Annotated in this window: 106 protein-coding genes (1 of these 106 only partly in view); 60 read left to right on the top strand and 46 right to left on the bottom strand. The window is 71.3% G+C overall.

What is annotated here, in order from left to right; genetic code table 11:
• The 7 genes from glmU to ACZ6NZ_RS00760 form a co-directional block, all read left to right on the top strand.
• Positions 1–872: the 3' portion of a bifunctional UDP-N-acetylglucosamine diphosphorylase/glucosamine-1-phosphate N-acetyltransferase GlmU gene (gene glmU / locus ACZ6NZ_RS00790; protein WP_465854620.1), read on the top strand. It extends 661 nt beyond the left edge of the window; 872 of the gene's 1,533 nt are visible here — the last part of the coding sequence; its start codon lies off the left edge, out of view; it ends in the stop codon at positions 870–872.
• Between the two features lie 58 nt (positions 873–930).
• The gene (locus ACZ6NZ_RS00785) at positions 931–1,911 is read left to right on the top strand and encodes a ribose-phosphate diphosphokinase (RefSeq protein ID WP_366605249.1); all 981 of its coding nucleotides are present in this window, start codon (positions 931–933) and stop codon (positions 1,909–1,911) included.
• Between the two features lie 331 nt (positions 1,912–2,242).
• Positions 2,243–2,938, top strand: a complete 696-nt coding sequence (locus ACZ6NZ_RS00780; RefSeq protein WP_366605248.1) for a 50S ribosomal protein L25/general stress protein Ctc — start codon at positions 2,243–2,245, stop codon at positions 2,936–2,938.
• A 94-nt stretch (positions 2,939–3,032) separates the two neighbouring features.
• On the top strand, positions 3,033–3,623 hold the full coding sequence (gene pth, locus ACZ6NZ_RS00775) for an aminoacyl-tRNA hydrolase (RefSeq protein ID WP_465854618.1): 591 nt from the start codon (positions 3,033–3,035) through the stop codon (positions 3,621–3,623).
• Positions 3,624–3,755: 132 nt separating this feature from the next.
• The gene (locus tag ACZ6NZ_RS00770; RefSeq protein WP_366605244.1) at positions 3,756–4,586 is read left to right on the top strand and encodes a 3'(2'),5'-bisphosphate nucleotidase CysQ; all 831 of its coding nucleotides are present in this window, start codon (positions 3,756–3,758) and stop codon (positions 4,584–4,586) included.
• Positions 4,587–4,661: 75 nt separating this feature from the next.
• Positions 4,662–5,573, top strand: a complete 912-nt coding sequence (cysD, locus tag ACZ6NZ_RS00765; protein ID WP_124862940.1) for a sulfate adenylyltransferase subunit CysD — start codon at positions 4,662–4,664, stop codon at positions 5,571–5,573.
• Between the two features lie 74 nt (positions 5,574–5,647).
• Entirely contained in the window at positions 5,648–6,901 is a 1,254-nt protein-coding gene (locus ACZ6NZ_RS00760) for a sulfate adenylyltransferase subunit 1 (protein ID WP_465855888.1), read from the top strand.
• Between the two features lie 121 nt (positions 6,902–7,022).
• Here the strand turns inward: ACZ6NZ_RS00760 and galK are convergent, their stop codons facing one another.
• Both galK and galE read right to left on the bottom strand, forming a co-directional pair.
• Positions 7,023–8,192 carry a galactokinase gene (gene galK, locus ACZ6NZ_RS00755; protein ID WP_465854615.1) on the bottom strand — a complete coding sequence of 390 codons (1,170 nt, stop codon included), beginning with the start codon at positions 8,190–8,192 and terminating at the stop codon, positions 7,023–7,025.
• On the bottom strand, positions 8,189–9,172 hold the full coding sequence (galE, locus tag ACZ6NZ_RS00750) for a UDP-glucose 4-epimerase GalE (RefSeq protein ID WP_210784772.1): 984 nt from the start codon (positions 9,170–9,172) through the stop codon (positions 8,189–8,191). The genes galK and galE overlap by 4 nt, the downstream gene beginning before the upstream one ends.
• 195 nt (positions 9,173–9,367) lie before the next feature.
• Between galE and ACZ6NZ_RS00745 the strand changes: the two genes are divergently transcribed.
• The 6 genes from ACZ6NZ_RS00745 to ACZ6NZ_RS00720 all read left to right on the top strand — a co-directional run bounded on the left by ACZ6NZ_RS00745 (position 9,368) and on the right by ACZ6NZ_RS00720 (position 14,129).
• Positions 9,368–10,537: a hemolysin family protein gene (locus tag ACZ6NZ_RS00745; protein ID WP_465854613.1), complete on the top strand. Its 1,170-nt coding sequence runs from the start codon at positions 9,368–9,370 to the stop codon at positions 10,535–10,537.
• A 33-nt stretch (positions 10,538–10,570) separates the two neighbouring features.
• Positions 10,571–11,596 carry a tryptophan--tRNA ligase gene (gene trpS / locus ACZ6NZ_RS00740; RefSeq protein WP_465854611.1) on the top strand — a complete coding sequence of 342 codons (1,026 nt, stop codon included), beginning with the start codon at positions 10,571–10,573 and terminating at the stop codon, positions 11,594–11,596.
• 13 nt (positions 11,597–11,609) lie between these two features.
• The gene (locus tag ACZ6NZ_RS00735; protein WP_387351020.1) at positions 11,610–12,191 is read left to right on the top strand and encodes a 2'-5' RNA ligase family protein; all 582 of its coding nucleotides are present in this window, start codon (positions 11,610–11,612) and stop codon (positions 12,189–12,191) included.
• A 106-nt stretch (positions 12,192–12,297) separates the two neighbouring features.
• Entirely contained in the window at positions 12,298–13,224 is a 927-nt protein-coding gene (locus ACZ6NZ_RS00730; protein ID WP_366605236.1) for a YihY/virulence factor BrkB family protein, read from the top strand.
• Entirely contained in the window at positions 13,224–13,610 is a 387-nt protein-coding gene (locus ACZ6NZ_RS00725) for a GntR family transcriptional regulator (protein WP_366605234.1), read from the top strand. The genes ACZ6NZ_RS00730 and ACZ6NZ_RS00725 overlap by 1 nt, the downstream gene beginning before the upstream one ends.
• 81 nt (positions 13,611–13,691) lie before the next feature.
• Positions 13,692–14,129, top strand: a complete 438-nt coding sequence (locus tag ACZ6NZ_RS00720) for a hypothetical protein (protein WP_366605232.1) — start codon at positions 13,692–13,694, stop codon at positions 14,127–14,129.
• 154 nt (positions 14,130–14,283) lie between these two features.
• Here ACZ6NZ_RS00720 and ACZ6NZ_RS00715 read toward each other — a convergent pair whose 3' ends face one another.
• Positions 14,284–15,918, bottom strand: coding sequence for a glycoside hydrolase family 13 protein (locus ACZ6NZ_RS00715; protein WP_465854607.1), 1,635 nt, complete (start codon positions 15,916–15,918; stop codon positions 14,284–14,286).
• Positions 15,919–15,950: 32 nt separating this feature from the next.
• A complete protein-coding gene (locus ACZ6NZ_RS00710) occupies positions 15,951–16,997 on the bottom strand; it encodes a LacI family DNA-binding transcriptional regulator (protein ID WP_366605230.1) in 1,047 nt (348 codons plus the stop codon).
• A 189-nt stretch (positions 16,998–17,186) separates the two neighbouring features.
• Here ACZ6NZ_RS00710 and ACZ6NZ_RS00705 point away from each other — a divergent pair, with 189 nt between their 5' ends.
• From ACZ6NZ_RS00705 to ACZ6NZ_RS00670, 8 genes are all read left to right on the top strand, one after another.
• On the top strand, positions 17,187–17,534 hold the full coding sequence (locus ACZ6NZ_RS00705) for a hypothetical protein (RefSeq protein WP_366605228.1): 348 nt from the start codon (positions 17,187–17,189) through the stop codon (positions 17,532–17,534).
• A gap of 278 nt (positions 17,535–17,812) precedes the next feature.
• The gene (locus tag ACZ6NZ_RS00700; protein ID WP_465855886.1) at positions 17,813–18,880 is read left to right on the top strand and encodes a BMP family lipoprotein; all 1,068 of its coding nucleotides are present in this window, start codon (positions 17,813–17,815) and stop codon (positions 18,878–18,880) included.
• A 190-nt stretch (positions 18,881–19,070) separates the two neighbouring features.
• Entirely contained in the window at positions 19,071–20,678 is a 1,608-nt protein-coding gene (locus ACZ6NZ_RS00695) for an ABC transporter ATP-binding protein (RefSeq protein ID WP_465855884.1), read from the top strand.
• A gap of 49 nt (positions 20,679–20,727) precedes the next feature.
• A complete protein-coding gene (locus tag ACZ6NZ_RS00690; protein WP_465854605.1) occupies positions 20,728–22,098 on the top strand; it encodes an ABC transporter permease in 1,371 nt (456 codons plus the stop codon).
• A 3-nt stretch (positions 22,099–22,101) separates the two neighbouring features.
• A complete protein-coding gene (locus tag ACZ6NZ_RS00685) occupies positions 22,102–23,382 on the top strand; it encodes an ABC transporter permease (RefSeq protein WP_366605225.1) in 1,281 nt (426 codons plus the stop codon).
• A 174-nt stretch (positions 23,383–23,556) separates the two neighbouring features.
• The gene (locus ACZ6NZ_RS00680) at positions 23,557–24,261 is read left to right on the top strand and encodes a cytidine deaminase (RefSeq protein WP_465854602.1); all 705 of its coding nucleotides are present in this window, start codon (positions 23,557–23,559) and stop codon (positions 24,259–24,261) included.
• Positions 24,262–24,409: 148 nt separating this feature from the next.
• Entirely contained in the window at positions 24,410–25,690 is a 1,281-nt protein-coding gene (locus ACZ6NZ_RS00675) for a thymidine phosphorylase (protein ID WP_465855882.1), read from the top strand.
• A gap of 111 nt (positions 25,691–25,801) precedes the next feature.
• Positions 25,802–26,482: a DUF4272 domain-containing protein gene (locus tag ACZ6NZ_RS00670; RefSeq protein WP_366605221.1), complete on the top strand. Its 681-nt coding sequence runs from the start codon at positions 25,802–25,804 to the stop codon at positions 26,480–26,482.
• Between the two features lie 2 nt (positions 26,483–26,484).
• On the opposite strand, the gene ACZ6NZ_RS00665 is transcribed toward ACZ6NZ_RS00670, so the two are convergent.
• Entirely contained in the window at positions 26,485–27,384 is a 900-nt protein-coding gene (locus ACZ6NZ_RS00665; RefSeq protein WP_465854600.1) for a putative RNA methyltransferase, read from the bottom strand.
• Position 27,385: 1 nt separating this feature from the next.
• Positions 27,386–27,874, bottom strand: a complete 489-nt coding sequence (locus tag ACZ6NZ_RS00660; RefSeq protein WP_465854598.1) for a MarR family winged helix-turn-helix transcriptional regulator — start codon at positions 27,872–27,874, stop codon at positions 27,386–27,388.
• A 57-nt stretch (positions 27,875–27,931) separates the two neighbouring features.
• On the opposite strand from ACZ6NZ_RS00660, the gene ACZ6NZ_RS00655 reads away from it, so the two are divergent.
• Complete coding sequence (locus ACZ6NZ_RS00655; RefSeq protein ID WP_465854596.1) at positions 27,932–28,390, top strand: PPOX class F420-dependent oxidoreductase; 459 nt, start codon at positions 27,932–27,934, stop codon at positions 28,388–28,390.
• A 51-nt stretch (positions 28,391–28,441) separates the two neighbouring features.
• On the top strand, positions 28,442–29,515 hold the full coding sequence (locus ACZ6NZ_RS00650) for an adenosine deaminase (protein WP_366605213.1): 1,074 nt from the start codon (positions 28,442–28,444) through the stop codon (positions 29,513–29,515).
• A gap of 2 nt (positions 29,516–29,517) precedes the next feature.
• On the opposite strand, the gene ACZ6NZ_RS00645 is transcribed toward ACZ6NZ_RS00650, so the two are convergent.
• Entirely contained in the window at positions 29,518–29,811 is a 294-nt protein-coding gene (locus tag ACZ6NZ_RS00645; RefSeq protein WP_238690831.1) for a hypothetical protein, read from the bottom strand.
• Positions 29,812–30,313: 502 nt separating this feature from the next.
• On the opposite strand from ACZ6NZ_RS00645, the gene ACZ6NZ_RS00640 reads away from it, so the two are divergent.
• From ACZ6NZ_RS00640 to ACZ6NZ_RS00625, 4 genes are all read left to right on the top strand, one after another.
• Positions 30,314–34,006, top strand: coding sequence for a sensor histidine kinase (locus tag ACZ6NZ_RS00640; protein WP_465854593.1), 3,693 nt, complete (start codon positions 30,314–30,316; stop codon positions 34,004–34,006).
• A complete protein-coding gene (locus ACZ6NZ_RS00635) occupies positions 34,003–34,407 on the top strand; it encodes a roadblock/LC7 domain-containing protein (protein ID WP_030329023.1) in 405 nt (134 codons plus the stop codon). Before ACZ6NZ_RS00640 ends, ACZ6NZ_RS00635 begins: the two co-directional genes overlap by 4 nt.
• A gap of 98 nt (positions 34,408–34,505) precedes the next feature.
• A complete protein-coding gene (locus ACZ6NZ_RS00630) occupies positions 34,506–34,883 on the top strand; it encodes a DUF742 domain-containing protein (protein ID WP_030329021.1) in 378 nt (125 codons plus the stop codon).
• A gap of 1 nt (position 34,884) precedes the next feature.
• Entirely contained in the window at positions 34,885–35,478 is a 594-nt protein-coding gene (locus tag ACZ6NZ_RS00625; RefSeq protein ID WP_139581860.1) for a GTP-binding protein, read from the top strand.
• Between the two features lie 279 nt (positions 35,479–35,757).
• Here the strand turns inward: ACZ6NZ_RS00625 and ACZ6NZ_RS00620 are convergent, their stop codons facing one another.
• Together ACZ6NZ_RS00620 and ACZ6NZ_RS00615 are read right to left on the bottom strand one after the other, a co-directional pair.
• Positions 35,758–38,199 (bottom strand): transposase, encoded by a 2,442-nt coding sequence (locus ACZ6NZ_RS00620; RefSeq protein ID WP_465855880.1) that lies wholly within the window; start codon positions 38,197–38,199, stop codon positions 35,758–35,760.
• Positions 38,200–38,238: 39 nt separating this feature from the next.
• The gene (locus ACZ6NZ_RS00615) at positions 38,239–39,195 is read right to left on the bottom strand and encodes a DNA primase (protein ID WP_465854590.1); all 957 of its coding nucleotides are present in this window, start codon (positions 39,193–39,195) and stop codon (positions 38,239–38,241) included.
• A gap of 160 nt (positions 39,196–39,355) precedes the next feature.
• Between ACZ6NZ_RS00615 and ACZ6NZ_RS00610 the strand changes: the two genes are divergently transcribed.
• Positions 39,356–39,694, top strand: a complete 339-nt coding sequence (locus ACZ6NZ_RS00610; RefSeq protein ID WP_366612698.1) for a PadR family transcriptional regulator — start codon at positions 39,356–39,358, stop codon at positions 39,692–39,694.
• 52 nt (positions 39,695–39,746) lie between these two features.
• Here ACZ6NZ_RS00610 and ACZ6NZ_RS00605 read toward each other — a convergent pair whose 3' ends face one another.
• The 10 genes from ACZ6NZ_RS00605 to deoC all read right to left on the bottom strand — a co-directional run bounded on the left by ACZ6NZ_RS00605 (position 39,747) and on the right by deoC (position 52,268).
• A complete protein-coding gene (locus tag ACZ6NZ_RS00605; protein ID WP_465854588.1) occupies positions 39,747–40,421 on the bottom strand; it encodes a permease prefix domain 1-containing protein in 675 nt (224 codons plus the stop codon).
• A 68-nt stretch (positions 40,422–40,489) separates the two neighbouring features.
• Entirely contained in the window at positions 40,490–42,319 is a 1,830-nt protein-coding gene (gene cydC / locus ACZ6NZ_RS00600; protein ID WP_465854586.1) for a thiol reductant ABC exporter subunit CydC, read from the bottom strand.
• Positions 42,316–43,992, bottom strand: a complete 1,677-nt coding sequence (cydD, locus tag ACZ6NZ_RS00595; RefSeq protein WP_465854584.1) for a thiol reductant ABC exporter subunit CydD — start codon at positions 43,990–43,992, stop codon at positions 42,316–42,318. Before cydD ends, cydC begins: the two co-directional genes overlap by 4 nt.
• Positions 43,989–44,996, bottom strand: a complete 1,008-nt coding sequence (locus ACZ6NZ_RS00590) for a cytochrome d ubiquinol oxidase subunit II (protein ID WP_465854582.1) — start codon at positions 44,994–44,996, stop codon at positions 43,989–43,991. The genes cydD and ACZ6NZ_RS00590 overlap by 4 nt, the downstream gene beginning before the upstream one ends.
• A gap of 11 nt (positions 44,997–45,007) precedes the next feature.
• Entirely contained in the window at positions 45,008–46,261 is a 1,254-nt protein-coding gene (locus tag ACZ6NZ_RS00585) for a cytochrome ubiquinol oxidase subunit I (RefSeq protein WP_465854580.1), read from the bottom strand.
• 789 nt (positions 46,262–47,050) lie between these two features.
• Positions 47,051–47,956, bottom strand: a complete 906-nt coding sequence (locus ACZ6NZ_RS00580; protein WP_465854578.1) for a M56 family metallopeptidase — start codon at positions 47,954–47,956, stop codon at positions 47,051–47,053.
• Between the two features lie 10 nt (positions 47,957–47,966).
• The gene (locus ACZ6NZ_RS00575; RefSeq protein ID WP_465854576.1) at positions 47,967–48,440 is read right to left on the bottom strand and encodes a BlaI/MecI/CopY family transcriptional regulator; all 474 of its coding nucleotides are present in this window, start codon (positions 48,438–48,440) and stop codon (positions 47,967–47,969) included.
• A gap of 614 nt (positions 48,441–49,054) precedes the next feature.
• Positions 49,055–49,879: an aldehyde dehydrogenase family protein gene (locus ACZ6NZ_RS00570; RefSeq protein WP_465854574.1), complete on the bottom strand. Its 825-nt coding sequence runs from the start codon at positions 49,877–49,879 to the stop codon at positions 49,055–49,057.
• Complete coding sequence (locus ACZ6NZ_RS00565; protein ID WP_465854572.1) at positions 49,872–51,302, bottom strand: aldehyde dehydrogenase family protein; 1,431 nt, start codon at positions 51,300–51,302, stop codon at positions 49,872–49,874. The genes ACZ6NZ_RS00570 and ACZ6NZ_RS00565 overlap by 8 nt, the downstream gene beginning before the upstream one ends.
• 6 nt (positions 51,303–51,308) lie before the next feature.
• The gene (gene deoC, locus ACZ6NZ_RS00560) at positions 51,309–52,268 is read right to left on the bottom strand and encodes a deoxyribose-phosphate aldolase (protein WP_465854570.1); all 960 of its coding nucleotides are present in this window, start codon (positions 52,266–52,268) and stop codon (positions 51,309–51,311) included.
• Between the two features lie 133 nt (positions 52,269–52,401).
• Between deoC and upp the strand changes: the two genes are divergently transcribed.
• Together upp and ACZ6NZ_RS00550 are read left to right on the top strand one after the other, a co-directional pair.
• Complete coding sequence (upp, locus tag ACZ6NZ_RS00555) at positions 52,402–53,034, top strand: uracil phosphoribosyltransferase (protein ID WP_355009488.1); 633 nt, start codon at positions 52,402–52,404, stop codon at positions 53,032–53,034.
• 73 nt (positions 53,035–53,107) lie between these two features.
• Entirely contained in the window at positions 53,108–53,785 is a 678-nt protein-coding gene (locus ACZ6NZ_RS00550; protein WP_366612688.1) for a GOLPH3/VPS74 family protein, read from the top strand.
• A gap of 290 nt (positions 53,786–54,075) precedes the next feature.
• Here the strand turns inward: ACZ6NZ_RS00550 and ACZ6NZ_RS00545 are convergent, their stop codons facing one another.
• Complete coding sequence (locus tag ACZ6NZ_RS00545; RefSeq protein WP_465854567.1) at positions 54,076–55,740, bottom strand: phospho-sugar mutase; 1,665 nt, start codon at positions 55,738–55,740, stop codon at positions 54,076–54,078.
• Positions 55,741–55,788: 48 nt separating this feature from the next.
• On the bottom strand, positions 55,789–57,858 hold the full coding sequence (locus ACZ6NZ_RS00540; protein ID WP_465854565.1) for a serine/threonine-protein kinase: 2,070 nt from the start codon (positions 57,856–57,858) through the stop codon (positions 55,789–55,791).
• 206 nt (positions 57,859–58,064) lie between these two features.
• Here ACZ6NZ_RS00540 and ACZ6NZ_RS00535 point away from each other — a divergent pair, with 206 nt between their 5' ends.
• Together ACZ6NZ_RS00535 and ACZ6NZ_RS00530 are read left to right on the top strand one after the other, a co-directional pair.
• Positions 58,065–59,648, top strand: coding sequence for an acyl-CoA mutase large subunit family protein (locus tag ACZ6NZ_RS00535; RefSeq protein WP_366612685.1), 1,584 nt, complete (start codon positions 58,065–58,067; stop codon positions 59,646–59,648).
• A gap of 474 nt (positions 59,649–60,122) precedes the next feature.
• On the top strand, positions 60,123–61,382 hold the full coding sequence (locus ACZ6NZ_RS00530; protein ID WP_366612684.1) for an amidohydrolase: 1,260 nt from the start codon (positions 60,123–60,125) through the stop codon (positions 61,380–61,382).
• Here ACZ6NZ_RS00530 and ACZ6NZ_RS00525 read toward each other — a convergent pair.
• Entirely contained in the window at positions 61,339–62,301 is a 963-nt protein-coding gene (locus ACZ6NZ_RS00525) for a DUF4349 domain-containing protein (protein ID WP_366612683.1), read from the bottom strand. The genes ACZ6NZ_RS00530 and ACZ6NZ_RS00525 overlap by 44 nt on opposite strands.
• Positions 62,302–62,394: 93 nt before the next feature.
• On the opposite strand from ACZ6NZ_RS00525, the gene ACZ6NZ_RS00520 reads away from it, so the two are divergent.
• The 4 genes from ACZ6NZ_RS00520 (at position 62,395) to ACZ6NZ_RS00505 (ending at position 65,869) form a co-directional block, all read left to right on the top strand.
• Complete coding sequence (locus ACZ6NZ_RS00520; protein WP_366612682.1) at positions 62,395–63,027, top strand: MBL fold metallo-hydrolase; 633 nt, start codon at positions 62,395–62,397, stop codon at positions 63,025–63,027.
• 4 nt (positions 63,028–63,031) lie between these two features.
• The gene (locus ACZ6NZ_RS00515) at positions 63,032–64,015 is read left to right on the top strand and encodes a hypothetical protein (RefSeq protein ID WP_465854563.1); all 984 of its coding nucleotides are present in this window, start codon (positions 63,032–63,034) and stop codon (positions 64,013–64,015) included.
• A 98-nt stretch (positions 64,016–64,113) separates the two neighbouring features.
• Entirely contained in the window at positions 64,114–64,848 is a 735-nt protein-coding gene (locus tag ACZ6NZ_RS00510) for an SCO6745 family protein (protein ID WP_465854561.1), read from the top strand.
• Between the two features lie 61 nt (positions 64,849–64,909).
• Positions 64,910–65,869 (top strand): GNAT family N-acetyltransferase, encoded by a 960-nt coding sequence (locus ACZ6NZ_RS00505; RefSeq protein ID WP_465854559.1) that lies wholly within the window; start codon positions 64,910–64,912, stop codon positions 65,867–65,869.
• A 75-nt stretch (positions 65,870–65,944) separates the two neighbouring features.
• Here ACZ6NZ_RS00505 and ACZ6NZ_RS00500 read toward each other — a convergent pair whose 3' ends face one another.
• The gene (locus ACZ6NZ_RS00500; RefSeq protein WP_112588201.1) at positions 65,945–66,400 is read right to left on the bottom strand and encodes a gamma-glutamylcyclotransferase family protein; all 456 of its coding nucleotides are present in this window, start codon (positions 66,398–66,400) and stop codon (positions 65,945–65,947) included.
• Positions 66,401–66,506: 106 nt separating this feature from the next.
• On the opposite strand from ACZ6NZ_RS00500, the gene ACZ6NZ_RS00495 reads away from it, so the two are divergent.
• Positions 66,507–67,910 (top strand): NAD(P)H-quinone dehydrogenase, encoded by a 1,404-nt coding sequence (locus ACZ6NZ_RS00495; protein WP_366612678.1) that lies wholly within the window; start codon positions 66,507–66,509, stop codon positions 67,908–67,910.
• On the opposite strand, the gene ACZ6NZ_RS00490 is transcribed toward ACZ6NZ_RS00495, so the two are convergent.
• Complete coding sequence (locus ACZ6NZ_RS00490) at positions 67,888–68,520, bottom strand: DUF998 domain-containing protein (RefSeq protein WP_465854556.1); 633 nt, start codon at positions 68,518–68,520, stop codon at positions 67,888–67,890. The genes ACZ6NZ_RS00495 and ACZ6NZ_RS00490 overlap by 23 nt on opposite strands.
• Before the next feature lie 189 nt (positions 68,521–68,709).
• Positions 68,710–69,339: a DedA family protein gene (locus ACZ6NZ_RS00485; RefSeq protein ID WP_366612676.1), complete on the bottom strand. Its 630-nt coding sequence runs from the start codon at positions 69,337–69,339 to the stop codon at positions 68,710–68,712.
• A 508-nt stretch (positions 69,340–69,847) separates the two neighbouring features.
• On the opposite strand from ACZ6NZ_RS00485, the gene thrS reads away from it, so the two are divergent.
• Entirely contained in the window at positions 69,848–71,065 is a 1,218-nt protein-coding gene (thrS, locus tag ACZ6NZ_RS00480; protein WP_465854554.1) for a threonine--tRNA ligase, read from the top strand.
• A 39-nt stretch (positions 71,066–71,104) separates the two neighbouring features.
• Here thrS and ACZ6NZ_RS00475 read toward each other — a convergent pair whose 3' ends face one another.
• The 5 genes from ACZ6NZ_RS00475 to ACZ6NZ_RS00455 all read right to left on the bottom strand — a co-directional run bounded on the left by ACZ6NZ_RS00475 (position 71,105) and on the right by ACZ6NZ_RS00455 (position 77,861).
• Positions 71,105–73,186: an ABC transporter ATP-binding protein gene (locus tag ACZ6NZ_RS00475; RefSeq protein ID WP_465854552.1), complete on the bottom strand. Its 2,082-nt coding sequence runs from the start codon at positions 73,184–73,186 to the stop codon at positions 71,105–71,107.
• Positions 73,183–74,916 (bottom strand): ABC transporter ATP-binding protein, encoded by a 1,734-nt coding sequence (locus ACZ6NZ_RS00470; protein WP_465854550.1) that lies wholly within the window; start codon positions 74,914–74,916, stop codon positions 73,183–73,185. Before ACZ6NZ_RS00470 ends, ACZ6NZ_RS00475 begins: the two co-directional genes overlap by 4 nt.
• Positions 74,910–75,392, bottom strand: coding sequence for a MarR family winged helix-turn-helix transcriptional regulator (locus ACZ6NZ_RS00465; protein WP_465854548.1), 483 nt, complete (start codon positions 75,390–75,392; stop codon positions 74,910–74,912). Before ACZ6NZ_RS00465 ends, ACZ6NZ_RS00470 begins: the two co-directional genes overlap by 7 nt.
• Positions 75,393–75,589: 197 nt before the next feature.
• Positions 75,590–77,029 (bottom strand): GuaB1 family IMP dehydrogenase-related protein, encoded by a 1,440-nt coding sequence (locus tag ACZ6NZ_RS00460; RefSeq protein WP_366612672.1) that lies wholly within the window; start codon positions 77,027–77,029, stop codon positions 75,590–75,592.
• Between the two features lie 235 nt (positions 77,030–77,264).
• The gene (locus ACZ6NZ_RS00455; RefSeq protein WP_465854545.1) at positions 77,265–77,861 is read right to left on the bottom strand and encodes a LysE/ArgO family amino acid transporter; all 597 of its coding nucleotides are present in this window, start codon (positions 77,859–77,861) and stop codon (positions 77,265–77,267) included.
• 70 nt (positions 77,862–77,931) lie between these two features.
• Between ACZ6NZ_RS00455 and ACZ6NZ_RS00450 the strand changes: the two genes are divergently transcribed.
• Positions 77,932–78,825, top strand: coding sequence for a LysR family transcriptional regulator ArgP (locus ACZ6NZ_RS00450; protein WP_465854543.1), 894 nt, complete (start codon positions 77,932–77,934; stop codon positions 78,823–78,825).
• Positions 78,826–78,841: 16 nt separating this feature from the next.
• Here ACZ6NZ_RS00450 and ACZ6NZ_RS00445 read toward each other — a convergent pair whose 3' ends face one another.
• The gene (locus tag ACZ6NZ_RS00445) at positions 78,842–80,593 is read right to left on the bottom strand and encodes an acetyl/propionyl/methylcrotonyl-CoA carboxylase subunit alpha (protein ID WP_465854542.1); all 1,752 of its coding nucleotides are present in this window, start codon (positions 80,591–80,593) and stop codon (positions 78,842–78,844) included.
• A gap of 150 nt (positions 80,594–80,743) precedes the next feature.
• On the opposite strand from ACZ6NZ_RS00445, the gene ACZ6NZ_RS00440 reads away from it, so the two are divergent.
• From ACZ6NZ_RS00440 to ACZ6NZ_RS00430, 3 genes are all read left to right on the top strand, one after another.
• Entirely contained in the window at positions 80,744–81,355 is a 612-nt protein-coding gene (locus ACZ6NZ_RS00440) for a PadR family transcriptional regulator (RefSeq protein WP_465855878.1), read from the top strand.
• A gap of 121 nt (positions 81,356–81,476) precedes the next feature.
• Positions 81,477–82,436 carry an ATP-binding cassette domain-containing protein gene (locus ACZ6NZ_RS00435; RefSeq protein WP_366612668.1) on the top strand — a complete coding sequence of 320 codons (960 nt, stop codon included), beginning with the start codon at positions 81,477–81,479 and terminating at the stop codon, positions 82,434–82,436.
• Positions 82,437–82,454: 18 nt separating this feature from the next.
• On the top strand, positions 82,455–83,210 hold the full coding sequence (locus ACZ6NZ_RS00430; RefSeq protein WP_465854540.1) for an ABC transporter permease: 756 nt from the start codon (positions 82,455–82,457) through the stop codon (positions 83,208–83,210).
• An 81-nt stretch (positions 83,211–83,291) separates the two neighbouring features.
• On the opposite strand, the gene ACZ6NZ_RS00425 is transcribed toward ACZ6NZ_RS00430, so the two are convergent.
• From ACZ6NZ_RS00425 to ACZ6NZ_RS00400, 6 genes are all read right to left on the bottom strand, one after another.
• A complete protein-coding gene (locus tag ACZ6NZ_RS00425; RefSeq protein ID WP_366612666.1) occupies positions 83,292–83,945 on the bottom strand; it encodes an O-methyltransferase in 654 nt (217 codons plus the stop codon).
• Positions 83,942–84,610 carry a Maf family protein gene (locus ACZ6NZ_RS00420; RefSeq protein WP_465854538.1) on the bottom strand — a complete coding sequence of 223 codons (669 nt, stop codon included), beginning with the start codon at positions 84,608–84,610 and terminating at the stop codon, positions 83,942–83,944. Before ACZ6NZ_RS00420 ends, ACZ6NZ_RS00425 begins: the two co-directional genes overlap by 4 nt.
• 159 nt (positions 84,611–84,769) lie before the next feature.
• Positions 84,770–85,903 (bottom strand): S8 family serine peptidase, encoded by a 1,134-nt coding sequence (locus ACZ6NZ_RS00415; protein ID WP_465854536.1) that lies wholly within the window; start codon positions 85,901–85,903, stop codon positions 84,770–84,772.
• A gap of 32 nt (positions 85,904–85,935) precedes the next feature.
• Entirely contained in the window at positions 85,936–87,270 is a 1,335-nt protein-coding gene (locus ACZ6NZ_RS00410) for a hypothetical protein (RefSeq protein WP_465854534.1), read from the bottom strand.
• A gap of 47 nt (positions 87,271–87,317) precedes the next feature.
• On the bottom strand, positions 87,318–87,776 hold the full coding sequence (locus tag ACZ6NZ_RS00405; RefSeq protein WP_465854532.1) for a hypothetical protein: 459 nt from the start codon (positions 87,774–87,776) through the stop codon (positions 87,318–87,320).
• 90 nt (positions 87,777–87,866) lie between these two features.
• Positions 87,867–88,061, bottom strand: coding sequence for an acyl-CoA carboxylase subunit epsilon (locus ACZ6NZ_RS00400; RefSeq protein WP_355009460.1), 195 nt, complete (start codon positions 88,059–88,061; stop codon positions 87,867–87,869).
• Between the two features lie 90 nt (positions 88,062–88,151).
• Between ACZ6NZ_RS00400 and ACZ6NZ_RS00395 the strand changes: the two genes are divergently transcribed.
• The gene (locus ACZ6NZ_RS00395) at positions 88,152–90,191 is read left to right on the top strand and encodes a serine/threonine-protein kinase (RefSeq protein ID WP_465854530.1); all 2,040 of its coding nucleotides are present in this window, start codon (positions 88,152–88,154) and stop codon (positions 90,189–90,191) included.
• 66 nt (positions 90,192–90,257) lie between these two features.
• Positions 90,258–90,485 carry a hypothetical protein gene (locus tag ACZ6NZ_RS00390; protein WP_465854528.1) on the top strand — a complete coding sequence of 76 codons (228 nt, stop codon included), beginning with the start codon at positions 90,258–90,260 and terminating at the stop codon, positions 90,483–90,485.
• A gap of 83 nt (positions 90,486–90,568) precedes the next feature.
• Here ACZ6NZ_RS00390 and ACZ6NZ_RS00385 read toward each other — a convergent pair whose 3' ends face one another.
• Together ACZ6NZ_RS00385 and ACZ6NZ_RS00380 are read right to left on the bottom strand one after the other, a co-directional pair.
• On the bottom strand, positions 90,569–91,321 hold the full coding sequence (locus ACZ6NZ_RS00385) for a GH25 family lysozyme (RefSeq protein ID WP_465854526.1): 753 nt from the start codon (positions 91,319–91,321) through the stop codon (positions 90,569–90,571).
• 126 nt (positions 91,322–91,447) lie between these two features.
• Complete coding sequence (locus ACZ6NZ_RS00380) at positions 91,448–91,999, bottom strand: Uma2 family endonuclease (protein ID WP_465854524.1); 552 nt, start codon at positions 91,997–91,999, stop codon at positions 91,448–91,450.
• Between the two features lie 101 nt (positions 92,000–92,100).
• Between ACZ6NZ_RS00380 and ACZ6NZ_RS00375 the strand changes: the two genes are divergently transcribed.
• The 4 genes from ACZ6NZ_RS00375 to ACZ6NZ_RS00360 all read left to right on the top strand — a co-directional run bounded on the left by ACZ6NZ_RS00375 (position 92,101) and on the right by ACZ6NZ_RS00360 (position 95,261).
• The gene (locus ACZ6NZ_RS00375; RefSeq protein WP_465854522.1) at positions 92,101–92,835 is read left to right on the top strand and encodes a M50 family metallopeptidase; all 735 of its coding nucleotides are present in this window, start codon (positions 92,101–92,103) and stop codon (positions 92,833–92,835) included.
• A 36-nt stretch (positions 92,836–92,871) separates the two neighbouring features.
• Positions 92,872–93,855, top strand: a complete 984-nt coding sequence (locus ACZ6NZ_RS00370) for a ketopantoate reductase family protein (RefSeq protein ID WP_465854520.1) — start codon at positions 92,872–92,874, stop codon at positions 93,853–93,855.
• 61 nt (positions 93,856–93,916) lie between these two features.
• A complete protein-coding gene (locus ACZ6NZ_RS00365) occupies positions 93,917–94,417 on the top strand; it encodes a SigE family RNA polymerase sigma factor (RefSeq protein ID WP_366612656.1) in 501 nt (166 codons plus the stop codon).
• Entirely contained in the window at positions 94,410–95,261 is an 852-nt protein-coding gene (locus ACZ6NZ_RS00360; RefSeq protein ID WP_465854518.1) for a hypothetical protein, read from the top strand. The genes ACZ6NZ_RS00365 and ACZ6NZ_RS00360 overlap by 8 nt, the downstream gene beginning before the upstream one ends.
• An 85-nt stretch (positions 95,262–95,346) precedes the next feature.
• On the opposite strand, the gene ACZ6NZ_RS00355 is transcribed toward ACZ6NZ_RS00360, so the two are convergent.
• The gene (locus ACZ6NZ_RS00355) at positions 95,347–96,930 is read right to left on the bottom strand and encodes an acyl-CoA carboxylase subunit beta (protein ID WP_465854516.1); all 1,584 of its coding nucleotides are present in this window, start codon (positions 96,928–96,930) and stop codon (positions 95,347–95,349) included.
• Between the two features lie 84 nt (positions 96,931–97,014).
• Here ACZ6NZ_RS00355 and ACZ6NZ_RS00350 point away from each other — a divergent pair, with 84 nt between their 5' ends.
• Entirely contained in the window at positions 97,015–97,890 is an 876-nt protein-coding gene (locus tag ACZ6NZ_RS00350) for a biotin--[acetyl-CoA-carboxylase] ligase (RefSeq protein ID WP_465854514.1), read from the top strand.
• 107 nt (positions 97,891–97,997) lie between these two features.
• The gene (locus ACZ6NZ_RS00345) at positions 97,998–98,570 is read left to right on the top strand and encodes a PH domain-containing protein (protein WP_366612652.1); all 573 of its coding nucleotides are present in this window, start codon (positions 97,998–98,000) and stop codon (positions 98,568–98,570) included.
• Between the two features lie 49 nt (positions 98,571–98,619).
• On the opposite strand, the gene ACZ6NZ_RS00340 is transcribed toward ACZ6NZ_RS00345, so the two are convergent.
• The 3 genes from ACZ6NZ_RS00340 to ACZ6NZ_RS00330 all read right to left on the bottom strand — a co-directional run bounded on the left by ACZ6NZ_RS00340 (position 98,620) and on the right by ACZ6NZ_RS00330 (position 100,574).
• The gene (locus ACZ6NZ_RS00340; protein ID WP_465854511.1) at positions 98,620–99,270 is read right to left on the bottom strand and encodes a MaoC/PaaZ C-terminal domain-containing protein; all 651 of its coding nucleotides are present in this window, start codon (positions 99,268–99,270) and stop codon (positions 98,620–98,622) included.
• Positions 99,267–99,974 (bottom strand): GtrA family protein, encoded by a 708-nt coding sequence (locus tag ACZ6NZ_RS00335; protein WP_366612650.1) that lies wholly within the window; start codon positions 99,972–99,974, stop codon positions 99,267–99,269. Before ACZ6NZ_RS00335 ends, ACZ6NZ_RS00340 begins: the two co-directional genes overlap by 4 nt.
• 63 nt (positions 99,975–100,037) lie before the next feature.
• The gene (locus ACZ6NZ_RS00330) at positions 100,038–100,574 is read right to left on the bottom strand and encodes a GtrA family protein (RefSeq protein ID WP_465855876.1); all 537 of its coding nucleotides are present in this window, start codon (positions 100,572–100,574) and stop codon (positions 100,038–100,040) included.
• A 439-nt stretch (positions 100,575–101,013) separates the two neighbouring features.
• Here ACZ6NZ_RS00330 and ACZ6NZ_RS00325 point away from each other — a divergent pair, with 439 nt between their 5' ends.
• From ACZ6NZ_RS00325 to ACZ6NZ_RS00310, 4 genes are all read left to right on the top strand, one after another.
• Complete coding sequence (locus ACZ6NZ_RS00325) at positions 101,014–102,858, top strand: phosphoenolpyruvate carboxykinase (GTP) (RefSeq protein WP_366612648.1); 1,845 nt, start codon at positions 101,014–101,016, stop codon at positions 102,856–102,858.
• Positions 102,859–102,895: 37 nt separating this feature from the next.
• Positions 102,896–103,765, top strand: a complete 870-nt coding sequence (locus ACZ6NZ_RS00320; RefSeq protein ID WP_465854509.1) for a hypothetical protein — start codon at positions 102,896–102,898, stop codon at positions 103,763–103,765.
• 280 nt (positions 103,766–104,045) lie between these two features.
• Positions 104,046–105,263: a geranylgeranyl reductase family protein gene (locus ACZ6NZ_RS00315; protein WP_465854507.1), complete on the top strand. Its 1,218-nt coding sequence runs from the start codon at positions 104,046–104,048 to the stop codon at positions 105,261–105,263.
• A 31-nt stretch (positions 105,264–105,294) separates the two neighbouring features.
• Complete coding sequence (locus ACZ6NZ_RS00310) at positions 105,295–106,065, top strand: isoprenyl transferase (protein WP_366612645.1); 771 nt, start codon at positions 105,295–105,297, stop codon at positions 106,063–106,065.
• Positions 106,066–106,106: 41 nt separating this feature from the next.
• Here the strand turns inward: ACZ6NZ_RS00310 and otsB are convergent, their stop codons facing one another.
• The 3 genes from otsB to ACZ6NZ_RS00295 form a co-directional block, all read right to left on the bottom strand.
• Complete coding sequence (gene otsB / locus ACZ6NZ_RS00305; RefSeq protein ID WP_366612644.1) at positions 106,107–106,931, bottom strand: trehalose-phosphatase; 825 nt, start codon at positions 106,929–106,931, stop codon at positions 106,107–106,109.
• Between the two features lie 67 nt (positions 106,932–106,998).
• Entirely contained in the window at positions 106,999–107,352 is a 354-nt protein-coding gene (locus ACZ6NZ_RS00300; RefSeq protein ID WP_210784414.1) for a hypothetical protein, read from the bottom strand.
• Between the two features lie 162 nt (positions 107,353–107,514).
• A complete protein-coding gene (locus ACZ6NZ_RS00295) occupies positions 107,515–107,958 on the bottom strand; it encodes an XRE family transcriptional regulator (RefSeq protein WP_091394342.1) in 444 nt (147 codons plus the stop codon).
• Between the two features lie 264 nt (positions 107,959–108,222).
• Here ACZ6NZ_RS00295 and ACZ6NZ_RS00290 point away from each other — a divergent pair, with 264 nt between their 5' ends.
• The 6 genes from ACZ6NZ_RS00290 to ACZ6NZ_RS00265 all read left to right on the top strand — a co-directional run bounded on the left by ACZ6NZ_RS00290 (position 108,223) and on the right by ACZ6NZ_RS00265 (position 113,553).
• A complete protein-coding gene (locus tag ACZ6NZ_RS00290) occupies positions 108,223–108,567 on the top strand; it encodes a hypothetical protein (protein WP_110562608.1) in 345 nt (114 codons plus the stop codon).
• 31 nt (positions 108,568–108,598) lie between these two features.
• Positions 108,599–108,934 carry a hypothetical protein gene (locus tag ACZ6NZ_RS00285; protein ID WP_357198029.1) on the top strand — a complete coding sequence of 112 codons (336 nt, stop codon included), beginning with the start codon at positions 108,599–108,601 and terminating at the stop codon, positions 108,932–108,934.
• Between the two features lie 413 nt (positions 108,935–109,347).
• Positions 109,348–110,763, top strand: a complete 1,416-nt coding sequence (locus tag ACZ6NZ_RS00280; RefSeq protein WP_357202766.1) for a PhoH family protein — start codon at positions 109,348–109,350, stop codon at positions 110,761–110,763.
• 277 nt (positions 110,764–111,040) lie between these two features.
• The gene (locus ACZ6NZ_RS00275) at positions 111,041–111,718 is read left to right on the top strand and encodes an aggregation-promoting factor C-terminal-like domain-containing protein (RefSeq protein ID WP_366612642.1); all 678 of its coding nucleotides are present in this window, start codon (positions 111,041–111,043) and stop codon (positions 111,716–111,718) included.
• Positions 111,719–111,824: 106 nt separating this feature from the next.
• On the top strand, positions 111,825–112,478 hold the full coding sequence (locus ACZ6NZ_RS00270; protein ID WP_465854502.1) for a rhomboid family intramembrane serine protease: 654 nt from the start codon (positions 111,825–111,827) through the stop codon (positions 112,476–112,478).
• 106 nt (positions 112,479–112,584) lie between these two features.
• Positions 112,585–113,553, top strand: a complete 969-nt coding sequence (locus tag ACZ6NZ_RS00265) for an NAD(P)/FAD-dependent oxidoreductase (RefSeq protein ID WP_366612700.1) — start codon at positions 112,585–112,587, stop codon at positions 113,551–113,553.
• The last annotated feature ends 30 nt before the right edge of the window (positions 113,554–113,583 follow it).

Genomic DNA, 113,583 nt, shown 5'->3' with positions numbered 1-113,583 from the left:
TGCACGTCGCCGTGGACCACGTCGAGACGTTGGGCTGCAACGACCGGGTGGAACTGGCCACGCTGCGTCGGCTGCTGCGCGACCGGATCAACGAGGCGTGGATGCGCACCGGGGTGAGCCTGCTCGACCCCGCCACCACCTGGATCGACGTGACGGTCGCGCTGGACCGGGACGCGGTCGTCGACCAGAACACCCAGTTGCGCGGCGGGACGGTCATCGGCGCGGGCGCGCTGATCGGGCCGGACGTCACCCTGATCGACACGATCGTCGGCCCCGCCGCGTCGGTGATCCGCAGCCACGCCGTCGGCGCCGAGGTGGGCGCGGGCGCGACCGTCGGGCCGTACGCGTACCTGCGGCCGGCCGCCCAGTTGGCCGAGAAGGCGAAGATCGGCACGTTCGTCGAGGTGAAGAACTCGCAGATCGGCGCCGGCGCGAAGGTGCCGCACCTGACGTACGTCGGCGACGCGACGATCGGCGAGCAGACCAACATCGGCGCCGCGTCCGTCTTCGTGAACTACGACGGCGTCAACAAGCACCGCACGGTGATCGGCAGCCACGCGCGGACCGGTGCGGACAACATGTTCGTGGCACCGGTCGAGGTGGGCGACGGGGCGTACACGGCGGCTGGTTCGGTGATCGTCGACGACGTGCCGGCCGGGGCGATGGGTGTCGCCCGGGCGCGCCAGCGCAACATCGAGGGCTGGGTCGTCAAGCGGCGCGCCGGCACTGCCGCGGCGGAGGCGGCGCAGCGGGCCCGCGACGCGAAGGGTGTGGCCGGTACGCCTGGTGCCGCAAGCCACAGTGAGGCAATCCACGGGGCGACCGAGACGGTGGGCGGCGCATCCGGCACGGGAGATACTGCAACCGAATAGTCCCCGACCCACCACCACCGGGTCGGGTACCGCCGACATAACGGGAGCAGACGGGCCCATGGGCAGCATCGTCGCCGAAAACCGCAAAAGCCTGATGCTCTTTTCCGGACGTGGCTTTCCGGAGTTGGCCAAGGAGATCGGCGAGGTGCTCGGCGTCGCGCCGACGCCGGCCGACGCGTACGAGTTCGCCAACGGCGAGATCTTCGTACGGTTCAAGGACTCGGTACGTGGTTCGGACGCCTTCGTGGTGCAGTCCGTCACGCACGGGGTGAACACCTGGGTCATGGAGACCCTGATCATGGTGGACGCGCTGAAGCGGGGGTCGGCCAAGCGGATCACCGTGGTGCTGCCGTTCTACCCGTACGCCCGCCAGGACAAGAAGCACCGCGGTCGGGAGCCGATCTCGGCCCGCCTGGTGGCGGACCTGCTGAAGACCGCCGGCGCGAACCGCATCCTCACCGTCGACCTGCACACCGCGCAGATCCAGGGCTTCTTCGACGGCCCGGTGGACCACCTCTTCGCGATGGACATCCTCGCCGAGTACGTGGAGCACAAGTACGCCGGCCGGCCGATGACAGTGGTGGCACCGGATTCAGGCCGGGTGCGGGTGGCCGAGCGGTGGACCGACCGGTTGGGCGGGTGCCCGCTGGCGTTCATCCACAAGACCCGTGACCCGATGAAGCCGAACCAGGTCGTGGCGAACCGGGTCGTCGGCGAGGTGGAGGGCCGGGTCTGCCTGATCGTCGACGACATGATCGATACCGGTGGCACCATCGCCAAGGCCGCGGACATCCTCAAGGAGTCGGGCGCGGCGGAGATCGTTGTCGCGTCCACCCACGCGCTGCTGTCCGACCCGGCCACCGAGCGGCTGAAGAACGGCTCGATCAGCGAGATCGTGGTGACGAACACCCTGCCGCTCCCGCCGGAGAAGCAACTGGACAAGCTCACCGTGCTGTCGATCGCGCCGCTGCTGGCGCGGGCGATCCGCGAGGTCTTCGACGACGGCTCGGTGACCACCCTCTTCGGTGGCCTGAGCTGAGCCTGAGCCCCGTTTCCCCACTCGGCGCGCCGGTGGGGGCGGGGCTGGCAAACTGGTGGAAACGGGGCCGGCACGCTGGTGGGAGCGCCACCGACGCGCCGGCCCTGAGCCGTGATCGGGGACTGCCGGAAACCCTGGAAACAGCTCGGGTAGACTGGTGCGGTTGCCACGGCGAGGGTGCCCGGCGGGCCGCTGAAAAGCGCCGCACGGAGGCACCGTCATCGACGCGGTGCTCCGGGCAGTCGTTCATGACGCATGAGCCCCAGCGAGCCCCTCGCCCAGCACCGTTAGACGACAAGCCGCCGCAGCGAAAAGCATCAGGAGTTTCCCCGTGTCCGAGGTAAAGATCAGCGCCGAGCCCCGTACCGAGTTCGGCAAGGGTGGTGCCCGCCGTACCCGCCGGGCCGGCAAGGTGCCCGCCGTGCTGTACGGCCACGGCGAGAAGCCCAAGCACATCGCGCTGCCGTCGCGGGAGTTCGCCGCCGCGATCCGCAAGGGCGGTGCCAACCAGCTCTTCGCGATCGACATCACCGACGGCACCCAGGTGCTGGCGCTGCCGAAGGCGATCCAGCGTGACCCGATCCGCGACACCTTCGACCACGTCGACCTGATCCTGGTCCGCCGGGGCGAGAAGGTCACCGTCGAGGTCCCGGTCCAGCTGACCGGCGAGGCCGCCCGCGACACCCTGATCGTGCACGACCACGACACCCTGTCGGTGACCGCGGACGCCACCAAGGTTCCGGACCACCTCGAGGCGTCGATCGAGGGCATGGAGGCGGGCACCCAGGTGACCGCCGGCGATGTCACGCTGCCGGCCGGCGTCGAGCTGGCCGCCGATTCGGAGCTGACCGTCGCGTCGGTGACCGCCGCCCCGACCGCCGAGCAGCTCGAGGCGACGCTGCCCGACGTCGAGGTCGCCACCGACGAGGCCGAGGCCGAGGTTGGCGAGACGACCGAGGGCTCCGAGGGCGCGGACGAGGCCCCGGCCGAGGGTGGCGAGACGACCGAGGCGCGTACCGAGGCCTGATCGGTTCGTACTGTGCGACAGGCGTCCCCGGATGTTCGGGGGCGCCTGTCGGCATATCGGGAGTCGCTGCGGTGGACGTCGGAAGGGACGGGTCGTGACAGACGAGGCGGGGCCGTGGCTGGTGGTCGGCCTGGGCAACCCGGGCCGGGAGTACGCCGGCAACCGGCACAACGTCGGGTTCATGGTGGCTGAGCTTCTGGCCGGGCGGGTGGGTGCGCGCTTCGGCCGGCACAAGCGGGCGGTGGCCGAGGTGGCCGAGGCGCGGCTGGGGTTCGGTGGGCCGAAGCTGGTGCTGGTCAAACCACTGACGTACATGAACCTGTCCGGCGGGCCGGTCGCTGCCCTGGCACAGTTCTACAAGGTGCCGGCCGCGCAGGTGATCGCGGTGCATGACGAGCTGGACATCGGCTTCGGTCAGGTGCGGGTCAAGTTCGGCGGCGGCGAGGGCGGCCACAACGGCCTGCGCTCGATGTCGAAGTCGTTGGGGACCAAGGACTACGCCCGGGTGCGGTTCGGCGTCGGCCGACCGCCGGGGCGGCAGGATCCGGCGGATTACGTGCTGTCGGATTTTGGCGCGGCCGAGCGCAAGGAGTTGGATTTCCTGGTGGACCGGGCCGCCGACATGGTGGAGTCGGTGATCACCAAGGGCGTGGAGCCGACCCAGAACCTCTACCACGGCGGCTGAGCCGGGCGGGGCGTACCCGAATCGGAAACGGCGGGCCGGTAGTCTGCGCCTTTCAGCGTGCCGCGACCGGCGACGCGAGTCGCGGCGGATCGGCCCGTGCGGGCAGCGCGGCGAGGCGACGGGAGCGGACAGATGAGCAGTCCTCCGATGATCGATGGCGCGTTCGCCCGATGGTTGGCCTCCCGGGCCGGGCAGGCGCTGCTCGACCTGCGTACGGAGATGGGGTTCTCCGACGCCGGTGCGCTCAAGTCGGCCGGGGACAAGGTGTCGCACGACCTGATCCGCACGGAGTTGGCGAAGTGGCGTCCGGGTGACGCGGTGCTCTCCGAGGAGGACGAGGGGTCGCGGTTGGCCTGGGCCGCGGAGGTCAACACCGGAGCGGTGTCCCGGCTGAACGCGGACCGGGTGTGGATCGTCGACCCGTTGGACGGCACCCGGGAGTTCTCCGAGGAGGGCCGCTCGGACTGGGCGGTGCACGTGGCGCTCTGGGCCCGCAACGCGCCGAGCCCGCACGGGCTCGTCGCCGGGGCGGTGGGGTTGCCGGCGCAGCACCGGGTGCTGGGCACCGACTACCCGCCGGCGTACCCGCCGATGACCGTGGAGGCGGCGACGGCCGGCGAGCGGAAGATCCGCCTGGCCGCGAGCCGGAGCCGGCCGCCGGTCTTCCTGACCGATCTGGCCGAGGACGTCGGGGCGCACCTGGTGCCGATGGGCTCGGCCGGAGCGAAAATCGCCGCAGTGGTCACCGGCGAGGTGGATGCGTACATCCACGCAGGTGGGCAGTACGAGTGGGACTCGGCGGCACCGATCGCTGTGGCGACGGCCACCGGACTGCACGCTTCCCGGATCGACGGTTCTGCGCTGAAATACAACGAGGCGGATCCGCGGCTGCCCGACCTCCTGGTCTGCCGCAAGGATCTCGCCACCCGGTTGCTTGCAGCGCTGCAGAAACATTCCGGGTAGCCTGAGCGCACTTTCTTGACATGCCCGACCGGAAAGGTCTGGAAATCGGATGAGCGAGCGAATCGAGCCGCTGTCATGACCACCCCCGCGGCCTACCAGGTCTCCCACCTGGACGCCCTGGAAGCGGAGAGCATCTTCGTGATGCGCGAGGTGGTCGCCGAGATGGAACGCCCGGTGATGCTCTTCTCCGGTGGCAAGGACTCGATCGTCATGCTGCGGCTCGCGCAGAAGGCGTTCGCTCCCGCCAACATCCCCTTCCCGGTGATGCACGTCGACACCGGGCACAACTTCCCCGAGGTCCTGGAATACCGCGACCAACGGGTCGCCGAGCTGGGGTTGCAACTCGTGGTGGCGAGCGTGCCGGAGGCCCTGGCCAGCGGCATGGTCCGGGAGTCCGGTGACGGCATGCGCAACCGGATCCAGACACCGGTGCTGCTGGACGCCGTCGAGAAGCACCGCTTCGACGCGCTGTTCGGTGGCGCCCGCCGCGACGAGGAGAAGGCCCGGGCCAAGGAGCGGGTGTTCAGCTTCCGCGACGAGTTCGGTCAGTGGGATCCGAAGAACCAGCGGCCGGAGCTGTGGTCGCTGTACAACGGCCGGCACCATCCGGGCGAGTCGATCCGGGTCTTCCCGCTGTCCAACTGGACCGAGCTGGACGTGTGGCACTACATCGCCCGGGAACGCATCCCGCTGCCGTCGATCTACTACGCGCACGAGCGCGAGGTGATCGAGCGGGACGGCATGTTCTACGCCGTCAACGAGTTCTTCCGCCCCCGCGCGGGTGAGGAGCGGTTCAAGGCACAGGTGCGATACCGCACCGTCGGCGACGCCTCCTGCACCGCCGCGGTCCGCTCCGACGCGGACACCGTGGAGAAGGTCATCGAGGAGGTGGCGGCCACCCGGATCACCGAGCGCGGCGCCACCCGTGGTGACGACCGGGTCAGCGAGGCCGCCATGGAGGACCGCAAGCGGGAGGGCTACTTCTGATGAGTACCGAGATCGTGGCCGCCGCGAGCGCGGACGCGCGGGCTGTCGCCGGTGCCGGGTCGGAGGCCCGGCCGATGGACCTGCTGCGGTTCGCCACCGCCGGCAGCGTGGACGACGGGAAGTCGACCCTGATCGGGCGGCTGCTCTACGACACCAAGTCGCTCTTCACCGACCAGTTGGCCGCCGTGGAGGCGGTCAGCGCGGCCCGCGGCGACGAATACACCAACCTGGCGTTGCTCACCGACGGTCTGCGTGCCGAGCGGGAGCAGGGCATCACCATCGACGTGGCGTACCGGTACTTCGCCACCCCCCGGCGCAAGTTCATCATCGCCGACACCCCGGGCCACATCCAGTACACCCGGAACATGGTCACCGGCGCGTCGACGGCGGACCTGGCGTTGATCCTGGTGGACGCGCGTAAGGGCCTCGTCGAGCAGTCCCGCCGGCACGCGTTCCTCTGCTCCCTGCTGCGGGTGCCGCACCTGGTCCTCTGTGTCAACAAGATGGACCTCGTCGATTGGTCGCAGGAGGTCTACGAGCGGATCGCCGACGAGTTCACCGCATTCGCGGCGAAGCTCGACGTACCGGACCTGACAGTGGTGCCGGTCTCCGCGTTGCGCGGCGACAACATCGTCAGCCGGTCGGACAACATGCCCTGGTACGAGGGCCCGTCGCTGCTGCACCACCTGGAGCGGGTGCACATCGCCAGCGACCGCAACCTGGTCGACGTCCGGTTCCCGGTGCAGTACGTGATCCGTCCGCAGTCGACCACTGTCACCGACTACCGCGGCTACGCCGGCCAGGTCGCCTCCGGCGTGCTGAAGCCGGGCGACGAGGTGATGGTGCTGCCCTCCGGCTTCACCAGCCGGATCGCCGCCGTGGAGACCGCCGACGGGCCGGTCGCGGAGGCGTTCCCGCCGATGTCGGTGACGGTACGACTGGCCGACGAGATCGACATTTCGCGGGGTGACCTGATCTGCCGGCCGAACAACGCGCCGGCGGTGGCCCAGGACATCGAGGCGATGGTCTGCTGGATGGACGAGACGGCCCCGCTACGGGTCCGCGGCCGGTACGCGATCAAGCACACCACCCGGTCGGCACGGGCGATCGTGCGCGGGCTGCACTACCGGCTGGACATCAACTCCCTGCACCGCGACGAGTCCGCCGACGAACTGCGGCTCAACGAGATCGGCCGGGTACGACTGCGTACGACGGTGCCGCTGCTGGCCGACGAGTACCGCCGTAACCGCACCACCGGCGGCTTCGTCATCATCGACGAGGCGACCAACCGCACGGTGGGCGCCGCCATGATCGTCGAAGCCAGCTAACCCCACCCCACCCCACCCCACCCCCGCCCGAGGCGGGTGATCAAGAGCTTTGCGTCAGGATTCGGCCTGGAACTGACGCAAACCTCTTGATCACCGCCGGCCCGGGGTGGGTGGGTGGGGGTTAGGGCAGGCGGGTGGCGCCGGGGGAGGGGAGGACCGTTGCGGTGTCGGGGGCGGTGAAACCCCGTTGGGCGTACGCGTCGGACACGGCAGCGGTCACCGCGTCGGCACTGTCGACCTCGATGAGGGCCAGCACGCAGCCGCCGAAGCCGCCGCCGGTCATCCGGGCGCCCAGCGCGCCGGCGGCCAACGCTGCCTCGACCGCGGTGTCGATCTCCGGCACGGTGATCTCGAAGTCGTCGCGCATCGAGACGTGGGAGGCGGTCAGCAGCGGGCCGATGTCGCGGACCCGGGCGGCGCGGAGCAACGCCACCGTGTCCAGTACGCGCTGGTCCTCGGTCACCACGTGCCGGACCCGTCGCCGGGTCTCCTCGTCGTCGAGCCGGGCCAGCGCGGCGTCGAGCTGGTCGATGCTCACGTCCCGCAGCGCGGTGACGCCGAGCGCGTCGGCCCCGGCCTCGCAGGAGCGACGGCGGGCCGCGTACTCCCCGTCGGCGTGGCGGTGCGGGGCGCGGCTGTCGATGACCAGCACAGCCAGCCCGTCGGCGTCGAGGTCGAACGGGATGTGCTCGACCGACTCGTCCCGACAGTCGAGGAAGAGGGCGTGCCCGGCGCGGCAGCGGATCGCCGCTGACTGGTCCATGATGCCGGTCGGCGCACCCACGTAGACGTTCTCCGCCCGCTGGGCCAGTCGGGGTTGCAGTTCCGGGGCGAGCTTCAGCTCGCCGAGGTCGAGCAGGGCGGCCAGCACTGCCGACTCCAGCGCGGCCGAGGAGGAGAGCCCGGCGCCCAGCGGCACGTCGGAGGCGATCGCCAGCCGGGCGCCGGGCACCGGGTGACCGGCCTCGCGAAGCGCCCAGACCACACCCGCGACGTACGCGCCCCAGCCGGCGACGCGACCCGGCTCGGCTACGTCGTCCGCGCCGAAGGTGATCGACTCGCCGGAGAGTTCGGACCAGACCGTCCAGTGCTCGCCGTCCTGCCGGTCGGCGGCGACGACGGTGCGCATCGGCAGGGCGAAGGGCAGCACGAAGCCTTCGTTGTAGTCGGTGTGCTCACCGATCAGGTTGACCCGCCCCGGGGCGGCCCAGCGGCCGGTGGCCTCGGCACCGAACTGCGCGGAGAAGCCGGCTGCGGCCCGCTCGGCGACATCACTGCTCGGGTGGGTCATGACTGGCCCAGGATGTGCGTGCGGTAGAACGCCCAGGCATCCCCGACCATGTCGTGCAGGGTCGGCTTCTGCGGCACCCAGCCCAGCTCGTCGCGGGCCAGTGCGGAGGATGCGACCAACTCGGCCGGGTCGCCCTCGCGGCGCGGCGCGACCTCGACGGGCAGTTGGTGCCCGGTGACCTCGCGGACCACGTCGACGACCTGACGGTTGGTGAAGCCGTTGCCGTTGCCCAGGTTGTAGATCCGGTGCTGACCGCCGGTGGCCGCGTCCAGCGCCAGCAGATGCGCGCGGGCCAGGTCGGCGACGTGGATGTAGTCGCGGACGCAGGTGCCGTCCACTGTGGGGTAGTCGTCCCCGAAGAGCTGGAGCTTCTCCCGCCGGCCGGCGGCGACGTCCAGTGCGATCGGGATCAGGTGCGTCTCCGGGTCGTGCCGCTCGCCGAGGGTGATGTCGCCGTCGAGGTGGGCGCCGGCCACGTTGAAGTAGCGCAGCGACACGGCGGCCAGCCCGTGCGCGATCGCCTCGGAGGTGAGTGCCATGTCGACGGCGAGTTTGGTGGCGCCGTACGTGTTGGTGGGTGCCTTGACCGCGTTCTCGGTGATGGGCAGTTCGGTGGGGTTGCCGTAGACGGCGGCGGTGGAGGAGAAGACCATCCGGGGCACCCCGGCGGCCCGGACCGCGTCGATCAGGGCGAGCGTGCCGATGGTGTTGTTCTGCCAGTACAGCTCCGGCTTGACCATCGACTCGCCGGCGGCGATCAGGGCGGCGAAGTGCAGCACCCCGTCGAAACCGGCGTCCGCGGTGATGACCTGGGCGGCGTCGTGGATGGACGCCTCCACGTGGGTGGCGTCCGGGGCGAGGGCCTCGCGGTGGCCGGTGCGCAGGTCGTCCAGGATGACCACCTGGTGACCCGCGTCGAGCAGCATCCGGGTCACCACGCTCCCGATGAAGCCGGCGCCCCCGGTGACGAGCAGTTTCACGTCGTTGCCTCCTGCCTGGCCCGCCCGGGACGTGGCCTTCCGGTGATCACACTAGGGCGGTGGTCGGCACTCTCGCCGTCGCCACCGCCAACCCCATTCCATCATAATCTTTCATGATTAAACAGAGCCGAACATCTCTCCGCCGCTCCGCGTGATCGCCGGTGCGGTGGGCCCACGGTGTCTACCATCTCTGTCATGCGGGAAGCGGCCCGTACCGGGCTCCGGCGACACGCGCGGGCACACCCCCGCCGCGACCCTGGCCCGCTCGCCCGGGCCGTCGCCCGGGTGCTGGTTCGCGCCGCGGACGGTGCCACCCGGCTCGTCACCGATCTACTCGGGACCGGTCCGACGGCCGGCCGGGAGCACATCTCCGAGGCCGACCTGCGGGACCTTGTCGCGGCGAACACCGTGCTCGACCCGGACGAGCGGCGGATCATCGACGAGGTCCTGGTGGCCGGTGCCAGTCTGATCCGCGAGGTGATGATGCCGCGCACCGAGGTGGTCTTCCTCCCGGCACGGATGACCATCGTCGAAGCCGCCCGACTGGTCCGCGCCGAGACGCACACCCGTTACCCGGTCACCGACGGCACGCACGACGACGTGGTCGGCTTCGTGCACCTTCGTGACGTACTGCTGCGCCCGGACGCCGACCCGTGCGTCACCGTCGGCGAGTTGGCCCGGGAGGTGAAGCGGCTGCCGAGCAGCAAACGGGTGCTCGCCGCGCTGACCGAGATGCGCCGAGAGGGCAAGCACCTCGCTGTGGTGGTCGACGAGTACGGCGGCACGGCCGGGATCGTCACCCTGGAGGACCTCATCGAGGAGTTGATCGGCGAGATCCACGACGAGTACGACGCCACCCCGGACCCGGAGCGTGCCGGCCTGCCGGCCGTGGTGGACGGTCGCCTCAACCTCGCTGACTTCGCCGAGCGGACCGGGGTGGCCCTGCCCGCCGGACCGTACGAGACGGTGGGCGGGTTCGTCATGGCCGCGCTGGGCCGGCTCCCGGTGACCGGCGACGAGGTGCCGGTGCCGGCTGCGCCCGCCGAGGTCGGCGCACCCGATCCGGCCGAGCTGCCGGCCGGCTGGCTGCTGCGGGTGCTCACGTTGGACGGCCGCCGGGTGGCCCGACTCGCCGTTTCCGCCGCCCGCACCACCGATCAGCGCCGAGAGCAGAGCGCCGGCAAGCGCCGCGAGTACGACGTCACGTCGGCCCCGGCGGGCGGCCCCGAGCCGACCCGGGAGGCGGTGACGGGGCAGCACCGCCGGGTATCGGTCGGGCCGACGCGCCGGGTCGGCGCTGGCGAACCACGCGAGGTCAGCGCCCCGGCACCGGCGGGCCGGAGCCGACCCGCCGGCCCGTCATGACGGACCGGGTTGCTTGCTGACAGAATTATCGCCATGTCCGACGTTCCCGCCCGGCCCCGCGTCTTCTCCGGCATCCAGCCGACAGCCGACTCGTTCCACCTCGGCAACTATCTCGGCGCGGTGCGGCACTGGGTGGCGCTACAGGACACCCACGACGCGTTCTACTGCGTCGTGGACCTGCACGCCATCACCGCGGGTCACGATCCGGCGCTGCTGCGCCAGCGGACCCGGGTGGCCGCGGCCCAGCTCTTCGCGGTCGGGCTCGACCCGGAACGCAGCACGCTGTTCGTCCAGTCGCAGGTGCCCGAGCACCCGCAGCTGGCCTGGGTGCTCGGCTGCATCACCGGCTTCGGCGAGGCCAGCCGGATGACCCAGTTCAAGGACAAGTCGCAGAAGCAGGGCAACGAGCGGGCCAGCGTCGGGCTGTTCACCTATCCGGTGCTCCAGGCCGCCGACATCCTGCTCTACCAGGCCAACGCGGTCCCGGTCGGCGAGGACCAGCGCCAGCACCTGGAACTCTCCCGGGATCTGGCCCAGCGCTTCAACTCGCTGTTCGGCGCGACCTTCACGGTGCCCGCGCCGCACATCGTCAAGGACACTGCCAAGATCACCGACCTGCAGGACCCGACCGCGAAGATGTCGAAGTCGTCGTCCTCGCCAGCCGGCATCATCGACCTGCTCGACGACCCGGCCCGGTCCGCGAAGAAGATCCGTTCGGCGGTGACCGACACCGGTCGGGAGATCGTCTTCGACACCGAGACCAAGCCGGGTGTGTCCAACCTGCTGACCATCTACTCGGCGCTCAGCGGCCGCGGCATCGACGAGCTGGTGGCCGCCTACGCGGGCCGTGGCTACGGCGATCTGAAGAAGGAGCTGGCCGAGGTGGTGACGGACTTCGTCCGGCCGATCCAGGAGCGCACCCGCGCCTACCTCGACGACCCGGCGCAGTTGGACAAGCTGCTGGCCGCCGGCGCGGAGAAGGCCCGCACCGTGGCCGCGGCGACCCTGCGGTCCGCGTACGAGCGGGTCGGGTTCTTCCCGCCCGTGCGCGGCGAGTAGCTCCGCGGTACAGGTGGACGGCTCGGTGCTCGGAGGGGCGGCGCGAAGCGTGGATCGCAGTGGCGGGGTGCCGCCGACCGGCGACACCATCCAGATCGGCATCGCCGTGGACATCCCCGAGCCGTGGGGTGCCCTGCTCACCCGGCGGCGGGTCGAGGCCGGTGATCCGCTGGCGGTGCCCGCGCACGTGACGTTGCTCGGGCCCACCGAGATCCGGACGGCCAACCTGCCGGCGGTCGAGCGGCACCTGGCCGCCGTCGCCGCCGCGCACCTGCCGTTCACCCTGCACCTGCGGGGCACCGGCACGTTCCGTCCGGTCACCCAGGTGGTGTTCGTCGCGGTGGCCGCCGGGATCAGCGAGTGCGAGCTGCTGGCCGCGGCCATCGCCGCGGCGCCGGGCCTGCACCGCGAACTCCGCTTCCCCTACCATCCGCACGTCACGGTGGCTCAGGACGTGGCGCCGGAGGCCCTGGACCGGGTGTACGAGGATCTGGCCGACTTCTCCGCCATGTTCGAGGTCGACGGGTTCACCCTCTTCTCGCACAGCGGGCAGGCCAGGTGGCAGCCGCGTCGCGACTTCTGCCTCGGCACCTGAAACGCCGGCAACCGAGCCGTCAGCACCTGAAGCAGCGACGCGCCGGCCGGCGAGCATCGGGAGCCGGTTGCCACTACAGCGGTGGGAGATCGGCGAGGATGACCGCGTGAACGTGATCGGCCGGATCGAGACGGGCATCGACCGCTGGGTGAGCGCCGCGCGCCACCGGTCGGGGCTCTTCGATCATGTGTGGCGGGCCGGGGTGCTGTACGGCGAGGTGCTGGCCGGTCGGTTGGCCGCCGCGATCGCCTACTACGGCTTCTTCGCCGTGTTCGCCCTGGCCCTGGTCGCGTTCTCCGTCTTCGGTGCGATCCTGGAGGACAACGACGAGGTCAGCGCGGCTGCGGCCGACTTCCTCAAGGAGAATCTGCCGTTCCTGGACGCCGAGCAGATCGCCAACTCCAGCGGCACCGTCGGTGTGGTCGGCCTGGTCATCCTGGTCTTCACCGGGATCGGTTGGGTCGAGGCCATCCGATCCTCGCAGCGGCTGATGTACCAGCTCAACCAGCAGCCGGGCAATCTGGTGGTGCGGCGGCTCGTCGACTTGGGCGTGATGATCGGCGTCTTCGTGCTGCTCGGCGTCTCGGTCGCGGCGGTGGACGCGTTGGAGTCGCTGCTGCGGTTCCTGCTGCGCAGCACCGGCTCGGTGGGTCTGACCACCATCAGCGCGGTGCTCAGCGTGCTGGTCAACACCGTGCTCGCCACCGCGTTGCTGCTCGCCGTGCCCCGGCTGCGGATGAGCCGGTCCCGGCTGCGCCCGGTGGTGTTGCTCGTCGCTGTCGGCATCACGCTGCTGAACACCGTCGGCCGGTACTACGTGGTGCGGACCGAGCGGAACCCGGCGTACACCGTGGTGGCCGGCGCCGTCGGTCTGCTGCTGTACCTCTACCTGCTCAACCAGTTGGTGCTGTTCGGCGCGGCCCTCCTGGCGACCAGCACCACCGGCCGGGTGGTGGACCTGGCGGAGACCCCCGCCCCGCCGAAGGATGTCGACGAGGGCATCGACCCCGGTACGCCGGGCGGTGCGGGCTGATGACGGAAGGCGTGCAGGTGCTGATCTCGGTCGACCCGGACTCGTCGGTGCCCCCGTACGAGCAGGTGCGCGTGCAGCTCGCCGAGCTGATCGGCGACGGCCGGTTGCCGGTGGGCAGCCGGCTGCCCACCGTCCGGCAGCTCGCGGCCGACCTGCGGTTGGCCGCGAACACGGTGGCCCGCGCCTACCGGGAGTTGGAGGCGGCCGGGCTGTTGGAGACCCGGGGGCGCAACGGCACCTTCGTCGCTCCCGGGCGGGACGACGCCGTCGACCGGTTGCAGCGGGCGGCGGCCGGCTACGCGGCCGAGGCGGGCCGGCTCGGCGTGCCACCGGCCACCGCGCTCGCCCTGGTCCGCGCCGCCCTGGACGCGGTCCGCCCCGGCTGACCGGCTGCCGATGGACCGTCGGACGGGCGATAACTGAGCAGAACCGCGCCGCCGCTCGCGTTCGCGGACCATGATGAGCCGGTGGGCGCACTCATGACACTGGACCTGCCGGCGGACTCGCCGCTCCTCGGCCTGCCGTGGATCATCACCTTCGGTCCGCTCGGTGATCTCGACGAGTGGGAGCCGGTGGTCTGCGGGCCGTACGAGCGACCGCACGCGTTGGCCCTGGCCGAGGCGGTGGTGGCCGAGGAGCAGTTGATGGCCGTGGTGGAGCCGCTGCTGCCGGCGCTGTCCCCCGACGAGATCCGCAGCGAGATCGCCGCCGCGCAGGTCGCCGCCGAGGACGAGGCCCGGCAGGTGGAGGGGGCCGACCTGTACGGCGACTTCGAGGACGTGATCGACGAGGAGTTGGACGCGGCAGCCGACGAGGCCGGCCACGGTGAGCCCGTCGAAGCGCCGGACGAGGCCGAGGTGCGTGCCGGTTTCACCCGGATCGCGGCGCTGCTCACCGCGAAGTGACGACCTGGGTCGGTGTGCACGGACACCGGCGCCACGCGGAGTGGACTCCGCGCGGCGCCGGTGGCACCTCACCCCCCACCACAAGGGGCCGGTAGCCCAGTCGCCCGCCGGCGCGGGGCACGACGAACGACCAGGTCGAGAACGAGTTACCCGTTCAGCGCCGTTCCAACCAGACTGCCGCGTCAATTGGCAGCAGCCGGCCGGAGCCCTGTTCGGTGAGTTCGTTGCTGGCGACGAGCGGCTGACCGTACCCGTCGATCAGGACCGGCGCGCCGCTCATGTTGACGACGCAGGTCAGCTCGGTCGCGCCGGCGGAGCGGGAGAAGGCCAGCACGCCCGGCTCGCTCTTCCGCCAGGTGACCCCGTCGGCGTCGAGGGCGAGCGCGGGATGAACGTGGCGGATCCGCAGCGCGGTCCGGTACAGCTCCAGGGTCGAGCCAGGCAGGTCGGTCTGCGCCGTGACGGACAGCGCCCGCCAGAGCGCCGGCGCGGGTAGCCAGCTCAGCGCACTACCGGCCGGCCCGAAGCCGTACGGAGCCAGCTCGCCGTTCCACGGGATGGGCACCCGGCAGCCGTCACGGCTCTCGCCGGTGCGCAGGAACGCCGGATCCTGGCGCAGCTCGTCGGGGAGGTCGAGGACCTCCGGCAGGCCCAGTTCCTCGCCCTGGTAGAGGTAGGCGCAGCCAGGCAGGGCGAGCATCAGCAGGCTGGCGGCCCGGGCTCGGCGCAGCCCTTCGACGCCGTCGCCGTACCGGGTGACGTGGCGCTGCTTGTCGTGGTTGGACAGCACCCACGTGGTGGGCGCTCCGACGACGGTCGCCTCGGCCAACGCGGTGTCGATCACCTTGCGGAACGACTCGGCCGACCAGGTGGCGTCGAGGAAGTCGAAGCTGAACGCCTGGTGCAACTCGTCCGGGCCGATGTAGCGGGCCAGGCGCTGTGGCGTCTCGGCCCACGCCTCGGCGACCGCCATTCGACCGCCCGGGTAGCTGTCCAGGATGGGCCGCCAGGCCCGGTAGATCTCGTGCACCTCGTCCTGGTCGAAGTACGGCAGCCGGCCCTTACCGAGCAGTTCGACCTGCCGCTGGCCGGTGGTCGCCGTGCTGAAGCCGACGTCCGGCAGCCCCTCGGCCTTGATCATGCCGTGCGCCACGTCGACGCGGAATCCGTCGACGCCCCGGTCCAGCCAGAACCGCAGCACGTCCTCGAACTCGGCGCGAACCTCCGGGTGACGCCAGTTCAAATCCGGCTGCGAGCTGTCGAACAGGTGCAGATACCACTGGCCGTCAGCGATCCGGGTCCAGGCAGGGCCACCGAAGACGCTCTCCCAGTCGTTCGGGGGCAACTCGCCGTGCGTGCCCTGACCGTCGGCGAAGAGGTAGCGGGCCCGCTCCGATGAGCCGGCGCCGGCGGCGAGCGCCGCGCTGAACCAGTGGTGCGCGCTGGAGGTGTGGTTGGGTACCAGGTCGACGATGATCCGAAGGCCGTGGGCGTGCGCGTCATCGATCATCTCGTCGAAGTCGGCGAGTGTGCCGAACATCGGGTCGACGTTCCGGTAGTCGGCCACGTCGTACCCGCCGTCGATCATCGGCGAGGTGTAGAAGGGGGTCAGCCACAGCGCGTCCACCCCGAGGTCGCGCAGGTACGGCAGGCGCTGCCGGATGCCCTGGAGGTCGCCAATGCCGTCACCGTCGCTGTCGGCGAAGCTGCGGACGTACACCTGGTAAACGACCGCGGAGCGCCACCAGTCGGCGTCGGTGGTCTGCGGCGGGCTGGCGGTGCTGATCATTCGAGCAATATGCCGGCCCGCCGTTGCAAGAGTCAAGCAGATCTTGCGTAAGACAAGCGGGCGGAACTCGGTGCGACAGCGGTGGAGCCGCGCACCACCAACTCCGGGCGGAACAGGTACTCCGAGTGCGGGGCGCCGTGCCCGTTGATCTCGTCCACCAGGGCGCGGACGGCGGCCACCGCCATCGCGGTGACCGGTTGCCGCATGGTGGTCAGCGGCGGGTCGGTGAAGGCCATCAGCGGGGAGTCGTCGTAGCCGACCACGGAGAGGCCGCCGGGCACGTCGAGGCCGCGTTGACGGGCGGCCCGGATCGCGCCGAGCGCCATCAGGTCGGAGCCGCAGACCACACCGGTGACGCCGCGGTCCAACAGGCGGCCGGCCGCCGCCTCGCCACCCTCCACCCCGAACAGTGACAGCTCGGCCAGCGGGCCCAGGTCGGCTTCGGCGACGCCGGCCAGCCGGGTCATCGCGGAACGCCAGGCGGCCACCTTGCGCTGCACCGGGACGAACCGGTCCGGGCCGGTGATCAGGCCGATCCGTCGGTGCCCGAGCGCGACCAGGTGGGCAACTGCCAGTTCGGCCGCCTCCCGGTCGTCGCAGGAGACGAAGGGCGCGCCGATGCCGGGCACGTACCCGTTGATCATCACGACCGGCATCGGCCGGGTGAGCAGCGCCCGGTAGCGGTCGTGGTTCGCGGCCGTGTCGGCGTGCAGCCCGGAGACGAAGACGATGCCGGAGACCTGCCTGTCCAGCAGCATCTCCACGTACTCGTCCTCGGTCACGCCGCCGGCGGTCTGGGTGCAGAGCACCGGCGTGAATCCACTCTGCGCCAGTGTGGACTCGATGACCTGGGCGAAGGCGGGGAAGATCGGGTTGTCCAGCTCCGGCACCACCAGGCCGACGAGACCGGCGCTGCGCTTGCGCAGCCGGGCCGGCCGCTCGTACCCGAGCACGTCGAGGGCGGTGAGCACGGCCTGCCGGGTCTCCGGGGCCACGCCGGGGCGGTCGTTGAGCACCCGCGACACCGTGGCCTCGCTGACTTCGGCCTGCTGGGCGATGTCGGACAGTCGAGCGCGCATGGCGGCACTGTAGCCCACCGGCAAGTTCTTGCGGGGTACGCCTGCAAGCTCTTCCATTACTTGCAACGCCTTGCTTACGTCCCCGCGACGAGAGTGGGCGGCGTTGCGGCGGCCGGTTGATCGACTGATCCGCGTTCGCGGGCGATTCCCTCTACTACGATCCGTCGTTCATGGGGGAGTATGGCGAGCGTGGAAGCTCTCAGACTCATCCTTCTCTACGTCCATCTGATCGGGTTCGCCCTGCTGCTCGGTGGCTCGATCGCCCAGTACGCCAGCGGTCGGCTGCGGATCAACCCGGCCATGCTGTGGGGCGCGGTGATCCAGTTGTTGACCGGGTTGGGCCTATCCGCGCCGCTGCGCGGTGGCGGCGACGACGAGCCGAGCCCGGCGAAACTTGTGACGAAGTTGGTGATCGCGTTGCTGATCTTCGTCATGGTCTTCTTCTCGCGGAAGCGGGACGTGGTCAACCGCGGCCACTTCCTCGCGATCGTCGGTCTGACCCTGGTCAACGCGGCGGTCGCGGTCTTTTGGCGGTAACGTCCGAGGGGGGAAAGGGCCTCCTGAAAACGGACGTTGCGGACGCTGCGGCGCACGGTTACCAGCACGAAGAGTGACGTGCCCCACGCAAGGGTTACACCCGGGTAACAGGCGCTCATCAGTCGTGCACGATTGTCGGCCGGTGGGTGGGCGCGGGCGTACGCTCCCGTCCGTAACGTGGGACAGCCGGCGGCACACCCGCAGGCCGGCTGATGGGCTGCCACCGCACAAGGCGCGGTGAGCAATGGGAAGGAGACGTCTTGCGCTCGGTGCGTGGGATGCGGATCGCCTCGATCTTCGCGGTGGGTGGGCTGGCGCTCTCCGCCGCCGCTTGTGGCGAGGCGCCCAAGGATGACAACAACGCCGGCAGTGGCGCCAAGAAGTTCAGCGCCTGCATGGTGACCGACGTTGGCGGCATCGACGACAAGTCGTTCAACGCCTCGGCCTGGAAGGGTCTGCAGGAGGCCAAGGCCGCCAACGACAACATCGACATCAAGTACGTCGCGTCGAAGGCCGAGGCCGACTACGAGCCGAACCTGACGCAGTTCGTCAACCAGAAGTGCGACTTCATCCTGGCGGTCGGTGGCCTGATGGGCGACGCCACCTCGAAGATCGCCAAGGCGAACCCGAACCAGCAGTTCGGCATCGTCGACGCCAACCCGGGTGACGCCAACGTCTACCCGATGCAGTTCGACACCGCCCAGGCCGCGTTCCAAGCCGGCTACCTGGCCGCCGGGATGACCAAGAGCGGCAAGGTCGGCACCTACGGTGCGGTTCCGATCCCGCCGGTGACCATCTTCATGGACGGTTTCGTCGACGGTGTGAAGTACTTCAACACCACCAAGGGCAAGAACGTCCAGGCCCTGGGCTGGAACAAGGAGACCCAGAAGGGCTCCTTCTCCAACGCCTTCGACAAGCAGGACGAGGGCAAGAAGGTCTCCGACGCGCTGGTCGCCCAGGGCGCGGACATCATCATGCCGGTCGCCGGCGGCTCCGGCCTCGGCACCACCGCCGCGGCCAAGGCGTCGGGTGGCAAGTACAGCACCATCTGGGTGGACGTCGACGGCTGCGAGAGCACCCCGGACTGCTCCGCGATCCTGACCACCGTGGTCAAGAACATCCCGGAGGCCGTCAAGGAGGCCGTGGTCAAGGCCGCCGGTGGGGAGAAGCTGGAGGCCAAGCCGGGCTTCGTCGGCACCCTGGCCAACACCGGGGTCTCGATCGCTCCGTACCACGACTTCGACAGCAAGGTTCCGGCCGAGCTGAAGGCCGAGGTCGACAAGATCAAGGCGGACATCGCCGCCGGCACCATCACCGTCACCTCGAAGGCCCAGCCGACCAAGTGACAACCGGCCGGCCGCTCCGATGAGATCATCGGGGGGCCGGCGGGGGACAGGTACGACCCGATCGGCCGCTTCGGCCCTGCGGTTACCCCGCGGGGTCGGAGCGGCCGATCGCGCACCACGGCGGCCGGTCCGGTCCGGCCGGTACGACGGCAGCTAGGCTGCACCATCGCTCGCACTCCAGGAGGTTGCGCTGAGACTCGAACTGCGCGGCATCACCAAGCGGTTCGGTGATCTGGTCGCCAACGATCACATCGACCTGACGGTGGAGCCTGGAGAGATTCACGCCCTCCTCGGCGAGAACGGCGCGGGCAAGTCGACCCTGATGAACGTGCTCTACGGGCTCTATCAGCCCGACGAGGGCGAGATCCTGGTCGACGGCAAGCCGCTGAAGCTGAGGGGCCCGTCCGACGCGATCGGGGCCGGGATCGGCATGGTGCACCAGCACTTCATGCTGGTGCCGGTCTTCACCGTCACCGAGAACATCATGCTCGGCGCCGAGCAGATCAAAGGTGGCATCGCCGGCTTCCTGGACCGGCGGCGGGCCCGGCGCGAGGTCACCGAGGTGTCCGAGCGCTACAACCTGCGGGTCGACCCGGACGCGGTGATCGAGGACCTGCCGGTCGGTATCCAGCAACGCGTCGAGATCGTCAAGGCGCTGACTCGCGACGTCGACCTGCTCATCCTGGACGAGCCGACAGCGGTGCTCACCCCTCAGGAGACCGAGGAGTTGCTGACGGTCATGCGGTCGCTCAAGGCGGCCGGCAAGTCGATCGTCTTCATCACCCACAAGCTTGGCGAGGTCAAGGCCATCGCCGACCGGATCACCGTGATCCGGCGCGGCAAGACCGTCGGCACCGCCTCACCGGAGGCCAGCCGGGACGAGTTGGCCGCGTTGATGGTCGGGCGCAACGTCCGGCTCACCGTGGACAAGACCCCGGCCACGCCGGGCGAACCGGTGCTGGAGGTGGCCGGGCTGGTCGTCGACGACGACCGGCAGATCCGCGCGGTCGACGGCGTCGACCTGACCGTACGCGCGGGCGAGGTTCTCGGCGTGGCGGGCGTACAGGGCAACGGGCAGACCGAGCTGATCGAGGCGATCATGGGCCTGCGCCCGGTGCTCGCCGGCACGATCAGCCTGGCCGGCGACCAGATCAACGGCTGGAAGCCCAAGAGGGTGCTCCGGGCGGGCGTCGGTTACGTACCTGAGGACCGCAGCGTGGACGGTCTGATCAAGGAGTTCAGCGTCGCGGAGAACTTGGTGCTGGACATCTACGACCGGGCGCCGTTCGGTGCCGGGCTCGCGCTGAAGCCGGACGCGATCGCCGCCTCGGCGAAGGAGCGGATCGAGCAGTTCGACGTCCGTACCTCGTCGGCCGAGGCGGCGGTGGGCACCCTCTCCGGCGGCAACCAACAGAAGGTGATCGTGGCCCGGGAGCTGTCCCGGCCGCTGAAGCTCTTCATCGCCGCCCAGCCGACCCGTGGCGTCGACGTCGGGTCGATCGAGTTCATCCACAGCCAGATCATCCACGAACGCGACGTGGGCACCGCCGTTCTGGTGGTCTCCAGCGAGCTCGACGAGGTGATCGGGTTGGCCGACCGGATCGCGGTGATGTACCGCGGCCGGATCATCGGCATCGTCGGCCCGGACACCGCTCGTGAGGAGATCGGCCTGCTGATGGCCGGCATCAGCCCGGACGCGGCCCACGAAGCCGTCGCGGCACCCGCCGACGGTGAGCCCGAAGCGGCAGACGGGAGCCCGGCGAGCGACGCGGGTTCCGCGAGCGAGGACAAGGCATGAGCGAGCGCCAGGTGCGTCATGACGTCAGGCAGCGAAGCGGAGTGACGGCATGACCAACCCTTCCAACCCGCAGTCCGGCTCGCCGGACAAGGAGCCGGCGAGCGAGGCGCAGGCCGCGCAGAACGCGCTCGGCAACACCGAACGCACCGAGGTGGCCACCCAGCCGGACCGCTCGGTGGCGGAGTCGGGCCCGGAGCCGAAGCCGAGCCTGGGCCGGTTGTTCCTGGACAACCTCTGGGCGGCCAACACCTTCACGGTGACCCTGTTGTCTTTGGTGCTGGCGATCGTGGTCGGCGCGGTGCTGATGATCATCTCTGATCCCGACGTGCTCTCCACCTACTCGTACATCACCTCCCGCCCGTCCGACGCGATCAACTCCAGCTGGACACTCGTCAGCGAGGCGTACGCGAACCTGTTCAAGGGCTCGATCTTCGATCCCGAGGCGTTCTCCGGCTGGTTGGACGGCGCCAACGGGTGGCAGGCGGTGCTCGCGCCGATCTCGGAGACGCTGACCTACGCGGCGCCGCTGGTCTTCACCGGCCTGTCGGTGGCGCTGGCCTTCCGGGGCGGCCTGTTCAACATCGGCGCCCAGGGCCAGGCCATCATCGGTGTGATCATGGCGGCGCTGGCCGGCTTCCTGCTGCCGCTGCCGCCCGGCCTGCACCTGCTGGTGGCGGTGCTGGCCGGCGCGCTGGGTGGAGCGATCTGGGGCTTCATCCCCGGCATCCTCAAGGCCCGTGCCGGCGCGCACGAGGTGATCAACACGATCATGCTCAACTACGTCGCCACGTACTTCCTCACCTGGTTGATCGTGCAGAACGGCGTGCAGGACCCGAGCCGTGCCGACGCGATCAGCAAGGCGGTGGACACCTCCGCCCAGCTGCCCCGACTGCTCGGCGACAACCTGCGGGTGCACGCCGGCATCCTGCTCGCCGTGCTGGCCACCTGGGCCGTCGCCTGGCTGCTCAACCGCTCGACGCTCGGTTTCGAGCTGCGCGCGGTCGGCGCCAACCCGGACGCCGCCCGGACCGCGGGCATCAGCGTCACCCGGACGTACATCCTGATCATGGTTTTCGCCGGAATCCTGGCCGGCCTCGGCGGCTCGAACATGGTGCTCGGCTCGACCGCCAGCGCGTTGACTCCGCTGGTGGTCGCGCAGATCGGCTTCGACGGCATCCTGGTGGCGCTGCTCGGGCGGGTGAAGCCCTGGGGGGTGCTGCTGGCCGCGCTGCTGTTCGGCGCGCTCCAGGCCGGTGGTAACCGGATGCAGTCGTACTCCGGGATCTCGTTGGAGCTGGTGACCGTGCTCCAGGCGCTGATCGTCATCTTCATCGCCGCACCGGCCCTGGTGAAGGCGATCTTCCAGCTCCGGGCCGCGCGCGCCGCCCGGTTGCAGACGAGCCTGGCGAAGGGCTGGTAACTCATGTCCACCATGGCTGTCCCCGACATCGCGGTCGCCCCGGTCGACGAGGGCTTCTGGACCCGCAGCCGGAAGGTCGGTCTCACGCTGCTGGCGCTCGGCCTGCTGGCCGCGGTGCTCTTCGGCGCGCTCGCCACCGACCAACAGGCCCGGTTCACCCTCAGCGACGACGCCGCCGGTGCCGCACTGGAGATCAACGGCACGATCGGGGCGATCCTCTTCGGGATCATCACGATCGCCGCCGGCGCGGCGCTGCTGGCCGGGGTGCCGAAGCGCTGGTTCCTACCCGTGCTCGGCGTCGGGTTGGTCGCCTTCGTGCTGTCGTTCCTCTGCTGGCAGGTCAGCGCCGCGCCGACCGGGCAGAACTTCATGCCGCTGGTCAACATCATCCGGGGTACGTTCATTCTGGCCCTGCCGCTGATCTTCGGCGCGCTCGCCGGGGTGCTCTGTGAGCGGTCCGGCGTGGTCAACGTGGCCATCGAGGGTCAACTGCTGATGGGCGCGTTCAGCGGGGCCCTGTTCGGCAGCATCTCCGGCAGCGTGTGGGTGGGCCTGGTCGCCGCAGCCATCGGCGGCGCGTTCATCTCGCTGCTGCTGGCCGTCTTCGCCATCCGCTACCTGGTCGACCAGGTCGTCATGGGCATCGTGCTGAACCTGCTGGCCGTCGGCGTCACCGGCTTCCTGTACGAGCGGCTGATGCAGACCGACGCCGCGAAGTACAACAGCGCGCCCCGGTTCAGCAACTGGGAGATCCCGCTGCTGAAGGACATCCCGGTGCTCGGTCCGGCGTTGTTCCGCGGCAACATCTTCCTCTACCTCGGGCTGCTCCTGGTGCTGGTGATCCACATCGGGTTGTTCCGCACCCGGTGGGGGCTGCGGACCCGCTCGGTCGGCGAGCACCCGATCGCCGCCGACACGCTCGGCGTCAAGGTGCTGCGGGTGCGTTACCGCAACGTGCTGCTGGCCGGCGTGGTCGCCGGCATCGGTGGCGCGTCCTACACGCTGGCGCTCTACTCGTTCACCAAGAACATGATCGGCGGTAAGGGCTTCATCGCCCTGGCCGCGCTGATCTTCGGCCGGTGGAACCCGACCGGCGCGCTGCTCGCCGCGCTCTTCTTCGGGTTCGCCGACCAGCTCGCCACGTACCTGGGCGCGATCAGCAGCTCGATCCCCAGCCAGTTCCTGGCCATGCTGCCCTACCTGGCGACCATCCTGGCGGTCGCCGGGCTGGTCGGTCGGGTCCGGGCGCCAGCCGCCGACGGCAAGCCGTACATCAAGGGCTGACCCCCGGCGATGCGCCACCATGATCAGGTGATGAGAAGTAGGTGCCACGGCCGTCCATGGCCTACTTCTCATCACCTGATCAACGCGCTGCGGTGCGTTGGTCGGCGTGTCGGCTGGATGGCGCCCTGGACCCCTGCCCGCTTCTGACCTGGGCTACCTGGGCAGAATGGCGGCATGAGCGACATTGACTGGGCGCGGTTGCGCGCCGCCGCCACCGACGCGATGCGGCACGCGTACGCGCCGTACTCGACGTTCCCGGTCGGCGCGGCCGCGCTTGTCGACGACGGCCGCGTGGTGGTGGGTTGCAACGTGGAGAACGCCGCGTACGGGGTGACACTCTGCGCCGAGTGCGGGGTGGTGTCCAGCCTGCACGCCACCGGTGGCGGTCGACTCGTCGCGCTCTCCTGCGTCGACGCGACCGGTGAGCCGCTGATGCCGTGCGGTCGGTGTCGGCAGCTGCTCTGGGAACACGGCGGCCCGGAGTGCCTGATCGAGACCAAGGGCAACCCGCTGCGGATGGCCGAGTTGCTGCCGCACGCCTTCGGCGTGGAGGACCTGGAAGCCGTCGTCGGTGAGACACCGGTGCCGGTGGTTCCGGAGCGACTGGCCGCCTGGCGCGGGCGCGGCACGGTCTTCGTACACCCGGACATGTCCGCCGGCCAGCAGGTCTGGACGGCGTACTGGGAGCGGTCGGCCGGCGACGACGCGGGCGCCGAGACCGGGGTGCTGGAGGAGGCGCCGAGCTGGGACGACCCGGCCGAGGCGATCACCTGGGGTCTGGCCCGGACACCGCGGGTGGTGGTGGTCGACGCGACCGGCACGATCTTCTGGGCCGGTGAGGGTGAGCCGCCTGCGGAGATCCCTGTTCGCTGGGGTTGAGCTGGGTTGGTGCGGTTGAGGGCCGGGGGCCGACCGTGCCCGGCTCCGGGCGGTCAGGCTTGATCCCTCCGCCGGGCACGGTCGGCCCCCGGCCCTGACGTGGTCACGGGCCGTGGGTCGGGATCTGCAACAGACTAGGGAAGATCTTCTGATGAGTTTTGCTGCTGTTGACGTTATTCGGGTGAAGCGGGACGGCGGTGTGCTGTCGGACGCGCAGATCGACTGGGTGGTCGACGCGTACACCCGGGGGGTTGTCGCCGACGAGCAGATGTCCGCGCTGGCGATGGCGATCCTGCTCAACGGCATGACCGGGCCGGAGATCGCTCGGTGGACCGCCGCGATGATCGCGAGCGGCGAGCGGTTGGACCTGTCGGCGGTGCGTCGGCCGACGGTCGACAAGCACTCCACCGGCGGCGTCGGTGACAAGATCACTCTGCCGCTCACCCCGCTGGTGGCGGCGTGCGGCGCGGCCGTGCCGCAGCTGAGCGGCCGGGGTCTCGGGCACACCGGCGGCACGCTGGACAAGTTGGAGTCCATTCCGGGCTGGCGGGCCACGGTGAGCAACGACGAGTTCATCGCCCAGCTGGACGAGGTCGGTGCGGTGATCTGCGCGGCCGGCGCCGGGCTCGCCCCCGCTGACCGCAAGCTGTACGCGTTGCGCGACGTGACCGGCACCGTGGAGGCGATCCCGCTGATCGCCAGCTCGATCATGAGCAAGAAGATCGCCGAGGGCACCGGGGCGCTGGTGCTCGACGTCAAGGTCGGCTCGGGCGCCTTCATGAAGTCCGTCGACCAGGCCCGCGAGTTGGCGCGCACCATGGTCGAGCTGGGCGGTGCGCACGGGGTGCGGACGGTCGCCCTGCTCACCGACATGTCCACCCCGCTCGGCCTGGCGATCGGCAACGCGGTCGAGGTGACCGAGTCGGTCGAGGTGCTGGCCGGTGGGGGACCGGCCGACGTGGTGGAGCTGACCCTCGCGCTGGCCCGGGAGATGCTCGACGCCGCAGGTCTGCCGGACGCCGATCCGGCCGCGGCGCTGCGCGACGGCCGGGCCATGGACTCCTGGCGGGCGATGATCCGGGCGCAGGGCGGCGACCCGGACGCGCCGATGCCGGCGGCGGCCGAGGTGGAGGTGGTACGCGCGGAGCGCGACGGGTACGTCGCGGCCGTCGACGCGTACGCCATGGGGGTTGCGGCGTGGCGGCTCGGCGCGGGCCGGGCGCGCAAGGAGGACCCGGTCAGCGTGCCGGCCGGTGTGGTGTTGCACAAGCGGCCGGGTGACGAGGTGCGGGCCGGTGACCCGCTCTACGAGCTGCGTGCCGACGACGCGACGCGGATTCCGGCCGCGCTGACCGAGGCCGCGAACGCGGTTCGGATCGGGTCGACGGCCCCGGCGGCGACGTCGTTGGTCATCGAACGCGTCGGCTGATCGACCCGGCCCTCGCCCGGGCATGGTGCCGGTCCCGTGGGAGCGCTATTGTCGCAGGCCAAGGGGGGACAACCGGCCTTGCGCCGGCGCGAGCAGACAGGAAGATCCGCCGTGACCGTTGCTGCCCCCGACCCACGTGAGGTGCGCGAGGCGAGCCTGGACGAGCTGTCCCGGCTCGGCCTGCCGTTGCCGCCGGCCCAGTTTCCCCTCGTCTGGGAGCCGGGTGACCAGATCGACCTGCGCCCGACCGTGGAGATCGAGGCGCGGATCGCGGTGCTGCACCTGATCCTGGCGCGCTGTTTCGGGATGCCCCCGCAGGCCGCGATGAGCTGGCTGCTCGGCTCGCACCTGGTCGACATGGTCACCCCGCCGGAGTGGCAGTTCGTGATGGGCGGCAAGGGTGACCACCGGTCGTTCGTGCTGCACCACGACGCGCTCTTCGCGCTGGCCTGGGTGCTCGGGCTGAGCAAGCAGCTCGACCCGACGCTGGCCGTCGACGAGCGGCTGGTCGAACGGATGCCGCACATCGTCGACGGGGAGACCTTCGCACACTGGCGCTCCCGGATCCTCACGGCGCCGCAGCACCCGGCCGACGCGGCAGCCCTGCTCGACCTGCACTACTGCCTGGACTGGGCGTACCTGGAGACCGAGCGGGGCGGCCGGCGGGCACCGGGCCTGGTCGACGCGAACGCGATCGGGCAGCGGCGTTGGGCGTTGGAGTGGGCGGTGATCCTGCGCGGGCCGTACCACGACGAGCCGCCCGGCTGGGAAGAGGTCGACCTCTCCACCTGAGGTCAGCGAGGTCGCAGGACGTCGAGCCGGACCGCCACCGTGACCCGGACCGGTTCGGGCAGCGCGGCCAGTCGGGTGGTGAGCGCGGCCGCGTCGGTGTGCCAGGCGCTGGGGCCCATGCCGACCACTGTGGCGACCTCGGGCCGGGTCAGTGCCAACCCGGCCCGGTGCACCGCCGAGCGGACCGGCGTGAAATGCCCGCCCAGGCTGGCCGCCACCCGGTCGGCCTTGTCCGGGTCCACCCGCAGCAGGTCGAGGGTGTCCACCAGCTCGGCGAGGTGGTCGGTGTCGGGCGTGACCACCAGCAACGTGCCGGCCGGGTGTAGCACCCGGTGGAACTCCGGGCCGTTGCGCGGGGCGAAGACGTTCAGCAGCACGGCGGTCGAGGCGTCCGCGAGCGGCAGTCGCTGCCAGGTGTCGGCGAGCGCGGCGGCGGCCCGGGGGTGCGCGCGGGCCGCGCGGCGCAGCGCCGGCTTGGAGACGTCCAGGGCCAGCCCCACGGCGTCCGGCAGCGCCGCCAGCACCGCGCCGAGGTAGCGGCCGGTGCCGGCGCCGGCGTCCACCACCAGGGGGTACGCCCCGAAGCCAGGCTGTTGTGCCGCTGCTGGCGTGGATTCCAGCGGCGCTCCGGCGAGACGGCCGACAGCGTCCGTCGCAGCGGCGGCGAGGGCGCTCGAGATGACGTCGTAGTGCCCGGCGGCCTGGAAGTCCGCGCGGGCCGCGACCATGTCGGGGGTGTCACCGACGTGCGGGGCCCGACCGGTGAGCAGGTTGACGTAGCCCTGGCGCGCGATGTCGAAGCTGTGCCGGCGTGGGCAGCGCAGCGCCCTCGTGTCGGTGGCCGGCGCGAGCGGTTCGCCACAGACCGGGCAGCGCAGCCGGTCGAGGATGCGGGAGTCCACCTCAGACCTCCGCCTCGTGCCGTGGCCGGGGCGCCCGCCCGCCGAGGGCGTCGACCACCCGGTGGGTGAGCGCGCCGAGGGCGTCGACCTCGGCGGGGGTGAGCAGGTCGATCAGGTGCCGGCGGACGGCGGCCACGTGACCGGGGGCGGCGGACTCGATGGCCTGCCGCCCGGCGGGGGTGAGGACGACGACCGAGCCCCGGGCGTCATCGGCGCACTCCTCGCGGGTGACCAGGCCGCGCTGTTGCATCCGGGTCAGGTGGTGGGAGAGCCGGCTGCGCGACCAGAGCATCCGGTCCGCCAGCTCCCGCAGGCGCAGTCGCCCCTGCGGTGTCTCGGAGAGGTCGGACAGCACGTCGTAGTCGGCTTCGGAGAGGCCGGCGTCCTGGGTCAGCTCCCGGGCCAGTTCCAGGTCGAGCAGTCGACGCATCCGGCGGTAGCCGCGCCAGGCGCGGTCCTCCCGTTCGTCCAGCCACCGGGGTGTGTCCATCCGTCGAGTCTAACTCTTTCGTTGACATGTCATCGATCTGCCTCTAGTTTCGATGACATGTCAACCAATTCTCCCCAGCGGCCTGGGGTGCCGGCGGCGGCCGCCGCTGACCGGCTGTGGGAGCTGTTCGGCCAGCGGGGGCGCGGAGTGCTCGTCACGGTGCGCCGGGACGGGCGGCCCCAGTTGTCCAACCTCGACTACCTGGCCGAGCCGGGGTTGCTGCGCTGCTCCACCACCGGCGACCGGGCGAAGGTCCGCAACCTGCGCCGCGATCCCCGGGCCAGCTTTCACGTCACCACGCCGGACGGCGGCGCGTACGCGGTCGCGGAGGGGGCCGTGACGCTCAGCGAGCGGGCCCTGGCCACCACCGACGAGACAGTCGACGAACTCGTCGAGGTCTACCGCCGGATTCGCGGAGACCATCCGGACTGGGCGGACTACCGGGCCGCCATGGTCGCCGACGGCCGGCTGGTGATCCGACTCGACGTGCACCGGGTGTACGGCTGGCGGCCGTGACGCCGGCCGGTCCCGTACCGGTCCGCCCAGGCCGCTGACTAGGGTCTGAGCATGGTCGCAACTATCCGGTACGAGGACATCGTCAAGGTCCCTAAGGCGCTGCTGCACGACCACCTCGACGGTGGGCTGAGGCCGGCGACGATCGTCGACCTGGCCGCCGAGGTGGGCCACGAGCTGCCCACCACCGACCCGGAGGGGCTCGGACGCTGGTTCGCGGACGCGGCGGACTCCGGCTCCCTGGAGCGCTACCTCGAGACGTTCGCGCACACCGTGGCCGTCATGCAGACCGCGCCCGCGTTGCGTCGGGTGGCCCGCGAGTGCGCCCTGGACCTGGCCGCCGACGGCGTGGTCTACGCCGAGGTGCGTTTCGCCCCGGAGCAGCACCTGGAACGGGACCTCAGCCTGGACGAGGTCGTCGAGGCGGTGCTGGCCGGTTTCGCCGAGGGCACCGCCCAGGCGGTGGAGGCGGGCCTCACCATCCGGGTGGGCACCCTGCTCACCGCGATGCGCCACGCCGCCCGTTCCCAGGAGATCGCCGAGCTGGCCGTGCGGCACCGGGATGCCGGGGTGGTCGGCTTCGACATCGCCGGCGCCGAGGCGGGCTTTCCGCCCACCCGGCACCTGGACGCCTTCGAGTACCTGCAACGGGAGAACTTCCACTTCACCATCCACGCCGGCGAGGCGTTCGGCCTGCCGTCGATCTGGCAGGCGATCCAGTGGTGCGGGGCGGACCGGCTCGGCCACGGGGTGCGGATCGTCGACGACATCGCCCCCGACGGCTCACTCGGCCGGCTCGCCGCGTACGTCCGGGACAAGCGGATCCCCCTGGAGCTGTGCCCCTCGTCGAACGTGCAGACCGGCGCGGTGGCCTCGATCGCGGACCACCCGATCGGGCTGCTGCGGGACCTGCGCTTCCGGGCCACCGTCAACACCGACAACCGGTTGATGAGCGGCACCTCGATGTCGCGGGAGATGTCGCTGCTGGTGGAGACGTTCGGCTACGGCTGGAAGGAGTTGCAGTGGTTCACCATCAACGCGATGAAGAGCGCCTTCATCCCGTTCGACGAGCGGCTGCGGATCATCGATGACGTGATCAAGCCGGCGTACGCGAAGTTGCTGGCCTGAGCTCAGCCATGCGGGTGGCCGGCGAGCAGTCCGGCCACCCGGCGCAGCACCTCCCGGGCCCGGGCCGCCTCCGCGCCGAGGCCCATCTGCCGGCGCAGCACGGCGGGCTCGGCCCGCAGCAGCGTCACCCCGCGCCGAATAAGCACCCGGGGCGCCTTGCGCTGTTCGGACAGGTCGCGGGCGAGTCGGCGGAGGAAGGTGGCCCCGCGCGGGCGTCGCAGCGCGTACGCCCCGGCGAGCAGGCCGCGGCGACGGCACTCCTCGACGATCTCGGCGGCGAAGATCCCTTCGGCCACGAAAAGTGGCGATCCGGCGACATCAAATGGCCGGGTGGCCACCCGTCGATCTGCGCCGATCGCATAAACCGGCACATCGGCTCGGCCCTCACGGGCAAGTTGGGCAATGATTTCCACCGCACTGAGGGCGTCCCAGGAGTGCGGCGATTCCCAATCCACCTGGCCGTTTCGTCTCGGCAACGTAGGGTCATCGCCGTCTTTGTAGAAGTCGTCCAAGCACAGCACCGGTAAGCCGGTTTGCTGCGCTATGTACGACTTTCCGGACCCCGATGGGCCGGCCAGTAGGACAACTCGGTGCGGATGTTCCATTACCTTCAGTTACTCCGGCCAGACAGACTGCTATCAAATCGCATCAACATCTCATCACACCTTCGGTCTGGGACAACCTGGGCTTTCTTCTTGTCGACCGGCGTGATGGAATCTCGGGGGTCCGACCCGCCGGGTCGGTCGCTGGGCGTTGCCCGGGGCAACGCGTTCAAGCTGTAATCGCGAGGGCGGTGACGTGAGCAAACGGCCAAAGACGGCGGGCTCCTTCCTGTCGCGGCTGCGCCGGCCGGCCAGCCGGCTCCGGGACATGCCGATCTGGTCCAAGCTCGGTCTCATCATGATCGTGCCGACCATCGCCACGGTCGTGGTGGGCACCAGTGGTCTCATCGACCACGTGGAGACGCTCAACAATGCCAACCGAGCTGGCGACCTGGCGAATCTGTCGAGCTATTCCGGTGACCTGGTCGACACACTCCAGGACGAGCGGACCGCCGCCGTGCTGCTGCTGGCCGCCGACGGGACGCAGCCGACGGCGCAGTACCAGGAGGCCTACAACCGGGTGAACTCCCGGGTGGACCAGGCAGCGGCCCCCTACCGGCAGCAGCGGGCCGAGGTCGAGGACCTGCCGAGCAGCCTGGAAGGTCTGCTCGACAGCATCGACCAGAACCTTCAGGACCTGGCGGGCGTCCGCAGCCAGGTGTTCAACGGCAAGCTCGCGCTCACCGAGACCGTGCAGGCGTACGAGGGGCTGATCAGCGACCTCCTGGCCATCCGCGACTCGTCCACGCAGCTCGCCGGTGACAACCAGCTGAGCGACCGGATGCGCGCCGCCGCGGCGATCTCCCGGGAGAAGGAGTTCCTCGCCGTACGCCGGGTCGTGGTGCACCGCGCGCTGGGTGTGAAGGGCGGTCAGCGCCTGACCTCGGCGCTGCGTCGGGACTACATCGCCAGCGACACCGGCCAGCAGCAGGCCCTGCAGAGCTTCAAGGCCGTCGCCACCCCGGACGACGCCAAGTTCCACGACCAGACGGTCGCGGGCGGCGACCGTCGGCAGGCACAGAACTACACCGGCTGGATCGACGGCAACACCACCGGCGACATGCGCGGTGCGCCGTTCGGCCCGGACCAGTGGGAAGCCGCCATGACGGCCAACTCCAGGCTGATCCGCACCGTCGAGATCAAGCTCGACAGCGAGGTGGTCGACCAGGCCGACGCGCTCCGCTCGGACGTCCAGCGCCAGGTCTTCCTGGAGACCGGCCTGCTGCTCAGCATGCTGCTGCTGGCCATCCTCTTCGCCTACCTGGTGGCCCGCTCGATGGCCCGCTCCCTGCGTGAGCTGCGGCAGGGTGCGCTCTCCGTCGCCCAGTACGGTCTGCCGCAGGCGGTGGCCCGTCTGCGCGACCCGCAGGTCGTCGGGCAGCTCTCGCCGGTGCAGCTGGCCAACCAGATCGCCGAACCGCTGCCGGTGCGCAGCAAGGACGAGTTCGGCCAGGTGACCGAGGCGTTCAACGCCGTCCACCTGGAAGCCGTCCGCACGGCCGCCGAGCAGGCGGCGCTGCGTGCCTCCGTCGCGACCATGTTCGTCAACCTGGCCCGTCGTTCCCAGATCCTGGTCGACCGCCTCATCGGTCACCTCGACCGGTTGGAGCGCGGCGAGGAGGACCCGGACCGGCTGGCCGAGCTGTTCCAGCTCGACCACCTGGCCACCCGGATGCGCCGCAACGACGAGAACCTGCTGGTGCTCGCCGGTGCCGACTCCACCCGTGTGCAGCGTGAGCCGGCCGCTCTCATCGACGTGCTGCGCGCCGCGCAGTCCGAGGTCGAGCACTACACCCGGATCGAGTTCGGCGTCATCGACCGTGACATCGAGGTCGCCGCGCACGCGGTCAACGACCTGGTGCACCTCGTCGCGGAGCTGTTCGACAACGCCACCGCGTTCTCCCCGCCCGACTCGCAGGTCATGGTCGAGGCCCGCCGGGTCGGTGACCGCTCCTCGCTGTACGTCGAGGACCGCGGCATCGGCATCAGCGCCGAGCAGTTGCACGATCTCAACGAGCGGCTCGCGACGCCGCCGCAGGTGGACGTGGCCGTGTCCCGGATGATGGGCCTGGTCGTGGTCGCCCGGCTGGCGTCCCGGCACGGGGTGCGGGTCGAGCTGCGACCCGGCAACGACCGCGGCACCGTCGCCGACGTGACCCTGCCCACCTCGGTGCTGGTGCCCCGGGCGCTCTCCGGTCGGGTGCAGCAACCTCCGGCGCTGCCGGCGGCCGGTGCGCCCCAGTTCGGTGGCCCGCAGTCCGGTGCCCCGCAGTTCGGTGGCCCGCAGTCCGGTGCCCCGCAGTTCGGTGGCCCGCAGTCCGGTGGGCCCGCCCCGGTCTTCGGCGCGCTGCCCGCCCTGGGCAACGGCCCTCGCCCGAGCGAGTCCGGCAACCAGGTCACCCTGGGCGGTCGCCCGTTCGACCCCGCGACGCGCAACGGCGCCGGCACCCCCGCCAACGGCGGCGCGTACCGGTCGATGCCGGCCTGGTCCGACCTGACCGGCGCGGCCGGGACGAACGGCGTCAACGGCGGCGACGGGTTCACCCCCCGGCCGACCAACGGTCACGGCAACGACCCGCTGCCGCAGCGTCGGGCCGGGGACGAGACCCCGACCAACGACCAGCAGCCGTCCATTCCGCGTCAGTTGCCGAGCAGCCCCGAGGCGCACCCGTACTCCGCGCCGCCGGTCTCCGCGCAGCCCTACTCCGGTGCCCCGGTCTCCGCCTCGCCGGCCTCCGGCCAGCCGTACTCCGGGCAGCCCTACTCGGGTGCGCCGTACGGCGGCGCGCCGGTGTCCGCCGCTCCGGCCTCCGGGCAGCCGTACGCCGGTCCGCCGGTGTCCGCGTCGCCCGTCTCGGCCTCGCCGGCGTCCGGCCAGCCGTACGCGAACCAGCCGTACTCGGCGCCGCCGGCCTCCAGCCAGTCGTTCAGCGGCTTCGCGCCCCGGTCCGCGCCGCCCGCGCAGGCCCCCAACGCCCCGGCGCCGCCGGCCTGGCCGCCGGTGCCGGGAAGCGACCGGGACACCGCCACCCCGCCGGTGCCCGAGCGGCTCGCCGCCGCGCTGGACATGACGACGGAGCTGCCGAGGGTGCCGCGACCCGGCGAGCAGCCGGCCGCAGCCCAGCCTCCGGCACCGGCGCCGACCCCGGCGGCAGCGCCGGCCCCCGCTCCGGCTCCGGCTGCTCCGCAGACTCGGCCGACGCCGCAGCAGCCGCAGGCGCAGAACCGTCAGCGGTACGCGGATGAGACGATGGAGCTGCCGATCTTCCGGGAGCTCGAGTCGGCCTGGTTCCGTACCCGTCGCCCGGGCTCCGAGGAGACCGCGGCCGGCGCCGAGCCGGCGACGAACGGCGACTCCGCGACCCAGCAGTTCGCCGCGGTCGAGGCCACCGGTCGGGCAGTCCACAAGACACCACCCGGGACGACAGGTAACACACCGATGGCAGACACTCCGACGGCCGGAGGAGCGCCGCGGGACAACGGCTCCACAGCGAACGAGGGCACCCGCCCCAGCCTCGCCGAGAGCCTGCCGAACCGCCGGCCCCAACCGCAGAGCAACGGCTGGCAGACCGCCGCCGACGACGGCTGGCGTGCTGCCTCCGCGGCGGCCGGCGCGGCGCCGGTGAGCGAGACCACCACGACCGGTCTGCCGAAGCGCAAGCCGATGGCGCAGCTGGTACCTGGTGCGGTGGAGAAGCCCACCACCTCGGTCCAGCGGCGCTCCCCGGAGGCGGTTCGTGGCCTGCTCTCCGCCTACCACCGGGGCGTGCAGCGAGGGCGTAGCACCTCGGACAACCCGACCAGCCCGGAGGCGACTCCGGGAGGGCAATCCTCGCAGTCTGGCTCAGGCCCGGTGGCCGGGAGCGGGCAGAAGGAGCAAGAAGGATGACAACTACGCAGGATCTTGGTTGGCTGCTGGCCAACTTCGCCGACCGGGTGCCCGGCGTCGCGCATGCGGTCGCCGTATCGGCCGACGGCCTACTCCTCGCGTCGTCACGGGATCTGCCGCGCGACCGGGCAGATCAGCTCGCCGCGATCTCGTCGGGTTTGGTCAGCCTGACCCAGGGGGCAGCACGCTGCTTCGAGGGAGGCGCGGTGTTGCAGACCGTCGTGGAGATGGACAATGGCTTCCTGTTCCTGATGTCCATCTCCGACGGCTCGTCCTTCGCCGTGCTGGCCGCCCGCAGCTCCGACGTGGGTCAGGTCGGCTACGAGATGGCGCTGCTGGTCGACCGGGTGGGCGACGCGCTGACCCCGCAGCCGCGTGCGGCTGCGGGCATGCTGGGCTGACGTCTCGCCGATCGTGAGGTCGGCACGACGTCAACAACGACAACGACGGGTTTCACCGGTGGGAGCCGGTAACGGGTGCGAAGGAGGTGAGCGGCGAGATGGCCGATCGTGACGAACCAACCGGAGCGTTGGTCCGTCCATACGCCGTGACCCGTGGTCGCACCCGTCCCCGGCTCGACATCGCGCTGGAGGCGCTCGTCGAGACGACGGTGCGCGGTCGGGCCGCTGCCAATGGCAACGGCGGCCAGGGCCGCGAACACCAGTACATCGCCGCGCTGTGTGACGGTCGCGTGCAGTCGCTCGCGGAGATCGCGGCGCGGATGCAGCTCCCGCTCGGTGTGGCCCGGGTGCTCATCGCCGACATGGCGACGGACGGCCTGGTCGCGGTCCACGAGCCGACCATTTTGGACGACTCCGACGACGCGGTGGGCACTGAACTGCTGGAGAGGGTGCTGAGTGGACTTCGCAGGCTCTGACATGTCGCACCGCCCGCCGAACCCGGGCGGCCGCGTGACGTCGGCGAAGATCGTTATCGCCGGTGGATTCGGCGTCGGTAAGACGACGCTGGTCGGCTCGGTCTCGGAGATTACGCCGCTGACCACCGAGGCCATCATGACCTCCGCTGGCGTGGGCGTCGACGACACCCGGCAGGTGCCGGGCAAGACGACGACCACGGTGGCCATGGACTTCGGCCGGATTTCGATCGACCGTGACCTGATCCTGTACCTGTTCGGTACGCCGGGTCAGACCCGTTTCTGGTTCATGTGGGACGAACTGGTGCGGGGCGCGATCGGTGCGGTCGTGCTGGTGGACACCCGCCGGCTGGCCGACTGCTTCGCGGCGATCGACTTCTTCGAGCACCGACGCCTGCCGTACCTGGTGGCGATCAACTGCTTCGACGGGATGCAGTACCACGACCCGCAGGACGTCCGGGACGCCTTGGCGATCTCGAGCGACGTGCCGGTGGTGGCGTGTGACGCCCGTAACCGGGAGTCGACGAAGCACGTGCTGATCTCGCTGGTCGAGTACGTGCTGACGATGCGCCGTACGCGCGCCGTCGCCCCGGCCTGATCCGGGACGCCGCACGCCCCGGTGGTGGCTCCGGCCGCCGTCGGGCGCTGCCAGCCGCCCCGGTGAGTGTCGCCGCGCTGGCTCGTCGCTCGGACGAGCCAGCGCGCCGCCGAGCCGCCTCCTGACGATCCTGGAAGCCGCCGGCCCCTCTCCTGGGGCGGCAGGCCACCCACGGTCCTCGCGAGGCGGCTTCTGCGTGCCCGAGGGGATCGTCCTGCTGACACGGAAACGCCCCCAGCGGCCGGCTGGGGGCGTTTCGCGCGTGGGTGAAGGGTCAGGTCAGGACTGGTAGCCCGCCGAGCGGTACTCGTACTCCCGGTCGTCGTCGCGGTCGCCGTGGTCGCGGCTGAAGTCCCAACCGCCGGCCGCCTCGCGACCGGGCCGACCGCCCACTGCGAAACCGCCGATCTCCTGGCCGCGACGCCAGCCACGGAAGTAGCCGGTCGTGTTCTCCGCGAGGCTTGCCGCATCACGCACTATGCGCAAAGGGCGCTCCTCGCGCAGCGGCGAACCCGGCACCAGGTTGGCCTGCGGCACGCGCTTCGGCAGCCCGGCGTTGGTCTCGGCACCCACCGCCGGGCGGGCAGCCTGCTCCGCGGCCTGCCAGCCGGTGTCGGCGGTGGTCGACCAGTCCAGGTCGGACTCCTCGGCCTGCCCGACGAACCAGGCCGACTTGGCCTGCGCGAAGATCAGCAGATCGCCGTCGCCCTCGTCGGCGACCGGCGGCGGCCGGTGCTCCATGGGCGGGGGCCGGTGCTCGACCGGAGGCGGCGGCCGGTGCTCGACCGCGCGCTCGGTGCGAGCGGCCGCCCGACCGTTGCGAGCGGCCTGCTCGCGGTCGACCAGGCGCAACGGCGGCGTCTCCAGGTGCTGGTCCGCGGGAGGATTGAGCCCCTCGCGCAGCGCCCGGTCGGCCAGCGGCGGCGGCTCCACCAGCCGCAACATCGGCGGCTCCGGCGGCAGGTCGTCCGCCAACCACGGCGGGGTGACCCGACCGTCGGCCCGACCCGGGTCGGTCGGGGCGTCGACACCGCGGCTGCCGCCGTACGAGTAGGCCACCGGGTTGTTCGGTGAGCTGTCGGACGGGTCCTCCGGGTTGTTGACCAGCGGCCAGTTCGCACGGGAGCCGGGCGCTGCGGTCTCCTGCCCCGGTCGGGGCGTCGGCACCGGAATGCTGAGGTCGGTGGCGCTGAACCCGCCGGTAGGTGGCTCGTCGACCGGGCGTTGCAGGTGGCTCGGCCGAGGCTCCCCGTTGGTCTTGGGGCGGGGCGGAATGACCGTGCGCTGCCGCTCGGCCCGCGCGCTGTTGATGGCCGCGGTGGTCAGCGTCGGCCGGAACGGCTCACCGGCCTCGGCCGGCGGCACCATGCCCCGCTGCGCCGGCGCGATCGGGGTGATCCCGGGCGGCGGAGGCGGCGGTGCGGAGACGGGCCGGTTGGTCGGGCCGTCGATCCGGCTCGGAAGCGGCTCGCTGCGACTGGGCAGCGTGGACGGCGGCGGACCAGCCATCGCCGCCGGAGTCATCGGCGCGGGTGCGACCGGCGGCGGCGTGACCGGCGCGGGTGCGACCGGCGGCGGCCCGAGCGGGCGGGGCGACGCCAACGGCGCGTTGCCGGGGACCGGCTCGGGACGGCTGCGACGCCCGACAGCGGGCGCCGGGTCGGCGGCGGGCGGAGCGGACCGGACCGACCGCAACCCGGCGTTGGTGCCGGCGAGGCCGGTCAACCCGGTGGTGCCGGCCAGACCGGTCAACTCGCCGACGGACTCGCCGCGGCGGGCGGCGGCCCGGCGGCCGGGTGCCTGGGCCGGCGTGCTGACCCGCGAGCTGAGCGCGCTGACCAACGCCTCACACCCGGCGTCGCAGGCCCGTACGGAGGCGACGGCCTGACGGACCGTCTCGGCCACCGCGGACGTGAGCGCCCGGTTGACCGCGGCCCGTCGGGGTGTCTCGGAGATGGCGACCCGCAGGGCGGTGACCGCCTCGTTGATCTCCTCGGCGTCGGCGACGCCGTCCGCGGCGAGGTGCGCGGCGATGGCATCCGCCGCGACCGACACCTCGCGGCCCCGGGCCACGGTGCCGCCGAGCATTCCCGGCTCGGGCAGCGCGTCCAGCACGGCCAGAGAGACCGGCTCGGCCGGGTCGGGGTAGGCGCGCAGGGCCGCCGGGTAGAGCTCACGCAGAACCTCGCGTAGCGCCACGGCGGCGGAGTGCCGGCCACTGGCCAGCGCGGCGTGCGCGGAGAGCACCTGCTTGTATCCGGCGAGGTCCCGGGGCGCCGGCAGGGTGACGGCGGAGAGCGCCCCCGCCTGCAACGCGCGGGCGAGGCCGACCGCGCGTCGTTCGGCCGGAGGCGACTGCATCTCCTCAAGGGAGTCGTCGTCGGCGAACCGTTCGGCGAAGTCGTCCACCGAGTCGTCGTCAGCGATCGCCAGGGGTCGCCCCGCCGCGCTCAGCAGCGACGTGACCGTGTGGTCGTCGCTGTCGGCGGCGATGGCCGCACCGCTCGGCCCGCCCGACCGCTCCACGAGCAGCGCGACGAGCTGGGCGTAGCCAGCGGCGTCATCGCTGATCTCGCAGACATGCAGCAGACGGCCTGCGTCGTCGACCACAGCGGACGTCAGCGTCGAACCGGCGGAGGCCGGTCGGTCAGCCGGATCCGCCGAGGCCAGACCGCAGTAAACGCGCACGAGCGCCACGGCGTCGTCCTCCTCCCGGGACAGGTCTTTCCTCTGCCAGCAACTGATGCTCCCCGGTACGGGTCAGTCGCGCCAGTCCACCACCGCAGAGATCTTGCCGACAATGGTGCGCCAACCCAAACTTGCGGTCTGCGCCCCGATCTTCTTCAGCCGTCGCCGAGCCATGAACGCGCCGATCCCACCGTTGGCGGTGCCGCGCAGAGCCTCGTCCAGGTCGTCGAGACTGGAACCGGCGGAGAGCATGTCGAGTACCGCAGGCAGCCGCAATGCGTACGAGAGGTCACGCGCGGCCTCGCCTGCCTCGATCAGCAGGGTCGAATCCCACGTGTCGTGACCGCCGCGCAGGTTCTCCACGACCAGGTCGAGCTCGTAGGTGTCCTCGTCCAGCGGAGCGATATCTGCCGGCTCCACCCGTTCGGACAATTCATTCCAGCTGTCCAGTTGGGACAGATCGTTGGGCGCACCGGATCGGATGAAACTGACAAGCGACTCGGGGGTCTTGAACAGCAGCAGCTTGCCCTGGTTGCTGAGGAAGACCGGCACCTCCTCGTCGTCCGCCTCGTCCGTGACGCCCTCGTCCGACTCGTCGTCGGTCTCGGTGTCGGTGGCGGCGCCGTCCCGGCGGCGCGTCGACTCGTCGTCCTCGTCGGCGAACTCCTGGGCCAGCTCCTCGTCGAGGATGACGACGGTCTCGTCGTCCTCGTCCTCCTCTTCGATCGCCTGACGGCGGGCGAGGAACGGGTCGTCCTGGTCGCGCTCGGTCACGTCGGTCGGAGTCAGCGAGCTGGCCGGTCGGTACGCCCGGAGCGTGAAGCCGGTACCGGCGGGCAGGGCGATCTCCACTGGGTCGATGCGCAGCTCGTCCCAGAGTGAGCGGTCGATCGACGCCGACGGGCGGTCGGTCTCGACCTCGTCTGGCTCGGCCGCGCCGGTGGTGTCGTCGAGCTCGGGCTCGTCGGCGTCGGGCCGTTGGGGCGACTGGCGGGCCACGCTGACCTCCGTGTGCTTCGGGTTGCCCACCCACCGGGGTCTCTGACCGGCGAGTGACTCTGGGCACATACCCTAGTCGGCGGCCCGGGGTGACCGATGCCCGCACCCCGGTCGCCGGTCGGCGCACGGGTTCGACCTGCTGGTCGTCGTCGCTGGCGAAGTGACGGTTCGACAAGTAGCGTAGCTACGCATGAAGGCCCAGGCGCTGCACGGCCATCTCGATGCTCTGCTGCTCGCCGTGCTCGAACAGGGCGCGCTGCACGGCTACGCGATCATCGAGGCGTTGCGCGCCCGCAGTGACGGCAGTCTGGATCTGCCCACCGGCACCATCTATCCGGCGCTGCGTCGCCTGGAACGCGCCGGTCACGTGGCGAGCACCTGGAGCACTGTCAGCGGCCGGGAACGGCGGACGTACCAACTCACCGACTCCGGCCGGCGGGCGCTGGCCGGGGAACGGGCCGGTTGGCGTGAGTTCCAACTGACAGTCGGCCGGTTCCTCGATCCCGGCACCCCACCCACCCGGGCCTGACGCGACCCGGCTGACGCCCACTCCGGCCGGGCCCGCTCCCGCCGGCCGGTGGTCAGCGGGTGGTGGCCAGCAGCCAGCCCCGCGCCGCGCGGGTGAGTGAGAAGTAGGCGCCGCCCACCAAGAACACCCCGATGATCATCGGGGGCCAGTGCAACGCCGCGTCCCAGAGGTTGAGCGACCAGGTGAACAGGGCGCTGCCGGCCACTACGCCGAGGATCAGGACACCGGTCAGGCCGGTGCCCACGGCACGCTGGGCCAGAGCCAGGCCCGGCCGGGGCGCCCGCGCGCTCGCCCAGACCACCAGCAGGCCGGCCGCCGAGAGCACCAGCGCGCTCAACCAGATCCAGTCGACCGAGTTGGAGAGCAGCAGATAACCGGCTGGCGGGCGAGGGCCACCACTCCAGCTCGACCCCCGCCAGGTCAGATCACCGGCGGCCACCCCCACCCCGGCGATCGCCAGCATCCGCAGGGAGAGGCCACGCAGGGCGCCCACCGCCAGCTCGGCCTGCCAGGACGGGAGCACCTGCGCCGGGGAGCCGAACTCGGCCACCGCCCGGCGCTGCGCCTCGGTGGGTGGCACCCCGCTCTCGCGGTACGCCTCGACGGCGTCCAGCAACCCGTGCCGGGCCTCGGTCAGCAGGTCGGACTTGAGTCGCGCCGGCCCCTGCAACCGGGCGGCCAGCTCCCGCAGGTGCTCGTCGACCATCACGTCCTCACCGCGCAACATGGCACCACCCTGCCACGGACTCCGGCCGGTCGACGTCGGGGAGAACCCTGGTCCGCCCCGGAGGCGGGTCAGGGGGCGAGCGCCAGGTAACCCCGTTCGGCCGCGGCCTGGAGCAGCCACTGGTCCCGGTACCAGCCCGGGGCCGCCACCAACTCGGCGTGCCGACCGCGCTGGATCACCCGACCGCCGTCCAGGACCACTATCTCGTCCAGCTCGGCCAGCCCGCTGAGCCGGTGGCTGATCAGCAGCACCGAGTGCCCGGCGGGGCTGGCGGCGAGGGCGGACGCGAGCACCGCGTCCGCGGCGGCCGGGTCCAGACCTTCGGTGGGCTCGTCGAGCACCAGCACCGGCGGCGCGGCGAGCAGTGCCCGGGCGAGCGCCAGCCGCTGCCGCTGCCCGCCGGAGAGCTGCCCGCCCTCCTCGCCGACCAGCGTGTCCCAGCCCGCCGGCTGGGCGCGGACCCAGTCCAGCAGGCCAGCGGCGGCGGTGGCAGCGGTCAGCTCCTCCTCGCCCGCTGCGGCCCGCCCGAGCAGCAGGTTCTCCCGCACCGTGGCATGAAAGACGTACGCCTCGGCCAGCAGCCCGCCGACAGCGCGCGGCAGCGCTTCCTCGGCGTACGCCGAAAGATCTTGACCGTTCAGGGTGACCCGGCCGGACGCGGGCCGGACGGCGCCGGTCAGCACGGCGGCCAGTGTGCTCTTGCCGGCGCCGCTCGGGCCGACGACCGCGATCCGGCGTCCGGCCGGCAGGTCCAGGCTGACCCTGTCCAGGGCGGGCGCCCCACCGGCCCGGTACCGCACTGTCACGTCGACGAAGCGCAGGTCGTGCGGGCCGGTCAGGTCCGTCGCGCCGGTCGCCGTCGGAGCGGTCGGCGGGTCGGCGTCGAGCAGGTCCGCCACCCGGGTCAGGCCGGGCCGCAGTTGCGTCCACTGCCGGGCCGCCGCCACCAACGCCAGCGTCACCTCGACGGCGGCCAGGGTGCCGACGGCCAGGACGCCCACCAGCACCCCCCGCACGTCGGCGGCGAGCGCGACCAGCACCACCGCCGCGGCGGTCACGCCGGCGACCAGCACGCCGGCCGCGTCCACGGCGAACCCGGTGGCGGCCAGCCGACGTTCCAGCCGGGCCAGCCGGTGGGCGCGCTGCTCGGCGGCGCGCAACGCGACGTCGGTCGCCCCGAACGCGGCCAGGTCGGCGGCACCGTGGGTGAGGTCGATCGCATCGGTGGCCAGCGCGCCCCGCAGGGGGGCCACCTCGGCCGCGCTGCGGCGGGTGACCGCGGTGGCCAACGCGGGCAGCGCCACCCCGGCGACCAGCAGCCCGACGGCGAGCGCCCCGGCGGCCGGTGGTGAGATCAGCGCCGCCACGGCGACCGCCGACACACCGACCAGGGCCGCCGCCGAGGCGGGCACCAGCACCCGCAGCAGCAGGTCCTGGACGGCCTCCACGTCGGAGACCAGGCGGCTCAGCACGTCCCCCGAGCGGTGCGCCGTGCCACGGCGGGCCGCCAGGGTGGCGAAGACCCGGGCCCGGACGTCGGTGATCATGCGGAGCACCGCGTCGTGCCCGGCGAGTCGTTCGGTGTAGCGGAACACGCCACGGCTGATCGCCAGCGCCCGGACCGCGACGATCGCCACGGTGAGGCGGTCCAGCGGAGGCTGACCGGCGGCGCTCATCAGCAGCCAGGTGGCGGTGGCCATCAGGGCCAGGCCGGCGAACTCGGTGGCGGCCGCCAGCAGCCCCGCGCCGACCAGGCGGCCCAGGTACGGCCGGGCCAGTCGCAGCACCGTCCGCTCGGCGGCGGCCCGCCCGCGCGGTGCGGCGTCGGTGGCGGCCCGCCCAGGCGGCGCCGGGTCGGTGACCCCGTCTGCCGGGCCCGGCACGGGTGCCGCGTTCATCGAGTGGCCCTTCCGGTCGGCTCGGGCGTCAACTCGGTGACCCGGCCGTCCTCGACGCGCAGGATCCGGTCGGCGTCGGCCAGCAACGCGGGACGGTGTGCGACGAGCAGCGCCGTCCGCCCGGCGACCAGGCGACGGGTGGCGTCGAGCACCACCGCCTCGGCCGCCGTGTCGAGTCGGGCGGTGGGTTCGTCGAGCAGCACCACCGGGACGGAGCGCAGGAACGCCCGGGCCAGTGCCACCCGCTGCCGCTGACCACTGGACAGCCCGTGACCGCGTTCGCCGAGCAGGGTGTCCAGACCGTCGGGCAGACCGGCCACCACGTCGTCCAGGGCGGCGTCGTGCACCGCGGTGGTGAGCACGTCGGCCGGGGTGTCCGGCGCGCCGAGGCGGATGTTGTCGGCCAGCGAGGCGGCGAAGAGGTGCGCCCGCTGCGGCACCCAGGCGAGCTGCCGACGCCAGGCGTCCGGGTCGGCGGTGGCGAGGTCGACCCCGTCCACGGTGATCCGGCCGCTGGTCGGTGCCACGAAACCCAGCAGCAGGCCGAGCAGGGTGCTCTTGCCGGCGCCGCTGGGCCCGATGATGGCGATCCGCTCGCCGGGTCGGATGGTCAGGGTCACGTCGCGCAGCGCCGTGGTCCGCTCGTACGCCACCGTCACCCCCTCGAACCGGATCTCGGCCCGCGCGTCCGGCACGGAGGCGCCCTCGGCGGCCCGGGGCGCGGTAGGTGCGGCGGAGACGGTCAACGCCTCGTCCAGCGCGGCCAGCCCCTCCATGCTGGCGTGGAAGCGGCTGCCGGCGGCCCGCAGCGGCAGGTACGCCTCCGGGGTCAGGAGCAGCACCAGCAGCGCGGTCTGCAGGGCCAGCCCGCCGCCGAGCAACCGGATGCCGACCGGCACCGCGACCAGCGCCACCGAGAGGGTGGCGACCAGTTCGAGGACCAGCGCGGAGAGGAACGCGATCCGCAGTGTCTTCATGGTGGCGACGCGGTGCCCGTCGGCCATCCGGCGCACCACGTCGGTCTGCGCCCGGGCCCGCCCGAACGCGCGCAGCGTGGGCAGCCCGGCGACCATGTCCAGGAAGTGCCCGCCGAGCAGCGCGAGGCGCCGCCACTGCCGCTCGGTGGCGGCCTGCGCCTGCCAGCCGAGCAGCGCGCCGAAGACCGGGATCAGCGGCAGGGTCAGCGCGATGATCACCGCCGAACTCCAGTCGGCGAAGACGACCCGGGCCAGCACCGCGAGGGGCACCGTCACGCTGAGCACCAGTTGCGGCAGGTACCCGGTGAAGTACGCGTCCAGCGCGTCCAACCCACGCCCGGCCAGGGTGGCGATCTCACCGGCCCGCTGCCCGGCCACCCAGCCGGGCCCGTGCCGGCCCACCGCGCCGAGCAGGTCGGCCCGCAGCGTGGCCTTGACCGTGGCGGCGACCCGGGCCGAAACCGTGCCCTGCGCCCAGACCAGGGCCGAGCGGGCGGCGACCGCGACCACGAAGCCGGCCAGCGCCGGTCGATCCAGTCGACCGTCGATCGCGGTGGCCAGCAGCGACGCGAGCGCGGTGGCCTGCGCCACGATCAACCCGGCGGCCAGCACCCCCAGGAGCGCGAGCACGGCAAGATCGCCCCGGGCCGCAGGGACCCGGCGCAGCAGACGCGGGTCGAACGGACGGCGTCTCACCAGTACACCGGTGCCCTACCGTCGGTCCGTCCTCGAAAAACCCACCAGCACATCGCCTGGAAGCCTAGTAGGGCCGGAAGTAGCGGCAGCGCCACCCAGCCCAGCAGCCGCAGAGTCGGCGCGCTGGCGGCCGCGTCAGCCACCAGCAGCGAGGCGTCCGGATCGATCGTGGACACCAGCACGTAGGGCCAGAGAGCTGCTCCGACCAGCAGCACCGGCAGCGCCAGGGCCGTGCCGGTGGCGACCAGAGCCCACCCCGGCCGCCGCCGGGCCAGCGCCGCGCGGGCCGCCAGCAACGCCGCCACGAGCAGCACGGGCAGGAGTACGGCCACCGCCGGCCGCTGCACTGCGTCACGTACCCGGGCGGAGAGCAGGCCCACGACGGTGGCCAGGGCGACCGCGGTGAGCGCCACCGGCACCAGCCGGCGGGCCGTACGGCCGACCACGGCGGCGGCCTCCGCCGACAGTCGCAGGGTGAGGAAGGTCGCCCCGTGCACCGCGACCAGGGTGACCATGGCCAGACCGGCGGCGGCCGCGAACGGGGTGGCCAGGTGTGTCACCCCGGCGACGTGCCCGTCGGCCTTCAGGGGTACGCCCTGCAACAGGGCGGCCAGCAGCACACCCCAACCCAGCGCGGCGAGGGCGCTGCCGATCACCACCACGCGGTCCCAACGGGCGCGGACCCGCTCGTCACCGGGCCGGCTGCGCAACTGCACCCCGACGGTGACCAGGATGACGCCGACCAGGGCGCCCGCGACGGCCGGATAGCAGCCGGCCAGCAGCTCGCCCTCCAGGAGGGGGAACGCGCCGAACAGAATGCCCATGGCCGCCACCAGCCAGACCTCGTTGCCGAGGAAGAAGGGGCCGAGCGCGGTGAGCGCCTCCCGGCGCCCGGCCGGACCGACACCGCGGGCGAGCAGCAGCCCGACGCCGTAGTCGTAGCCGGCGAGCACCAGGTAGCTGGCGAAGAAGAAGCCGAGCAGGGCGTACCAGGCGAGGTCCACTGTCTTCTCCTCTACAGCAGGGCGGGTTCGGGGTGGGCCGGCTCGCTGGGCGGTGCCGGTGGGCGGCCGAGCGCCGGGTCGGCCGCGCCGCGTCGGGCGTGCCGGGCCAGCAGCACCCAGTTGGTGACGGCGAGGGTGCCCAGCAGCAGGCTGAACCCGATCAGCGAGGTGAGCATCAGCGGGGCGCTGACCGGGGAGACGGCCTGCTCGGTGGGGAGCAGCCCGTACGCCACCCAGGGTTGACGGCCGACCTCCCGGGAGATCCAGCCGAGGATCACCGCGATGAACGGCAGCGGCAGGGCGAGCAGGAGCAGCCAGAGCGGGAAGCGCAGTCGGATGACCCAGTCCCGGAAGAGCAGGGGCAGCAGCAACCACAGGCAGCCGAGGGTGAAGCCGATCAGGATCATGAAGCCCAACCCGACGCTGGCCAGCACCGGCGGGGTGTAGTCGCCGGGGCCGAACCGCGTGGTCCACTCCGCGATCAGCGCCTGGCTCTCCGGGCTGTCGCCGCCGAACTTGGTCGGCTGCACCGAGCCCACCGGGCCGAACTGGGCGAACCCGAAGCCCTGCACCATCGTGACGGCCAGTGCCGCGGTGACCAGGCCGACCCGCAGCGAGGTGCGGAAGAACGCGAAGTCCGGGGTACGCCGGATCAGGTGCCAAGCGCTGACCGCCGCCATCAGCATCCCGCCGACCAGCACCGCCGCCGAGACCACGTGCCCGAAGGCCATGCCGAGGCTGGGGTTGCCGAGCAGCGCGCCGAAGTCGGTGAGGTGGGCGATTCCGTCGCGGACCTCGTAGCCGACCGGGTTCTGCAGCCACGAGTTGGCCACCATGATCCAGAACGCCGAGGCGTACGCGGTGATCGCCACCCCCCAGAGCAGCGCGAGATGGACGCCCCTGCCGAGCCGGTGCCAGCCGAAGATCCACATTCCGAGGAAGGTGGACTCCAGGAAGAACGCCACCAGCGTCTCGATGGCCAGAGGTGCGCCGAACACGTTGCCGACGTAGCGCGACAGGCCGCTCCAGTTCAGCCCGAACTGGAACTCCATCACGATGCCGGTGGCGATGCCGAGCACATAGTTGATCACGTAGAGCTGGCCCCAGTAGCGGGTCAGCCGCTCCCACTTCGGGTTGCCGGTGATCACCCAGGCGGTCTGCATGCCGACGAGCAGGGTGACCAGCCCGAGCGTGACCACCACGAACAGGAAGTGGATCGAGGTGGTGGTGGCGAACTGCAGGCGGGCGAGGAGCAGGGTGTCCATGACCAACCCTCCATAGCGTTGGCTCCCTTATCGTAGCCACCCTACACGTAGTTTGCCTACACGTAGGATCTACTACGTCCCGTCGTAGAAAATGCTACTACGTTATGTAGTGCTAAGGGGGTCGCGCTCGGCCCCGACCCTCAAGTCGCCGCATCCGGCGACTGGCCCGTCCGCCCCGCCCCGCCCCGTCGAGGCACCCCTCCCGCCCGCGCCGGCCTCTCGCACCCCACCTCGACGGGTCGAAGCCCGCCCCGCCCGCCCGCGCCGGCCTCTCGCACCCCACCTCGACGGGTCGAAGCCCGCCCCGCCCGCCCGCGCCGGCCTGTCCCACCCCACCCCGACGGGTCGAAGCCCGCTCCGCCCGCCCGCGCCGGCCTGTCCCACCCCACCCCGACCCGTCGAAGCCCGCCCCGTCCGCTCGCGCCAGTCCTGCCTAGGTCCGTCGAGGCCCGGTCCCGCCCGCGCCAGCTCCTCCTCGGTCTGGCCTGCCTCGGCCCGGCCTGCCTCATCGATCATGGAGTTGTGGTGGGTATAAAAGCGTCTTACAAACCTAAAACAGGCACCACCACTCCATGATCGACTTGATGGAGTCGCGATCTTGCATTTGCTGTCCCGGCATAAGGGGCATTCAACGCTTTTCGACGACCGAAACTGCAAGATCGGCGCAGGCGCAGGCGCAGGCGCAGGCGCGGGCGCAGGCGCGGGCGCAGGCGGGGGCGGGCGGGCGCGGGGCACGGGTGCGTGCCTGCCCTCCGCCGTGTCTTGCCGTCTTGGGTGTGCCCGGTGGCGTCAGCTCAGGAAGAGGGTGACCGGGAGGGCGACCAGCGTGGTGGCGACCGCCAGGGCGGTGGCGCCGAGCACTCGGGGCGGCCGGTCACTGACCAGCAGGCGCTGCACCCGTACGTCGAGATCCCGGTCGCCCATGCCCAGCGCGCCGGCCGGGGTGATCCGGTGCCCGGCGGCGGCGAACCGGCGCAGCGCACCCGCCAGCGGCGCCTCGGCGTGCAGCTCGCGGGCCTTGTCGTCGGCGCGCATCTCGACCAGCAGGGCGACCCGCTCGTGCGCGTCGCGCACCCAGCCGAACCACGGCAGCGCCCGGCACAGCGCGGTGAACGGCAGCAGCACCAGGTCGTGCCGCTCGTGGGCGTGCGCACGCTCGTGACTGAGGACTGCGGCCAGCTCGGCGCGGTCCAACAGGCTCAGGGTGCCGGCGCTGATCACCACCTGCGGCTTCACGCCCGGCAGGCAGTACGCGGCGGCGCTCGGATGATCCAACACCAGCGCGCCCGGGGCGGCCGGGTCGTTCCGGGCGACCAGGGAGAGCAGGTCCCGGTGGCGACGCTGGGCGCGTACGGTGCCGTGGATGCTGCGAACCGTCGTCGTGACCAGCACCGCTCCGATGCCGAAGCCCACACCGACGCCGGCCAGGTGGAACGTGCCCACCCCGATCGGCAGGGCGCCGTGGGCGAGGTCGTCGGCCAGGGCGAGCAGTGCGCTACCGGTCGACCGGTCGTACGCGCTCAACCCGAGCGCCATCGGTAGACCCATCGCCGAGAGGCCCAACGCCAGCCCGACGGCCTGCCAGCAGATGATCGCCACCCGCGGGCTGCGCCACGTCCAGGTGGAACGGGCCAACACCTGGGCGGTCAGATAGCAGGCCAGCATCGTGGCGGCGAAGTGCACGGCGTAGGCCATGGCGCGCGCCCTACCGCTCCGCTGTCTCGCCGGCGGCTCGCCGGCCCGCCGGCCTGTCCACCCGGTCGGTCAGGGCGTCGTCCCTGCCCGCGTCACCGCCGGTGGAGCCCGGCCCGGTCAGGCCGGCTTCGTTGCCCAGGGCCGCCCGCAGCACTTCGGCCTCGGTGCCGGTCACCGAGCGGGCGAAGCGCACCAGCGCGGCGTCCCGGCTGCCACCCAGGTCGAGGGCGTCGAGCATGAGTTGAGCGATGTGCGCCTCGCGGCTGGCCGCCGGACGATACCGCCAGGCCCGACCCTCCCGCTCCCGTTGCACCATGCCCTTGCCGGCGAGCCGGTCCAGCACTGTCATCACAGTCGTGTACGCCAGCTCACGGCCGTCGAGCGCGTCGGCCACCTCGCGCACGGTCACCCCGTCCGACGTGCCGGGAACCACGTCCCACAGCACGTCCATCACCGCACGCTCAAGATCGCCCAACCGAGTCACGAACCAATCCTACCCCCGGTAGTAGACCCCCACCCGCCCGTCCCCATCCGCCCGCCCCCACCGGCCCGTCCCCACCCAGCACCAACCCACCGGCAACCAACCCACCCACCCTCACCACCAGCGATCATGAGATTGACCGGGCCGAAAGAGACCAAAGCCCCCGCCAGCCTCATGATCGCCAGGGTGAGATCGGCGGGACAGGACAAGCGCAGGACAAGAACAGGGGTGTTGCTGCCTCCGAAACGCTGGAGGCAGCAACACCCCTGAAGTTGCCGTGGATCTGACCGGCCGCCGCCAGCGAACCCGGATCAGCACGCCAGCGGACCCGGGCGGGGCCGTGCGCTGCGGACCCGGGCGGGGTGCGCGGGGCGGGCGGACCCGAGCGGGGCGGGGCGGTGCGGGGTGGAACCGCCCGACGGGGTCAGCCGACGCCCCGCCGACCGGCAACCCGACCCGAGGCAGAACCCCCAAGCTGACCCACCCCGACGAACCCGGCCCACGTCAGGTTTTCCGGGGGGAGCCCGCCCACGCAGGGATCAAGCCTGACCGCCCGGAGTGGGCGGGCTCCCCCCGGAAAACCGCAACCGGAAAACCACAAGAACGAAGAGAGACGATCACACCCCCTTGGGATGCCACACCGTCTTCGTCTCCAGCAGCGCGGTCATCGGCGCCACCCCCGGGTCACCGGTCCAGTCGTGGTCGGCCGGGGCCGGCCGGAGCACCCGCTTGAGGTTCTCCGCCGCCCTGACCTCCAGGTCGGTGGCGAGCGCGGCGTCGGTGACCCCGGTCAGGTCGATCGCGTTGACGTCCATGTGCGCGGCCAGCGTCGGCGCGGTTTCGGTGATCGCGCCGGTGAGGATGTTGACCACACCGCCGGGCAGGTCGGAGGTGGCCAGCACCTCGGCCAGCGTCACGGCCGCCAGCGGCTCGCTCGGGGACGCCGCCACCACCACCGTGTTGCCGGTGACGATCGCCGGAGCGATCACGCTGACCAGGCCGAGCAGCGCCGGACGCTCCGGGGCGACCACCGCGACCACGCCGGTCGGCTCGGGCGCGGAGATGTTGAAGTACGGGCCGGCGACCGGGTTGGCGCCGCCGTACACCTGGGCGAGCTTGTCGGCCCAGCCGGCGTACCAGACCCAGCGGTCGACAGCGGCGTCCACCTCGTCGCCGGGGATGCCCAGGGCGACGAACTGTTCGCGGCGGCCCTCCAGCATCTCGGCGGCCCGGTAGAGGATCTGACCCCGGTTGTACGCGGTCGCGCCGGCCCACCCCTTGACGGCGGCGCGGGCGGCGACCACCGCGTCCCGGGCGTCCTTGCGGGAGGCCAGTGACACATTCGAGGACTGCACGAGATACGACCGTCCCGACTCGCTGCGCGGGAACTTCCCGCCGATGAAGAGCTTGTACGTCTTGCGTACCGCGACCCGCTCAGACATTGAGGTAGCCCTCCAGCCCGTGCCGGCCGCCCTCGCGACCGTAGCCCGACTCCTTGTAACCACCGAACGGCGAGGTGGGGTCGAACTTGTTGAAGGTGTTGGCCCAGACCACGCCGGCGCGCAGCCGGTCGGCCATCCACAGGATGCGGGAGCCCTTGTCGGTCCAGATCCCGGCCGACAGCCCGTACGGCGTGTTGTTGGCCTTCTCCACGGCCTCGGCCGGGCTGCGGAAGGTCAGCACGGACAGCACCGGGCCGAAGATCTCCTCCCGGGCGATGCGGTGTGCCTGGGTGACGCCGGTGAAGATGGTCGGCGCGAACCAGAAGCCGCGGTCGGGCAGCTCGCACGGCGGCGACCAGCGCTCGGCGCCCTCGGCGGAGCCGGCGTCGGACAGCTCGCGGATCCGCTCCAGCTGGGCGGCCGAGTTGATCGCGCCGACATCGGTGTTCTTGTCCAGTGGGTCACCGACCCGGAGCTGGGCCATCCGCCGCTTCAGCGACTCCAGCACCCGGTCGGCCACGTTCTCCTGAACCAGCAGTCGGGAGCCGGCGCAGCAGACGTGCCCCTGGTTGAAGAAGATGCCGTTGACGATGCCCTCGACGGCCTGGTCGATGGGGGCGTCGTCGAAGACGATGTTGGCGGCCTTGCCGCCCAGCTCGAGGGTGAGCTTCTTGCGGGTGCCGGCGACGGATCGGGCGATGGCCCGGCCCACGTCGGTGGAGCCGGTGAAGGCGACCTTGTCCACGCCGGGGTGTTCGACCAGCGCGCGGCCGGTCTCGCCGGCGCCGGTGAGGATGTTGACCACACCGGCCGGCAGCTCGGCCTGCTGGCAGATCTCGGCGAAGAGCAGCGCGGTCAGCGGGGTGGTCTCGGCCGGCTTCAGCACCACCGTGTTGCCGGCGGCCAGCGCCGGGGCGATCTTCCAGGCCAGCATGAGCAGCGGGAAGTTCCACGGGATGACCTGCGCGGCCACGCCCATGGGCTGCGGATTCGCACCGAAGCCGGCGTACGGCAGCTTGTCGGCCCAGCCCGCGTAGTAGAAGAAGTGCGCGGCGACCAGCGGCAGGTCGACATCGCGGGACTCGCGAATCGGCTTGCCGTTGTCCAGCGACTCCAGCACGGCCAGCTCGCGGGAGCGCTCCTGGATGAGCCGGGCGATCCGGTACAGGTACTTCGCCCGGTCCCGGCCCGGCATCGGGCCCCAGACCTTGTCGTACGCCTTGCGGGCGGCGCGCACCGCGCGTTCCACGTCCTGGGCACCGGCCTCGGCGACCTCGGCCAGCACCTCCTCGGAGGCGGGGTTAATCGACTTGAAGCTGCCTCCGTCGGTCGGGTCGACGAACTCACCGTCGATGAACAGCCCGTACGAGGGTTTGAGGTCCACCACCGAGCGGGACTCGGGGGCGGGGGCGTATTCGAACATCGGCTATCAGTCCAGGGTGAAGTAGTCGGGACCGGAGTAGGTGCCGGTCGTCAGCTTGGTGCGCTGCATCAGCAGGTCGTTGAGCAGGCTGGACGCGCCGAAGCGGAACCAGTCCGGGTCGAGCCAGTCCGGGCCGACGGTCTCGTTGACCATCACCAGGTACTTGATCGCGTCCTTGGTGGTCTTGATGCCACCGGCGGGCTTCACGCCCACCTGCCGCCCGGTCGCTTCGCGGAAGTCGCGCACCGCTTCCAGCATCACCAGGCTCACCGGCATCGTCGCCGCGATCGGGACCTTGCCGGTGGAGGTCTTGATGAAGTCGCCGCCGGCCAGCATGGCCAACCAGGAGGCCCGCCGGACGTTGTCGTAGGTGGCCAGTTCGCCGGTCTCCAGGATCACCTTGAGATGGGCGTCCCCGCAGGCATCCTTGGTGGCCACGATCTCGTCGTAGACCTCCTTGTATCGCCCGGCCAGGAACGCACCCCGGTTGATCACCATGTCGATCTCGTCGGCACCGGCCGCGACGGCGGCCCGGGTGTCGGCCAGCTTGATCTCCAGCGGTGCCTGACCCGAGGGGAACGCGGTCGCCACGCTGGCCAGGTGCACGGCCGAGCCGCGCAGCACCTCGGCCACGTGGGGGACCATCGCCGGGTAGACGCAGACCGCGCCGACGTGCGGGCAGGACGGGTCGGCCGGGTCCGGGCGCAGGGCCTTCGCGGCGAGCGCGCGTACCTTGCCCGGGGTGTCCGCCCCCTCCAGGGTGGTCAGGTCGACCATCCGGATCGCCAGGTCGATCGCCTGGGCCTTGGCGGTGGTCTTGATGGAGCGGGTGCCGAGCTGTGCCGCCCGCTGCTCCGCGCCGACCTGGTCCACGCCGGGCAGGCCGTGCAGGAAGGTCCGCAGAGCGGTCTCGGATCGTCCCAGCTCGGAGAGCTCCGACCGGGCCGACGTCGTTGTCGCCGTCATGCTGGGAAGTCTACGCACCGGACCGCCGAGTGATCTTGCTCACGAGCGCTCGCCGCCGTCCGGACGTGAGCGGCGTCCCTGGTCCGACCGCACCCGCACCGTCGCGCGGTACGGACCGGTAGGTTGAGCGATCGTGGACGTACACGTCATTGACCACCCGCTGGCCCAGTCCAGGTTGACCGCCATGCGGGACGCGCGCACCGATTCCTCGACGTTCCGGGCGGCGCTGCACGAACTGACCACCATGCTGGTGTACGAGGCGGCGCGCTCCTTCCCCGTCGAGCGGTACCCGGTGCAGACGCCGGTCACCGGCACCGAGGGCACCCGGCTGGCCAACCCGCCGCTGCTGGTCCCGGTGCTGCGCGCCGGGCTGGGCATGGCGGACGCCGCGCTGGGTCTGCTGCCCGAGTCCTCGATGGGTTTCGTGGGCCTGGCCCGCGACGAGGCGACCTACGAGCCCCGCGCGTACATGGAGTCACTGCCACGCGACCTGGCCGGGCTGCCGGTGCTGGTGCTCGACCCGATGCTGGCCACCGGCGGTTCGCTGGAGCACTGCTGCCAGCTGCTGGCCGACCGAGGCTGCACTGACATCACAGTGCTCTGCGTGCTCGCCGCCCCGGTCGGCATCGACCGGCTGGAGCGCTCCGGCCTGCCGTTGCGCCTGGTCACGGCCTCGATCGACGAGGGGCTCAACGACCACATGTTCATCGTTCCCGGCCTCGGCGACGCCGGCGACCGACAGTTCGGTGGCATGCCCCGCTTCTGATGCCAGACCCGGTCGGTGCCGGGTCCGGCGGGGTCCGTGCGCGGGGTGCGCGGACCCGCTACCGTCTCCGGCCATGACTGGTGTTGCGCTCGCCGAGGAGTTGCTGCTCCTCGCCTACGACGACACGACCGGCAAGGCGACGATGCCACGGATCAGCCTGGACCTGGGCATGGCCGCCGCGGTGCTGGTCGAGCTGGCCCTGACCGGCCGGATCGCGTACGCCGACGGGTCGCTGGCGGTGATCGACCCGACGCCGACCGGCGAGCCGTTCAGCGACGATGTCCTCAGCCGGATCGCCGCCGACACCCCACACAGCCCGGCGTCCTGGGTCCAGCGTCTCCGGCACGGCCTGCGCGACCGGATCCTCGCCGACCTGTGCCGGCAGGGCGTCGTCCGGGACGTCGACGAGACCGAGCTGGGCTTCATCCACGTGCACCGTTACCCGGTCGTGGACACCTCCGTCGAGGCGGAGACCCGGCAGCGGCTGGCCGAGGCGCTGACCGGCGCGGCAGCCCCGGACGAGCGGACCGCCGCGCTGGCCACCCTGGTGGTGGTGCTCCGAATGGAGTCCGCGCTCGGGGTGAGCGGCGAGGCCGCCGCCGACGCCCGCCGCCGGCTGACGGAGATCGCCACCGGCGCCGGGTTCTCCGGTGAGGTGAGCACCGACGACTCGGTGGTCCGCCCGTCGGTGGGCCTGGTCGTCGCCGCCCTGGCCAAGGCCGTCGACCAGGCCCTCGGCAAGCGCGCCTGACGGTCGGACCCAGCACGCCCCTGCCACCCTTTGCTCTGCACCCGTTGATGCACCACGAGCGGCCGGCGCTCGGCGTCCGCCGCAGGCCGGCCCCCCGATGGTGTACGGCACATGGCCCACGTCGCACGGCAGATGGCCCACGTCCCACGGCACCTTCACGCACGGCCCACGGCCCACGGCGCATCCGCGGGTGCAGAGCAAAGGGAACGTGCCGGACGGCGAACGCCGCATGGCGCATCCGCGGGTGCAGAGCAAAGGGAACGTTCCGGGTGGATGGGTCCTGCGCGGCGTCAGATGCCGAGCGCGGCGCCGACCTCGGCCCGCAGCCCGACGACCGCCTGCGCCGCCCGGCTGCGGGCCGCCGGGACGTCGCCATCCGTGACCGGCTCCACCACCTCGAGGTACGCCTTGAGCTTCGGCTCGGTCCCGGACGGGCGGATCACCACCCGGGTCATCGCGGTCCGCAGGATCACCACGTCCGACTCGGGTAGCAGGTCCCGGACGCTGTCCACCGGTTGCCCGAGCAGGGTGGCCGGGGTGGCCGCCCGGATCCGGGCCATCGCGTCGGCGATGATCCGCAGGTCGTCCACCCGGGCGGAGAGCTGGTCCGTGTGGTGTACGCCGAACTCGGCAGCCAGCTCGTCCAGCCGGTCGGTCAGCGTGCGACCCTGCGTCTTCAGGCCGGCGGCCAACTCGGCCACGGTCAGCGCGGCGGTGATGCCGTCCTTGTCCCGGACGTGTTCCGGGGCGACGCAGTAGCCGAGCGCCTCCTCGTAGCCGAAGACCAGCGGCGCGCTTCCTCCGCCGGCCCGCACGATCCACTTGAAGCCGGTCAGCGTCTCGTCGTAGGGCAGCCCTCGGGCCGCGCACATGGCCCGCAGCAGTGACGACGACACGATGGTGGTGGCGTAGAGCCCGGTCACCCCCCGGCGCATCAGGTGATCGGCGAGCAGGACGCCCACCTCGTCGCCGCGCAGCATCCGCCAGCCGTCGCGGTCCCGGACGACCACCGCGCAACGGTCGGCGTCCGGGTCGTTGGCGATGGCGAGGTCCGCGCCGGTGGAGTCGGCCAGGGCGATCAGCCGGTCCACAGCGCCCGGCTCCTCGGGGTTGGGGAACGACACGGTGGGGAACGCCGGGTCCGGTTCGGCCTGGTCGGGCACCACCCCGGGAGTGGGGAAACCAGCGCTGGCGAAGGCGGCGGTGAGCACCGCCGCGCCGACCCCGTGCAGCGGGGTGTACGCCACCGTCAGGTCCCGTGGCCCGTCCGGGTCGATCACCACGGTGGCCCGTTCGACGTACGAGGCGACCAGATCGTCGCCGAGCACCTGGCCGGGGCCGCCCAACGGCACCTGGGTCAGCGGCCCGACCGCTCGGATGGCGGCCTCGATGCCGGCGTCGGCGGGTGGCACGATCTGCGCGCCGGCGCCCAACTCGCCGCCCAGCTCCGCCCCGAGGTAGACCTTGTAGCCGTTGTCCTGCGGCGGGTTGTGGCTGGCCGTGACCATCACGCCGGCGACACCGCCGAGGTGCCGCACGGCGTACGCCAGCACCGGGGTGGGCAGCGGGCGGGGCAGCAACAGCGCCGGGCGGCCCGCGCCGGTCGCCACCTGCGCCGTGCGCTCGGCGAACTGCCGGGAGCCGTGCCGGGCGTCGTACCCGATCACCAGCGGACCGGTGCCACCCTGGGCCGCGAGCCAGGTCACCAGGCCGGCAGCGGCCTGGGTGACAACGGCGAGGTTCATCCCGTTCGGGCCGGCGCGCAGCGGGCCGCGCAGGCCCGCCGTGCCGAAGGTCAACGGGCCGGCGAACCGGTCGGCCAGCTCCGGGCCGCTCGCCGGGAGACCGTCGAGCACCGCCGTCAGCTCGTCCCGGCTGGCCGGGTCGGGGTCGTCGGCCAGCCAACGCCGGGCTTGGTCACGAATGTCGTCGATGTCAGTGCTGTCCGCCGCCATGCCCCTTGATAGCACGGCGACGGATCACCCCTGTGGCTTCCCTCCGGCTCAGCCGTTCCCGGTGAGCTGGAACGTCCGTGCCATCTCGTCGAAGATCGCCTTGCTCTCCGCGAACTTGGCGTCCGTGGCGGTGAGGTAGAACGAGTACGCCTTGCCGTCCTGCGCGACGCCCCGCCAGACGCCGTGCCGCATCGTGTCACCCGCGCCGCAGGTGTACTCGAATTCGGCTGCCGGCTTGCTGGCCAGTTCGGTCTCGGTGGAGGAGATCTGGTTGTACGGCTTGACGCAGGAGGTGCTCCGGGTCTTGAGGCCGTTCTCGGCCGTCTCGGCCCACCGGGTGGAGCTGCTGGTCCACTTCTCGGTGATGATGCGGACCTTGCGGCCGCTGTCGGCCGGGTCGATGTAGTCGGTGTACGAGCCGCCGGTGGCCTTCTTCCAGCCCTTGGGCACCATGACCTGAATCCCGCGGGCCGAGTGCTCCTGCATCTCGACGGTGGGGGCCGCCGGGGCGGACGTGGTGGGCTGCGCGGCCGGGGTGCTCGGTGGGGCTTCGTCGCCGCCGGAGAGCGCCACCGCGGTGACCAGCAGCACGACGACCAGACCGCCGGCCGCGGCGAGCTGCACCTTGCGCGGCCAAGCCTTGACCGTGGTGACGAGCTGACCACCGGTGGCCCGGACCTTGTCCAGCGCGCTGCCGCCCGAAGCGGCGGGTGTGGTCGCCCAGGGCTGGCCGGTGCCCGGCACCGACCACTGGTTGCCGCCGCCGTAGGTGCCGCCGACGCGCTGGGTGGCCTCCGGTGCCGCGCCGCCGTACCCGACCTGCTGGGTGGCGTCGGCCGGGCTGCCGTAGCTGACCCGCTGGGTGGCGTCGGGGTGCCCGCCGGCGTCCACCCGCTGGGTGGCGTCCGCGTTGCCGCCGTAGGTGCGCCCGGCCGCCGGTCGGCCCGTGGTCGGCATCGCGCCGGTCGGCGTGTGCAGCGGACCGGCCAACGCGTCGGCGCTGGTCTCGTCGAGACCCCCGGCGGTGTCGGCCGGGCGAGCTGCCGCCGGCGGGCGTTCGCCCCGGCGCAGCGAGGCCAGCCGGTCGGTCAGGGACTCGCCCGGGGCCAGCATCGCCTTGCCACCGATCTGGCTGTCCGGCTTCGGCTCCGGCTGGGCCGGCGGGAGGACGGGGACCGGGCGCTGCTGCACCGGCACCACGGCGTACGGGTCGGTGACCGAGTGCACCGCCGTCGCCGTGCTGCCCAGCGGCCCGGCGAGCAGCTCGCGCAGCATGGCCCGGGAGGTGTGCACGTCGAGTCGGCGCGCCGGGTCCTTCTCGAGCAGACCCATCAGCACCCGGGTCAGCGGGCCGCTGCGCTGCGGGGGCGCGGGCGGGTCCTCCACCACGGCGTGCATGGTCTCGATCGGGTCGCCCTTGTCGAACGGGGGCCGCCCCTCGACAGCCGTATAGAGCGTCACACCCAGCGAGAAGAGGTCACTCGGTGGGCCGAACTCCTGGCCCATGGCCCGCTCGGGCGAGATGAAGTGCGGCGAGCCGAGCACCATGCCCGGGGTGGTGAGCTGCACGTCGGTGGGCATCCGGGCGACCCCGAAGTCGGTCAGCACGCAGCGCCCGTCGGTGCAGATCAGCACGTTGGCGGGTTTCACGTCGCGGTGCAGCACGCCGATCGCGTGCGCGACCTCCAACGCGCCGAGCAGCGCGATGCCGATCTTGGCGACGGCCCGGGGCGCGACCGGCCCGTCCTCGATCACCATGTCGGCGAGGCTGCGGGCGTCCAGCAGCTCCATCACGATCCACGGCCGGCCCGCCTCGGTGACCACGTCGTACACCTGCACCACGGCCGGGTGCTGGATGGCGGCGGCGGCGCGGGCCTCGCGCAGGGTGCGTTCGTACATCGCGTCGCGGTCGCTGGGGGCCAGCCCCGGGGGCAGGACGACCTCCTTCACCGCCACGTCACGGCGCAGCAGGGTGTCTGTGGCGCGCCACACCGTGCCCATGCCGCCGTTGCCCACCGAGGATCGCAGCGAGTACCGGTCACCAATGGTGGTGCCGGGCGCCGCTCGTCCGTTGGGGGGACTGACTGGTCCGCCGCTCCACGTCGGGATCTGAGTCACAGAAAAGCCACCGGGGGAAATCGAGGGGGGCTGGGACACAACCCCCCTATCTTGCTGGTTCCGACGCCGGATGCGAAAGCCGACGCGGCGGACGTTTGTCGAAGTCGACAGAACGTGCCCTGTCGTTCACCTGGTGTCGACCGGTCGGGACGCGCTGTGCGGTATCCCTCACCCGACGACATGGCCAGGCGTCCTACCATCCGGGGATGAACCAACGGCGGTCAAGCGAGTCCGGTTTCCCGATCAACGGCGTCTACACGGAGGCCGACCTTCCGGAGGACCTGGACTCCCGGCTCGGCAGCCCGGGCGAGTTTCCGTACACCCGGGGTGTCTACCCCACCATGTACACCTCCCGCCCGTGGACGATGCGCCAGTACGCCGGCTTCGGCACCGCCACCGAGTCCAACGCGCGGTACCACCAGTTGTTGCGGGCCGGCACGATGGGCCTCTCGGTCGCCTTCGACCTGCCGACCCAGATGGGGTACGACTCGGACGAGCCGATCGCGCACGGCGAGGTCGGCAAGGTGGGTGTCGCGATCGACTCCATCGAGGACATGCGGCTGCTCTTCGCCGACATCCCACTGGACAAGGTGTCCACCTCGATGACCATCAACGCGCCCGGTTCGGTGCTGCTGCTGCTCTACCAACTCGTCGCCGAGGAGAACGGGGTGCCGGGCACCGCGCTGAACGGCACCATCCAGAACGACATCCTCAAGGAGTACATCGCCCGGGGGACGTACATCTTCCCGCCGAAGCCGTCGCTGCGCCTGGTGGCCGACACGTTCGCGTACTGCCGCAGCGAGGTGCCGAAGTGGAACACCATCTCCATCTCCGGCTACCACATGGCGGAGGCCGGCGCGACACCCGCGCAGGAGATCGCGTTCACGCTGGCCAACGGGGTGGAGTACGTGCGGGCGGCGCTGGCCGCCGGGCTCGCCGTCGACGACTTCGCGCCGCGGCTGTCGTTCTTCTTCGTGGCCCGCACCACGCTGCTGGAGGAGGTGGCGAAGTTCCGCGCCGCCCGGCGGATCTGGGCTCGGCTGATGCGTGACGACTTCGGCGCCAAGGATCCGAAGTCGATGATGCTGCGGTTCCACACCCAGACGGCAGGCGTGCAGCTCACCGCCCAGCAACCGGAGGTGAACCTCGTTCGGGTGGCGGTGCAGGGCCTGGGCGCGGTGCTCGGAGGCACCCAGTCGCTGCACACCAACAGCTTCGACGAGGCGATCGCGCTGCCCACCGAGAAGGCGGCCCGGCTGGCGCTGCGTACCCAGCAGGTGCTGGCCTACGAGACGGACCTGACCTCCACCGTCGACCCGTTCGCCGGGTCGTACGTGGTGGAGGCGATGACCGCCGAGATCGAGGCCGCCGCCGTCGAGTTGATGGAGCGGGTCACCGACCACGGCTCGGCGGTGGACGCGATCGAGGCCGGGTTCCAGAAGCGGGAGATCGAGCAGTCCGCGTACCGGATCGCCCAGGAGATCGACTCGGGCGAACGGGTGGTGGTCGGGCTCAACCGGTTCACGGTGGACGAGGAGGAGCCGTACGAGCCGCTGCGGGTCGACCCGACGATCGAGGCGGCCCAGGCCGACCGGCTGGCCCGGTTGCGCTCCGAGCGGGACGCCGACGCCGTCGCGCGGGCGCTCGCCGATCTTCGGGCCGCCGCCGAGGGTACGGAGAACGTTTTGTACCCGATGAAGGAGGCGCTGCGGGCGCGGGCGACGGTGGGTGAGGTCTGCGGGACGTTGCGTGAGGTGTGGGGGTTGTACCGGCCCACCGACCGATTCTGAGCCGCGACTGCGGCCCCGGGGCGCGCGGCGACTGCGGCCCCGGGGCGCGGTGTGTCCGGCGCTCTCAGCGGGTATCCGGTCGGTTGAGCCGGGACGCACACCCTGTGCGCCCACGGCGGGTGGGTGCGTGTGAGCGTCCTTATCCGGCTCGTTGCGCTGTGTGGTCGGCTAATTGTCGGAGTGTCAGTTCATCACCCCGACTAATGCGACAATTTGGCAACGGGTCTCCGACTGTCGACCGCGATTCGGGACCCCCGCGATCGGTTACGCGTTGTAGGAGGTGAGGGGCTGATGACGGCATTCGACCGTGATCTACCTGCTGTCCCACACCTTGACGAGCGGCCCCAGCAGGGCATACGTGACTCTGCGCGGTCCGATCATTACCGTAACGAGGTTGCGCAGCGTCACCGTCGGAGGTCTAGGCTGTCTGCTGTCCCCGATGATCCATCCATTCCTAGTGATCGAGAATTCGACGTGACGAGTGCGTTGACGCTGCCCACGAGTGGCCAGCTGGCGTCGTCCTGGCCGGAGACGCCACCGGGATCCGAGCCCCTGCCCCGCGAGTTGGACCACCTTCTCGCGCTCCGGGTGCCGGGGCTGATCGCTACGCGCCGTCACCTCCACTCGCACCCTGAGCTTTCCGGCAACGAGTTCGAGACGGCCGCGCTGATCGCCCGGGAGCTGTCGCTGGCCGGGCTGAGCCCGCGCCTGCTGCCCAAGGGCAACGGCGTGATCTGCGACGTCGACGGTCGGCCGGACGGCCCGGTCGTGGCGCTGCGCGCCGACATCGACGCGCTGCCGCTGGACGACCCCAAGGACGTCCCGTACCGGTCGACCGTGGAGGGCGTCTGCCACGCCTGCGGGCACGACGTGCACACCTCGATCCTGCTCGGCGTCGGCATGCTGCTGGCCCAGCTCGCCGACCTCGGTGAGCTGGACGGTCGGGTCCGGCTCATCTTCCAGCCGGCCGAGGAGATCCTGCCCTGCGGTTCGCTGGAGGTCATCGAGGCCGGCGGCCTGGACGACGTGGTGCAGATCTTCGCGCTGCACTGCGACCCGAACCTCCCGGTGGGCCAGGTCGGCCTGCGGGTCGGCCCGATCACCGCGGCCGCCGACAACGTGACCGTCCGACTCTCCGGCCCGGGTGGGCACACCGCCCGCCCGCACCTGACCGTCGACATGGTCGACGCGCTCGGTCGGCTCATCACCGAGGTGCCGGCCCTGGTCAGTCGCCGGGTGCCGGCCAACAGCGGCCTGCTGCTGGTCTTCGGCCACGCCTCGGCCGGCACCCGCTACAACGTCATCCCGTCCGAGGCGAGCGCGTCCGGCACCCTGCGGGTGATGGACCGCGACACCTGGGAGAAGGCCCCCAAGATAGTTGCTCAGGTGGTGCGGGACGTGATCGCGCCGACCGGTGCCACCGTCGACCTCGAATACCTGCGCGGCCGGCCGCCGGTGTGCAACGACGCCCGTGCCATCCAGGTGCTGACCGCCGCCACCGCCGCCGCCCTCGGGCCGGACGGGATCGCCGAGACACCGCAGAGCATGGGCGGCGAGGACTTCTCCTGGTACCTGGAGTACGTCCCCGGTGCCCTCGCCCGGCTCGGCGTGGGTCGCACCGGCCCCAACGTCGACCTGCACCGGGCGAGCTTCGACGTGGACGAGCGGTCCATCGCCGTCGGCGTCCGCGTCATGGTGCAGACCGCGTTGCGGGCACTGGCGGCGGCGCGCTGACCGGCGCGACCGGAGCCGGGGGCTTGCGCCGTCGGCGCAGCACCACCAACAGCGCCACCAGCGGTACGCCAAGCGCCACCAGCCACGGCAGCAGTGCGCCCAGCACCGTGAGCAGGACGGTCATCGAGACGACGAACGCCTTCCAGCCGCCCCTGAGCCCGACCAGGAAGCCGGTCTCGGCCTTCTCCTCGGTGTCCTTCGCCGCCGGCCCGGCCAGCGACACGGTGATCGTGGAGAGGGCGGTCAGGTCGGCCAGGCGTCGCTTCTTGGCCTCCAGCGAGGCCAGGTCGGCCTCCCGTCGACCCAACTCGTTCTCCAGTGACACCAGGTCGGTGATCGAGGTGGCTCGGGACAGCAACCGGCGGGCGCTCTCCACCCGGGCCCGCTGACTGGTGATCCGGGCCTCCAGGTCGACCGTCTCCTCGGTGACGTCCTGAGTGTTGATCTCCCGGCTCTGCTGCCGACCGAGCTTGGCGATCTCCTCCACCACTCCGGTGAACTTCCCCGCCGGCACCCGCAACTCCAACTCCGCCACCGCGTCGGCGTCGGCGCTGTGCCGCTGGTCGCCGCCGACGAAGCCGCCGGCCCGACCGGCCACGGCGGTGGCCTCGCGGGCGGCAGAGTCCACATCGTCCACCTGCACCCGCATCTTTCCGGTGTAGATGATCGCCCGCTGGTCGACCCGAAGGTCGGGTGCGCCCGCGCCGGCCCCCTCAGGTGCGCCTGCGGCGGCGTCCCGGTTCATCTCGCCGCCCTTGGCGGCTGGCGCCTCGGCCGCCGTACCCGCGGTGTCCTGCGACCCGCTGTCGCCGGCACCGCACCCCGTCAGCGCCAGGGCCGCTGCCAGTGCTGTCGCCGCCAGCAGCGCACCGCGGCGTCGTCCCGCCTGTCCGTCCATCCCCGCTCCCATCGTCGTCAACCGGTCTGGCGATAGCTCGGACGCGACGCGCACGCCGGCTGGTTCCGGCAGACTGCGCTGAGGACGTCACGATTCGATAATCGAGGAGTCACGATGCGGCTCACCAAGTACGCCCACTCCTGCCTTCGGGTGGAACACGACGGGGGAGTGCTCGTCGTCGATCCCGGGGTTTTCAGTGACGCAGCGGCGGCGCTGGACGGTGCGGACGCGGTGCTGATCACCCACGAACACCCCGACCACCTCGATCTGGCAGCGGTGCGCCTCCAACTCGACCGACAGCCGTTCCCGATCCACGGGCCCGCCTCGCTCGGCGAAGCCCTGGGCGACGCGGCCGACGTATTGCGCCCGGTCAGCGTCGGCGAGTCGTTCACCGCCGCCGGGGTCGCGGTGCGCGCGTACGGGGGGCGGCACGCCGTGATCCACCCCGACATCCCGGTGATCGACAACCTCGGTTACCTGATCAACGACGTGGTCTACCACCCGGGCGACTCCCTGGTCGTGCCCGACGAGACCCCCGTCGACACGCTCTTCGCGCCGATCCACGCCCCCTGGTCGAAGTTCTCCGAGGTGGTCGACTTCATCCGCGCGGTCGCGCCGCGGCGCGCGTACGCCCTGCACGACGCGTTGCTCAACGACAACGGGCTGGGCGTGCTCGACCGGCAGTACACAGCGCTGTCCGGCACCGAGTACCAGCGACTGGAGCCCGGTAGCCGGGTGGACGTCTGACCCGATGCCCGGCCTCTCCGCGGAGCTGGTGCAGCAGCTCTACCGCACCCCACCGGACCGGTTCGTGGCCGCCCGGGACGCCGCTGTGGCCGAGGCCCGCCGGGCCGGCGACCCGGCCACCGCCCGGCAACTGGCCCGGCTGCGTCGCCCGACGGTGGCCGCCTGGTTGGTGAACCTGCTGGCCATCGGACGCCCGGAGCTGGTCGCCGACCTGGTGCAGCTCGCCGACGCCCTGCGAGTCGCCCAGCGGGAGTTGCGGGGGCCCCGACTGCGGGAGCTGTCAGCGCAACGCCGGGCGGTGGTCGGCGCCCTGGTCGCCGAGGTTCGCAAGCTCGCCGCGGCCGAGCCGGACGCGCCACCGGCGAGCCGGCTGCCCCTGGCCGAGGTGGAGGCGACGCTGAACGCGGCGTTCTCCGACGTCGAGGTCGCCGAGCAGGTGCGGGCGGGTCGCCTGCTGCGGGCGGCCAGCTACGCCGGCTTCGGCGAGGTGCCCCGGCCGCAACTGCGACTGGTCACCGACGATGACGAGGAGCACCAGGAGGAACGCCCGGCCCGCCGACCCGGCCCCCAACGGGGCCGTCCCGAGGCGTCATCCGGTACGGACCGGGCGGCCGAGCGTGCCGAGCAGGCCGAACGGGCCGCACAGCGGGCGGCCCGAGCCGAGCGGGCCCGGCAGCGCCGCGCCCTGGACCGGGAGTTGGCGAAGGCCCAGGCCGATCAGGAGCGGGCCGAGACCGAGCTGACCGAGGCGACCGGGCAGGAGCGCGACGGTGTGGCCGTACTCGATCGACTTGAGGTCGAGTTGGCCGAGCTGGAGCGGCGGCGCGCGGTCGCCGAGCAGGACCTCAGCCGGGGCAGGCTCGCGCGGCGTGCCGCCGAGCGGGCGGTGACGGTGGCCCGGCGGCGCGCCGGTGAGGTCGAGGCGGCCCTTGAGGCACTGGCGGCCGAAGAGGGGGATGCGGACGCGGGCGGTGGCGCGGCAGACTGAGCATCGATGGACGACGACGAGTGTGCGGGCCGTACACGGCGAGTGGCCCCGGGTCGGGGCGTGGTCGCCGGGCCGGGTTGCCCGAGCGGGGCGGCGCGGTGACCCCGGAGCAGGTCGCCGCCGCCAGTAAGCCCGTCGTGCTCGACCTGGGCGACGCCTTCAGTCGGGACCCGACCACGTTGCGCCGGGCCCGACTGCTCGGCATCTCCGGCTGGGCCTTCTACATCAGCGGCCGGGCCGGAGCGCTCGGCGGTGTGCGGGCCGAGACGGCCGCCGCCGCCCTCGGGTTCATCGCCCCGGACGCGGTAGCCGACGGCTGGGACGCCGCCACCCGGGTCGTGCCGCCGTTCGAGGTGGCCGCCGCGAGCCTCGCCGAATGCTGCCGGTGGGGGGCGCAGCAGCTCGGCCCGCTGCCCGGCACCGAGCGCCTGTCGGCGCTCGTCGAGCGGGCGGTGGTGGCGGCGGAGGCCAGTGGGATGCCGCTCTTCGCCGCGTGGCGGGCCATGCCGCTTCCGGATCTCTCACCCGGGGCTCGCAGCGCCGCCGGGCTGCGGCTGCTCCGGGAACACTTCACCGGCGCCTATCTGCTGGCGGTACGCGCGGCCGGGATGACCCCGCTGGAGGCCGTGCTGTCCGGGCCGGAGGGCGAGGCCGGGGCGGTGGCCTGTGGCTGGCCGCCGCCGTACCCGCCGATCGGGCCGTTGGTGCGCCGCCGGCTCTGGGCGGAGGCGGTGACCAACCGACTGGCCGCGCCGGCGTTCACGGCCCTCGGGCCCGCCGACGGCGCGGAGTTGGTGGAGTTGCTGCACCGCACCCGGGTCGACCTCGGCTGAGTCTCCCGTCCGCCGAAAAATGGGCGGCGCCGCAGCGAATCGGCTGCCAGGATGTCCTGCCGTGACCCTTCCCGCTGGTTGGACGACGCGCCGACCCACCCTCGACGACGTGCCGGCGATCCTCGCGGTGGTGCACGCCGCCGACACCTTCGCCATCGGTCATCCCGACTTCGACGCCGAGGACGTGGCCGCGTCGCTGACCGCCCCCCACTTCGACCCGACCCGGGACTCCTGGCTGGCCATCGACCCCGACGACACCGTTGTCGGCTGGGCGACGGTGGACAACCCGACCGGGGTGGGCCGGGAGTTCGTGGAGGTCTACGTCGATCCGGTACGGGCTGCCACCGTCCGCGCGCCGCTGCTGCTGCGCCAACTGGACCGCGTCGCCGAGCGGGCCGCCGAGCGAGGGCTGCCGTCACTCACCGTCCGCTGCGCGGTCTTCGCGCCGGAACGTGACTGGGAACACGCCCTGCGCGGGCTCGGGTTCACCCTCGTCAAGCGGTACGTCCGGATGAGCCGACCGCTGGACGACCTGCCCGACGAGCCGACTGGGCCGTCGGCCGTGACGGTGCGGCCGGTCCGCCCGGACGACGAGACCGATCTGGTGGAGTTCCACCGGATCTACGAGGCCGCCTTCGGCGACACCCCGGACCACGAGCCGCTGTCGTACGAGCGGTGGCGGGCCCGGATCGGCGATCTGACCGCCTGGGACGAGTGGTTCGTCGCCGAGGTGGACGGGGTGCCGGTCGGCGCGTTGCAGTCCTCGGACCAGGCGCTCGACCAGCAATCGGGCTGGGTGAAGAGTCTGTCGGTGCGGTCCGCGTACCGTCGCCGGGGTGTGGGTGCGGCGTTGCTGCGCCGCGCCTTCGCCCGCTACGCCGAGAAGGGGCGGCGCGCAGTCGGCCTGGGCGTCGACCTGACCAACCCGACCGCCCCGCTGTCGCTGTACCGGTCGGTGGGCCTGCGCGAGACCCAGTGGACCGACATGTACGAACTTTCCGTCCCGGCGGCCGGTGTGTGATTGACGACCCCGGTCCTCCCCGACCGGGGCTCCGGTCGACAGCGGTAGCACACTGGAGGCGTGCGATACGCGCTGCTACGCCGAGGCGGTGCCGGTGGGGCGGGCCCGCAGCTCGGTGACGTAGTCGTCCGGGGCGCCCGCCTTCTCGGCGGCGTTCGCGATCTCCGACAGGTACCAGGAGGTCGGCAGGCCACCCTCGTACCCGTTGAAGACGTAGATCCACGCGGTCACGTCGCCGTCGAGGGTGGAGACCCGGACGTGCAGCTTGCGGTACGTCCCGGCGGTCACCCCCTCGATCTCGTCGAGCTGGCCCGCGTCGTACGGGTGGATGTCGTAGAGCGCCACGAAGACCCGGTCGCCGGGAGACTCGACGAGGGTGCTCACCGCACCCTCCCAGCCGATCACGTCCGCCCCGGCGAAGGTCAGCCGCCAGCCCTCCAGCCAGCCGGTGCCGACCATCGGCGAATGCGGACAGTAGGCGCGCATCCGGGCGGGATCGAGATTTGAGCCGTAGGCGGCGTGATGACGCACGGCGATGACGATAGCCCGGCCGACGGGTGGGGGAGAATACGACAGTGCGTGTCGAATGCGCTCGGGAGAAGAAAGTCACTGTGAGCATCAACGAAGGGCGAACGCTGTGAGCCGGATCGTGATCATCGGCGGAGGGCCGGCCGGGTACGAGGCGGCACTGGTCGCCGCCCAGCTGGACGCCGATGTCACAGTGGTGGAGGCCGACGGTGCGGGCGGTGCCTGCGTGCTCTCCGACTGCGTACCGTCGAAGACCTTCATCGCCAGCTCGGGGGTGGTCACCGGCTACCGCGACACCGAGGAGTTCGGGGTGCACTCGGACGGCCTGGAGGCGGTCACCGTCGACGCGCGCGCGGTGCACGAGCGGGTCAAGCGGCTGGCCCTGGCGCAGTCCGCGGACATCCACGCCAAGCTGCTGAAGGCGGGGGTCACCTTCGTGGCCGGCACCGCCCGGCTCGGCGAGGACTCCCTCGGGCACACCCACCGGGTCGTCGTCACCCCCGCCGACGGCGCGGAGGAATACTCGATCGACGCGTCCACCGTGCTGGTGGCCACCGGCTCGACGCCCCGTCAGCTGCCCACCGCCGTACCGGACGGTGAGCGCATCCTGACCTGGCGACAGGTGTACGACCTGCCGGAGCTGCCCGAGCACCTGATCGTGGTCGGTTCCGGTGTGACCGGCGCGGAGTTCGCCAGCGCGTACCTGGCGATGGGCGTCGAGGTGACCCTGGTCTCCAGCCGGGACCGGGTGATGCCGCACGAGGACGCCGACGCCGCCTCCGCCATCGAGCGGGTGTTCCGCAACCGGGGCATGGAGATCCTCAACAACTCCCGGGCCGACGCGGTCCGGCGTACCGCCGACGGCGTCGAGGTGGAGCTCTCCGACGGCCGCAAGGTGACCGGCTCACACGCGCTGATCACCGTCGGTTCGATCCCGAACACCGCGAACCTGGGGCTGACCGAGTACGGGGTGGAGCTGGGCCGGGGCGGTTACCTGACCGTCGACCGGGCTTCCCGGACCAACGTGCCCGGGATCTACGCCGCCGGCGACTGCACTGGTGTGTTGTTGCTGGCGAGTGTCGCCGCCATGCAGGGCCGGATCGCCATGTGGCACGCGCTCGGTGAGGCGGTCCGCCCGCTGCGGCTGCGTACCGTCGCGGCGAACGTCTTCACCGACCCCGAGCTGGCCACCGTGGGCGTCTCGCAGGACGAGGTCGACGCGGGCAAGGTGCCGGCCCGGCAGGTGATGCTGCCGTTGTCCGGCAACGCCCGGGCCAAGATGGACGACCTCTCCGACGGTTTCGTGAAGCTGTTCTGCCGTCCCGCCAGCGGTCAGGTGATCGGCGGTGTGGTGGTCGCGCCGAAGGCCAGCGAGCTGATCCTGCCCATCACGATGGCGGTCGAGAACAACCTCACTGTCAACGAGCTGGCCCAGACCATCACCATCTACCCGAGCCTGTCCGGCTCCATCACCGAGGCGGCCCGTCAGCTCATGCTGCACGAGTTGGAGTGACCCGACCGCGTGCGGGCCGGGTCAGGCTCGTCGCCACCGTCACCAGGACCGCCACCTCGGCGAGGATCAGGAGGCGTTCGGCCAGGCCGATGAGCATCCGGTCGCCGGGGTAGGCGGACCAGATCATCGCCGCCGCCAGGGCCAGGCTCAACAGGACCAGGGCGCGTAGCGTCCGGGCGGCGGGCGTCAGGTCGGGTCGGCGGGCGAGCAACCAACCGGCCACCGGCAACGCCAGGAAGGCGATCACCGACGCGTACCGGTGCAGGTAGGCGGCGGTGGTCATGGCGGTGCCCGGCTCGTTCGTCGGCACCACGGCGGCCAGCAGCAGCCCACCCACCCATGCGCCGAGCAGCAGCTCTGCCGTTCGACCGGAGCGCGATCGGGGTGGGCTGGCGCGGCGCAGCCCGTACAGCAACGCCACTGTGGCGAGCGCGAGCACCACCATGGCGACGTCGATGACGCCGCCGCGGTCGGAGACCGCGAAGTCGCTGATGGTCAACGCCCACGGGTTGAGGTCGTCGTTGACTTCGAGGTGGCCGATCACTGCCAGCAGCGTCGCCAGGGCGATCCCGCCCAGGGCCAGCAGGCCGGTACTCCGGGTAACAGGCATGTCTCTCAGCCTGTCGCCGTACCCACCCCAGCCGAATCCGGGACAGCCACCGAAATAGCCCCCGGGACCACCCCTAGAGGCCTTCCGGCAACCCTGCGGCGATCTTGCGTTTTCGGTTGTCCGTATGCGTGTTAGGCCCTGATTGCCGGGACAGTAAGGGCAAGATCGCGGAGGCTGGGGTCGAAACTCTCAGTCGATGGGGACTTTGACCGCAGCTACCGCGGCGGCGGCTCGGGCGTGGCGGGCGCTGACCACTGTCATCGCCCATCCCGCGGCGGCGAAGCCGGCGGCCGCGGCGGTGGCGATGATGGCCAGCCGCCAGGCCGACTCGGTCAGCGCGGTGCCGCCCAGGTGCCCGACGAGCGCTCCGTAGGTGGCCCAGCCCAAGGCCGCGACGGCCTCGTAGATGACGAACAGGCGGTACGGGTAGCGGCTGCGCCCGGCCGAGAAGCAGGCCGCCATCCGCCCGCCGGGCACGAACCGGCAGAGCAGGATGACCAGCGGCCCGGGTTGTCGCAGCCCCTGGGTGACTCGGCTGGCCACCCGGCGGGCGCGGCTCAGTTCGGCGTGCCGGGGTGGCCGCCGATCCGGTGCGCTGCGGCCCAGCAGGTAGCAGGCCAGGTCGCCGGCGAACACGCCGAGCGCGCCGACGGCGATGGTGACCGGCAGGCTGAGCCCGCCGTAGACGGTGAGCGCACCACTGGTGATCATGACGATCTGGGTGGGGATCACCGGCACGAAGGCGTCCGCGATCAGCAGCGCGAGCAGCACCAGGTAAGCCCACGTCGGCGACGCGACGTCAGTCAGAAGTTCGGGCACGCCTGCCACCTCGCCGAATGCGGCCGATTGGGTGTCTTGAGCCTGACGCCGTGTCCGGCGTCACCGTGGACGGCCCCGGCCCGTCGTGACCGTCGACACGACTGAGCCACCCAGCTACAACGAGCCCGATCGGTGCCGGGTGACGCTTTCGGAGGGCGTTGCACCCATTTGAGGCGGGCGGCGGAACGCCGTTCGTCGGCGTACCGTTGTCGGCGCGGCCACGCCCGTCGGGTCCCCCGTTCCTGACGATTCGGCCGCCAGGGCCGCCGGCGGGTCCCGCGCCGGCGGCCCACCCCTCCGCCGCGAAATCCGGGTGCGCCCCCGATCGTCGCGCGGGTACGGTCGCCCCATGCGCAGCGCGGTAGTGATGATCACGACGCCGGGTGTCCCCGGCGCGCCGCTCTGACGTAACCACAGTCGACCAGGCCCCGGGGCGATCCGCCCCGAGGGCAGCGCGCCGAACGGAGCTCAGGTCGCCTCCGGGTCGTACCCGATCCAGGAGCCCGACATGATCGACCACCGTAGGCTCGGCCGTGAGCTGGACCTCTTCGTCTCCGACCCACTGGCCGGCGCCGGCCTGCCGATCTGGTTGCCGGCCGGTGCCGCCGCCCGGCACGCCGTCGAGGAGTACGTCCGGGAGTTGGAGCGCCGCTCCGGCCACCAGCACGTCTACTCGCCGCCGCTGGGCAAGCGGGAACTCTTCGAACTCTCCGGCCATCTCGGCTACTTCGCCGACGACATGTTCCCGCCGATGCGGCTGAGCGCCGACGACGAGTTCGTGCTCCGGCCGGCGCTCTGCCCGCACCACGCGCTGGTCTTCCGGGCGCGGGGCCGTTCCTACCGGGAGTTGCCGTTGCGGATCGCGGAACTGGGCGGGATGTACCGCGCGGAGCGATCCGGTGTGCTCGGCGGACTGTCCCGGGTACGTGCCATCTCGCTCAACGACGCGCACACCTTCTGCGCGCCCGAGCAGGTCGGCGCGGAGGTCGTCGAGATCCTCGGACTGATCCGTGCCGCGCACGCCGCGCTCGGTGTCCGGCCGGCCGGGTTCCGGCTGTCGCTGCGCGGGCCGGGCGGGAAGTACGTCGGCGACGACGCCCAGTGGGCCCGCGCGGAGGAGTTGCTCCGGGAGGCGCTGGCCGGGATGGAGTACGTCGAGGCACCGGGGGAGGCTGCCTTCTACGGTCCGAAGATCGACATCCAGATCGTCGACGCCGCCGGCCGGGAGTCGACCATCTCCACCGTTCAACTGGACTTCGACAAGCCGGAACGGTTCGACCTGTCGTACACCGACTCGGACGGCAGCCGGCGTCGCCCGGTGATGGTGCACCGCAGTCTGGTCGGCAGCATGGAGCGGCTGTTCGCGTACCTCATCGAGGTGCACGAGGGGGCCTTTCCCGCCTGGTACGCGCCCGTCCAGTTGGTGCTGCTGCCCGTCGACGACGGCCAGGCCGGCGCGGCGGCCGACCTGGCCCGGCGGGCTCGCGACGCCGGCCTGCGGGTCGAGGTCGACGCCGCTGGCTCGCTGGGCGCCCGGGTACGGGACGCGGCTCGCCGCCGCGTCCCGTACCTCGGGGTGCTGGGGGCCCGGGAGGTGGCCGACGGGCACCTCGCGTTGCGTCTGCGCGGCGGCCGCGCCCTGGCTCCGATGCCCGCCGACGCGGCTCTCGCCCTGATCCGTGGGCAGGTCGACGCCCGCGCCAGCGACCTGCTGCCACCGGACTGACCCGCCCACCGATCGTCTCGCGCGCACGGCCGCCCGACCTCAGACCGATGCCGGTTGGGCGGCCGGTTCCTCGTCGACCACAGCGCCGGTGAACTGTGAGCGGTAGAGCCGGTGGTACGCGCCCTGGACGGCCAGCAACTGCTCGTGGGTGCCCTGCTCGACGATCCGGCCGTCCTCCATCATCAGGATCAGGTCGGCGTCGCGGATGGTGGACAGCCGGTGCGCGATGACGAAGCTGGTCCGGTCCGAGCGCAGCGCGGCCATCGCCCGTTGCAGCAGCACCTCGGTACGGGTGTCCACCGAGCTGGTGGCCTCGTCGAGGATCAGCAGCGACGGCTCGGCGAGGAACGCCCGCGCGATGGTGATGAGCTGCTTCTCGCCGGCGCTGACGTTGCTGCCCTCCTCGTCGATGACGGTGTCGTAACCGTCGGGAAGGCTGCGCACGAACCGGTCCACGAAGGTGGCCCGGGCGGCGGCGAGGATCTCCTCCTCGGTGGCGTCCGGCCGCCCGTAGGCGATGTTGTCCCGGATGGTGCCGCCGAACAGCCAGGTGTCCTGGAGCACCATGCCGATCCGGCCGCGCAGGTCGTCGCGGCGCATCGTGGTGATGTCCACCCCGTCGAGCGTGATCCGGCCCGCGTCCAGCTCGTAGAACCGCATCACCAGGTTGACCAGGGTGGTCTTGCCGGCGCCGGTCGGGCCGACGATGGCCACCGTGTGGCCGGGCTCGGCGACCAGCGAAAGGTCGTCGATCAGCGGCTTGTCCGGCTCGTAGCGGAACGAGACGTGCTCGAACTCGACCCGACCGTGCGGGTCGGTGACCCGGGCCGGCGCGACCGGGTCGGGGGTCTGCTCGTCCGCGTCGAGCACCGCGAAGACCCGCTCGGCCGACGCCACCCCGGACTGGAGCAGGTTGGCCATCGAGGCGAGTTGGGTGAGCGGCTGGGTGAACTGGCGGGAGTACTGGATGAACGCCTGCACGTCACCGAGGCTCATCGTGCCGGAGGCGACCCGCAGCCCACCGACGACGGCGATCGCCACGTAGCTCAGGTTTCCGATGAACATCATCGACGGCATGATGATCCCGGAGATGAACTGCGCCCCGAAGCTGGCCCGGAACAACTCCTCGTTCTTCGCGTGGAACGCGGCCTCGACCTCGCGCTGCCGGCCGAAGACCTTCACCAGCTCATGGCCGGTGTACGCCTCCTCGATCTGGCCGTTCAACTCGCCGGTGTGCGTCCACTGGGCGATGAACTGCTTCTGCGAGCGCTTGGCGATGCGCTGGGTCACCAGCACCGACAGCGGCACCGCGACCAGGGCCACCAGGGCCAGCACCGGCGAGATCCAGAACATCACGGCCAGCACGCCGACGACGGTCAGCAGCGAGGTGAGCAGCTGGCTGAGGGTCTGCTGGAGGCTGGTGGAGATGTTGTCGATGTCGTTGGTGACCCGGCTGAGCAGCTCACCGCGCGGCTGCCTGTCGAAGTAGGGCAGCGGCAGCCGGTTGAGCTTCTCTTCCACCTCGGCGCGCAGCCGCAGCACGGTGCGCTGGACCACCCCGTTGAGCAGCCAACCCTGCCACCAGGACAGCAGACTCGCCGCCAGGTAGAGCCCGAGCGCCAGCAGCAGCACCCGACTCAGTGCGTGGAAGTCGATGCCCACCCCGGGCAGCACGTCCATCCTGGCCAGCATGTCGGCGAAGCTGTCGTTGCCGCTGGCCCGGGCCGCCGCGACGGCCTGGTCGGCGGTGGTGCCGGCGGGCAGTTGCCGGCCGATCACCCCAGTGAAGATCAGGTCGGTGGCGTGGCCGAGGATCTTCGGCCCGGCCACGCTGAACCCGACGCTCACCACGGCGAGGGTGATGATCGCGGCCAGGTGCAGTCGGTGCGAGCGCAGCCGGCCGAGCAACCGCCGGGCCGACGGGCCGAAGTTCATCGACTTCTCGGCGGGCATTCCGGCGCTCATCCATCCCGGGCCGCCGCCCGGACGGCCCGGTGGCAGCCGCTTCGGCGTCCGCGCGTCGCCGCCGGCCTGCTGCCCGTCGCCTCCCGGCGTTGGCGGGTCGCCGGCCGGCTTCTGACTGGGTACGGCCGCGGTGCGCGGCTCGTCGCGCTCGGTCATGCCGCCACCTCCGTGGTCTGCTGCGAGGCCACGATCTCGGCGTACGTCGGGCAGGTGTCCAACAACTCCCCGTGTCGTCCCACTCCGACGACCCCTCCGTTCTCGAGAACGATGATCTGATCGGCGTCGATGATCGTGGAGACCCGCTGGGCGACGATCACCACCGCCGCCTGCGCGGTGACCGGCCGCAGGGCCGCTCGCAGCCGCGCGTCGGTGCCCAGGTCGAGCGCGGAGAACGAGTCGTCGAAGAGGTAGATCTCCGGTTGCCGGACCAGGGCGCGGGCGATGGCCAGGCGCTGCCGTTGCCCACCGGAGACGGTGGTGCCGCCCTGCGCGACCGGGGCGTCCAACCCGCCGGGCATCTGGGCCACGAAGTCCCGGGCCTGGGCGATCTCCAGCGCCGACCACAGCTCCTCGTCGGTGGCGTCCGGGTTGCCGTAGCGCAGGTTGCTGGCGACCGTTCCGGTGAACAGGTACGGCCGCTGCGGCACCAGGCCGATGCGGCGCCACAGCTCGTCCGGTGCCAACTCCCGCACGTCCACCCCGTCGACCAGCACCGCGCCGTCGGTGACGTCGACCAGGCGGGGGATCAGGGACAGCAGCGTCGTCTTGCCCGCTCCGGTGCTGCCGATGATCGCCGTGGTGGTGCCCGGGGTCGCCCGGAAGGAGATGTCGCGCAGCACCGGCTCCACCGCCCCCGGGTACTGGAAGCGCACCCCGCGCAGCTCCAACTCGGCCCGGCAGGGCAGCTCGGTGACCGGCACGGTGGCCGGGACCACCGAGGAGTCGGTGTCCAGCACCTCGACGATCCGCTCGGCGCAGACCGCCGCCCTCGGCACCATCATCAGCATGAAGGTGGCCATCATGACCGCCATCAGGATCTGCATCAGGTACTGGAGGAACGCGGTGAGCGCCCCGACCTGGATCGCGCCGGCGTCCACCCGCTGCGCGCCGAACCAGAGCACGGCCACGCTGGAGACGTTCAGCACCAGCATGACCACCGGGAAGATCAACGCCAGCAACCGACCGGTACGTAGCGCGGTCGCGGTCAGGTCGGCGTTGGCGACGCCGAAGCGGTCCGTCTCGTACGGCTCTCGGACGAACGCACGGACCACCCGGATGCCGGTGATCTGCTCGCGCAGCACCCGGTTGACCGTGTCGATGCGGGTCTGCATCAGCCGGAAGCCCGGCACCATCCGACGGATGATCGCGCCCAGGGCGATGGCCAGCACCGGCACGCTGACCAGCAGCAGCCAGGAGAGCCCGACGTCCTCACGCAACGCCATGAACACACCGCCGACGCTCATGATCGGCGCGGCGACGAGCATCGTGCAGCTCATCAGCACGAGCATCTGCACCTGCTGCACGTCGTTGGTGTTGCGGGTGATCAGCGACGGTGCCCCGAACCGGGCCACCTCGCGGGCGGAGAAGCGGTTGACGTGCCCGAACAGTTCGGCGCGTACGTCCCGGCCGAAGCCCATCGCGACCCGGGCGCCCAGGTAGACAGCCGCGATGGAGCAGACGATCTGGATCAGGCTGACCAGCAGCATCCAGCCGCCGGTGCGCACGATGTAGTCGGTGTCGCCCCGGGCCACACCCTGGTCGATGATGTCCGCGTTGAGGCTGGGCAGGTAGAGCGAGGCCATGGTGCCCACGAACTGGAGCAGCACGACCGCCAGCAACGGTCTCTGATAGGTGCGCAGTTGGCCGCGCAGGAGTCGGATCAGCACGCCGGGTCCTTCGTTTCGGTAGGGCGTCCGGTCATCCGCGGGTCGTCTCCGCTGCCGATGACCTCAAGCAGGAACTCCCGGATCACCTGGGCCTTCGCCGGGTCGGCGTCGACCGAGGTGAGGGGCCGTCCGGAGTGCATGAGCGCGTCGAGCGCGGCCACCCGGTCCCGCCCGGCGGGGGTGATGGCGAGTCGGATGCTGCGCCGGTCGTTGTCGTCGCGTTGCCGCTCGACCAGACCGTCGCGCTCCAGCGTGTCGACGATGCCGGTGAGGGTCGCCGGGCGGACGAACCCCTTCTCGGCGACCGCCCGGTGCGGCAACTCGCCGTGTCGGGCGAGCGTCATCAGGGTGATCATGCCGGCCTGGGTGAGGCCGTGCTCCTCGGCGAGGTAGCGGTTCCACCGCTGCCCGACCAGGTGCCCGGCCACCACCAACAGCCGGCCGAGCGGCACGTCCTGGAGGGTCACGAGTTCCACGGCTAGCAGGTTAGCCCCCTGATAGTCAGGGGCCAAACGAATTTGCCGCAGACGGCCCGACCCGGCCCGCCGACACCGAGCTGATCGCGGCGCGCGGGCAGAAACGCGTCGATCATGGAGTTGTGGTGGGCAGTCCGCCCCTCACTGCCCCTTCTGCGGGGCACCACAACTCCATGATCGACGCGCTGGAGGGTGTCTTACCAACTCGTGGGGAGAGGCATTCCTTCGGTGAAGCCGGCGGCACTCTGCACGCCGACGATGGCCCGCTCGTGGAACTGGGTCAGGTCCCGTGCGCCGGCGTACGTGAACGCGCTGCGTACCCCGGCGATGATCTCGTCGATCAGGTCCTCGACACCGGGGCGGGCCGGGTCCAGGTGCATCCGGGCCGAGGAGATGCCCTCCTCGAACACCGCCTTGCGGGCCCGGTCGTACGGGCTGTCGTCGGCGGTCCGGGCGCTGACCGCCCGAGCCGAGGCCATTCCGAAGCTCTCCTTGTACCGCCGGCCGTCCGGCTCGGTGTAGAGGTCACCGGGGGACTCGTAGGTGCCGGCGAACCAGGAGCCGATCATCACGTTCGACGCGCCGGCGGCGAGCGCCAGCGCCACGTCCCGGGGGTGCCGCACCCCGCCGTCGGCCCACACGTGCCGGCCCAGTTGGCGGGCGGCGGCCGCGCAGTCGAGCACGGCGGAGAACTGTGGTCGACCCACGCCGGTCATCATCCGGGTGGTGCACATCGCCCCCGGGCCGACGCCGACCTTGATGATGTCCGCCCCCGCCTCCACCAGGTCGCGTACGCCCTCGGCGGTGACCACGTTGCCGGCCGCCACCGGCACCCCCGGGTCCAGCTTCCGGACCGCCTGAAGTGCCGAGATCATCCGTGCCTGATGGCCGTGCGCGGTGTCCACGACCAACGTGTCCACCCCCGCCTCCAGCAGCGCCGCCGCCTTGCCGGTCACGTCCCCGTTGATCCCGACGGCCGCCGCGATCCGCAGCCGGCCCCGGTCGTCCACCGCCGGTGTGTAGAGCGTGGCGCGCAACGCGCCCTGTCGGGTCAGCACCCCGACCAGCCGACCTTCGGCGTCCACCACCGGGGCGAGTCGGCGACGGCCTGCGGAGAGCAGATCGAAACCGGTACGAGGATCCGCGTCCGCCGGGACGGTGTGCAGCTCGGTGGACATCACGTGACGCAGTTGCGCGAAGCGGTCCACGCCAGTGGTGTCCGCCTCGGTGACCACGCCCATCGGCCGGCCGGCGTCGTCGACGACGATCACCGCTCCGTGCGAGCGCTTGGGCAGCAGGTGGATGGCGTCGCCCACGGTCTCGGTCGGGCCCAGCGTGATGGGGGTGTCGTAGACCAGGTGGCGCTGCTTGACCCAGGCGACGACGTTCGCCACCACCTCGATCGGAATGTCCTGCGGGATCACCGTGATGGCACCCCGGCGGGCGACCGTCTCGGCCATCCGCCGTCCGGCGACCGCGGTCATGTTCGACACCACCAAGGGAATCGTGGTGCCGGTGCCGTCGCCGGTGGAGAGGTCGACGTCGAGTCGGGAGCCCAGGTCGGAGCGGGCCGGCGCCATGAAGACGTCGGTATAGGTCAGGTCGTGCGCGGGAGCCGCGCCGTGAAGGAACCGCACCCGACAATCATTCCCGCTGGTGGCCCGTTCCACCGCCGGTGGTCGCGGAAAACACTCGCATTGCCGTCGGTCCTGCTGGCGCGCCACTGCTCGCCGGAGGAGCCCGGCAGCCCGGCAGAGGTGCCCCGGCGAGCCCGGGTACGGATCGGTCAGCCTGGCAGAAGTGCCACGGTCAGTCCGGGTAGAAACCGGTCAGCCCAGCAGGAGTGCCACGGTCAGTCCGGGTAGAAACCGGTCAGCCCAGCAGGAGTGTCACGGCGAGCCCGGCCATGACGACGGCGATGAGCGCGTCCAGCACCCGCCAAGCGACGGCGCGGGCGAGCAGCGGCGCGAGGCGCTGCGCGCCGACGCCGAGCGCGGTGAACCAGACCACGCTGGCCAGAACGGCGCCGGTGCCGAAGACCCACCGGTGCGGATGTTGCTGGGCCACGCTGCCGAGGAGCAGCACGGTGTCCAGGTAGACGTGCGGGTTCAGGTAGGTGAAGGCGGCACAGGCCAGCAGGGTCGCCCCCAACGTGGCCGGCGGCCGTTCGGTGGGCAGTAGGGTGCCGGGACGCAGGGCGCGGCGGGCGGCGAGTCCCGCGTAGCAGAGCAGGAAGGCCGCTCCGCCCCACCGGATCGCCGTCAGCAGGCCCGGTCGACCGGTCACCAGCGAGCCGACCCCGGCCACTCCCGCCATGATCAGCAGCGCGTCCGAGGCGGCGCAGGTCAGCACCACGGGTACGACGTGCTCGCGTCGCAGGCCCTGACGCAGGACGAAGGCGTTCTGGGCGCCGATGGCGACGATGAGCGCGATGGAGACCGAGAAGCCGGCGAGGGCGGAGGTGAGCACGGAGTCGACGCTAGGACCGTCGACGGCCACCAGTCCAACTAAAGATTCTCAGGCATCTTAAGCTCAGCTAATGGATGGTCTCGACTCGGCGCAGCTTCGGACACTCGCGGCGGTGGTGGCGGAGGGCAGCTTCGACGCGGCGGCCCGGCTGCTGCACGTCACGCCGTCGGCGGTGAGCCAACGGATCAAGGCGCTGGAGGAGACCGTCGGTCAGGTGCTGGTCCGCCGTGCCCGTCCGTGCGTGGCAACCGACGCCGGCCGCCCGCTGCTGCGCCTGGCCGGCCAGCTCGCGCTGCTCGAACGGGAGGCCCTCGCCGATGCCCGCGGCCCGCTGGCCGGCGGTGGCCGGATCCGGGTCGCCGTGGTGGTCAACGCGGACTCCCTGGCCACATGGTTCCCCGCCGCGCTGGCCCGGTTGCCGCAGCGGGCCGGGCTCTCGTTCGACCTGCGGCAGGACGATCAGGACCACACCGCCGAGCTGCTGCGCGACGGCTCGGTGACGGCGGCGGTCACCGCCCAGCGGGAGGCCGTGCAGGGCTGCCGCGTGCTGCGACTCGGGGCCGTGCGCTACCGCGCGTTGGCCACAGCGGAATTCGCGGCGTCGCACTTCCCCGGCGGACTCACCGCCGCCGCGCTGGCGAGCACTCCGTTGTTGGTCTTCGACCGGAAGGACCGGGTGCAGCATCGGTTCATCCGGGCGGTGGTCGGTCGACCGCTCGACCCGCCGGTGAACTACGTACCGTCGGTGCCGGCGTTCAGCGAGGCGATCCGGCTCGGGTTGGGTTGGGGTCTGGTGCCGGAACAGATCGCCCAGGCCGACCTGACCGCGGGTCGCTGTGTCGACCTCGCGCCGGGCCGACACCTCGACGTTCCGCTGTACTGGCAGCACTGGCGGCTGGAGTCGGACGTGCTGAACTCCCTGACCGTCGCCGTCCGCGAGGTCGCCGCCGAAACCCTGCGCTGATCGTCCGCCGGACGGCTCAGGCGATGGTGCAGATGGGAGCACCGGCGGTGATCACGGCACCGACCTCGGCGTTGAGGCCGCTGACCGTACCCGCCTTGTGCGCGTGCAGCGGCTGCTCCATCTTCATCGCCTCCAGCACCACGACCAGGTCACCCTCGGCCACCGTGTCGCCGTCCGCCACCGCGATCTTGACGATGGTGCCCTGCATCGGCGAGGTGAGCGAGTCGCCGCCGACCGGGGCACCGGCCTTGGCACCGCCACCGCGCCGGGTCGGCTTGCGAGCGGCGGGTGCCGCGGTGGTCGTACTCCCGCCGAAGCCGGCGGGGAGGCTGACCTCGATGCGCTTGCCGCCCACCTCGACCACGACGGTGTCGCGCTTGGCCGGCGCCTCGGCGGTGCCGGCGGCGGCGCTGAACGGCGGCACCGTGTTGTGGAACTCGGTCTCGATCCACCGGGTGTGCACGCTGAAGGGCTCGGCGGTGAACGCCTCGTCCCGCACGACGAGCCGGTGGAACGGCAGCGCGGTGGCCATCCCGTCGAGGACCATCTCGTCCAGCGCGCGGCGGGCGCGCTCCAGCGCCTCGGTCCGCGTCTCACCGACGATGATCACCTTGGCGAGCAGGGAGTCGAAGTTGCCGCCGATCACGTCGCCGGCCGAGATGCCGGTGTCGACCCGCACACCCGGCCCGCTGGGCAGGCGCAGCGCGGTGACCGTGCCGGGCGCGGGGAGGAAGTTACGGCCCGGGTCCTCGCCGTTGATCCGGAACTCGATCGCGTGCCCGCGCGGCGTCGGGTCCTCGGTGATCCGCAGCTTCTCGCCGTCGGCGATCCGGAACTGTTCGCGGACCAGGTCGATGCCGGCGGTCTCCTCGGTGACCGGGTGCTCGACCTGGAGCCGGGTGTTGACCTCCAGGAAGGAGATGGTGCCGTCGACGCCGACCAGGTATTCCACGGTGCCGGCGCCGTGGTAGCCGGCTTCGCGGCAGATCGCCTTGGCGCTGTCGTGGATCTGCGCGCGCTGGGCTTCGGTGAGGAACGGCGCGGGCGCCTCCTCGACGAGCTTCTGGTGCCGCCGCTGCAACGAGCAGTCCCGGGTGCCCACCACGATCACGTTGCCGTGCTGGTCGGCGAGGACCTGCGCCTCGACGTGCCGGGGCTGGTCGAGGTACCGCTCGACGAAGCACTCGCCCCGACCGAACGCCGCGACCGCCTCCCGGGTTGCCGACTCGAACAGCTGCGGGATCTCCTCCATCGTGCGGGCGACCTTGAGGCCGCGCCCGCCACCACCGAAGGCGGCCTTGATGGCGACCGGCAGGCCGTGGTCGACGGCGAAGGCCATCACCTCGTCCGGGCTGGCCACCGGGTCGGGGGTGCCGGGGACCAGCGGTGCGCCGGCCCGCTGGGCGATGTGCCGGGCGGTGACCTTGTCGCCCAGGTCGCGGATCGCCTGCGGGGTGGGGCCGATCCAGGTCAGCCCGGCGTCGGTGACGGCCTGGGCGAAGTCGGCGTTCTCACTGAGGAAGCCATAACCCGGGTGTACGGCGTCGGCACCGGCGCGAGCGGCGACGTCGAGCAGCTTGTCGATGCGCAGGTAGGTCTCGGTCGCGCTGTCCCCGCCCAGCGCGTACGCCTCGTCCGCGAGAGTGGCGTGCAGGGCGTCGCGGTCGGAGTCCGCGTACACGGCAACGCTGCCCAGGCCGGCGTCGCGGCACGCGCGGATCACCCGGACGGCGATCTCGCCGCGGTTGGCGATGAGTACCTTGCGCACCTTCGTGGCTCCTCCCGGGCAGGTTACTGACGGGGAGTGTATCGGCCGCCCACAGCGACCCTAACGATCGCTCAGTGTGGGATGGCGCACTGCACCCGCCACGGTTTAGTCAAACTTGGCTATTACGCTTGTCGGGTGTCTTCGACTCGGATGATGATTCTCGGTCTGGTGCGGTGGATGCAGCCCGTGCACGGCTACGACGTGCGCCGTGAGCTGCTGAGCTGGAGCGCCGACAAGTGGGCGAACGTGCAACCCGGATCGATCTATCACGCCCTGCGCAAGCTCACCGAGGAGGGGCTGCTCCGCGCCGTCGCGACCGAGCAGGTGGGCGCCCGTCCGGCGCGGACCACGTACGAGGTGACAGTCAAGGGGGAGGACGAGTTCGAGACGCTGCTGCGCAACTCCTGGTGGACCATCAGCGAGCCGGTCGACCCGTTCGTGGCCGCCTTCTCCTTCCTGCCGGCCATGCCGCGCGCCGAGGCGGCTGCCGCCCTGCGTAACCGGGCCAACCTGCTGCGCGCGGGCGTCGACTCGATGCGCGCCTCGCTGGAGTCGGACTGGGTGCGCAACCGCAAGCCGGTGCACGTGGCCTGGATGTTCGAACTGTGGTCGGCGCGCGCGGAGGCGGAGATGACCTGGTGCGAGCGGATCGCGGAGCGGATCGATTCCGGAGTGTCGTACCTGCCTGCTGAGCTGGACGGAGCGCAGGGTTGGACGGGGTGGAAGGACGGCGCGGAGTCGCCCGGCACCGACGCGCAATAATCAACGTTGACTAGAAAAGCTATATCGCGTTAGCCTACCGACGGCACAGCGGGGGATTGCGCCGTCCGGCGTCGACCCACTCGACGGCCGGCCCGACCGGCCCGAACGACCAGGAGCAGAGATGATCGAGACCAGGGGGCTGCGGAAGTCGTTCCGCTCCCGCGCGGGTCGAGAGACGAAGACGGTGGACGCCGTGCGGGGCGTCGATCTTGACGTTGCCAAGGGTGAGATCTTCGGCTTCCTCGGCCCGAACGGCGCCGGCAAGACCACCACGCTGCGGATGCTCGCCACGCTGATCGAGCCGGACGGCGGTGAGGCCACCATCGCGGGCGCCGACCTGCGCAAGGACCCCGCCGAGGTGCGCCGCCGCATCGGGTACGTCCCGCAGGGCGGCAGCACCTGGGACGAGTCCACCGCCCGCGAAGAGCTGGTGCTGCACGCCCGGATGTACGGCATCAGCAAGGCCGAAGCGCAGCGGCGTGCCGCCCGCGCCCTCGACGCCTTCCAGCTCACCGAATACGCCGACCGCAAGTGCAAGACCTACTCCGGCGGCCAGCGTCGCCGCGTGGAGATCGCCCTCGGCATCATCCACGAGCCGAAGATCGTCTTCCTGGACGAGCCGACCACCGGCCTCGACCCGCAGAGCCGCGCACACATGTGGGACGAGATCCGCCGGCTCCGCGCCGACGGGATGACCGTCTTCATCACCACCCACTACCTGGACGAGGCCGACGCGCTCTGCGACCGGATCGCGATCATGGACAACGGCGAGGTGGTGGCCGAGGGCACCCCCGCCGAGCTGAAGCGGGAGATCTCCGGCGACGTGGTGCTGGTCGGTCTCGACCTGACCGCCACCCCGCAGGCCGCCCAGACGCTCGACGGCGAGCCGTACGTCAACAAGCTGGAGACGGTCGACGAGGGCGGCCTGCGCCTCTACGTCGACGAGGGCGCCACCGCCATCCCGCAGGTGCTGCGCCGACTCGACCACGCCGGGCTGGAGTTGCGCTCGATCGAGCTGCACCGACCCAGCCTGGACGACGTCTTCCTCACCAAGACCGGCCGCTCGCTGCGCGAGTCCTGACCACCGGAGACGACTCTCATGAAATTCGCCCGTGACTCGTGGCTGATCTTCCAGCGCCAGATCCAGCTCCTACTACGCAACCCGGTCTGGGTGTTCGTCGGCGTGTTCCAGCCGGTCATGTACCTGCTGCTCTTCGCCCCGCTGCTCAAGCCGGCACTGAACGCGCCCACCCAGGCGGCCGCCTACAAGATCTTCGTACCGGGTCTGCTGGTGCTCCTGGCCATCTTCGGCGGCCTGTTCCAGGGCTTCGGCCTGATCGCCGAGCTGCGAGCCGGCGTCATCGAACGCTCCCGGGTCACCCCGATCAGTCGGCTCGCCCTGCTGCTCGGCCGCTCGCTGCGCGACGTGGTCTCGCTCCTGGTGCAGGCCGTCATCATCACGCTCCTGGCGCTCATCTTCGACCTGCGGGTGTTCCTCGGGGACCTGCTGCTGGCGTACCTGATGCTCGCCCTGATCGCCCTCATGACCTCGGCCGTCTCCTACGGTGTCGCCCTCAAGGTCAAGAGTGAGGACGCGCTGGCCCCGCTGATGAACACGGTGGCGCAGCCGGTGCTGCTGCTCTCCGGCATCCTGCTGCCGCTGACCTTCGCGCCTGGCTGGTTGCAGGGCATCGCCAACTGGAACCCGTTCTCCTGGGCGGTCGACGGCACCCGGGCGCTGTTCGCCGGTGACCTGGGCAGCGACAAGGTCTGGCAGGGCCTCACCATCACCGCTGTCCTCGCCGCGCTGGGCGTCTACTGGGCTGCCCGCCAGTTCGCCCGCAGCGTCCGCTGACGCAGGCTCTCGCTGCTCCTCGATGGTGAGGTGTCCCCTGGTGGGGGCACCTCACCATCCGTGTTCGGCGGTTGCCGACGGTCAGCGGACCCGGGCCAGGGTCAGGCCGTCCGCGATCGCCAGCATCACCGGGTCCACCCGTACGTCCGCGACAACCTCATCGTTGAACGCGGCGATGGCCCGGTCGGCGGCGTCCCGCGGGGCGATGACCCGCCCGCCACGCAGGACGTTGTCGACGGCGATCACCCCACCCGGACGCATCCGGGGCACCAACTCGGCCCAGTAGATCGGGTAGCCGGTCTTGTCCGCGTCGATGAACGCGAAGTCCAGGTGCCGCTCGTGCGGCAACTCCCGCAGCCCGTCAGCGGCCGGGCCGATGCGCAGGTCGATCAGATCCTGCACGCCGGCCCGCGCCCAGTAGCGCCGGGCGATGCCGGTGAACTCCTCGGAGATGTCGAAGCAGGTCAATCGCCCACCCTCGGGCAACCCGCGGGCGATCGCCAGCGACGAGAGCCCGGTGAACGTGCCGACCTCGACGGCCTGGCGCACGCCGAGTAGCCGGGTGAGGAACGTCAGGAACGCGGCCTGCTCCGGAGCCACCTGCATGGTGGCGTGCTCGGGCAGCACCGACCGGGTCTCCTCGGCCAGGTCACGGATGATCTCGTCCGGCGGGGAGCCGTGTGCGACCAGATAGGCGTGCAGCTCGTTGGTGAGCGGGATCGACTTGATGGTCATGACCGGACGTTACCGAGCGGCTCGACCATTTGGCCGCCCGGCGCGACAGTCGTCCACAGGTCGGTGATCCGCAGATCCAGCTCGGCGAGGAGCCGGCGCAGCAGCGGCATCGACAGCCCGACCACCGTCCCCGGGTCACCCTCGATCCGTTCCACGAACGGCCCACCCAGCCCGTCGATCGTGAACGCGCCGGCCACCGCCAGCGGCTCGCCGGTGGCCACGTACGCGGCGATCTCGTCGTCACTGATGTCAGCGAAGTGGACGGTTGTCGACGCCACCGCCTCCGCGCGCCGGCCCGCAACCACGTCGACCAGGCAGTGCCCGCTGTGGAGAACACCGCTGCGGCCCCGCATCCGCAGCCACCGCCGGGTCGCGTCCGCGGCATCCGTCGGCTTGCCGAGGATCTCACCGTCGAAGGCGAGCACCGAGTCGCAGCCGATCACCAACGTCCGCTGATCGGCGGCTGAATTGAGCCGGGTCAGCACCGCCTGAGCCTTCAGGCGAGCCAACTCCAGGCACAACTCCTCGGCCCGTTCGGTCACCACCAGGGACTCGTCCACCCCACTGACCAGCACCTCCGGCTCGACGCCGGCAGCCTGGAGCAACTTACGACGGGCAGGGCTCGCCGATGCGAGCACGAGGCGGAGCGGCAAAGTCTCAGACACCACCCCGACGTTACCGCCCAACACCCCACCAGGACCCACACCCCGCCGCCGGGTGGCCCGCCCCCTTGATCCACTCGACCTACAGGAAACCGCGCCATCCCATCACCCCGAACACCGCGACTTCCTGCAAGCCGAGTGGATCACCGCTTCGCCGATCGTTCAGCGACTGATTCTGGGTGGCGGATCATCACCACGACGACGCCGCCGCGCCATCACGGCCCATCCGACGCCGGCAGCCACGAGCACCCCGAGAGTGGCCAGCCCCCGCGCGGTCGCGCCATCGCTCTCATCACCCGGCTGCGCACCAGCCGTCGTGATCGGGCCAGCGCCGGGCGGGGCGCTCACCGATTCAAACCCAAGCGGCGGTACGTCTGCCGTCAGCGCCGCAACAAGATCGATCACTCCGTAGCCGTACTCGTCGTCACGCCCAGGGGGGCCCTTGTCGACGGCGGTAGCCGTGAGCCGATGCGCCACCTCCCGGGCCGGCAGGTACGGGTACTTGGATCTGATCAACGCAGCCGCACCCGCAACGATCGCCGTCGCGCTCGATGTGCCAGTTCCCTTGGAGTATTTCCCGCCGTAACTGGTGCTGTAGATGTCAACGGCAGGAGCGACCACATCGATGTTCGGGCCGGTGACCGAAATGGCAGCGTGTCGTCCAGCGCGATCAACGCCCCCGACCGCGATAACACCCTCTTCGCTGGCCGGATACGCAGTTGTGCTGTGAGGTAAGTTACCCACTGATGCCACAACTACGATGTTTGCTGCGAGGGCCGATTTGATCGCCCGGACAAGGCGCGGTGTCGATGCACCTCCGCTTGAAATGCTGATGACCTGGGCACTGTTAGCCCTCGCATATTCTACGGCTGCTGCGAGATCATCGGCTTCACCGAAATTATCCGCGCTTGACGCCTTTATCGGGAGAATTTTTGACTTAGGTGCAATGCCGAGCGCGCCTGAACTTGGGCCGCTACCATGCGCCGCAATTAGCCCTGCCATGCTCGTGCCGTGACTGTTCGAGTCCTGCTGGCCGTCTCCCGAGCCACCCGCCACCGTGTCGGTGCCCTTGAGTAGATTCTCCTTCAGGTCAGGGTGACGATCGACGCCCGTGTCCGGAACCGCGACAATAACTCCGTCGCCTTGGCTGACCGCCTGCGCTCGGGATATGTTTAGGAAGCGAAGGTGCCACTGGTCGTCTCGAATGCGCTCGGCTTGGTCGGGCCCTGTCGTACCGCGCACCGAATGCGGCCGATCCTGCGCGGCCGCCCCGAGGCCCGCGATTGACAGGACCATTGTGGCCAGAATGGCTCGGGTGATGAGTAGCATTACCGCGAGAAGCCTATAGCCGGACCTGGATCAATGGGACCGTCGTCGTTGGGTGGCCGGACTACCGGAGTCACCCCCTTGTCAGTCTCCCACGGGTTATCGGGATCCCAATGGTGCGAGCTGTTATCAGTCTGTCTACGCGCGCTCGGCCGCGCAGGATTCGACTGCATATAACTGGAACTCGTCAGGCCGGGGCCACCACCGATCGGTGGGATGCTTTGTGCTGCTGAAAGGCTGCGACCCGCGCCAGGTCGAGAACCGGCTCCTCCGCTGGGAGCAGTGCCCGCACCCCCACCCCCAATCACGCCGCCAATCGGGTTGACGCGGCGGGCTGAGTTCGGCCCTGCCCCAGGCTGGCCCAAACCGATCGATGGCGGACCGCCGATGATGCCTCCCGGCGGCATGGCTTTGTTGGAAACCGGGGGCATCGATCGATGGGTAGGGTTTTCAGCTCGAGCCTGCGGCCTGCCAATTGACCCTGCCGGCGGTTGAAGGGCCGATTCACCAACCGGTCGCACTGAGATGCCAGGCGGCGGGCCTATGGGAGCGCCGGGGGAGGTTGACGGAGGGCTGGTCAATCCAGCTGGACTTGGGTTCGGCATGCTCGGGGTTAAAGGCGCACCCACCCCACCCAGTACGGGCCCGACGCCCGGTGGAGTCAAGGCAGGCGTAGGTCCTGCGGAAGTTGTTGTCGGAGTTGTCGACGGCGGGGCTGCTGGCGGTATCGGCACGGCGACGACCGGGGGAATCAAGGGACTCTGCGCGCTCATGTCATAAACGTCAGGATCGTTTGGCTGATGGCCGGGTCGACGTGGTGGCGGGGGTGGTTTTTGGAGGGTTGCTTGGGCTTGTTGGAGTTCGCCGCTCAGGTTGAACATCATGGAGCGGGCCTGCACGTTCAGCCGTTCCAGGTCCCCATCAGCGACAGGCGGTTCGGTCACCCGGTTGCCCATCACCGCTTTCGGGTCGGCGACCATCGACTCGTACGCCTGCTTCTGCTGGAACTTGGTCGCGTACTCCTCATAGATCTTGTGAAGTGCGGCGCGGGTGGTGCCGATGGCCTGGGTTGCGGCGGAGAGCGCTGTGTAGTTCGCGGCGGCGGCGTCGTGGGTGCGCTGCACCTTGTCGATGAGTTCGTCGAGTTCGGCGAGGTACGTGCGGGAGGCGGCGCTGGTTTCGGGGGGCCATGCCGCGGCGAGTCCGCGTCGGTACTGCTGGAGGCGGCCGAGGTGGGTTTGCGCCAGGTCGCAGACCTTGCGCCAGCCGGCGACCTGTTTCCAGTGGTTGGCGGTGTCGTGGTCCTGGAGGCAGGCCCACATGCTGTTGACGTCCATGAGGTGCCAGTCGGTGAGGCCGGAGGTGCGGCCGGTGCCCCGTTCGATCACGGCAGGACCACCGGCCCTTCGGCGTCGGCGCTGGTCGGGTCGGTCAGGGTTGGCGTCGGGCCGCCAGGGAGGACGCTGGCCGGGTTGGCGAGGGCTCGTTGCACGTCGACGACCCGGGCGGCGGTGAAGGCGTCACTGTCGGCGTAGCGGGTGGCGACCTGATCGGCGGCGGCGGCGAGGTGGCCGGTGGCGCCGCGGACGGCGTACACCATGTCGGCGGTGGCCTGCTGCGTCTCGTGGTGGGCGTGCAGGAAGGTGACCAGCTCGATGAAGGCGTCACACGGGTTGGGCAGCTTCGCGGACATGTCTTCGGCGATGTACGACAGGTGCGGCGCGTAGTTGCTCTCGACCTCGGCGGCGAGCCGGTCGGCGAACTCTCTGAGCTGGCTGATGTCGGCTTCGATGCCGCCGTAACCGCGTAGCCAGGGTGCTGGCCGGTCCTCTTCGGGGATCATGGATCCTCCCTACCCGTAACGGCACCGTTTCCCTGAGTGAGATTAACGGCTCATCGCCACCCTGGCAGCCCCCGTACGGCAGGTCTCGGGTCAGCGGGGCAGGCCGGCGGCACGCCACCCGCGTGAGCCGCCGGGTCGGCCGCTGCGCGCCCAGGCGGACGCGGTCGCCGGGACGGGGGCGGCGGCCGGACGGGTTCGGACGATGATCGCCCCCACCAGAGCGGCCAACTCCTCGGCGGTGGGCACGCCGCGGACGACCCGGAACAGCGGCTCTTCGGCAGACATGCCGCCAGGGTACGCGGCGCGAAGTTACCCGAAGCGCACAGTGGCGTGCCGGCGGTGTGAGCGTCAGCGGGTCCGGGTACCGTCTCACCGATGTCGAACGCGCTTCCCCAACTCGTCGCTGACCGATACCGGCTCCTGTCGCCGCTCGGCCAGGGCGGCATGGGCCGGGTGTGGAAGGCGCGCGACGAGGTGCTGCACCGGGACGTCGCCATCAAGGAGTTGGTGCCGCCACCCGGTCTCACCGACGAGGAGCGCCGCGAGATGCGGGAGCGCTCGTTGCGGGAGGCGCGGGCCATCGCCCGGCTCAACCATGCCAATGTCGTCCGCATCTTCGACGTGCTGCGGACCGACGGCGATCCGTGGATCGTCATGGAGTACGTGGCGTCCAAGTCGTTGCAGGACACTCTCGCCGAGGACGGCCCCGTTTCGGTGGCCCGCACGGTGGAGATCGGCCTGGGCGTGCTGGGTGCGCTCAGCGCCGCGCACAAGGCGGGCGTCATGCACCGCGACGTGAAGCCCGGCAACGTGTTGCTCGGCGAGGACGGCCGGGTGGTGCTGACCGATTTCGGTCTCGCCACGATCCCCGGTGACCCCAACGTGACCCGCACCGGCATGGTGCTCGGTTCGCCCGCGTACATCTCGCCGGAGCGGGCCCGGGACGGCACCGCCGGGCCGGAGGCCGACCTGTGGTCGCTGGGCGCGACGCTCTACGCGGCGGTCGAGGGCAAGTCGCCGTATGCCCGACCGTCGGCGATCGGCACCCTGGCCGCGTTGGCCACCGAACCGATTCCGCCGCCGAAGAACGCCGGTCCGCTCAAGGCCGTCCTCAACGGGCTGCTGCGCAAGGACCCGAACGAGCGGATCACCGCCGAGGTGGCGGAGCGGTTGCTGCGCCGCGCCGGGGGCAAGCGGTCGCGCGGCATCTCCCTGCTCGACGGCGTACGCCGGCCTGGGCCGAACGGTCCGCGCGAGCCGCGACCGCCGCTGGTGCCGGCTCCGCGACCGGCCGAGAGTGTCGACCGGCCGGTGTCCCCGCCGCCCGCCGCCGCGACCACTTCCGCCGCCACCTCTGCCGCTGCCGCGACTTCCGCTGCTGCCGCGACCCCCGCCGCCGATGCCACGCCGACGGCGGTCGTCTCCTCGGGCGCGGCCGCGGACCCGACCGCTGTGGTGCCGGCCAAGCCGACCGCGGCGCCTGCCGAGCCGACCGCCACGATCGACCGCCCGACCGCTGCCGACCCGGTGGAGGCCGAGCCGACGACGAAGGTCGCGGCCGCGCCCGACACGAGCGTCGACGGTACGACGAACGTCGACGACGAGCCGACGGTTGTCGACGGTCCGCCGGTGGCTCCGGAGCAGCGCAAGCCGACCACGCCGACGTCGCTCATGCCGCCGGTGAGTCCGGCCGGCCGCGCTGCGGTGCCGCTCTCGGATGGCACGAAGCCGGACAACACCCGACGCAACCTGCTGATCGGGGCGGTGGTCGCGCTCCTGCTGATCGGCCTCGTGGTGGTCGTGCCGATGCTGACCAAGGACGACGACAAGACTCCGCAGGCCAACCCGACCGGTGCCGGCGCGACCTCGGGTGCCGCGCCGACCTCCGCTGCGGCAGCACCGCCACCGTCACCGACGACGGGTGCTCCGAGCCCGTCGGCGTCGGCCACCCCCTCCGTCGACCCGAACGCGCTGCCGGCGGGCTGGAAGCTGCACCGGGACCCGGCCGGCTTCTCCTTGCCGATCCCCGATGGTTGGGTGCGTCGCGAGGTCGACAGCGTCACTGTCGTCTTCGACCAGTCCAACGGGCCGGGTGAGCTGCTCGTGCAGTGGACCCCCAACCCGGCGAAGGACGCGGTGGCGGACTGGAGGGAGCAGGAACCGAACCGCGCCAGCCGCGTCAACAACTACCAGTACCTCAGCATCAAGCCCTGCAACTTCTGGAAGACCTGTGGGGACTGGGAGTGGCTGGAAACCCGGGACGGGCAGCGGATCCACGTCCGTAACCGAGGGTTCGTGACGGCCAGCAACCGTGGTTACGCGCTGCGGTGGGAGATCGCGGAGAAGGACTGGCAGGCCAACCTGCCGAACTTCGACCGGATCGCCAAGGGTTTCGTGCCCGACCGTAGGGACTGAAACTCCTTCGCATGACCTTCCGCCGTCGTGGGTAATTGACCTTCGACGACGGAAGGGAGGCACGACATGGGTTACCGACGGAGGGACACTCGGCCCCGGCTGGCACTGTGGATGCTCGTGGCGCTTGGCGATGCGATCCTGCTGCTGGTCAGCGCTGGGGTTTCGGTGCTCGTCGCACTGCTCGGCGTCGTGATCGTCACCGGCCTTGGTGTTGCTGCCTGGCGGTTGACCCGCAGGGGCGCGCTGGCTGGTGAGGATGCTGTGGTGCCGGCCCTGAGCCGGCGGCGGGCTTGACCCGTACCCGGTGGTGTGGCGGCAGCCGGACCGATTGTCGACCATGATGGTGATCGTCGATCCCGCTGCCGCCAACGGCCCGGTCAGGTGTTGTTGGCCAACGCGATCAGGCGGCTCCGGTCGCCGTTCCAGTAGTTGCGGTCCACGTTGCCGCTGATCCCGGAGACCGCGCCGGTGCTGGTGTACTGCCAGAAGCTCCACACCGAAGCCCCGGCCGGCAGGGCGCCGGGGGTGCTCGACCAGCGGGCCAGCCAGAGCGGGTGGTTCGCCCACGGGCCGGTCCAGCTGCCGGTGCACTGGTTCCACCAGCTCGTGGTGGTGTAGATGACCGCGTACCGCCCGGTGCGGGAGCGGTAGGTGTTCAGGAAGTCCTGCACCCAGTTGCGCATCCCGGTGGTGCTGAGCCCGTAGCAGTAGCCGCCGCTGTACGGGTTGGCCTCGATGTCCAGCGCGGCCGGCAGGGTGCGGCTGTCCGCGGACCAGGCGCCGCCGTTGGAGGCCAGGTAGTTGGCCTGGGTGGAGCCGGCGGAGATGTTCGGGCGGGCGAAGTGGTACGCCCCGCGGATCACCCCGGCGTTGTACGAGTTGACGTAGTTGGCGTTGAAGTTCGGGTCCTTGTAGCTGGTGCCCTCGGTCGCCTTGATGAAGGCGAACTCGATGCCGGCGTTGCGGACGCTGGTCCAGTTGATGCTGCCCTGGTAGCGGGACACGTCGACACCGGGTGTGGTGGCGGCGGCCGCCGGTCCGGCGGTCGCGACCAGAGCCGCCGCCGCGGTGGCGAGGACGGTGAGGCCGGCCGCGAGCGTGCGGCGCAGCGATGACGAGGTACGGGCCATGAGTGCCTCCAAGGACGTCGCTCTATCGACATCCATCTTTGGAGGTAAGTGCCCTAGATCGCAAGTGCGGCTGAATAAAAGCTTCAACGACTGGGCGTGCAGGACCCCTGGACGAGGCGGAACGGATCAGCGCAGTGTGGCCGGGTCGAGCTGCCAGCGGAACGGCTCGACGACGCTCAGCGTCTCGCCGGGCTTGGCCACCTGGTCCTCGACGTAGTGCTCGCCGTCGAGCCGGAACAGTCGCAACGAGTGGGCGTCCCCGTCCTGCTCGACGAGCAGATACCAGGGGATTCTCGCGATGGCGTAGAGCTGCATCTTGAGCAGACGGTCAGCGGCTGCGTTCCCCGGTGAGACGACCTCCCCGACGAGAGACACCCGGTCGGAGTCGAGATAAGTGCCGTCGTCGTCGGCATCGGTGACGACGAGATCCGGGATCACGATCCGGTCGACGCCGAGCCGGACGTTGATCGCGTCATAGACCAGGAACCCCCGAGGCTCTGCTGCAGCCTCGATGCTGTTCGCCAGCCGACGCGACACCGGCTGGTGCCGTCGGCTCGGGGCAGGGCTCACCAACAGGCTCCCGTCGAGCAGTTCGATCCGGTCAGGCGTCTCGCCCAGGGCGAAATAGTCGGCTTCGGTCCACAGGCCGACGTGCGGCTCCAGGGGGGCAGTGCTCACCGACGGTCACCTCCCGCTTCGCTCGCCACCCGATCAGTCTCACAGGATACGAGCCGGTGCCTCGGGAGCGACACGGAACGCCGCCGGTAGGCTCGCGCCCCATGATGTCGATCGACGGACTGGGCGAGAAGTGGGACACACTGTTCGGCGCGCAGCCGGACCCGCCCGCGCTGCTGGTGCTGATCACCGGGGCCGTCGCGCTGGTGGTGGTCTCCACCCGGCTGCCGTGGCGGATCGCGCGTAACGCCATCACCATCGCGCACGAGGGCGGGCATGCCCTGGTCGCCCTGCTGACCGGCCGCAAGCTGCGCGGCATCCGACTGCACTCGGACACGTCCGGGCTGACGCTCTCCGCGGGCCGCCCCACCGGGCCGGGCATGATCCTCACTCTGCTCGCCGGGTACGTCGCACCGCCGCTGGTCGGGCTGGCCGGGGCGTGGCTGCTCGGTGGTAACCGGATCACCCTGCTGCTCTGGGTGGCCGTGGCGCTTCTGCTGGCCATGCTCGTCATGATCCGCAACGCCTTCGGTGTGGTGTCGCTGCTGGTCACCGGCGCACTGGTGTTCGCCGTCTCCTGGTACGCGACGCCGCAGGTCCAGGCCGCGTTCGCGTACACCGGGGTGTGGTTCCTGCTGCTCGGTGGGGTGCGACCGGTGGTCGAGCTGCAACGGCTGCGCTCGCGGGGCCGGATGCCCGCCTCCGACGCCGATCAGCTCGCCGGGCTCACCCCGTTCCCGCCGCTCTTCTGGGTGGGCTTCTTCTTCCTGGTCAACGTGGCGGCGCTGATCGCCGGAGCGCTCCTGCTCGCCGGGCCGTTCCTCCCCACGTCGCCCTAGCCGCCTCGCTCCGGTCGATCCGGGCAGAATGGGGCGATGCGATACCTGATCATCGGCGCGGGCGCGGTCGGCGGGACCATCGGCGTACGGCTGGCCCAGGCCGACCGGGACGTGACGGTGGTGGCCCGCGGTGCGCACCTGGAGGCGATCCGAGCGCGGGGTCTGACCCTGCGGCAGCCCGAGGGTGAGGTCACCGCCCGGCTCGCGGCGGTGGACCGGCCCACCGACCAGCCGCTGCCGGCCGACACCGTGCTGATCCTCACCGTCAAGTCACAGGACACCGCCGACGCGTTGGCCGCCTGGGTGGACGCTCCCGTGGTCGGCGGTGGCACGGCGGGCGAACGGCTGCCGCTGGTGATCGCGCAGAACGGGGTGGCCAACGAGCGGGCCGCGCTGCGCCTCTTCGCCGACGTGCATCCGGTCTGCGTCTGGCTGCCGGCCACCCACCTGGATCCGGGAGTGGTGGTCGCCAACGGTCACCCGCATCCCGGGATGCTCCACATCGGGCGGTACCCCGCAGGCGCCGACGACACCGACCGGGCTGTCGCCGCCGACCTGACCGCCGCCGGTTTCGTCGCCCCGGTCCGCACCGACGTGCTGCGCTGGAAGTACGGCAAGCTGCTCAGCAACCTCGGTAACGGCCTGCAGGCGTTGCTCGGCCGGGACGTCCCGGACGCGCTGGTCGAGCGGGTACGCGCCGAGGGCGTCGCCGCGCTCGCCGCCGCCGGCATCACGCACACCTCCCCGCAGGAGGAGAAGGCCGAACGCGGCGACCTGGTCGGGCAGCGCCCGGTCGACGGCGAGGCCCGCTCCGGCGGCTCGACCTGGCAGAGCCTGGCCCGGGGCACCGGCTCGACCGAGGTCGACCACCTCAACGGTGAGATCGCGCTGCTCGGCCGGTTGCACGGGGTGCCGACGCCGGTGAATGCCGCGGTGCAGCGGGCCGTACGCCGGGCGGTCCGGGAGCGGATCGGGGCCGGCGCGTTCCCGCTCGACGAGCTGGAAAAGTCGATCGCCTGACCGGGCAACCAACGCCCCTCGCCGGTGCGTGTTCCCAGCGACCGACACGGGGAGGTATCGGGTGCCGGACGTCGACGGGTTCGACGAGTTCTACCGGGGGAGTCGGCAACGGCTCCTCGGGTTCGTCTACGCCCTCACCGGCGATCGGGGTGAGGCGCAGGACGCCGTGCAGGAGGCGTACGTCCGGGCGTGGCAGCGCTGGTCGGCGATCAGCGGGTACGACGACCCGGAGGCGTGGGTGCGGGTGGTGGCCAGCCGGATCGCCGTCAGCCGGTGGCGCAGCCTGCGGAGCCGAGCCCGCGCCTACCTGCGGCACGGGGCCACCGAGACCGTTCCCGGGCCGGGCACCGACACCGTCGCGGTGGTCGCCGCGCTGCGTCGACTGCCCGAGGAGCAACGCGTCGCCATCGCCCTGTACTACCTGGTGGGCATGCCGGTCGCCGAGGTCGCGCGGGAGACCGCGGCCCCGGTGGGCACCGTCAAGGCCCGTCTCTCCCGGGGGCGTACCGCGCTCGCCGGCCTGCTCGCCGTCTCTGACCTGGAGGAGGCTACCGATGCGTGACGACCCGACCCTCGTCGAACAGATCCAGCGGGACCTGCAGGACGTGCGCTGGCTCGGCCCGGAGGAGATCCGCTCCCGGGCCCGCCGTCGCAGCCAGCGCAGGATCGTGGTGGCCACCGTCGCGCTGGCTCTCGCCGGGGTCTCCGCAGTGGCGGTCGCCGCCCCGAGGAAGTCCGCGCCGCCGGTCCCGCCGGCCGCCGCGCCCTCCGCCTCGCCGACCCGGCACGAGATCAGCACCGACGCCCTGTTGCAGCCGGCCGACCTGCCGCAGCAGGTCGACGTGCAGCTCAGCCAGTCGGGCCTGGGCGAGCCGGTCCTGCTGGATTACCAGCTCGCCGCCTGCCGGACGAGTCAGGGGCGATCGAATGGCTGGCTGCATTCGATCCTGTCCCGTTCGCAGACCCTGGTGCCGAAGCGCGACGCGGCAAAATCCGATGGTCTGGTCACGCAGGATCTCTACCGGCTGCCTCCGGACGCGGCCATCCGGCTTCTCGCCACCATGGACGACCTGGTCGCACCGTGTGCCGAATGGACCAGCGTCGGCGAAATCAAGGTGCAGGGCGGAACAGGCATCGGGTCGGCGACGCACCGCTGGGCGGTGATCCAGCGGGACTTCGCCGGTGACGGGGCTGCGCTGCTGCGGCACACCGGTTCGCAGCCCGTCAACCAGAAGACGGGCAAACCCATCGCCGCGCCACCTCGGCCGACCACCACCGCCGTGGTCCGGGTGGGCGACCTGATCACCGTGCTCACTCTGCGAGAGACGGGCACCGAGGTGGACGTGCCCCGATTGGCGGAGGTCGCCGCCCGCCGGATGTGCGTCGCCGCCAACCCCGCCTGCTGACCACTGTCGATCCGCGCCACCTCGGGGTTTGTCGCCCGCCGCCCGGAGGCGGCACTTGTCCTGACGTCGCGTGGATCGACCAGCCTCAGAGCGGGATGTTGCCGTGCTTCTTGGGCGGCAGGGTTTCCCGCTTGGTCCGCAGGACGCGCAGCGCCCGGACGATCTGGGTGCGGGTCTCGTGCGGAGCGATCACCGAATCGACGTATCCACGCTCGGCGGCCACGTACGGGTTGGCCAGGGTGTCCTCGTACTCGGCGATCTTCTCGGCCCGGACGGCCGCCGGGTCCTCGGCCCCGGCCAGCTCGGAGCGGTAGAGGATGTTCACCGCCCCCTGCGCGCCCATCACCGCGATCTGCGCGGTCGGCCAGGCGAAGTTCAGGTCCGCGCCGAGGTGCTTGGAGCCCATCACGTCGTACGCCCCGCCGTACGCCTTGCGGGTGATCACGGTGACCTTCGGGACGGTCGCCTCGGCGTACGCGTAGATGAGCTTCGCGCCGCGGCGGATGATGCCGTCCCACTCCTGACCGGTGCCGGGCAGGAAGCCGGGCACGTCCACGAAGGTCAGCACCGGAATGTTGAACGCGTCGCAGGTGCGGACGAACCGGGCGGCCTTCTCCGAGGCGGCGATGTCCAGGGTGCCGGCGAAGTGCATCGGCTGATTGGCCACCACACCGACCGGCCGCCCCTCGACCCGGCCGTAGCCGACCACGATGTTCTGCGCGTAGAGCGGCTGGACCTCCAGGAACTCCCCGTCGTCGAGGACGTGTTCGAGGACGGTGTGCATGTCGTACGGCTGGTTGGCCGAGTCCGGGATCAGGGTGTCCAACTCCCGGTCCTCGTCGCTGACCGCCAGCTCGGCGGGGGCCTCGACGACGACCGGCTCGTCGAGGTTGTTCGACGGCAGGTACGACAGCAGCGCCTTGACGTAGTCGACCGCGTCCTCCTCGTCGCTGGCGAGGTAGTGCGCGTTGCCGCTGCGGGTGTTGTGCGTACGCGCGCCGCCCAGCTCCTCCATGCCGACGTCCTCGCCCGTCACGGTCTTGATCACGTCGGGGCCGGTGATGAACATGTGCGAGGTCTGGTCGACCATCACGGTGAAGTCGGTGACCGCCGGGGAGTAGACGGCGCCACCGGCACAGGGCCCCATCACCAGTGAGATCTGCGGGATGACGCCGGAGGCCCGCACGTTGCGGAAGAAGATCTCGCCGTAGAGGCCGAGCGAGACGACGCCCTCCTGGATGCGCGCGCCGCCGGAGTCGTTGATGCCGACCACCGGGCAGCCGATCTTCATGGCCAGGTCCATCACCTTGACGATCTTTTCGCCGAAGACCTCGCCGAGCGAGCCACCGAAGACCGTGAAGTCCTGCGCGAAGACGCACACCTGCCGGCCGTCCACCGTGCCGTAGCCGGTGACCACGCCGTCGCCGTACGGGCGGTTCCGCTCCAACCCGAAGGCCGTGGACCGGTGCCGGGCCAGTTCGTCGAGTTCGACGAAGGAGCCCTCGTCGAGCAGCATCTCGATCCGCTCGCGGGCGGTCTTCTTGCCGCGCGCGTGCTGCTTCTCCACGGCGCGGGCCGACCCGGCGTGCACCGCCTCGTCGACCCGGCGCTCCAGGTCCGCCAGCTTGCCCGCGGTGCTGTGCATGTTGGTCCCGGTCTCGGTAGTCACCCAGGGAATATAACGATGGTTCAGGTGGGTGCCGCTGTGCAGTACGCCTCAGTGTCGACCGGAGCACCGCCGTAGGCTGGCGGAATGTCGGGCTCCCCGTACACCGATCTGGACCGGCCGCCGCTGTCGGCGGCCCGGCTGCGCCGCGCGTTGACCGCGCCGAACGGGCCCTGGGCCCGCTTGGAGCTGCGTGCCGAGACCGGCTCCACCAACGCCGACGTGGCCGAGGCCGCCCGGGCCGACGAGCCCGAGGGCCTGGTCGTGGTCGCCGAGCGGCAGACCGCGGGGCGCGGCCGGCGCGGGCGGGTCTGGCAGTCGCCGGCGCGGGCCGGCATCGCGACGAGCGTCCTCCTGCGGCCCGGCGAGGCCGTGCCGGACCGCGGCTGGCTGCCGGCGACACCCACCGGGTACGGGTGGCTGCCGTTGCTGGCCGGGGTGGCGCTGGTGGAGGCGGTGGCCCGGCTGGCCGAGCTGGAAGCCACCCTGAAGTGGCCGAACGACCTGCTGATCGACGACGCGAAGTGCGCGGGCGTGCTGGCCGAGGCGGTCCCGGGACGGGCGCCGGACCAACCGCCGGCCATCGTGCTGGGCATCGGGCTCAACGTGACGTTGCGCGCCGACGAGTTGCCGGTCAATCCGACCGGGCTGCCGGCCACCTCGCTCCAGTTGGCCGGCGCGGTGGCCACCGACCGGGACCCGCTGCTGCGGGCGCTGCTGCGGGCGGTCGCCGACTGGTACGACCGTTGGCGTTCGGCGGGCGGCGACGCGGTGGCCAGCGGCCTGCGCGACGCCTACCTGGCGGCCTGCGCGACGATCGGGCGCGAGGTGCGCGTCCTGCTCCCCGACGGGGACTCCCTGACCGGCACCGCCACCGGGGTGGACCCGGACGGCCAACTGATGGTCACCACGTCGACCGGCGCCCGAACCCTGGCCGCCGGCGACGTCCTGCACCTCCGCTGAGGACGGGCAAGATCACGTAGAGCCGAGTGGGCCCGCGCGGCGGATGTTGTGGTGGGGCTTGCGGGGTTTACCGTCTGCGCGTCCAGAAAATCGCGTTGGAGGTTCCCGTGGCGTTTCCCGAGGACGTGCTCACCGAGGACGAGCACGTCGTGCTGCACCTGCATCCGCACTGGAAGGCGTTGATCCGGCCGATCGCGGTGCTGGTGCTGGCCATCGCCGCGGTGGTGGTCGGCGTGCTCCTGTTGCCCCAGAGCGGCGGCGGTTCGATCGCGCTGGCCGTGATCGGGGCGATCGCCCTGGTCGCGGTTCTCTGGCTCGGCCTGTGGCCGTTCCTGGTCTGGCGGACCACCCACTACCTGTTCACGAACGAGCGGGTCCTGCTTCAGCAGGGTGTGCTCTCCCGGGATCGGCGGGACCTCCCGCTCGCCCGGGTCAACGACCACTCGATGAACCAGCGTTTCGTCGAGCGTCTGCTTGGCTGCGGAACGCTCACCATCGAGTCGGCCGGTGAGCGCGGCCAGTCGGTGCTCGCCGACGTGCCGGACGTCGGGAAGGTGCAGACCACCCTGTACGAGCTGGTCGAGGCACAGCACGACAAGCACTCGCTGGGCGATGGCGAGATGCGCGACATGCTCGCCGACATGCAGGACGGCAAGCCGCTGCGCGACACCACGACCTGATCCGGGCCGGTGGAGACCCGTCCCCGGCACACCGTCGGGGGCGGGTCAGTCAGTCGGGTGGGCCGCTGCTCTTCGGCGGGTCGGTCTGGGACGACCCCACGGTGGACGCGTCTGCCGCGGTCGGGTCGCTGTCAGGCTGGTCGGCTCCGGGCTGGTCGGCGTCGGTCGGAGCGGCTGCGGTGGCTTCGGCGGGGTCGGCGTCGACCGGTCGCACGGCGAACCAGCCACGGAAGCGGGTCCGCAGCACCTCCTGCTCGGGCCGGTCGTCCGGGCCGAGGCGCAGCATGGTGCCGGTGAGGCTGACGGTGCCGAGCCCGGGGCGGGCCGTCGACGGCCGGGCGCCCATCACGTCGACCCGGACCGCGAGCCGGTCGCCGGCCCGCACCGGGGCGAGCCACCGCAGCTCCTCCAGGCCGGGGGAGGCGTCCGCGGCGGCCCGGGACAGCAGGTGGTCGACGTACGCGCGCATGAAGAGGCTGACCGTGTAGAAGCCGCTGGCGATCAGACCACCGTGTGAGCTCGCCGCGGCCAGGTCGGGGTCGACGTGGTACCACTGCGGGTCGAAGCGGCGGGCGAAGGCGACCATCTCGTCGGCGTCCACGGTGACCACGCCGAGGTCGACGGTGAGCCCCGGGACGAGATCCTCGAAGAACAGCTCGGCCGGTCGCCCCGTGCCGGAGCGGGCGTCGGGTGTCGTCACCGGCGGGGCGCGCGACGGGTGCCGACGTGCAGCTCCGCGGCGAGTTCCGCGTCCAGGTCGACGGCGGGGCTGACGCTCAGCCGAGGGAGCCGACCCTGAGTCGGTGCGCCGGCTGGTGGGTCGAGGCGTTTCGCGGACTCCGCCTCCTCCAGCTCGGACACCGATTCCGCCAGCTCGGCGACCGGGTCCATCTCCGCCATGGTGTCCCACTCGTCGCGCGGAATGCTGTGCCAGGTGGAGTCGGGCTTCGCGGGCTCGTCCTCGGCCGGCGCGACGGGTTGGAAGACGAACGTGCGGTATGACCAGAAGCGGAACAGCGTGGCCAGCAGGACGCCGACGGTCTTGGCCAGATTCAGTGCCAGCAGGCCGTGTACGCCGAGACCGTACTTCGCCGCCGCCACAGCCCCCAGCTCAATGAGCAGGCCAGCGCCGTTGAAGAGGAAGAAAAGCAGATATTCGCGGCGAAGCGCCGATTTCGGACGATCGCGGTACGTCCAGTGCCGATTCATGAGGTACGACGTGATGGTGGCGACGATCGTCGCGATCACTGTCGCCTTCAACTGACCATTGACGAAAACGGTCAGTGCAAGGGCATTGAACACCGCGTAATTGATGACGGTGTTGATGCCGCCGACGATGCCGAACTTGAGCGCCTCGTGGATGAACTTCTGCCAGCGCTCAGGCAGCAGGCGGACAAGACGCATGCGAAACACCTTAGGGCAGTCGGTGCGGCCGGCGATCACCGGCCGAACGAGGTGGGCGGCAGGTCACGCCCCGGGGTCGCGGTCGGGATTCACCTGCGGAAGGGTCGGGGTTCCCGCTTCGACGAAGACGAACCGCCGGTACGACCAGAATCGAAACAGCGTGGCGAATCCCGTGCCGACGATGTAGCTGGCGAGATTGTCCGCCAGGCGCGTCTGGAACACGTCCGGCCAGATGGCCCCGAGCCCGTAGCGGCTGAGCGCGAGGCAGGCCACCGTGATGCCGAGACCGACCGCGTTGAAGAAGAAGAAGAGCGCGTACTCGCGGGCCGCGTTGTTGCGCTGACGGTGCCGCCACGTCCAGAAGCGGTTGCCCACGAAGGCGACGGACGCCGCGATCACCGTGGAGATCGTCTTCGCCGTCAACTCTTCGACGCCGTGCCTGCTCGTCAGGTAGTTGAAGAGCGCGAAGTCGACGAGGAACGCGAAACCACCCACGGTGGCGAACTTGCCCATCTCGCGGATGAGGTGACCGAAGCGGTCGAGGAGTAAGCCGACGAGACCCCTTCGGGTCTGCCGGGGACCCGGTTGTTCCCCGGTCATCGTGGCGGCCACGGGGGGAGCCTACCGGCTGCCGCCCAGTCAGAGGGGTAGCAACGGCAAGCGGGCGTGGTCTCCCGCAGGGGCCCAGCGCCGTGTGCGTGACCACTGCACAGAGCGTAGCCAACTGGGAGGACTGAGTCGCCCCGGAACGGGAATCACCGCAACGGTCGGCGGGGCAGGTCCACGGCCCGACCGCAACAAGCGTCCGCCGGGGTGCACAACAAGATTTGCGTGAAACTGCGCGGGAAAGCGGGTATCAGATCGTGATGCCGCAGCGAGGCCGTAGCTTGTGCAGTTCTTCACAACCTGTCCCAATGACTCGGAAGGCTGCCCGGTTTACGCTGAGGCCAATCCCAGGTTTCCACGAAGGCGACGCATCGCGCCGCTGAGTCTCGTGCATCCCATAGATCGGTCAGCGTCGACCACAAGGAGATGTGTCATGGTTGCTCCGGCTGTTGTGCGGGGTATCGATCAGGCCCCGACGTCCCATCCGAAACTGCTCGCCTGGGTCCGTGAGGTCGCGGAACTGACCACCCCCGACCGTGTCGTCTGGGTGGACGGGTCCGACGAGGAGTGGCGCCGCCTCACCGACGAGCTGGTCGAGGCCGGCACGCTGGTCCGGCTCAACCCGGAGAAGAAGCCCAACTCGTTCTACGCGCGCACCGACCCGACGGACGTCGCCCGGGTCGAGGAACGCACCTACATCTGCTCCGTCGACGAGGCGGACGCCGGCCCCACCAACAACTGGATGGCGCCGGCCGAGATGAAGCGGACGATGACGGATTTGTACCGGGGCTCCATGCGCGGTCGCACCATGTACGTCATCCCGTTCGTCATGGGGCCGGTCGAGGCCGAGTCCCCGATGTTCGGTGTCGAGATCACCGACAGCCCGTACGTGGTCGCCTCGATGCGCATCATGACGCGGATGGGCACCCGGGTCCTGGAGGCGATGGGCGACGACGCGGACTTCGTGCACGCGCTGCACTCGATCGGCGCCCCGCTCGCCCCCGGCCAGCAGGACGTCGCCTGGCCGTGCAACGACACCAAGTACATCTCGCACTTCCCGGAGAGCCGGGAGATCTGGTCGTACGGCTCGGGTTACGGCGGCAACTCGCTGCTGGGCAAGAAGTGCTACTCGTTGCGCATCGCCAGCGTGATGGGCCGGGACGAGGGCTGGCTCGCCGAGCACATGCTGATCCTCAAGATCACCTCGCCGGAGGGCAAGGTCCACCACATCGCCGGCGCGTTCCCGTCCGCCTGCGGCAAGACCAACCTCGCCATGGTGGAGCCGACGATTCCCGGCTGGAAGGTCGAGACCATCGGCGACGACATCGCCTGGATGCGGTTCGGCCCGGACGGCCGCCTCTACGCCGTCAACCCCGAGTACGGCCTGTTCGGCGTCGCGCCCGGCACCGACTGGAAGACCAACGCCAACGCCATGCGCACGCTGGACCGGGGCAACTCGGTCTTCACCAACGTCGGCCTCACCGATGACGGCGACGTCTGGTGGGAGGGCATGGGCGAGCCGCCGGCACACCTGATCGACTGGAAGGGCAACGACTGGACGCCGGAGAGCGACAGCCTGTCCTCCCACGCGAACAGCCGGTTCTGCACCCCGATCACGCAGTGCCCGATCCTCGCCGACGAGTACTTCGACCCGAACGGCGTGCCGATCGACGCGATCCTCTTCGGTGGACGCCGCAAGGACACCGTCCCGCTGGTGACCGAGGCCCGCGACTGGGTGCACGGCGTCTACATGGGCGCCACGCTCTCCTCGGAGACCACCGCCGCCGCGTCCGGCGCCGTCGGCGTGGTCCGGCGGGACCCGATGGCGATGCTGCCGTTCATCGGCTACCACGCCGGCGACTACTTCCGGCACTGGATCGAGATGGGCAAGGGCGCCGACGGCGACGAGGCGAAGCTGCCGAAGATCTACTACGTCAACTGGTTCCGTAAGGACCCGGACGGCTCGTTCCTCTGGCCGGGCTTCGGCGAGAACTCCCGGGTGCTCAAGTGGGTCGTCGAGCGGATCGAGGGCACTGCCGACGCGGTCGAGACGCCGGTCGGCATGGTCCCCGCGCCCGACGCCCTGGACGTCGAGGGCCTGGACATGACCCCGGAGGATGTTCGGATCGCGCTCAAGGTCGACCCGGACGAGTGGCGCAACGAGCTGCCGATGATCACCGAGTGGTTCGAGAAGTTCGGTGACAAGCTGCCCGGCGTGCTCTGGGCCGAGTTGGACGCGCTGCGCGCCCGCCTGGACGCCGCACAACCGCAGCGGTAGGTGTGAACGAGGCCCTTCGCGGGCAACATCGGATTTCATGAGGACGGCCGCCGAGACAGAGGTCCGGCGGCCGTCCGCCGTCCGGGTGCTCACCATCCTGCTGGGGACGACGGCGGCGGCCACCGTCGTGGTCGAGTTGCTCAACTGGTGGTACGCCCCGGAGCAGGGCTTCGGGCTCGCCGTACGGACCGGCTGGGCCATGCTGCGCTCGTTCGGCTTCCTGCTGCTGATCGGGCACGTGCGACGCGGTCGCACGGCGGCCCGCCCGTTCGGGCTGATCCTCGCGGTCACCACCATCTTCGCGGTCGGCCGGCTCATCGTGCCCCGGCAGGGCGTGCCGCCGCTGCCCGGCCTGCTCGGCTTCGCCATTCTCACGGCGCTCTGCGTCGTGGTGGTCTGGCTGCTCTACCGCTCGTCGGCGTTGGCCGCGCATCTGGTCCGGCACCGTCCACGCCTCGTCATCGACTCCGACGGCATCTCCTGGCGGGAGACCCCGCCACGCCGACCACAGGCCAGTGCCTGGTTGTTGACCAGCCGGGTGGCGGCCTTCACCTACAGCCCCTTGATGCTGGTGCCGGCCCTGGTCGCCGGGGGCTCCCTTTTGGATGGTCGACTGACCGCGGTGCCGGCGGTGCTGTTCTGGTTCGGTGCGGGCATCACGGCCAGCTACGCGGTGCTGTTCTGCACAGCGTTCCTGATGCGGGGCAAGGACTGGGCGCGTGGGCTGCTGGTCGTCGTCACTGTTGCCGTACTCGCCGTGGATCTGCCGCTGTGCTGGTGGCTGCTCGGCGTGGACGGCCTGATCCGCGACGGCGCCCCTCTGGTGGCGGCGGCAGGGTTGACCCTGTACGGCCTGCGCCGCGCCGCTCGCGCCTCCGACGACGCCGGACCTGAACCCCGACCTTGACCGCGGCGGAGCCTCGCACCGACGTCGCCGCCGGGTGCCGACCCGGCGGTCGACCGCAGCCCAGCACCTGCCCATCCCCTCGTCTGCTCCTGCACCGTCCTTTGCTCTGCACCCCGATAGGCGACAGTCGCGGACGGTAACCGTCGCATCCGCGGGTGCAGAGCAAAGGTGGGGTAGGTGGGATTGGCCGCCCGGTGCGGGAGCGGTCTTCGCGGGCGGGCAGGGGGCAGGATGGCGGGTGGCGTCGGTCACAGTGTCGACGTCGGGGCGAGCTGTGGAGATGTCGCGGCGGCCGGCCGACCGGGTCGCCCGGCGGGAGTGGCCGCGAGGCGGTCCGGCTGGAGGGAGGCTCGTGGTGAGCGACGAGTTCGACGTGGTGGTGGTGGGGGCGGGGCCGGCCGGGGCGGCAGCCGCGCTGACGGCTCGCCGGGCCGGCGCCAGCGTGCTGCTGCTGGACCGGGCCGACTTTCCCCGGGACAAGGCGTGTGGTGACGGGATCGCCGCGCACTCGGTGGACGTACTCGCCGAGCTGGGGGTGACCGAGGCGGTGGCGGGGTACGCGCCGCTGCCGGCGTTGCGCATGGTCTCGCCGGGTGGCGGTGCGGTGGCTCGGGCGCTGCCCCGCCCCGCGTACACCGTGCCTCGGGAGGTTTTCGACGCGCGGCTGGTGGCGGCCGCGGTGGCCGCCGGTGCGCAGCTGCGCCGGCACACGGTGCGCCAGGTCGAACCGCGCGCGGACCGGGTGGTGCTCGACGGGCAGGTGTCCGGCCGGGTGGTGATCGGCGCGGACGGTGCCGGTTCGGTGGTACGCCGGGCGCTCGGTCATCCGCAGAACCCCGACCGACACCTCGCGCTGGCCATCCGGGGTTACGCCCCGGCGCTGCCCGGCCCGTCCGAGCAGCTCATCGTCACCTCGAAGGCGCGTTGGCCGGCGTACGCCTGGTCGTTTCCGATCGGTGACGGACGGGCGAACGTCGGGTACGGGGAGGTCCTGCGCGGTGAGCCGTTGAGCCGCGCGTACCTGCTGGACCGGCTGGCCGCGCTGCTGCCCGGCACCGATCTGGCGACCGTGACCGCGTTGCGCGCGCATCACCTGCCGCTCTCCACCCACCGCCCGTCGCCGGGGCGTGGGCGCACCCTGCTGGCCGGGGACGCCCTGTCACTGATCAATCCGTTCACGGGGGAGGGGATCTTCTACGCGTTGCTCTCCGGCGCGCTCGCCGGTTCGGCGGCGGCCCGGTCGCCCGATGGCGCGGCCGGTCGCTACGCCGACGGGTTGCGTCGCCGCCTCGGCACCCACCTGCGGCACAGTTCGGTGGCGGCCTGGTTGGCCCGGCGGCGTCGGGTGGTGGACGCGGCGGTCCGGGCCGCCCGTCGGGACGACCGGGTGTTCTACGACGTGGTCGAGTTGGGGCTGGGTGACGGACGCCTCACCGCTCGTACGCTCGCGCTGATCGGTGTCGGTCTGCGCGGAGGGGATGGGGCTCCGAGGCAGTGAACTGGCGCGAGGGTCGCTACGCTGCAAGGTGATGACGCTGCGGAACCTTATCTACTCCGTGTACGAGCGCCGGCTCACGGCGAAGCTCGCGGGTAAGCCGGTGCCCCGGCATGTCGGGGTGATGTGCGACGGCAACCGCCGATGGGCGAGGGAGATGGGCTTCGTCGACCCGAACGACGGGCACCGGGTCGGCGCGGCGAAGATCAAGCATGTCCTCGGCTGGTGTGACCAGGCCGGCGTCGGGCACGTGACTCTCTACCTGCTGGCCACCGACAATCTGCGCCGTCCGGCCGCCGAGCTGGACCCGCTCCTCAAGATCATTGAGGACCTGGTGGTGGAGCTCTCCGAGGAGGGCAACCCCTGGCGACTGCGCATCGTCGGAGCGCTCGACCTGCTGCCGGCGCAGACTGCGGCGGCGCTCAAGGGCGCCGAGGAGCGCACCCGCGAGCGCACCGGTGGCGCGGAGGTCAACATCGCGGTGGGTTACGGCGGCCGTCGGGAGATCACCGACGCGGTCCGTTCGCTGCTGCTGGAGCACGCCGCCACCGGAGGCACGATCGAGGAGCTGGCCGAGGTGCTGGACGTCGAGCACATCTCCGAGCACCTCTACACCCGCGGCCAGCCCGACCCGGACCTGGTCATCCGTACCAGCGGTGAGCAGCGGTTGTCCGGTTTCATGCTCTGGCAGTCCGCGCACTCGGAGTTCTACTTCTGCGAGCTCAACTGGCCCGATTTCCGGCACATCGATTTCCTGCGGGCCCTGCGCTCGTACGCCACCAGGCAACGCCGCTACGGCGCCTGACCCGGCGGCGACGCCGTCGGCCGCCGCTGGGGTCAGGTCGGTCAGGACAGGTGGGTCAGCGCCCGGGTGAGGAAGTCACCCAGGGCGGCCGGCGACTCGATGGTCAGGTCGGCGGCGTTGGCCACCTCGTGACCGGTCTCCGGGTTGGCCACCGCCACGCAGACGCCGAGAAAGTCCGGGTCGGCGGTGGCGCGAGCGCGCAGCGCGGCGAACGCCTTGATGTCGGAGACATCGTCGCCGAAGTACCAGGCGCCGGTGGCACCCTTGATCGCCTCGCCGATCACCATGCCCTTGTCCCGGTCGACAGGCGGCTTGAGCTCCAGCACCATCCGCCCGGCCTGCGAGCGCAACCCCAGACGGTCGGCCTGCGCCTGCCCCCACTGCTGCACCGTCGGGCCGAGCTGCGGGGCGGTACGCCAGTGCAGCGCGACCGAGAGCCGCTTGTACTCCACCAGCGTGCCGGGTGGCAGTTCCGCCCGAGCCAGGTCGGCCAGCTCCGCCATTGTCGGCACCCAGGGCAGCGCGGCCGGTTCGGTGACCGTGTCGCCGCCGGAGTGACTGTGCTCCAGCCCGTAGAGGCCGTAGAGGTCCACGCCGGCGAGCCCGCCGAGCTGATCCCGAAGGAACTCGACGGGCCGGGCGGAAACGATCGCGACGCGCTGCACGACCGGGGCGAGCGCCTCGATCGCGGCCAACGCCTTGGGTGCCGGGCGTACCGCGGTCGGATCGTCGTCGACGGGCGCGAGCGTGCCGTCGAAGTCGAAGAAGAGCACGGTCCCGGCCGCCCGGCTGGCGGTTGTTCGCCAGGCCTGGTCGGCGTTCAACGGGGTCCTCGGCTGCTGATTGCCCAGATTCAACGGCGGCACGCGCGTCAGCGTACCCCGGCGATCCAGGCTCATTCCTGGCCGAGCGGACCCATTCAGCGGTACGCGGTCAGCGTTCGGCGGCTCCTCGTCCGCGCCGGCCGAACGGCACCACCGCGGCCTCCTGGCCGTGGCTCAACAGGTAGCCCTCCACGAACCCGGTGTTGCGATCGCCGGTGTGGTTGTCGATCTCGTTGAGCCGTGCCACCAGGAACTCGGTGAGTGCGCTGATTCGGTTGTTCAGACGCTCGTGCAGCTCGGCGACGACGGCCAGGACGACCGCGGTGCCGGCGGTGATGAGCGCAAAGAGGTTGACGAGCAGCGGCAGCTGCCCGCCGTCGACCGCGAGGGTCACCGTGTTGCCGGTCGCCCACAGTGTCACCGACACCGTTGCGACCACGACTGCCAACCACTTCAGGGTCATGGACAGACCCCTCCTTCTGTCCCGCAGGGCTGGGTTCGGCCTTGTCCCGTCCCCCCGCCGATGACGAGCCCAAGCAGTACGAATAGGGACGCTAGCGTGCCCGTTCCAGCCCCGGAGGCAAACGAATGAACCCGACCAGGCGTTCTTTCGCTATCTGAGGAACTAGCCTGCCTGATTGCCCCTTTTTCGGACATCGACCGGCAGCGTTGGGCGGTATGCGAGGTATCTGATGGTTTCCCGGATGTGGAACTTCTCCGCGTCCGACACCTGCGGATCGACCAGACGCCGCAGCAGCGCCTCCACGTCGGGGTCCATCGGAGGGGCGGCCTGGCCGGTGCGGGGGCCGGCCGCGGCGCGGTCCCAGCCGAGTGCGGCGAAGGCTGCGGCCGGGTTCAACCCCAGGCCCTCGCAGAAGGCGACCACCCGTTCGGCTTCCGGGTCGCTGGCCCAGTCGCCGCGGACCCAACGGTTGATGGTCTGCCGGGAGACGCCGGTGCGCCGGGACACCTCGGTGCCGCTCCAGGCTCGGGTCGCCCGTGCCTCGTCCAGGGCCCGCCTGACGAAGGTGGCGAAGGCGATCTTCCGCGCATTGGCCGTCTCGGTCACTCCGTGACGGTACGGCCAGCCGACTGCGGGTGCGCGCCCCGGCTCGCCACTGTCACGCAGACGTGACGGATGCTTCGGATTTCCGGTAAACGAGTCAGTGCCACTGTTGAGGGGTGTCACGCGGGCAGAATAGATGAACGTAGTGGCAAACGTAAGGGGACGAAAAGCTGATACTGTCACGCCCATGGGACAATCTACGGTGTGTCACGTGCATGAGACGATTGGTGCTCGCATGCGTCACGCCCCCGGTGCCAGGGGGTCGTGGTGACCGAGCTCGCCACCCGCGCCCAGGCCTTCGGGCTGATCGCCGAGGGGGTCGCCGCAGGGCTGACCGCCCCGTGGCGCCTCTATCTGGCCCGAGGCTGCCGCTACCTGTCGCTGAGCGTCGGTGACCGTGCCGAGTGGAACGCCTGGCGTACCCATCTCGGCTGTCCGGAGCTCAGCGTCCGGGTCTACGACGCCGGCGGCGAGATCCGCCGGTCCTCAATGGCCGAAGTCGTGCTGGACGGCTGCCGGATCAGCGTCGAGCTGGTCGAGGAGGTCAGCACCGACGACTTGGACCGGCTGCTCGTCGCCGACCCCACCACCATCGAGCCGGAGGAGCGATGACCTGGCGTCCCGGCTGGGCCGGAGCTGCCCGATGAGCCCGTTTCTCGCGGTGTTCCTCGTCCTGGTGCTCGGTGCCACCAGTTACGCGGCCGGTCGGCTGCACGGGCAGCTCAGCTACCGCATCGGCTACCGCTTCGGTTACCGGCAGGGCTACTTCGACGGGGATCGGGGCGCCTGGAACCGGCGTCGTCGGGACGCCCAGGCGGCGATCGCCTCGGCCCTGTCGGTCTCGCCCGCGGGCGTGGTCCGCACCGCCGGTGCTGTCGAACGCCCCGGCACCACGTACACCGGCTCGTCGTTCAGCGCGCCGGCCGCCCCGATCACCGGGCGGCACCCGACCGGCACGCTCGTCCGACGTACCGGTTGAGGTCGGTCGGCGGGCCTGCCCCGCCGACCGGCGCCACGAGCGCGGTGCGTCGTCCGCGGCGGACACGCACCGTCGGGGCCACGTCAGACCGGTGACGGTGGCCCCACCGGCCGGGATGCGCGCAGGGGGCATGCATCCCGGCCGGGTCCGCCGCGTGCGCGACAGCGCCTTTCGGCTGGTTCTGGCGTCGACGCAGCGCTGTTCACGAGCGTGTCTCGGGAGATCCACGTTCGGCCCCTAGCCGGGAAGGTCCGGCGGGGCTAGCGTCTAGGCATGGCACGGGGTTCTCCCGAGCCAGCCGGTCCGCCCGGATCTGCGACCTCGCGCATGGGGTTCCGCATCCGACCCCGTGTCCCCGGGCACCGGAGGAGGCGGAACACGGGTGGCGGGTGCCCATCCGTCGGAGCAGGCCTGTGACGACTCGCCGTACCATCGCCGGTGCCGACCAGACCCCGGCCGCGACTGCCACGCCCCGCCGAGCCACCAGGAGCCGCCGTTCGGCGGCCGCCGCGCCGGCCGACCCCAAGGAGCCACGACCAGCGGGCCAGGCCTTTGTCCTGGACACGTCGGTGCTGCTCTCCGATCCGGCGGCGTTCCACCGGTTCGCGGAGCACGAAGTGGTGCTGCCCCTGGTGGTGATCACCGAGTTGGAGGGAAAGCGGCACCATCCGGAGCTGGGCTGGTTCGCCCGACAGTCGCTGCGGATGCTCGACGACCTGCGGGTTCGGCACGGCCGGCTCGACCGCCCGGTGCCCGCCAACGACGTCGGCGGCACCCTGCGGGTGGAGCTCAACCACACCGACGACGGTGTTCTGCCGCCCGGTTTCCGCAACGAGAGCAATGACGCCCGGATTCTCTCCGTCGCGCTCAATCTCGCCGCCGAAGGGCGGGAGGTGACCCTGGTCAGCAAGGACATGCCGTTGCGGGTCAAGGCGGCCTCGGTCGGACTGCGCGCCGACGAGTACCGCCATGGCCAGGCCAGCGACCCGACCTGGACCGGCATGTCGGAGATGGAGTTGAGCGAGGAGCAGATCGGCCAGTTGTACGCCGGCGAGACGCTCGACCTCGACGAGGCGGCCGGGCTGCCCTGCCACACCGGTCTGGTGCTGCACTCGGGGCGCGGTTCCGCGCTCGGTCGGGTGCTGCCGGACAAGTCGGTGCGACTGGTTCGGGGCGACCGGGAGGCGTTCGGGCTGCACGGCCGCTCGGCCGAGCAGCGGGTCGCCCTCGACCTGCTGTTGGACGAGTCGATCGGGATCGTCTCACTGGGTGGCCGGGCCGGCACCGGCAAGTCGGCGCTGGCGCTCTGCGCCGGGCTGGAGGCGGTGATGGAGCGCCGCCGGCACAAGAAGGTGATCGTGTTCCGCCCGCTCTACGCCGTGGGTGGCCAGGAGTTGGGCTACCTGCCGGGCTCGGAGTCGGAGAAGATGTCGCCGTGGGCCCAGGCGGTCTTCGACACGCTCGGCGCGGTGGTGCACGAGAACGTGCTGGAGGAGGTCACCTCCCGGGGCATCCTGGAGGTGCTGCCGCTGACCCACATCCGCGGGCGCAGCCTGCACGACGCCTACGTCATCGTGGACGAGGCCCAGTCGCTGGAGCGCGGGGTGCTGCTGACGGTGCTCTCCCGGATCGGGCAGGGCTCCCGGGTGGTGCTCACCCACGACGTGGCCCAGCGGGACAATCTGCGGGTCGGCCGGCACGACGGGGTGACGGCTGTCATCGAAGCGCTCAAGGGTCATCCGCTCTTCGCGCACGTCACCCTCAGCCGTTCGGAGCGATCTCCGATCGCCGCGATGGTCACGGACCTTCTGGAGGACATCCCGATCTAACGGGTATTTTGCGGGCTTATGTCCGCATTTTTGGTGTGGCGCAGATCACAAACCGTCTGGTTGGTTTCCCATCCGCCTCACTGTGCGCAATCGTGTCCCACGAGCGTCCACGCACCACCGGAATCGTTGCTGATCGAACGCCGCGAGGCGGACGACATCGGCGAAGGTCGGTGCGTCGGCGCGACCGGCAACCGGTCGGGGCGCTCGTGGCACGGCTGACGGTCCACCTGTGGTCTGCGCCGCGCCGCGTCCTTGCTCCCGACGAAGGGACCACTTCGTGAGTCGGCTGTGGAGCCGGTTGGGCGCCCGTACGGCTGCTGTCGCGCTGCTCTCCGTGGGCGTTGCCGGTGGCTTCTACCTGGGCGAAGACCGGGAAACCCAGCAACAGGGTCTGACCGAGCAGGTCAGTCTCGAGGTCGACCGGGCCGACCTCGCGTACCAGCGCGAGCGGCAGGCCGCCCACCAGGTGCAGCTCTCCAAGCAGCGGGCCGCCGAGTACCAGGCCAAGCTGCGGGCGAAGCAGGCCGCCAAGGAAGCCGCCGAGCGGGCCCGCAAGGCCGAGGCCGCCGCGGCGTCCCGTAAGCGCGAGCGCGAGGCGGCGAACGCGCCCGCCAAGCCGTACGACGGGCCCATCCCGGCCTCCTGCGCGGAATACAGCGGCAACCGCAAGATCGGCTGTGCCCTGATGATCGACAAGGGCTTCGGCATCGCGGAGTTCCCCTGCCTGGAGAAGCTCTGGACCAAGGAGAGCGGCTGGAACCACAAGGCCAACAACTCCTCGTCCGGCGCGTACGGCATCCCGCAGTCCCTGCCGGGCAGCAAGATGGGCTCGGTCGCGTCCGACTGGCGCACCAACCCGGCCACGCAGATCATCTGGGGGCTGGGCTACATCAAGGGCAGGTACAAGACGCCCTGCGGCGCCTGGACCTACTTCCAGAACAACAACCACTACTGACGGCTCTCGAAGGCGGGGCGGGTGGCTCTCCACCCGCCCCGCCTTCGCGCGTACTCGGACGGAACGTGAGTGGCGGTCGGCCGCTTTTGCTGATAGCAGTTGTCAGGTGAGCCTGCACCCGCCAAGCGGCGACCCGTTCCGGTTCGGCACCGAGGCGTTCTACGCCTCGCTCGGCCGGGCGTTCGTCGCCATGTGCGCGGTGGTCCCGTTCCTCTTCCTCATCGAGGCCGTCGACCAGGGGCTCGCGTTCGGCCTGGACGCCACCGCCGGCATCATTCCGCAGCGCATCGACGGTCTGGACGGGGTCTTCTTCTCGCCGTTCCTGCACCACGGCTTCGACCACCTCTACAGCAACAGCATTCCGCTGATCCTGCTGGGCACCTTCGTCCTCGCCGCCGGCGCCCGCCGGTTCCTCTGGTCGACGCTGGTCATCATCCTGGTCAGCGGCCTCGGCGTGTGGTTCACCGGCTCACCCAACTCGGTGGTGGTCGGCGCCAGCGGAGTCATCTTCGGTTACCTGGGCATCCTGCTCACCCGAGGCATCGTCGAGCGCAGCTGGTGGAACTTCGCGGTTTTCCTCCTGGTCGGTCTGCTCTACGGCTGGCAGCTGGTCGGCATCCTCCCCACCGACGAGCGGATCTCCTGGCAGGGGCACCTGTTCGGCCTGCTCGGCGGGGTGGTGGCGGCGATCCTGTTCCGTCGACGGCGACCCGCACTGGACGGCCCGGACTACTCGGGCTCCACGCTCAGCCTGCCCTGAGGCGATTCTCCGGCGCGCCTCTGGGACGTGCTTGCCCGACCGTCGCCGCCCGCTTACGGTCGAGATCAGCAAGCGTTGATCCGTGAGCGGAAAGCGACGGTACGTCATGCGCGAGGTCGATATCGCCGTGATCGGGGCCGGTCCGGCCGGCCTCTTCGCCGCGTACTACGCCGGGTTCCGGGGGCTGTCGGTGGCGGTGATCGACGCGTTGCCCGAGCCGGGCGGCCAGGTCACCGCCATGTACCCGGAGAAGCTGATCCTCGACGTCGCCGGCTTCCCCGCCGTCAAGGGTCGCGACCTGGTGGCCAACCTGGTGGCCCAGGCGGCACCGTTCGGCCCGCAGTACCTGCTCGGCACCCGGGCGGAGAAGCTCGCGTACGCCGACGGCCGACCGGTGCTCGGGCTGGCCGGTGGCGAGCAGCTCGCCTGCGGCGCGGTCGTGGTCACCGGCGGGCTCGGCAGCTTTAGCCCCCGGCCGTTGCCGTGCGCCGACGGCGCCCCCGGCTCGGGGATCCTCTACTTCGTGACCGAGCCGACCGAGCTGACCGATCGGGACGTGCTGATCGTCGGTGGCGGCGACTCCGCGTTCGACTGGGCGCTGGCCCTGCAACCGTTGGCCCGGTCGGTGACCCTGGTGCACCGCCGGGAGAAGTTCCGGGCCCACGCCTCGACCGTCGCCAGGGTGCTCTCCCTGCCGGTGCGGGTGGTGGTCAACGCCGAGGTCACCAGGCTGCTCGGGGACGGCGAGGTGACCGGCGCCGAGGTGACGGTGCGCGGCGGCGCGACCGAGACGCTGCCGGTGGACGTCGTGGTGGCCGCCCTCGGCTTCACCGCCGACCTGGGCCCGCTCGCCGAGTGGGGGCTCCGGCTGGACCGCCGGCACATCCTGGTCGACAGCGCGATGGCCACCAACCTGCCCCGGGTCTTCGCGGCGGGCGACATCACCGAATATCCGGGCAAGGTCCGGCTGATCGCCACCGGCTTCGGTGAGGCGGCGACGGCCGTCAACAACGCGGCAGTGGCCATCGACCCGAGCGCACACCTCTTCCCCGGGCACTCCTCCGACGCCGGCTGAGCGTCGGTATCGGACCCAGACCGACCCGAG

It is taken from the genome of Micromonospora sp. NPDC047756 (assembly GCF_055587245.1).
This window is presented reverse-complemented; position numbering and strand designations above follow the sequence as displayed.

What these genes read in the sequence shown, in the direction of transcription:
- ACZ6NZ_RS00785 (WP_366605249.1), top strand. Translation starts at nt 931, where the DNA reads ATGGGCAGCATCGTCGCCGAAAACCGCAAAAGCCTGATGCTCTTTTCC.
- ACZ6NZ_RS00550 (WP_366612688.1), top strand. Translation starts at nt 53,108, where the DNA reads ATGACTGGTGTTGCGCTCGCCGAGGAGTTGCTGCTCCTCGCCTACGAC.
- cydC (WP_465854586.1), bottom strand. Translation starts at nt 42,319, where the DNA reads ATGAACGCGGCACCCGTGCCGGGCCCGGCAGACGGGGTCACCGACCCG.
- ACZ6NZ_RS00385 (WP_465854526.1), bottom strand. Translation starts at nt 91,321, where the DNA reads ATGGCCCGTACCTCGTCATCGCTGCGCCGCACGCTCGCGGCCGGCCTC.
- ACZ6NZ_RS00475 (WP_465854552.1), bottom strand. Translation starts at nt 73,186, where the DNA reads ATGACCGAGCGCGACGAGCCGCGCACCGCGGCCGTACCCAGTCAGAAG.
- ACZ6NZ_RS00435 (WP_366612668.1), top strand. Translation starts at nt 81,477, where the DNA reads ATGATCGAGACCAGGGGGCTGCGGAAGTCGTTCCGCTCCCGCGCGGGT.
- ACZ6NZ_RS00350 (WP_465854514.1), top strand. Translation starts at nt 97,015, where the DNA reads ATGTCGGGCTCCCCGTACACCGATCTGGACCGGCCGCCGCTGTCGGCG.
- ACZ6NZ_RS00405 (WP_465854532.1), bottom strand. Translation starts at nt 87,776, where the DNA reads ATGATCCCCGAAGAGGACCGGCCAGCACCCTGGCTACGCGGTTACGGC.
- ACZ6NZ_RS00680 (WP_465854602.1), top strand. Translation starts at nt 23,557, where the DNA reads ATGAGCGACATTGACTGGGCGCGGTTGCGCGCCGCCGCCACCGACGCG.
- ACZ6NZ_RS00690 (WP_465854605.1), top strand. Translation starts at nt 20,728, where the DNA reads ATGACCAACCCTTCCAACCCGCAGTCCGGCTCGCCGGACAAGGAGCCG.
- ACZ6NZ_RS00605 (WP_465854588.1), bottom strand. Translation starts at nt 40,421, where the DNA reads ATGTTGCGCGGTGAGGACGTGATGGTCGACGAGCACCTGCGGGAGCTG.
- ACZ6NZ_RS00650 (WP_366605213.1), top strand. Translation starts at nt 28,442, where the DNA reads ATGGTCGCAACTATCCGGTACGAGGACATCGTCAAGGTCCCTAAGGCG.
- ACZ6NZ_RS00625 (WP_139581860.1), top strand. Translation starts at nt 34,885, where the DNA reads ATGTCGCACCGCCCGCCGAACCCGGGCGGCCGCGTGACGTCGGCGAAG.
- ACZ6NZ_RS00285 (WP_357198029.1), top strand. Translation starts at nt 108,599, where the DNA reads ATGAGCCCGTTTCTCGCGGTGTTCCTCGTCCTGGTGCTCGGTGCCACC.
- ACZ6NZ_RS00400 (WP_355009460.1), bottom strand. Translation starts at nt 88,061, where the DNA reads ATGTCTGCCGAAGAGCCGCTGTTCCGGGTCGTCCGCGGCGTGCCCACC.
- ACZ6NZ_RS00360 (WP_465854518.1), top strand. Translation starts at nt 94,410, where the DNA reads ATGCGTGACGACCCGACCCTCGTCGAACAGATCCAGCGGGACCTGCAG.
- ACZ6NZ_RS00335 (WP_366612650.1), bottom strand. Translation starts at nt 99,974, where the DNA reads ATGCGTCTTGTCCGCCTGCTGCCTGAGCGCTGGCAGAAGTTCATCCAC.
- thrS (WP_465854554.1), top strand. Translation starts at nt 69,848, where the DNA reads ATGATCGACCACCGTAGGCTCGGCCGTGAGCTGGACCTCTTCGTCTCC.
- ACZ6NZ_RS00415 (WP_465854536.1), bottom strand. Translation starts at nt 85,903, where the DNA reads ATGGTCCTGTCAATCGCGGGCCTCGGGGCGGCCGCGCAGGATCGGCCG.
- ACZ6NZ_RS00725 (WP_366605234.1), top strand. Translation starts at nt 13,224, where the DNA reads ATGACGGAAGGCGTGCAGGTGCTGATCTCGGTCGACCCGGACTCGTCG.
- trpS (WP_465854611.1), top strand. Translation starts at nt 10,571, where the DNA reads ATGTCCGACGTTCCCGCCCGGCCCCGCGTCTTCTCCGGCATCCAGCCG.
- ACZ6NZ_RS00770 (WP_366605244.1), top strand. Translation starts at nt 3,756, where the DNA reads ATGAGCAGTCCTCCGATGATCGATGGCGCGTTCGCCCGATGGTTGGCC.
- ACZ6NZ_RS00710 (WP_366605230.1), bottom strand. Translation starts at nt 16,997, where the DNA reads ATGCGCGCTCGACTGTCCGACATCGCCCAGCAGGCCGAAGTCAGCGAG.
- ACZ6NZ_RS00715 (WP_465854607.1), bottom strand. Translation starts at nt 15,918, where the DNA reads ATGATCAGCACCGCCAGCCCGCCGCAGACCACCGACGCCGACTGGTGG.
- ACZ6NZ_RS00315 (WP_465854507.1), top strand. Translation starts at nt 104,046, where the DNA reads ATGTCGCGGCGGCCGGCCGACCGGGTCGCCCGGCGGGAGTGGCCGCGA.
- ACZ6NZ_RS00685 (WP_366605225.1), top strand. Translation starts at nt 22,102, where the DNA reads ATGTCCACCATGGCTGTCCCCGACATCGCGGTCGCCCCGGTCGACGAG.
- ACZ6NZ_RS00515 (WP_465854563.1), top strand. Translation starts at nt 63,032, where the DNA reads ATGCCCGGCCTCTCCGCGGAGCTGGTGCAGCAGCTCTACCGCACCCCA.
- ACZ6NZ_RS00570 (WP_465854574.1), bottom strand. Translation starts at nt 49,879, where the DNA reads ATGTCTGAGCGGGTCGCGGTACGCAAGACGTACAAGCTCTTCATCGGC.
- ACZ6NZ_RS00450 (WP_465854543.1), top strand. Translation starts at nt 77,932, where the DNA reads ATGGATGGTCTCGACTCGGCGCAGCTTCGGACACTCGCGGCGGTGGTG.
- ACZ6NZ_RS00745 (WP_465854613.1), top strand. Translation starts at nt 9,368, where the DNA reads ATGCGGGAAGCGGCCCGTACCGGGCTCCGGCGACACGCGCGGGCACAC.
- ACZ6NZ_RS00655 (WP_465854596.1), top strand. Translation starts at nt 27,932, where the DNA reads ATGTCAACCAATTCTCCCCAGCGGCCTGGGGTGCCGGCGGCGGCCGCC.
- ACZ6NZ_RS00630 (WP_030329021.1), top strand. Translation starts at nt 34,506, where the DNA reads ATGGCCGATCGTGACGAACCAACCGGAGCGTTGGTCCGTCCATACGCC.
- ACZ6NZ_RS00430 (WP_465854540.1), top strand. Translation starts at nt 82,455, where the DNA reads ATGAAATTCGCCCGTGACTCGTGGCTGATCTTCCAGCGCCAGATCCAG.
- deoC (WP_465854570.1), bottom strand. Translation starts at nt 52,268, where the DNA reads ATGACGGCGACAACGACGTCGGCCCGGTCGGAGCTCTCCGAGCTGGGA.
- ACZ6NZ_RS00425 (WP_366612666.1), bottom strand. Translation starts at nt 83,945, where the DNA reads ATGACCATCAAGTCGATCCCGCTCACCAACGAGCTGCACGCCTATCTG.
- ACZ6NZ_RS00390 (WP_465854528.1), top strand. Translation starts at nt 90,258, where the DNA reads ATGGGTTACCGACGGAGGGACACTCGGCCCCGGCTGGCACTGTGGATG.
- ACZ6NZ_RS00565 (WP_465854572.1), bottom strand. Translation starts at nt 51,302, where the DNA reads ATGTTCGAATACGCCCCCGCCCCCGAGTCCCGCTCGGTGGTGGACCTC.
- ACZ6NZ_RS00585 (WP_465854580.1), bottom strand. Translation starts at nt 46,261, where the DNA reads ATGGACACCCTGCTCCTCGCCCGCCTGCAGTTCGCCACCACCACCTCG.
- ACZ6NZ_RS00580 (WP_465854578.1), bottom strand. Translation starts at nt 47,956, where the DNA reads ATGGCCTACGCCGTGCACTTCGCCGCCACGATGCTGGCCTGCTATCTG.
- ACZ6NZ_RS00545 (WP_465854567.1), bottom strand. Translation starts at nt 55,740, where the DNA reads ATGGCGGCGGACAGCACTGACATCGACGACATTCGTGACCAAGCCCGG.
- ACZ6NZ_RS00375 (WP_465854522.1), top strand. Translation starts at nt 92,101, where the DNA reads ATGATGTCGATCGACGGACTGGGCGAGAAGTGGGACACACTGTTCGGC.
- ACZ6NZ_RS00440 (WP_465855878.1), top strand. Translation starts at nt 80,744, where the DNA reads ATGATGATTCTCGGTCTGGTGCGGTGGATGCAGCCCGTGCACGGCTAC.
- cysD (WP_124862940.1), top strand. Translation starts at nt 4,662, where the DNA reads ATGACCACCCCCGCGGCCTACCAGGTCTCCCACCTGGACGCCCTGGAA.
- ACZ6NZ_RS00265 (WP_366612700.1), top strand. Translation starts at nt 112,585, where the DNA reads ATGCGCGAGGTCGATATCGCCGTGATCGGGGCCGGTCCGGCCGGCCTC.
- ACZ6NZ_RS00635 (WP_030329023.1), top strand. Translation starts at nt 34,003, where the DNA reads ATGACAACTACGCAGGATCTTGGTTGGCTGCTGGCCAACTTCGCCGAC.
- ACZ6NZ_RS00325 (WP_366612648.1), top strand. Translation starts at nt 101,014, where the DNA reads ATGGTTGCTCCGGCTGTTGTGCGGGGTATCGATCAGGCCCCGACGTCC.
- ACZ6NZ_RS00490 (WP_465854556.1), bottom strand. Translation starts at nt 68,520, where the DNA reads ATGCCTGTTACCCGGAGTACCGGCCTGCTGGCCCTGGGCGGGATCGCC.
- ACZ6NZ_RS00760 (WP_465855888.1), top strand. Translation starts at nt 5,648, where the DNA reads ATGGACCTGCTGCGGTTCGCCACCGCCGGCAGCGTGGACGACGGGAAG.
- galK (WP_465854615.1), bottom strand. Translation starts at nt 8,192, where the DNA reads ATGACCCACCCGAGCAGTGATGTCGCCGAGCGGGCCGCAGCCGGCTTC.
- ACZ6NZ_RS00310 (WP_366612645.1), top strand. Translation starts at nt 105,295, where the DNA reads ATGACGCTGCGGAACCTTATCTACTCCGTGTACGAGCGCCGGCTCACG.
- ACZ6NZ_RS00410 (WP_465854534.1), bottom strand. Translation starts at nt 87,270, where the DNA reads ATGGACGTCAACAGCATGTGGGCCTGCCTCCAGGACCACGACACCGCC.
- ACZ6NZ_RS00520 (WP_366612682.1), top strand. Translation starts at nt 62,395, where the DNA reads ATGCGGCTCACCAAGTACGCCCACTCCTGCCTTCGGGTGGAACACGAC.
- ACZ6NZ_RS00660 (WP_465854598.1), bottom strand. Translation starts at nt 27,874, where the DNA reads ATGGACACACCCCGGTGGCTGGACGAACGGGAGGACCGCGCCTGGCGC.
- ACZ6NZ_RS00370 (WP_465854520.1), top strand. Translation starts at nt 92,872, where the DNA reads ATGCGATACCTGATCATCGGCGCGGGCGCGGTCGGCGGGACCATCGGC.
- ACZ6NZ_RS00700 (WP_465855886.1), top strand. Translation starts at nt 17,813, where the DNA reads ATGCGGATCGCCTCGATCTTCGCGGTGGGTGGGCTGGCGCTCTCCGCC.
- ACZ6NZ_RS00535 (WP_366612685.1), top strand. Translation starts at nt 58,065, where the DNA reads ATGAACCAACGGCGGTCAAGCGAGTCCGGTTTCCCGATCAACGGCGTC.
- ACZ6NZ_RS00330 (WP_465855876.1), bottom strand. Translation starts at nt 100,574, where the DNA reads ATGACCGGGGAACAACCGGGTCCCCGGCAGACCCGAAGGGGTCTCGTC.
- ACZ6NZ_RS00610 (WP_366612698.1), top strand. Translation starts at nt 39,356, where the DNA reads ATGAAGGCCCAGGCGCTGCACGGCCATCTCGATGCTCTGCTGCTCGCC.
- ACZ6NZ_RS00320 (WP_465854509.1), top strand. Translation starts at nt 102,896, where the DNA reads ATGAGGACGGCCGCCGAGACAGAGGTCCGGCGGCCGTCCGCCGTCCGG.
- ACZ6NZ_RS00395 (WP_465854530.1), top strand. Translation starts at nt 88,152, where the DNA reads ATGTCGAACGCGCTTCCCCAACTCGTCGCTGACCGATACCGGCTCCTG.
- ACZ6NZ_RS00300 (WP_210784414.1), bottom strand. Translation starts at nt 107,352, where the DNA reads ATGACCCTGAAGTGGTTGGCAGTCGTGGTCGCAACGGTGTCGGTGACA.